Annotated in this window: 105 protein-coding genes and 2 pseudogenes (2 of these 107 only partly in view); 47 read left to right on the top strand and 60 right to left on the bottom strand. The window is 60.0% G+C overall.

What is annotated here, in order from left to right; translation table 11 throughout:
- Nucleotides 1-595 carry the final stretch of a mechanosensitive ion channel family protein gene (locus RGR602_RS14000; protein WP_052451646.1) on the top strand. 752 nt of this gene lie to the left of the window's left edge, so the window shows 595 of its 1347 coding nt (coding positions 753-1347); its start codon lies off the left edge, out of view; the stop codon is at nt 593-595.
- A gap of 46 nt (nt 596-641) precedes the next feature.
- Complete coding sequence (locus RGR602_RS14005) at nt 642-1148, top strand: hypothetical protein (RefSeq protein WP_039845612.1); 507 nt, start codon at nt 642-644, stop codon at nt 1146-1148.
- A gap of 29 nt (nt 1149-1177) precedes the next feature.
- Here RGR602_RS14005 and arsK read toward each other — a convergent pair whose 3' ends face one another.
- The 6 genes from arsK to RGR602_RS14035 are packed head-to-tail and all read right to left on the bottom strand — an operon-like array spanning nt 1178 to nt 5098.
- Entirely contained in the window at nt 1178-2404 is a 1227-nt protein-coding gene (arsK, locus tag RGR602_RS14010) for an arsenite efflux MFS transporter ArsK (RefSeq protein ID WP_052451561.1), read from the bottom strand.
- Nucleotides 2401-3126 carry an arsenical resistance protein ArsH gene (gene arsH, locus RGR602_RS14015; RefSeq protein WP_039845613.1) on the bottom strand — a complete coding sequence of 242 codons (726 nt, stop codon included), beginning with the start codon at nt 3124-3126 and terminating at the stop codon, nt 2401-2403. Before arsH ends, arsK begins: the two co-directional genes overlap by 4 nt.
- Nucleotides 3101-3523 carry an arsenate reductase (glutaredoxin) gene (gene arsC, locus RGR602_RS14020; RefSeq protein ID WP_039845614.1) on the bottom strand — a complete coding sequence of 141 codons (423 nt, stop codon included), beginning with the start codon at nt 3521-3523 and terminating at the stop codon, nt 3101-3103. The genes arsH and arsC overlap by 26 nt, the downstream gene beginning before the upstream one ends.
- A complete protein-coding gene (locus RGR602_RS14025) occupies nt 3520-4212 on the bottom strand; it encodes an aquaporin (protein WP_039845615.1) in 693 nt (230 codons plus the stop codon). The genes arsC and RGR602_RS14025 overlap by 4 nt, the downstream gene beginning before the upstream one ends.
- 2 nt (nt 4213-4214) lie before the next feature.
- Complete coding sequence (locus tag RGR602_RS14030; RefSeq protein WP_039845616.1) at nt 4215-4745, bottom strand: arsenate reductase ArsC; 531 nt, start codon at nt 4743-4745, stop codon at nt 4215-4217.
- Nucleotides 4742-5098: an ArsR/SmtB family transcription factor gene (locus RGR602_RS14035; RefSeq protein WP_039845617.1), complete on the bottom strand. Its 357-nt coding sequence runs from the start codon at nt 5096-5098 to the stop codon at nt 4742-4744. Before RGR602_RS14035 ends, RGR602_RS14030 begins: the two co-directional genes overlap by 4 nt.
- A 42-nt stretch (nt 5099-5140) precedes the next feature.
- Between RGR602_RS14035 and RGR602_RS14040 the strand changes: the two genes are divergently transcribed.
- Together RGR602_RS14040 and RGR602_RS14045 are read left to right on the top strand one after the other, a co-directional pair.
- Nucleotides 5141-5665, top strand: a complete 525-nt coding sequence (locus RGR602_RS14040) for a DUF6428 family protein (RefSeq protein WP_039846877.1) — start codon at nt 5141-5143, stop codon at nt 5663-5665.
- 590 nt (nt 5666-6255) lie between these two features.
- Complete coding sequence (locus RGR602_RS14045; protein WP_039846878.1) at nt 6256-7668, top strand: efflux transporter outer membrane subunit; 1413 nt, start codon at nt 6256-6258, stop codon at nt 7666-7668.
- Nucleotides 7669-8353: 685 nt separating this feature from the next.
- On the opposite strand, the gene RGR602_RS14050 is transcribed toward RGR602_RS14045, so the two are convergent.
- The 4 genes from RGR602_RS14050 to RGR602_RS14065 all read right to left on the bottom strand — a co-directional run bounded on the left by RGR602_RS14050 (nt 8354) and on the right by RGR602_RS14065 (nt 13147).
- The gene (locus RGR602_RS14050) at nt 8354-9121 is read right to left on the bottom strand and encodes a LuxR C-terminal-related transcriptional regulator (RefSeq protein WP_039845618.1); all 768 of its coding nucleotides are present in this window, start codon (nt 9119-9121) and stop codon (nt 8354-8356) included.
- 382 nt (nt 9122-9503) lie between these two features.
- Nucleotides 9504-10211 carry a Crp/Fnr family transcriptional regulator gene (locus RGR602_RS14055; protein ID WP_082046547.1) on the bottom strand — a complete coding sequence of 236 codons (708 nt, stop codon included), beginning with the start codon at nt 10209-10211 and terminating at the stop codon, nt 9504-9506.
- A gap of 237 nt (nt 10212-10448) precedes the next feature.
- The gene (locus RGR602_RS14060) at nt 10449-11717 is read right to left on the bottom strand and encodes a polysaccharide pyruvyl transferase family protein (protein ID WP_039845619.1); all 1269 of its coding nucleotides are present in this window, start codon (nt 11715-11717) and stop codon (nt 10449-10451) included.
- Nucleotides 11714-13147 (bottom strand): hypothetical protein, encoded by a 1434-nt coding sequence (locus tag RGR602_RS14065; protein ID WP_039845620.1) that lies wholly within the window; start codon nt 13145-13147, stop codon nt 11714-11716. Before RGR602_RS14065 ends, RGR602_RS14060 begins: the two co-directional genes overlap by 4 nt.
- A 143-nt stretch (nt 13148-13290) precedes the next feature.
- Between RGR602_RS14065 and RGR602_RS14070 the strand changes: the two genes are divergently transcribed.
- From RGR602_RS14070 to RGR602_RS14085, 4 genes are all read left to right on the top strand, one after another.
- Nucleotides 13291-14148: a glycoside hydrolase family 16 protein gene (locus RGR602_RS14070; RefSeq protein WP_082046548.1), complete on the top strand. Its 858-nt coding sequence runs from the start codon at nt 13291-13293 to the stop codon at nt 14146-14148.
- Between the two features lie 266 nt (nt 14149-14414).
- Nucleotides 14415-16334 (top strand): non-ribosomal peptide synthetase, encoded by a 1920-nt coding sequence (locus RGR602_RS14075; RefSeq protein WP_052451649.1) that lies wholly within the window; start codon nt 14415-14417, stop codon nt 16332-16334.
- A complete protein-coding gene (locus RGR602_RS14080; protein ID WP_052451562.1) occupies nt 16331-23932 on the top strand; it encodes a hybrid non-ribosomal peptide synthetase/type I polyketide synthase in 7602 nt (2533 codons plus the stop codon). The genes RGR602_RS14075 and RGR602_RS14080 overlap by 4 nt, the downstream gene beginning before the upstream one ends.
- A 43-nt stretch (nt 23933-23975) precedes the next feature.
- On the top strand, nt 23976-25577 hold the full coding sequence (locus RGR602_RS14085; protein ID WP_039845621.1) for a glucosamine inositolphosphorylceramide transferase family protein: 1602 nt from the start codon (nt 23976-23978) through the stop codon (nt 25575-25577).
- On the opposite strand, the gene RGR602_RS14090 is transcribed toward RGR602_RS14085, so the two are convergent.
- Entirely contained in the window at nt 25501-26343 is an 843-nt protein-coding gene (locus RGR602_RS14090) for a 4'-phosphopantetheinyl transferase family protein (RefSeq protein WP_052451563.1), read from the bottom strand. The genes RGR602_RS14085 and RGR602_RS14090 overlap by 77 nt on opposite strands.
- Nucleotides 26344-26534: 191 nt before the next feature.
- Here RGR602_RS14090 and RGR602_RS14095 point away from each other — a divergent pair, with 191 nt between their 5' ends.
- On the top strand, nt 26535-28025 hold the full coding sequence (locus RGR602_RS14095; RefSeq protein WP_052451564.1) for an oligosaccharide flippase family protein: 1491 nt from the start codon (nt 26535-26537) through the stop codon (nt 28023-28025).
- A gap of 443 nt (nt 28026-28468) precedes the next feature.
- Here RGR602_RS14095 and RGR602_RS14100 read toward each other — a convergent pair whose 3' ends face one another.
- The 4 genes from RGR602_RS14100 to RGR602_RS14120 form a co-directional block, all read right to left on the bottom strand.
- On the bottom strand, nt 28469-29152 hold the full coding sequence (locus tag RGR602_RS14100; protein WP_039845622.1) for a sugar transferase: 684 nt from the start codon (nt 29150-29152) through the stop codon (nt 28469-28471).
- 210 nt (nt 29153-29362) lie between these two features.
- On the bottom strand, nt 29363-30664 hold the full coding sequence (locus tag RGR602_RS14105) for a glycosyltransferase family 4 protein (protein ID WP_063855991.1): 1302 nt from the start codon (nt 30662-30664) through the stop codon (nt 29363-29365).
- Nucleotides 30665-30668: 4 nt separating this feature from the next.
- Complete coding sequence (locus RGR602_RS35640; RefSeq protein ID WP_203226165.1) at nt 30669-33929, bottom strand: nucleotide-binding protein; 3261 nt, start codon at nt 33927-33929, stop codon at nt 30669-30671.
- A gap of 32 nt (nt 33930-33961) precedes the next feature.
- The gene (locus RGR602_RS14120) at nt 33962-35302 is read right to left on the bottom strand and encodes a polysaccharide biosynthesis/export family protein (protein WP_052451565.1); all 1341 of its coding nucleotides are present in this window, start codon (nt 35300-35302) and stop codon (nt 33962-33964) included.
- 302 nt (nt 35303-35604) lie between these two features.
- Here RGR602_RS14120 and RGR602_RS14125 point away from each other — a divergent pair, with 302 nt between their 5' ends.
- Nucleotides 35605-36795, top strand: coding sequence for a glycosyltransferase (locus tag RGR602_RS14125; RefSeq protein WP_082046605.1), 1191 nt, complete (start codon nt 35605-35607; stop codon nt 36793-36795).
- Nucleotides 36796-36850: 55 nt separating this feature from the next.
- Here RGR602_RS14125 and RGR602_RS14130 read toward each other — a convergent pair whose 3' ends face one another.
- The 3 genes from RGR602_RS14130 to RGR602_RS14140 all read right to left on the bottom strand — a co-directional run bounded on the left by RGR602_RS14130 (nt 36851) and on the right by RGR602_RS14140 (nt 39007).
- Nucleotides 36851-37894: a Gfo/Idh/MocA family protein gene (locus RGR602_RS14130; RefSeq protein ID WP_039845623.1), complete on the bottom strand. Its 1044-nt coding sequence runs from the start codon at nt 37892-37894 to the stop codon at nt 36851-36853.
- Between the two features lie 186 nt (nt 37895-38080).
- On the bottom strand, nt 38081-38422 hold the full coding sequence (locus RGR602_RS14135) for an SMR family transporter (protein WP_039845624.1): 342 nt from the start codon (nt 38420-38422) through the stop codon (nt 38081-38083).
- Between the two features lie 21 nt (nt 38423-38443).
- Nucleotides 38444-39007 carry a TetR/AcrR family transcriptional regulator gene (locus RGR602_RS14140; protein WP_039845625.1) on the bottom strand — a complete coding sequence of 188 codons (564 nt, stop codon included), beginning with the start codon at nt 39005-39007 and terminating at the stop codon, nt 38444-38446.
- Nucleotides 39008-39163: 156 nt separating this feature from the next.
- On the opposite strand from RGR602_RS14140, the gene RGR602_RS14145 reads away from it, so the two are divergent.
- Together RGR602_RS14145 and RGR602_RS14150 are read left to right on the top strand one after the other, a co-directional pair.
- Nucleotides 39164-39565: a group II truncated hemoglobin gene (locus tag RGR602_RS14145; RefSeq protein ID WP_039845626.1), complete on the top strand. Its 402-nt coding sequence runs from the start codon at nt 39164-39166 to the stop codon at nt 39563-39565.
- A pseudogene (locus RGR602_RS14150) lies at nt 39562-39932 on the top strand (DUF423 domain-containing protein). The gene RGR602_RS14145 and the pseudogene RGR602_RS14150 overlap by 4 nt, the downstream one beginning before the upstream one ends.
- 2 nt (nt 39933-39934) lie before the next feature.
- On the opposite strand, the gene RGR602_RS14155 reads toward RGR602_RS14150, so the two are convergent.
- The 6 genes from RGR602_RS14155 to RGR602_RS14180 form a co-directional block, all read right to left on the bottom strand.
- Nucleotides 39935-40300 carry a bleomycin resistance protein gene (locus tag RGR602_RS14155; protein ID WP_039845627.1) on the bottom strand — a complete coding sequence of 122 codons (366 nt, stop codon included), beginning with the start codon at nt 40298-40300 and terminating at the stop codon, nt 39935-39937.
- Nucleotides 40297-40611: an antibiotic biosynthesis monooxygenase family protein gene (locus RGR602_RS14160; RefSeq protein ID WP_039845628.1), complete on the bottom strand. Its 315-nt coding sequence runs from the start codon at nt 40609-40611 to the stop codon at nt 40297-40299. Before RGR602_RS14160 ends, RGR602_RS14155 begins: the two co-directional genes overlap by 4 nt.
- A gap of 10 nt (nt 40612-40621) precedes the next feature.
- Nucleotides 40622-40888: a hypothetical protein gene (locus RGR602_RS14165; RefSeq protein WP_039845629.1), complete on the bottom strand. Its 267-nt coding sequence runs from the start codon at nt 40886-40888 to the stop codon at nt 40622-40624.
- A complete protein-coding gene (locus RGR602_RS14170; protein ID WP_039845630.1) occupies nt 40885-41298 on the bottom strand; it encodes a DUF2325 domain-containing protein in 414 nt (137 codons plus the stop codon). Before RGR602_RS14170 ends, RGR602_RS14165 begins: the two co-directional genes overlap by 4 nt.
- Nucleotides 41299-41406: 108 nt before the next feature.
- The gene (locus RGR602_RS14175; RefSeq protein ID WP_039845631.1) at nt 41407-42684 is read right to left on the bottom strand and encodes an energy transducer TonB family protein; all 1278 of its coding nucleotides are present in this window, start codon (nt 42682-42684) and stop codon (nt 41407-41409) included.
- Nucleotides 42685-42746: 62 nt separating this feature from the next.
- Nucleotides 42747-43190 (bottom strand): hypothetical protein, encoded by a 444-nt coding sequence (locus RGR602_RS14180; RefSeq protein ID WP_039845632.1) that lies wholly within the window; start codon nt 43188-43190, stop codon nt 42747-42749.
- Between the two features lie 144 nt (nt 43191-43334).
- Between RGR602_RS14180 and hemP the strand changes: the two genes are divergently transcribed.
- The 7 genes from hemP (at nt 43335) to RGR602_RS14215 (ending at nt 48344) form a co-directional block, all read left to right on the top strand.
- Nucleotides 43335-43514, top strand: a complete 180-nt coding sequence (hemP, locus tag RGR602_RS14185; protein ID WP_039845633.1) for a hemin uptake protein HemP — start codon at nt 43335-43337, stop codon at nt 43512-43514.
- Between the two features lie 9 nt (nt 43515-43523).
- Entirely contained in the window at nt 43524-44576 is a 1053-nt protein-coding gene (locus RGR602_RS14190) for a hemin-degrading factor (RefSeq protein WP_039845634.1), read from the top strand.
- Nucleotides 44577-44588: 12 nt separating this feature from the next.
- Nucleotides 44589-45515 carry a heme/hemin ABC transporter substrate-binding protein gene (locus RGR602_RS14195; protein WP_039845635.1) on the top strand — a complete coding sequence of 309 codons (927 nt, stop codon included), beginning with the start codon at nt 44589-44591 and terminating at the stop codon, nt 45513-45515.
- Between the two features lies 1 nt (nt 45516).
- Nucleotides 45517-46632: a FecCD family ABC transporter permease gene (locus RGR602_RS14200; protein WP_039845636.1), complete on the top strand. Its 1116-nt coding sequence runs from the start codon at nt 45517-45519 to the stop codon at nt 46630-46632.
- Nucleotides 46633-46644: 12 nt separating this feature from the next.
- The gene (locus RGR602_RS14205) at nt 46645-47439 is read left to right on the top strand and encodes a heme ABC transporter ATP-binding protein (protein ID WP_039845637.1); all 795 of its coding nucleotides are present in this window, start codon (nt 46645-46647) and stop codon (nt 47437-47439) included.
- Nucleotides 47440-47585: 146 nt separating this feature from the next.
- Nucleotides 47586-47933, top strand: coding sequence for a DUF883 family protein (locus tag RGR602_RS14210; RefSeq protein WP_039845638.1), 348 nt, complete (start codon nt 47586-47588; stop codon nt 47931-47933).
- 9 nt (nt 47934-47942) lie between these two features.
- Nucleotides 47943-48344 carry a hypothetical protein gene (locus RGR602_RS14215; protein WP_039845639.1) on the top strand — a complete coding sequence of 134 codons (402 nt, stop codon included), beginning with the start codon at nt 47943-47945 and terminating at the stop codon, nt 48342-48344.
- Between the two features lie 21 nt (nt 48345-48365).
- Here the strand turns inward: RGR602_RS14215 and RGR602_RS14220 are convergent, their stop codons facing one another.
- The 3 genes from RGR602_RS14220 to RGR602_RS14230 form a co-directional block, all read right to left on the bottom strand.
- A complete protein-coding gene (locus RGR602_RS14220; RefSeq protein WP_039845640.1) occupies nt 48366-48878 on the bottom strand; it encodes a cupin domain-containing protein in 513 nt (170 codons plus the stop codon).
- Nucleotides 48879-49093: 215 nt separating this feature from the next.
- Nucleotides 49094-49648, bottom strand: a complete 555-nt coding sequence (locus tag RGR602_RS14225) for an RNA polymerase sigma factor (RefSeq protein ID WP_022717008.1) — start codon at nt 49646-49648, stop codon at nt 49094-49096.
- A gap of 10 nt (nt 49649-49658) precedes the next feature.
- A complete protein-coding gene (locus RGR602_RS14230; RefSeq protein ID WP_039845641.1) occupies nt 49659-49865 on the bottom strand; it encodes a NepR family anti-sigma factor in 207 nt (68 codons plus the stop codon).
- A gap of 270 nt (nt 49866-50135) precedes the next feature.
- Here RGR602_RS14230 and RGR602_RS14235 point away from each other — a divergent pair, with 270 nt between their 5' ends.
- The 4 genes from RGR602_RS14235 to preA all read left to right on the top strand — a co-directional run bounded on the left by RGR602_RS14235 (nt 50136) and on the right by preA (nt 55207).
- On the top strand, nt 50136-50930 hold the full coding sequence (locus RGR602_RS14235; RefSeq protein WP_039845642.1) for a response regulator: 795 nt from the start codon (nt 50136-50138) through the stop codon (nt 50928-50930).
- Between the two features lie 238 nt (nt 50931-51168).
- Nucleotides 51169-52122: a sensor histidine kinase gene (locus tag RGR602_RS14240; RefSeq protein ID WP_052451650.1), complete on the top strand. Its 954-nt coding sequence runs from the start codon at nt 51169-51171 to the stop codon at nt 52120-52122.
- A gap of 397 nt (nt 52123-52519) precedes the next feature.
- Nucleotides 52520-53881 (top strand): NAD(P)-dependent oxidoreductase, encoded by a 1362-nt coding sequence (locus RGR602_RS14245; RefSeq protein ID WP_039845643.1) that lies wholly within the window; start codon nt 52520-52522, stop codon nt 53879-53881.
- 12 nt (nt 53882-53893) lie between these two features.
- Nucleotides 53894-55207: an NAD-dependent dihydropyrimidine dehydrogenase subunit PreA gene (preA, locus tag RGR602_RS14250; protein ID WP_039845644.1), complete on the top strand. Its 1314-nt coding sequence runs from the start codon at nt 53894-53896 to the stop codon at nt 55205-55207.
- Between the two features lie 171 nt (nt 55208-55378).
- On the opposite strand, the gene ftrA is transcribed toward preA, so the two are convergent.
- Nucleotides 55379-56368, bottom strand: a complete 990-nt coding sequence (ftrA, locus tag RGR602_RS14255) for a transcriptional regulator FtrA (RefSeq protein WP_039845645.1) — start codon at nt 56366-56368, stop codon at nt 55379-55381.
- A gap of 69 nt (nt 56369-56437) precedes the next feature.
- On the opposite strand from ftrA, the gene RGR602_RS14260 reads away from it, so the two are divergent.
- On the top strand, nt 56438-56854 hold the full coding sequence (locus RGR602_RS14260; protein ID WP_039845646.1) for a rhodanese-like domain-containing protein: 417 nt from the start codon (nt 56438-56440) through the stop codon (nt 56852-56854).
- Nucleotides 56855-56946: 92 nt separating this feature from the next.
- The gene (locus tag RGR602_RS14265) at nt 56947-57999 is read left to right on the top strand and encodes a magnesium and cobalt transport protein CorA (RefSeq protein WP_039845647.1); all 1053 of its coding nucleotides are present in this window, start codon (nt 56947-56949) and stop codon (nt 57997-57999) included.
- Nucleotides 58000-58044: 45 nt separating this feature from the next.
- Here RGR602_RS14265 and RGR602_RS14270 read toward each other — a convergent pair whose 3' ends face one another.
- Complete coding sequence (locus tag RGR602_RS14270) at nt 58045-59055, bottom strand: zinc-dependent alcohol dehydrogenase family protein (RefSeq protein WP_039845648.1); 1011 nt, start codon at nt 59053-59055, stop codon at nt 58045-58047.
- A gap of 101 nt (nt 59056-59156) precedes the next feature.
- On the opposite strand from RGR602_RS14270, the gene RGR602_RS14275 reads away from it, so the two are divergent.
- The gene (locus tag RGR602_RS14275; RefSeq protein WP_039845649.1) at nt 59157-60056 is read left to right on the top strand and encodes a LysR family transcriptional regulator; all 900 of its coding nucleotides are present in this window, start codon (nt 59157-59159) and stop codon (nt 60054-60056) included.
- Between the two features lie 128 nt (nt 60057-60184).
- Complete coding sequence (locus RGR602_RS14280; RefSeq protein ID WP_052451566.1) at nt 60185-61693, top strand: GAF domain-containing protein; 1509 nt, start codon at nt 60185-60187, stop codon at nt 61691-61693.
- Between the two features lie 23 nt (nt 61694-61716).
- On the opposite strand, the gene RGR602_RS14285 is transcribed toward RGR602_RS14280, so the two are convergent.
- Complete coding sequence (locus RGR602_RS14285) at nt 61717-62361, bottom strand: TetR family transcriptional regulator C-terminal domain-containing protein (RefSeq protein WP_039845650.1); 645 nt, start codon at nt 62359-62361, stop codon at nt 61717-61719.
- A gap of 292 nt (nt 62362-62653) precedes the next feature.
- Here RGR602_RS14285 and RGR602_RS14290 point away from each other — a divergent pair, with 292 nt between their 5' ends.
- From RGR602_RS14290 to hydA, 3 genes are read left to right on the top strand one after another with little or no spacing between them, the layout of a single operon-like run.
- A complete protein-coding gene (locus RGR602_RS14290; RefSeq protein WP_039845651.1) occupies nt 62654-63907 on the top strand; it encodes a Zn-dependent hydrolase in 1254 nt (417 codons plus the stop codon).
- On the top strand, nt 63904-64185 hold the full coding sequence (locus tag RGR602_RS14295; RefSeq protein ID WP_039845652.1) for a hypothetical protein: 282 nt from the start codon (nt 63904-63906) through the stop codon (nt 64183-64185). Before RGR602_RS14290 ends, RGR602_RS14295 begins: the two co-directional genes overlap by 4 nt.
- Complete coding sequence (gene hydA / locus RGR602_RS14300; RefSeq protein ID WP_039845653.1) at nt 64182-65636, top strand: dihydropyrimidinase; 1455 nt, start codon at nt 64182-64184, stop codon at nt 65634-65636. Before RGR602_RS14295 ends, hydA begins: the two co-directional genes overlap by 4 nt.
- A 210-nt stretch (nt 65637-65846) precedes the next feature.
- Here the strand turns inward: hydA and RGR602_RS14305 are convergent, their stop codons facing one another.
- Complete coding sequence (locus RGR602_RS14305; protein WP_039845654.1) at nt 65847-66260, bottom strand: cupin domain-containing protein; 414 nt, start codon at nt 66258-66260, stop codon at nt 65847-65849.
- Nucleotides 66261-66359: 99 nt separating this feature from the next.
- On the opposite strand from RGR602_RS14305, the gene RGR602_RS14310 reads away from it, so the two are divergent.
- The 7 genes from RGR602_RS14310 to RGR602_RS39710 all read left to right on the top strand — a co-directional run bounded on the left by RGR602_RS14310 (nt 66360) and on the right by RGR602_RS39710 (nt 75883).
- A complete protein-coding gene (locus tag RGR602_RS14310) occupies nt 66360-67142 on the top strand; it encodes an ABC transporter ATP-binding protein (protein ID WP_039845655.1) in 783 nt (260 codons plus the stop codon).
- 12 nt (nt 67143-67154) lie between these two features.
- Nucleotides 67155-68039 carry an ABC transporter permease gene (locus tag RGR602_RS14315; protein ID WP_039845656.1) on the top strand — a complete coding sequence of 295 codons (885 nt, stop codon included), beginning with the start codon at nt 67155-67157 and terminating at the stop codon, nt 68037-68039.
- Nucleotides 68036-69163: an ABC transporter permease gene (locus RGR602_RS14320; protein WP_039845657.1), complete on the top strand. Its 1128-nt coding sequence runs from the start codon at nt 68036-68038 to the stop codon at nt 69161-69163. The genes RGR602_RS14315 and RGR602_RS14320 overlap by 4 nt, the downstream gene beginning before the upstream one ends.
- 54 nt (nt 69164-69217) lie before the next feature.
- The gene (locus RGR602_RS14325; RefSeq protein ID WP_039845658.1) at nt 69218-70189 is read left to right on the top strand and encodes an ABC transporter substrate-binding protein; all 972 of its coding nucleotides are present in this window, start codon (nt 69218-69220) and stop codon (nt 70187-70189) included.
- Nucleotides 70190-70605: 416 nt separating this feature from the next.
- Nucleotides 70606-71793, top strand: a complete 1188-nt coding sequence (locus RGR602_RS14330) for an efflux RND transporter periplasmic adaptor subunit (RefSeq protein ID WP_039845659.1) — start codon at nt 70606-70608, stop codon at nt 71791-71793.
- An 11-nt stretch (nt 71794-71804) separates the two neighbouring features.
- Entirely contained in the window at nt 71805-75110 is a 3306-nt protein-coding gene (locus tag RGR602_RS14335; RefSeq protein WP_039845660.1) for an efflux RND transporter permease subunit, read from the top strand.
- A 563-nt stretch (nt 75111-75673) separates the two neighbouring features.
- Nucleotides 75674-75883 (top strand): DUF930 domain-containing protein, encoded by a 210-nt coding sequence (locus RGR602_RS39710; protein ID WP_082046550.1) that lies wholly within the window; start codon nt 75674-75676, stop codon nt 75881-75883.
- A gap of 95 nt (nt 75884-75978) precedes the next feature.
- Here RGR602_RS39710 and ureG read toward each other — a convergent pair whose 3' ends face one another.
- The 16 genes from ureG to urtA all read right to left on the bottom strand — a co-directional run bounded on the left by ureG (nt 75979) and on the right by urtA (nt 89662).
- Nucleotides 75979-76590 (bottom strand): urease accessory protein UreG, encoded by a 612-nt coding sequence (gene ureG, locus RGR602_RS14345; RefSeq protein WP_039845662.1) that lies wholly within the window; start codon nt 76588-76590, stop codon nt 75979-75981.
- Between the two features lie 76 nt (nt 76591-76666).
- A complete protein-coding gene (locus tag RGR602_RS14350; protein WP_039845663.1) occupies nt 76667-77338 on the bottom strand; it encodes an urease accessory protein UreF in 672 nt (223 codons plus the stop codon).
- A 6-nt stretch (nt 77339-77344) separates the two neighbouring features.
- Nucleotides 77345-77824, bottom strand: coding sequence for an urease accessory protein UreE (ureE, locus tag RGR602_RS14355; RefSeq protein ID WP_039845664.1), 480 nt, complete (start codon nt 77822-77824; stop codon nt 77345-77347).
- A gap of 78 nt (nt 77825-77902) precedes the next feature.
- Entirely contained in the window at nt 77903-78769 is an 867-nt protein-coding gene (locus RGR602_RS14360) for a GGDEF domain-containing protein (protein WP_039845665.1), read from the bottom strand.
- Between the two features lie 343 nt (nt 78770-79112).
- The gene (gene ureC / locus RGR602_RS14365) at nt 79113-80825 is read right to left on the bottom strand and encodes an urease subunit alpha (RefSeq protein WP_039845666.1); all 1713 of its coding nucleotides are present in this window, start codon (nt 80823-80825) and stop codon (nt 79113-79115) included.
- A 3-nt stretch (nt 80826-80828) separates the two neighbouring features.
- Complete coding sequence (locus RGR602_RS14370) at nt 80829-81452, bottom strand: hypothetical protein (protein WP_039846892.1); 624 nt, start codon at nt 81450-81452, stop codon at nt 80829-80831.
- Between the two features lie 11 nt (nt 81453-81463).
- On the bottom strand, nt 81464-81877 hold the full coding sequence (locus RGR602_RS14375; protein ID WP_039845667.1) for a lysozyme inhibitor LprI family protein: 414 nt from the start codon (nt 81875-81877) through the stop codon (nt 81464-81466).
- 23 nt (nt 81878-81900) lie between these two features.
- A complete protein-coding gene (locus RGR602_RS14380; RefSeq protein ID WP_039845668.1) occupies nt 81901-82206 on the bottom strand; it encodes an urease subunit beta in 306 nt (101 codons plus the stop codon).
- A gap of 11 nt (nt 82207-82217) precedes the next feature.
- Nucleotides 82218-82472: a DUF1272 domain-containing protein gene (locus RGR602_RS14385; RefSeq protein WP_039845669.1), complete on the bottom strand. Its 255-nt coding sequence runs from the start codon at nt 82470-82472 to the stop codon at nt 82218-82220.
- Between the two features lie 10 nt (nt 82473-82482).
- Nucleotides 82483-82785: an urease subunit gamma gene (locus tag RGR602_RS14390; protein ID WP_022716975.1), complete on the bottom strand. Its 303-nt coding sequence runs from the start codon at nt 82783-82785 to the stop codon at nt 82483-82485.
- Nucleotides 82786-82807: 22 nt separating this feature from the next.
- Entirely contained in the window at nt 82808-83629 is an 822-nt protein-coding gene (locus RGR602_RS14395; RefSeq protein WP_039845670.1) for an urease accessory protein UreD, read from the bottom strand.
- A 161-nt stretch (nt 83630-83790) separates the two neighbouring features.
- The gene (gene urtE / locus RGR602_RS14400) at nt 83791-84486 is read right to left on the bottom strand and encodes an urea ABC transporter ATP-binding subunit UrtE (protein ID WP_039845671.1); all 696 of its coding nucleotides are present in this window, start codon (nt 84484-84486) and stop codon (nt 83791-83793) included.
- A 221-nt stretch (nt 84487-84707) separates the two neighbouring features.
- Nucleotides 84708-85463: an urea ABC transporter ATP-binding protein UrtD gene (gene urtD, locus RGR602_RS14405; protein ID WP_039845672.1), complete on the bottom strand. Its 756-nt coding sequence runs from the start codon at nt 85461-85463 to the stop codon at nt 84708-84710.
- A gap of 6 nt (nt 85464-85469) precedes the next feature.
- Entirely contained in the window at nt 85470-86633 is a 1164-nt protein-coding gene (gene urtC / locus RGR602_RS14410; RefSeq protein WP_039845673.1) for an urea ABC transporter permease subunit UrtC, read from the bottom strand.
- Entirely contained in the window at nt 86630-88249 is a 1620-nt protein-coding gene (urtB, locus tag RGR602_RS14415; RefSeq protein WP_039845674.1) for an urea ABC transporter permease subunit UrtB, read from the bottom strand. Before urtB ends, urtC begins: the two co-directional genes overlap by 4 nt.
- A 120-nt stretch (nt 88250-88369) precedes the next feature.
- Nucleotides 88370-89662 (bottom strand): urea ABC transporter substrate-binding protein, encoded by a 1293-nt coding sequence (gene urtA / locus RGR602_RS14420; RefSeq protein ID WP_039845675.1) that lies wholly within the window; start codon nt 89660-89662, stop codon nt 88370-88372.
- Nucleotides 89663-90077: 415 nt separating this feature from the next.
- Between urtA and RGR602_RS14425 the strand changes: the two genes are divergently transcribed.
- From RGR602_RS14425 to RGR602_RS14440, 4 genes are all read left to right on the top strand, one after another.
- The gene (locus tag RGR602_RS14425; RefSeq protein ID WP_039845676.1) at nt 90078-93464 is read left to right on the top strand and encodes a hybrid sensor histidine kinase/response regulator; all 3387 of its coding nucleotides are present in this window, start codon (nt 90078-90080) and stop codon (nt 93462-93464) included.
- A complete protein-coding gene (locus tag RGR602_RS14430; protein WP_039845677.1) occupies nt 93457-94374 on the top strand; it encodes a response regulator transcription factor in 918 nt (305 codons plus the stop codon). Before RGR602_RS14425 ends, RGR602_RS14430 begins: the two co-directional genes overlap by 8 nt.
- A gap of 1 nt (nt 94375) precedes the next feature.
- Nucleotides 94376-94849 carry a GNAT family N-acetyltransferase gene (locus RGR602_RS14435; RefSeq protein WP_223843942.1) on the top strand — a complete coding sequence of 158 codons (474 nt, stop codon included), beginning with the start codon at nt 94376-94378 and terminating at the stop codon, nt 94847-94849.
- A 137-nt stretch (nt 94850-94986) separates the two neighbouring features.
- Nucleotides 94987-96171 (top strand): acyltransferase family protein, encoded by a 1185-nt coding sequence (locus RGR602_RS14440; RefSeq protein WP_052451567.1) that lies wholly within the window; start codon nt 94987-94989, stop codon nt 96169-96171.
- Between the two features lie 26 nt (nt 96172-96197).
- Here the strand turns inward: RGR602_RS14440 and RGR602_RS14445 are convergent, their stop codons facing one another.
- The 8 genes from RGR602_RS14445 to RGR602_RS14480 all read right to left on the bottom strand — a co-directional run bounded on the left by RGR602_RS14445 (nt 96198) and on the right by RGR602_RS14480 (nt 103617).
- Entirely contained in the window at nt 96198-97166 is a 969-nt protein-coding gene (locus tag RGR602_RS14445; RefSeq protein ID WP_039845678.1) for a 2-hydroxyacid dehydrogenase, read from the bottom strand.
- 135 nt (nt 97167-97301) lie between these two features.
- Complete coding sequence (locus RGR602_RS14450) at nt 97302-98423, bottom strand: branched-chain amino acid ABC transporter substrate-binding protein (protein WP_039845679.1); 1122 nt, start codon at nt 98421-98423, stop codon at nt 97302-97304.
- Nucleotides 98424-98543: 120 nt separating this feature from the next.
- Nucleotides 98544-98897 (bottom strand): DUF6867 family protein, encoded by a 354-nt coding sequence (locus tag RGR602_RS14455; RefSeq protein ID WP_039845680.1) that lies wholly within the window; start codon nt 98895-98897, stop codon nt 98544-98546.
- A gap of 24 nt (nt 98898-98921) precedes the next feature.
- Nucleotides 98922-99650: an ABC transporter ATP-binding protein gene (locus tag RGR602_RS14460; protein ID WP_022716961.1), complete on the bottom strand. Its 729-nt coding sequence runs from the start codon at nt 99648-99650 to the stop codon at nt 98922-98924.
- A complete protein-coding gene (locus RGR602_RS14465) occupies nt 99650-100528 on the bottom strand; it encodes an ABC transporter ATP-binding protein (RefSeq protein ID WP_039845681.1) in 879 nt (292 codons plus the stop codon). The genes RGR602_RS14460 and RGR602_RS14465 overlap by 1 nt, the downstream gene beginning before the upstream one ends.
- The gene (gene livM, locus RGR602_RS14470) at nt 100528-101919 is read right to left on the bottom strand and encodes a high-affinity branched-chain amino acid ABC transporter permease LivM (protein ID WP_039845682.1); all 1392 of its coding nucleotides are present in this window, start codon (nt 101917-101919) and stop codon (nt 100528-100530) included. The genes RGR602_RS14465 and livM overlap by 1 nt, the downstream gene beginning before the upstream one ends.
- A 4-nt stretch (nt 101920-101923) precedes the next feature.
- A complete protein-coding gene (locus RGR602_RS14475) occupies nt 101924-102826 on the bottom strand; it encodes a branched-chain amino acid ABC transporter permease (protein ID WP_039845683.1) in 903 nt (300 codons plus the stop codon).
- A 398-nt stretch (nt 102827-103224) separates the two neighbouring features.
- Entirely contained in the window at nt 103225-103617 is a 393-nt protein-coding gene (locus tag RGR602_RS14480; RefSeq protein WP_039845684.1) for a VOC family protein, read from the bottom strand.
- Between the two features lie 323 nt (nt 103618-103940).
- On the opposite strand from RGR602_RS14480, the gene RGR602_RS14485 reads away from it, so the two are divergent.
- Nucleotides 103941-104423, top strand: coding sequence for a methyltransferase family protein (locus tag RGR602_RS14485; protein ID WP_039845685.1), 483 nt, complete (start codon nt 103941-103943; stop codon nt 104421-104423).
- A 141-nt stretch (nt 104424-104564) separates the two neighbouring features.
- Here RGR602_RS14485 and RGR602_RS14490 read toward each other — a convergent pair whose 3' ends face one another.
- A complete protein-coding gene (locus tag RGR602_RS14490) occupies nt 104565-105254 on the bottom strand; it encodes a VOC family protein (protein ID WP_039845686.1) in 690 nt (229 codons plus the stop codon).
- A 286-nt stretch (nt 105255-105540) separates the two neighbouring features.
- On the opposite strand from RGR602_RS14490, the gene cysQ reads away from it, so the two are divergent.
- On the top strand, nt 105541-106359 hold the full coding sequence (cysQ, locus tag RGR602_RS14495; protein WP_039845687.1) for a 3'(2'),5'-bisphosphate nucleotidase CysQ: 819 nt from the start codon (nt 105541-105543) through the stop codon (nt 106357-106359).
- 179 nt (nt 106360-106538) lie between these two features.
- Here cysQ and RGR602_RS35650 read toward each other — a convergent pair.
- Both RGR602_RS35650 and RGR602_RS14505 read right to left on the bottom strand, forming a co-directional pair.
- A pseudogene (locus RGR602_RS35650) lies at nt 106539-106937 on the bottom strand (IS5 family transposase); the annotation flags it as partial.
- A gap of 345 nt (nt 106938-107282) precedes the next feature.
- A complete protein-coding gene (locus tag RGR602_RS14505; protein WP_039845689.1) occupies nt 107283-107591 on the bottom strand; it encodes a hypothetical protein in 309 nt (102 codons plus the stop codon).
- A 143-nt stretch (nt 107592-107734) separates the two neighbouring features.
- Between RGR602_RS14505 and RGR602_RS14510 the strand changes: the two genes are divergently transcribed.
- From RGR602_RS14510 to RGR602_RS14525, 4 genes are read left to right on the top strand one after another with little or no spacing between them, the layout of a single operon-like run.
- The gene (locus RGR602_RS14510) at nt 107735-108385 is read left to right on the top strand and encodes a DUF3450 domain-containing protein (RefSeq protein WP_223843943.1); all 651 of its coding nucleotides are present in this window, start codon (nt 107735-107737) and stop codon (nt 108383-108385) included.
- A gap of 23 nt (nt 108386-108408) precedes the next feature.
- Nucleotides 108409-111474 (top strand): OmpA family protein, encoded by a 3066-nt coding sequence (locus tag RGR602_RS14515; protein WP_039845690.1) that lies wholly within the window; start codon nt 108409-108411, stop codon nt 111472-111474.
- 15 nt (nt 111475-111489) lie between these two features.
- Nucleotides 111490-111981, top strand: coding sequence for a Rab family GTPase (locus RGR602_RS14520; RefSeq protein WP_223843944.1), 492 nt, complete (start codon nt 111490-111492; stop codon nt 111979-111981).
- A gap of 3 nt (nt 111982-111984) precedes the next feature.
- On the top strand, nt 111985-113055 hold the full coding sequence (locus RGR602_RS14525; RefSeq protein WP_039845692.1) for an adenylate/guanylate cyclase domain-containing protein: 1071 nt from the start codon (nt 111985-111987) through the stop codon (nt 113053-113055).
- A gap of 554 nt (nt 113056-113609) precedes the next feature.
- Here the strand turns inward: RGR602_RS14525 and RGR602_RS14530 are convergent.
- Both RGR602_RS14530 and RGR602_RS14535 read right to left on the bottom strand, forming a co-directional pair.
- Nucleotides 113610-114194, bottom strand: a complete 585-nt coding sequence (locus RGR602_RS14530; RefSeq protein WP_170250752.1) for a GNAT family N-acetyltransferase — start codon at nt 114192-114194, stop codon at nt 113610-113612.
- A gap of 386 nt (nt 114195-114580) precedes the next feature.
- Nucleotides 114581-114856, bottom strand: partial view of a sulfite oxidase gene (locus RGR602_RS14535; RefSeq protein WP_039845694.1) — the 3' portion only. Its footprint extends 834 nt past the window's final position; the window shows 276 of its 1110 coding nt (coding positions 835-1110); the start codon falls outside the window, past its right edge; the stop codon is at nt 114581-114583.

A 114856-nucleotide genomic window follows, 5' to 3' on the forward strand; every position in this document is an offset into this window, starting at 1 on the left:
GAAGGTCGTCTCCAATTTCATATCCGGAATCATCATCCTGCTCGATAAATCCATCAAACCGGGCGACACGATTACGCTGGGAGAGACCTTCGGCTCCATCCGCGACCTGCGCTCCCGCTTCGTCTCCGTCATAACCAGAGATGGAAAGGAGTACCTCATTCCAAACGAAGACTTCATTTCCCAGCAAGTCGTCAACTGGTCGTTCTCCAGCGATTATGTCCGCATCGAGGTGGATTTCGGAACCTCGTATGACAGCGATCCGCACGAGGTTGCCCGCATCGCGATCGAAGCGGCCAAGACCATTCCGCGGGTTGCGGGCACCTACGCCCAGCCGGTCTGCTGGATGACGGCCTTCGGGGCTTCATCGGTCGATTTCAAGCTGAGATTCTGGATCTCCGACCCGAGCAACGGCCTTACCAACGTGCGCGGTGAAGTACTCATGGCATTATGGGATGCATTCAAGGCAGCCGGCATTTCGATCCCGTTCCCGCATCGCGAAATCATCATGAAGACACCTGTCGAGCTTGCCCGCGCATCTTTTCGGCAACGGCCAGGCGATGAACGCGCTTCCGGCAGCCCCAAATCCGGGAACTGAATTGCCTCAAAGACGTTCGGCAGTATCCGTTCACGAGGTCACCGCCATGCGCCGCGCCGTTTATTTGCTCTCCCTCGCACTCGCCGGCTCCCAGCCGCTTGCGGCAGCCGCTCAGGAAGCCAATTTCCTCCAGTCGCTTGCTGGAAACTGGCAAGGCGCAGGCCAGGTGCTGATGCGGATCGGCAGCGATCCGGTCAACGTGCGGTGCAGCTTCGCAACGACGGCGGGCCGAGCCAACTTCTCCATGAACGGCAGCTGCCGGGGCTTTGTCGTCGTGCGCCGGGCCGTTTCGGCAAATCTGAGGGTCAGCGGCGGGCGCTATACCGGAACCTATGTCGGACCGATGGGCCTGCCGTCTGCGCTTTCTGGAAGCCGCCGCGGAAATGCCATCAATCTTTCCGTACGCTGGGCCCGCCCCGTGAACGGAGACCGGAACGCCACCATGACCATCGAGAAGGTCGGGGCGGATGGCTTGCGCCTGCGCACGGTCGATCGCGACCATGCGACCGGAGGGTCGGTCGTTACCAGTAACATCGATCTTATGCGTCAGTGAATTTGCGCAGGTCTGTCCAACCGGTTTCGTCAGTTGCTCGTCTGCGTCGCGGCCGCTTCCGAGGCCGATCCGTTCCTGGCGAGTTGCCCGATGACCACCAGAACCAGCACGGCAAGCACGCCTGCCGCCAATGTCAACGCCAGCGACCAGACGACGCCGATGCTCCCGATCAGGTAGGCCAGCGCAAAGGGTGCGACCGCCGACACGATCAGCCGCGCCGCCATCACCCGGCCCTGCATCTTTCCATAGCCGTCGCTTCCGAAGAGCAACAGCGGAAGCGTTCCCGTGACGATGCTGAAGAGACCGTTTCCCAGGCCGAAGACAACTGCGAATGCGATGGCGCCGGCAACGGAAGGCGCGGTCGGGATGAGCAGGAATACCGCTGCCGACATAAGCGTGGCCGCGATGATGGCAAGCTTAAGCGGCGGCAGGTTCACGCCGAAGAGCATGTTCGTCAACCTGCTGAGCACCTGCGAGGGACCGAAGAACGTCCCGACCAGCGCCGCTGTCGCGCCGAGCCCGAGGCCGGAAAGCAGCGGCACCATATGGACGAGGATGGCCGAGCTCACCAGCGACTGCAGGGAGAAGGAAAACGCCATCAGAACGAAACCCATCCTGCGCGCCGATGCGGCAAGCGTTCCTTCCACGCGTCTCGCCGGCGAGGCCTTGCCGCTTCGCACCCGGTTTCGGCGCATCTGGCGCGAGAGCACGGCATGGATAGGCAGGCAGATGACGAAGTTTAGGCCCGCGAATACCAGATAGACCTGCTGCCACGATATTTCAGCGTGCAGCATTGTCGTGATCGGCCAGAAGATTGTCGAGGCAAAGCCGCCGATGAGCGTCAGGTAGGTGATGCTCCGTTGTGCCGCCTGCGGCCGGATCTGCACGAGCAGCGCGAAGGCCGCGCCATATTGAACGAGGTTCGACGCCGCCTCGATGCCGATCAGCGCCGCTACGAAGGAAATCCTGCCGGGCGCCAGCGCGCAGGCGACAAGTGCCGCCGCCGCGATCGCCGATCCCGCCGTCATGATCCGTCCGGCGCCGAAGCGGTCGATCCATTTGCCGAGCGCAGGTGCCATAAGACCGCCGATCAGGAGAGCCGCGGACAAAGCGCCGAAGATAGCCTCGGACGGCCATCCGAGATCCCGCGACATATCGGGGGCGAGGATGCTGAAGCTGTAATAGAGCGTGCCGTAGCCGATGATCTGCGTGATGCCAAGGGCGATAATGGCAGCAATCGGCGGAGATTCGGTCATATGGATTTCAGGCTCACGCGCTGTTCGAGCTTATCGGCCTCTTCCTTGCGCTCGCTGTAGCGATCGGTGAGATAGGCGGAGGCGTCGCGGGTAAGCCACGTGAATTTCACCAATTCCTCGCAGACGTCAACCACCCGGTCGTAATAAGACGAGGATCTCATGCGGCCATCCGCGTCGAACTCCTGAAAAGCCTTGGCGACTGACGACTGGTTCGGAATAGTGATCATGCGCATCCAGCGGCCGAGCATGCGCATCTGCCCAACGGCGTTGAAAGACTGCGAGCCGCCCGACACCTGCATGACGGCGAGCGTCTTGCCCTGCGTTGGCCGCACCGAGCCAACCGAAAGCGGAATCCAGTCGATCTGCGCCTTCATGATGCCGGTCATGGCGCCATGGCGTTCCGGCGAAACCCATACCTGCCCTTCCGACCACTGCGAAAGATCGCGCAGTTCCTGGACCTTCGGATGGCTTGCCGGCTCCGCATCAGGAAGCGGCAATCCCTCCGGATTGAATATCCGCACCTCGCAGCCGAAGTGCTCGAGCAGGCGCGTCGCCTCATGGGCGAGCAGCCTACTATAGGAGACCGTGCGCAGCGAACCGTAGAGGATCAGGATACGGGGCTTATGCTTCGAGAATGGCGGCCGCAGCGCCGCCAGATCGAGCAGCCGCAGATGTTCGCGTGAGGCTGCCGCCAGATCAGACAATGCGCCTACCCTTCGCATCGAGAACCTGTTCGCCGTCTTCCTTGGCGAAGGCGCCCTTATGGGTGTCCGGCAGGATATCGAGAACCGCCTCGGATGGCCGCGCGAGCCGCGTGCCGAGCGGCGTCACGACGAAGGGCCGGTTGATGAGGATCGGATCTTTCAGCATCGCGTCGAGAAGCTGATCGTCGGTCAGGGCCGCGTGATCGAGCCCAAACTCCGCATAGGGCGTACCCTTCTCGCGGATGGCCTGGCGCACCGTAAGGCCGGCGTCGGCGATCATCTTGACTAGCTCCGCGCGCGACGGCGGAGTTTGCAGATACTCGATGATCGTCGGCTCGATCCCGGCATTTCGGATCATCGCCAGCGTATTGCGCGACGTGCCGCAATTTGGATTGTGATAGATGGTGGCTTTCATAGCTTTGCCTCAGGTGAAAGGGTTGACGATGCTCCCGGATGCAGCAACCAGGTGAACAGAAAGAGCGCCGCGACCGCACCGGCGATTTCGGCAACCCAGAAGCCCGGAAGATCGACCGGACGGATGCCGGAAAAGGTGTCGGTCAGCGAGCGGGCGAAGGCAACGGCCGGATTGGCGAAGGAAGTCGAAGCGGTGAACCAGTAGGCGGCCGTGATATAAAGCCCCACCAACCATGGCACCGCCTTCTGCTCGAAGCGGATCCCGGCGAGGATCACCGCAATGAGGCCGAAGGTCGCGACACCTTCGGAAAACCATTGCGCCCCGCCGGTGCGGACCTTTGTCGACAGCTGGACGAGCGGAAGATCGAACATGAGATGGGCTGCAATCGTCCCGATGGCGCCGCCAGCAACCTGCGCCAAGACGTAAAAGAGGAAATCGCGCTTCGGCAGCGACCGCGATATCGCGAAGACCAGCGAGACCGCCGGATTGAAATGAGCTCCGGAAACCGGCGCCAGGATAGTGATCAACACCACAAGAATCGCGCCGGTCGCCAGCGTGTTGCCGAGCAGGGCCAGTCCTACATCCTGCGTCAGCGATGTCGCCATGATGCCCGACCCGACCACGGTCGCGACGAGAAGTGCTGTGCCGAGGCCCTCGGACACCAGGCGGCGCGGCAGATCGAACGTCATCGTTATCCTGCCTTCACCGGATTGCTCGCCGAACCTTCCATGGCGCCGATCTGGCGCAGGTGCTGCTCCAGAGCGAGCTTGTCGATCGACGACAAAGGCAGGCTCAGGAAAGCCATGATCCGGTTATTCAGGAACCGTGCGGCCTGCGCGAAAGCCCGGTCCTTCTCGACTTCGCTGCCCTCGACAGCGGCCGGATCCTCGACGCCCCAGTGGGCAGTCATCGGATGGCCGATCCAGACCGGGCAGGCTTCGCCCGCGGTGCTGTCGCAGACCGTGAAGATGAAATCCATTTCCGGCGCGTCCGCCTCGGCAAACACGTCCCAGCTCTTCGAGCTGAAGCCGGTCGAAGGATAGCCAAGGGCCTGCAGCTCCTTCAGCGCATAGGGATTGACCCTACCCTTGGGTTGGCTCCCTGCCGAAAACGCCCGGAAGCGGCCCTTGCCGTCGGCGTTGAGAATGGACTCCGCCAGGATAGAGCGGGCGGAATTGCCGGTGCACAGGAACAGCACGTGGTAGACACGCTCGGCAGTCATTGAAGTTTCTCCTCCACCTTAGGCCCGCAGCATGCGGCGACCGCCGCCACAGGTGCGCAGATTTCAGGGTTCCCGGCGCAGCAGTCTTCCATCAGGAAGCGGATCAGACCGCCCAGCGCATTATAGTTCGCCGTGTAGATGATCGAGCGGGATTCACGCTTCTGGCTGATGAGGCCGGATCGTTCGAGCTCCTTGAGGTGGAAGGAGACATTCGACGGCGAGACGGCCGTCTTCTCCGCAACCATGCCGGCGGCCATGCCGTCTGGACCCGCGACCACCAGCACGCGGACGATATGCAGGCGGGTTTCCTGGGAGAGCGCGGCGAAGGCGCTCAGGGCTTGACGTTGATCCATATTTCAATAATCCTTGAATTGTTGAAATTAGGATTAATGCATATGAACGCGATCGACAACAGCAAAATGCAGGACCGCGACATCAGCCTCGGCCTGCTTCTCGACTTTCTGGCAGGCGCCAAGGATTTGCCCTTGGTTTTCCATTACGACGGCCGGCCGGTGAAACCGGGCTACCACGTCACCGAAGTCAAGGCCGGAGAGTTCGCAGCGCTCGACTGCGGCGCCAACCCGGAAGCATGGCGAGAGATTTTCATCCAGCTATGGGACATTGACGAGGACGACCGCACGCATATGCCGGCTGGAAAATTCCATGCAATCATTTGCAAGGTGACCGAGCATGTGAAGCTCGACGGTTCTGCGAGGCTGACATTCGAAGTCAGCGACGGCGTGCGACCAATGCAGCTTTATTGCGCGGCCATGCCGGCCCTTGTGGGTGGCATGGTGCACGTCGAGCTTGCGCCTCGCCCGGCAAGCTGCAAGCCGCGCGAACGCTGGCTCAAAGAGGAAGCACGAAAGACTGAAGCCTGCTGCAGGCCCACGCATGGCAAAGATGTCTGCTGCGCCTAGAACGCATTGAAAAGCCAACGGCCCACATCGGCGACGTTATCTCCGCCCTTCCTAATCATATTGGGCAGGTTGATATGTCGCCGGGACACTGACGTTATACGTGCCATGAGGTTTGTGCTGTTTTACATTGTAACGTGCGTTTCCGTCAGCCTTGCTGTGGGCGTCGCCATATATCCGATCTTTGAACCGCCACCTGGGCCGACGCAGGGTTCTTCGCTGCAAAGCTTCCGTCCTCAAGCAGCCAGGAAGGCGGGCAAGACCTCTCGCCTGATGCCTTGCACCAATGCCTCGTCCTGCCTCCAGGCGCCAACGAGCGCTGATCCGAACGACGCTTTTCGTTTCCGTCCACCGGTTTTTGTGCCGGCCTCTCCCCGCACCCCGTCGCCGGGTGTGCCCGCGAGACGTGAGCTTTAGATGGTTGCCCCGGCCCCAGACCAATCCTTCCGCATCGTCGCATTCCGACAGCCGGTCGACCCAATGCGCGAATGCAACGCTTCATTAACCACGTCCAGCGTACTTTTGGCAAAACCAAGGAGGTCGGCAGGTTGAGGGGGCGAACAGCACTAGCTCGTAGCGCAGCGTATTTCGTAATCGCGTCTTTGCTGGCGGGCTGCGTAAGCGGACCGGACCACACGCCTCCGGAGATGCCGCTGCCGGCGAAATTCGGTGAGGGCAGCACCAAGAATATCGGTGATGTTGCGACGGTGGCCTGGTGGTCGGCCTTTCGCGACAGGCAGCTCGACAGCCTGGTGGCGCGCGGTATCGATCAGAACCTCGACGTGCTGCAGGCGATGGAGCGCATCAATTCGGCGTCCTCGAATGTGACGGTCGCCGGGGCCGGCTCGCTGCCGAGCCTGGTGGTCGGCGCCTCGCACACGGTGTCGGGCCAGATGGGCTCGGAGCGCACCCGGATAGGTGCTACCAACACCACTGGCGGCGAGGCCAATGTCTCCTGGCTGCTCGATCTCTTCGGCCAGTACCGCCGCTCCAAGGAAAGCGCGCTTGCCTCGCTCGATTCGGCCTATGCCAGCGCCGACGTGGCCCGGCTTGCCTTCCTGCAGGATCTCGTCTCGACCTATATCGACGCCCGCTTCTACCAGGAGCGCATTGCGCTGTCGAAGGCCAACCTGCAATCGCGCCGGGAGACCTTCGACCTCACCAAGTTCCAGCTGGAAGCCGGTGCCGCCTCCAGGCTCGACGTCGTCCAGGCCGAGGGCCTGGTGCAGTCGACGCAGGCCGAAATCCCCGGTCTGGAAACCAACTTCCGCGTCTCGGCGCATCACATCGCCACGCTGCTCGGCCTGCCGGCCTCCTCGCTGATGGCCGAACTGCAGAAAGGGGCCGCCCAGCCGGTCTACCGTGCCGGCATCATCTCCGGCGTCCCGGCCGACCTGATCCGCAACCGTCCCGACATCCGCGTGGCCGAGCGCAATCTGGCAGCGGCGACCGCCAATATCGGCGTCGCCCAATCGCAGCTTTATCCGTCGATCGCGCTGTCCGGCTCGATCTCGCCGACCTGGGTCAACCCGGCCGGTGGCAGCGGCGGCGGCCTGACCACATGGTCCTTCGGCCCGACGCTCAACCTGCCGATCTTCGACGGCGGCCGCCTGCGCGCCAATGTCGACATTGCCAAGTCGGACGCCAAGACCGCCTATCTCGCCTGGAAGGCCGCGGTGCTCAACGCCGTCGAGGAGGTGGAGAACGCGCTGTCGGCGGTGCGCCGCGACGCCCAGACGGTGGAAGCGCTGCGCGCCCAGGTCAAGACGACGCAGGAATCGCTTGAACTGTCGACGGCAAGCTACAAGGACGGCGCCTCCTCGCTGCTCGACGTGCTCGACGCCCAGCGCCAGGTGTCGCTGGCCCAGGCGAGCCTGGCAGCCGCCGTGCAGCAGATGGCCAGGGACTACGTCTCCCTCAACGTCGCCATCGGCGGCGGCTATGCCCCGGGCGGCAAGGTCAACTCTGTCTCCGCAACAGTGGCAAAAGGCCCCACAAAGAGCTGATAAAGCCGAAGCACGATGAAAAGAAATGTGGCGCGACCGTGCGCGGCCAAGGAAAAAGGACCCGTCCTGCCTATTGACGAGTCCTTCTCCTTCATCGGAGGAGTAGCGAGACGGTCTCGCAAGGATGATACCGCTCTTAAGCATCAGACCACGAATTCCCGGTGTTGAACATTTCTACAAAAGGATGAGCCGGCCCTACGCCCGATACGCTCTATGACGATCGCGCAAACGCGCTTCCTGTACCGTAAGAAGACAGAAGCCGGCCCGCCCGGCTATCACCCAAAGGGATTAGTTGATTTCGCGCTGTAGTATGGCATCCTTGCGTCGGGATCGGGGGCAGTACCGAGTAGAACCAATTCCAAATGCGGCAGCTAATACTCGCGGGCTAATGACCGCGAAAAGCTCCTTGCGGAAGGGCTCGCTTCATTGCTGAAGCGAGCCCGGCTTTCTCGGCCCCAAGAATATCGAGCAGTCTTCAGTCTTATACAGAATAACAGCGTCCCCGCTTGTAGGGGCGCCGCCCAGATCCTCTTCCTTCTCAGCCATCAAGCATCAAAACTCGGCGCCTTCGGGGCGAACCGCGCATTCCACCCCTTACCTACGTGGCACTCGAGACGGCCTTGCCCGCGAAAGCATGCGAAGCCTTCACAGCAAATTCGGGGAGTTCAGCAGCAACCACACATGATCAATGCATGAAATCCCTGATCTTGTAGGCGACCTCCGTGCGGTTGGTGGCATTCAGCTTTTTCATGATGTTGCGGATGTGAACCTTTACCGTACTTTCGCAAAGCTTCATTTCATACGCGATGATCTTGTTGGCCTTGCCGCGCAGCAAGGCTTCTGCCACGACCGCTTCACGCGGCGTGAAGAGTTCATCGGTGCAGTTCATGCCGTTGCTGACAGCACTGATTACGTGCCTCGCAGCAAGAATGCTGCTTGCGGGAATGAAAATTCCCCCGGCCTGGGCCAGGCCGATCGCTTCTGCAGCAACGCCAATACTGACAGTGGTGGGTATGTAGCCTCGGGCGCCGTATTCCAGCGCTTTGAGGATTTGCGAAAGTTCGTCGCTTTCCGCCCCAACGACGACAGGGCTGGATTTGAACTTCTCGGTCAATTTCGCGATTGCTTGGCCCACATCGGCATCCGTGATCTTCTTTGCGCCGATCATCAAAAGGATGACGGCCGGATCGTGCTGGATATGCTGGTTCTGCCAGTCCTCCAGCGAATTGGCGGAAATGATGTTCAAGGCCGGTTGATACTCGCGAAGGCTGCGTGACAGGCACTCCCGGTCAAGCGCCCGCGAATCGATCAGCAGCAGATACTCCGCATGCTCTTCCGTCGCGACGAAATTCGCCGACGACAGACCCCGTACCGGATCCCTCGCCTTCAAGGAAATGAGGCGGGTTGTCCTTGCGATACCAGTATTTTCGTTGGTTATTTGTTGCCCGTTCATAGCCGACTCCTACTCTCAACAAAATTGGCAGCCAAAACTAGAGACCAATTTGAAATACATACGCTTTACTTGCAAATCATACGATTAGATCAAACTTTGGGGCTCGATCTAAAGTACTTTTACAGTCGTATGAAATCCAAACGCCCAACATTAAACTTGCATTAATTATAAATGTCGGCATTAACATATGTTAACCACTACTCATAAAAGATCACATCTAAAACTTATTTCTTACGGCACAGTAACATTGCCACTAATCACTTTAGCCACAAAGAGCTACGAATATGTGAATAATCCTCATATTTTATAGAATTATCCACAGAGAGGCCTGCCGGCTCTTCTTTCGAATAGCCCCCAAAACACCTCGAAGTATTTCAGGAATTTAAAGCCGGCGCTCCGCCGGGGGCGCCAGGTAGCTGGGGTCGAAATCGACCAGTTCCTCGAGTTTCTTCCTGTCGAGGAATTCGACGACGCCACTTTTGAATACAAGCAGGCCGCTGAGCCGCATATCTTTCAGGACGCGATTGATATGGACGGTCGAAAGACCGACGGCATCACCGATTTCGGCCTGTGTCAGCGGACATTCAAAACCATCCGCCGACTCGTGCTGGAAGACACCCAGCCGAACGGCCAGCTCCAGAAGAAGATGCGCGGTCCGGGCAAGAGCATCGCGGCGCCCGATATTCGCCATCCTTTCGGTCAGCCGGGCTTGACGGCGCACCATCTCCAGGAGCAGCGCGCGGTGCAGGTCGTTCGAAGCGTTCTCGGGCTTTCGATCGCCGAGCGCCGGCAGTTCGTAAATGCGGATGTTGGAAAGCGCCTGCATCGTCTCGCGCGACAATTCCGCCGAAGCAGTCCAGACGATATCGCCGGGAAGCGAAAAATCGGACACCATGCGTGTGCCGTTTGGAAGCAGCTTCCAGGATATTATCCAGCCGCTGACCAGATAGAAGATGCGGGCCCGCCGATTTCCGACCTCGAAGATCGTTTCGCCAGCTTGGTAACCGCGGTACGCTCCCCCCGCAAATTCGCGACGCTTGAGATGACGACTTGCCGAAAGCTCATATTCCGCGGTGGTCAGTGTTACCATTCCCCAAACCCCGTAAGCGAACATCCGCTTTGATTGAACAAAAGTATAATCTTAAGGTTGGAAAATACACAATATCATGCGTCTTTTGCCGTGTCGCTTACTCCATATTGCTTAAGTTGCTTGGGAGTGCGGTGTTGCAGCCTGCCGCAGGACTTTACGCGCATACATTGAATCTTTTGCAGGCGACGGGAAACAACGCTGCGCGGCGATTGGCAAGCCTGGGGAACATCTGGTATTTCAATATGGGATTGAACAAGGGGCAGCCGCAATGCCTCGCACGTCTTCCGACATCGGATATTCGCTGATAAGGCCTGGCCGCAGCGCAAATCGCAAGCGCCGCATTCCCGTTTCCGCACAGTCCATCGTCAGCTTATATCTTTCCTGATCAATACCTTGGGCGAGCGCGGCTTTTACAAGGGCGGGAATTTCGCTCACCAGCACATGCTCTTCGTCCACAAAATAGGCTTCGCGCCCGACGGAGCGGAAGAAGCCCTCGACCTTTTTATCCCACCCAAGTCCGACATGCGCAATACGCAGGGAATAGGCGGCAATGCAGGCGTGGAGGCGATGGGAAACGATGGCATCCGCGGCATTCAGCAGCCGCAGCAACTCCGCAACATCCGCAGGCCGATCGGCAAGATGGAGTACGCCCGAGGTAAGATGACGGACCATCGAGCCGTCGTTCACGATCGTCCTCGCGAAAATGTGATCTTCCGTGGCGCCGTTGCAAAACAGCATGACGCTGAATCCGTCCTCGATCAACGCGTTTACGAGCTTGCGGTACCCAGCCGCATCCCCAAGCGGTATCGGGCCTGTCTGGCTGGCATGGCGCGTAAGTACGACCGGTTCCGTGATGCAGATGGCGACCGTCTTTCCCGCGCTCGGTCCGCGCGTCGTATCGGCTATCTGGGCGATCAGGAGCCCGGGATCAGGGATGATGTCCGGAACTGGACCGGCCGGAAAATGACGGCGCCAGCTCTCGTAAGCAAACCTGTCGCGCACTGAGACGTGCAGCAGCCGCACGCCGCCGATGCGGGCGAACAGTCGCCTGGCTGGCTCCGACCAATCGGAGCTTACGCCGACGGCATAAATCGCAAGCGGGCGGTCGAAGCGCCGAACGCAATCCAGAACTGCTCCGATCTTTAACGGGAAATTCAGGTCGTCGTCCTGGAAAAGATTGCCGCCCCCGATGACGACTGCATCCGCCGCGGCAATCTTGCGTTCCCATTCCCCACGCTGCCTGCGGAGCGCTCGCCGGACGACGAACCCGACAGCCAGCCGCCGCGCAGGCTTTGGCAACCTTTGAAGCAGCTTGAGCAGATGCCGGCGCCGGCTGCTGCTTGCACCGCCGAACCCGCGACGGCCGGCAAGATCGACAGTCTCCACCTCGATACCGCCGCCCGTTTGCGAAAGGCCGTGCTCGATGCAAAAAGCCAATATGCCGTCGCCAAGGTTCTCGCTGTATTTGACGTTGAAGACGACGATCTTGAAGGGCATCCTGCTCATGTCCGCCTCTCGTGTAAGCTCATGGTATTGGAGGCAGAGGCCCTCGCGCGGCGCGGATCAGGCGCAGTCAGGGCGGTCGTGGCGCCGGCGAGAATGTAGATCATCAACCCGAGATCGTAGACGGTTCCGGATGTGGAAGCCGTGACCAGAACCGCCAGAATACCCATTTTCGCGGCGCGTATTGCCGCACCGCATTCATTCGGCTGCGACGATCCAACAGCCGGCTTCAACGACAGTACGGACCATATGAACAGCGCGAACAATAACGCGCCGAGCACTCCGATATTGGACAGCAGCACCAGCACGAAGCTGGAGGCCCGTGCACTGCCCAGTCCTGCACCGAAACCGAACGTGTCGAGGAACGTCTTGTAGGCAACGGCGTTCCATTCCGCACGCTCTTGTCCCGACTGGCTGTCGACTTTGGAAAACAGCATCTCGTCGAAAAAGCCGGCAACGCCTGCCGAAAACCCCGGCAGCGTCGCCAGGACAAGAAACACGATGAGCGGGGCCGCCGCGACCGAGCCGGCAATAAAGAGCGCCGGCTGGCGAGATCGGTCGGCGGGCGACCAAAAAAGGGACCGCAAGAAAAGAATCGGAACAATAATCGCAAGACCGATAAGCCCCGTAGCCGATGTCGAAAAGAGCAATGCGATGAACAAAAGCCACGTCAAAGGGCCGATTGCCCGGCCACGGACGCCTTCGAGCCAGAGGCTGGCGATGATGGCAAACAGCACCAGCGTATAGCCAGCAAATGCCGATGCTTCCGGAAAAGTCCCTGAAATCCTCTTCAGCCCGCCTTTTTCGGCGGCGGTCAGCAGCGCGTAGTTTGCCGTCCTGACGAAGCCGAGCAGATATTCGGTTCGCGTGAAATAGGTTACGATATCGGCCAGTGCGAAGCTCAATGTCACCGTCGCGGTGACCAACACGGCCTTGATGAGATCCTCATGCGCGCCTGCGCGCCTGAAGAACGCAAAGGTACTGGCGAACGCCACCAGGCCGCCCACGGCATAGACCGTCTGCGTTATATTGCTCGACGAGGCACGCAGCGGCACGAGCGAGATTATGTTTCGCAGGCCGACCGAGCGTTCGACGATCATGGTTTCCGTCATTCCCTGAAACAACCGCGGAAAGAACAATGCTGTAATCAGTCCGAAGACCGTCAACACCAACAGGATGAATCCAGCGCGCGAGGGAGAGACTGCAGCGAAGATCTGTCCCTCGCCGAATGCCATAAAGACGCGTAGAACGAAAAACAGCAGAAAGAGGTTTGGCACCAGGATTGACGCTCCGCCCATTCCGGGCAGCGCAATGGCAGCCGCCGCGCCGAATGCAGTCGACAGCATCATCCATGTGAAAGAATGCCTGACCGGGGCGAACACCAGAATTGCCCCCAGCAGAATGGTCATCAGTCCAATGAATTCGACCCGCATCCACCGCACCCAGTTTTCCTCAACAGGAAAGCTATCATGCGCCGAAGCGGCTTGTATTTACGTCCGCCTTAAGTCCTTTGCGGTAGTCCTTCGGTCGAATTGGGCCCTTTTCCGCCAAAGTGCGCGTCGGTACGGTCCGCGAGATGAGAACGTTTACGCCCAAAACCTGTCTTCGTCGTACAGGCTGGCCGCGATCGTCTGGCCGCCGGCTGGGCATCGTGATCGCTGCCGCGCTTCTGTGCGCCGGCCTGGCACATGCCGAAGACTGCGTGCCCGGTGACACCGGCGATCAAATCGATACCGAGGAGATGAAGGTCACTTTCGAAGACAACTTCGACGATCTCAGCGTGTCGGCCTGGGGGCCTGGAACCCGCTGGATCGCTCATACGCCGTGGTCCGGCGATTTCGGCGGCGCCCGTTTTGCCAATCCCGAACTCGGTTTTCCGTTTGTCGTCACCGACGGCGTTCTGCGCATCGAGGCGGCCCGCAACGCCCAGGGCGATTGGCGTTCCGGGCTGCTTGCCTCCGTTGACCCCAAGGGAAATGGGTTTTCACAGTGCTACGGATATTTCGAGACGCGCGCCCAGCTGCCCTTAGGGCCTGGCGTGTGGCCGGCTTTCTGGCTGATTGGCAAGGACAGGTCGAAATCGACCGCCGAGATCGATGTTCTTGAATTCTACGGAGACAAACCGGAAGGATATTCTTCGACCGTCCATGTCTGGCACCGCGGTGGGGGGCATTATTCGGATTTCTCGCGCATCGAGGTGTTCCGCGACGCAAGGCCCACCGACTTTCATACGTATGGCGTGAAAATAGATTCCGAATTCATCCGGATGTATTTCGACGAGAAGCTGGTCTGGAAAACCAAAACCCAGCCGGAGCACCGCCAGCCGATGTATATCCTTGTCAATCTGGGACTGGCGAAGGACGCTGGCGAAATGGACGTTCCCGATCCGTCGCATATGTTCGTGGATTACGTCCGGGCTTACAGTGTCAGGTGACGCTCCGCATTGACCGCAGGCTCACCCCCCGCATCGACCAATTCTCCGTTCGCACTCTTAAAAAACGCATGTTTCACAAGGCGTTATCGGAGGTACGCTGACGCCTGCCACATGGAACAGGGTATGGGAAAACCGGCCCTCTAAGACTTTCGTGCACTTGCAGTCATCCCAATGATCAACTGGCGATTTTCCTCGATCATGAAATCCTGTCTCCTCATTCTTTCGATTGGATGATCTCCTGCAGGGCAATGATTGGGGGCAAATCAGTGACTGATCCGGCGTTTCTTGAAACGAACGAAGCCGATGTTGTTGTGTCTTATGACCGGGACCGCTCTCTCCAGGACATCGTACGTCAGCAGGCTCGCATCGCTCCGCAGGCGACGGCGATTGTCTTCGGCGACGAGCGTCTCACCTACGATGAGCTCGACAGATTGTCCGACGCCCTGGCGGGACACCTCGCGGAGCTTGGAATCCGGAAGGGCGATGTCGTGGGCATGCTGCTTCCGCGCGCGCTCAATACCGTCATTTGCATGCTTTCGATCCTGAAGGCCGGCGGCGTCTATGTACCGCTCGATCCGGCCTATCCCGAAGAGCATCTCGCCTATGTCGCCGCCGAGTGCGCCCCCAAGGTTGTCTTCGTCGATGCGGCATCCGCTGGAAGGGCTAGCTCCGTCCCCGACCTGCGCGGCACAATCATCGATGCAGAAGTTGTGATTGGAAGGCTCGCCCACAGCGCCGTCGCCAAACGGCCGGCCGTCGAGGTCACTGGCAGTGACCCGGCTTACATCATGTACACGTCCGGTTCCACGGGCCGGCCGAAGGGCGTTACGATTGCCCACCGAAGCATCGCGCGGGTCGTCCTCGATCAGAACTATATCGATTTCAGACGTGACGACGTCATCCTTCACGCCGCTACAATCGCCTTTGACGCGACGACCTTCGAAATCTGGGGGGCGCTGCTGAACGGATGCACGGTCGCCGTCATGCCCGATGCCGATTTCTCCCTGGCGCGCCTTACAGGCGTCATGCGTGACACCGGTGTCAGCATGACCTTTCTCACCACGGGGCTGTTCAATCTCTTCGCGGACTATGCAGGGGGCGATCTGCCGAGGCTGCGCCATGTGCTTTTCGGCGGCGACGTGGGCTCTCCAGTGCATGCCCGGCGATTCATCCAGCGCTATCCCGGCTGCCGGCTGAGCAACGCCTACGGCCCGACCGAAACTACGGTGTTTGCAGCGGTCTTCACCGTACCGCCAGGCTTTGCGGAGGCCGATCTGCCGATTGGAAAGGCGATCGCCCATACCGGGATCTGCATTTTGGACGAGGAATTGCGGGAACTTCCGCCCGGCCGCGAGGGGCAGCTTGCGATATCGGGCGACGGCTTGGCGATCGACTATTTCCGTTGTCCGGAGCGCACCGCGGAGAAATTCGTCTTTGTCGCCACGCAGGCCGGCCCGAAACGCTGCTATCTGACCGGCGATATCGCCCTTCTCCAGCCCGACGGCACGGTGAGCTTCAAGGGACGCCGCGACCGGCAGGTCAAGATCAACGGCAAGCGCATCGAGCTTGACGAGATCGAGACCGCACTGAGGAACGACCCGGCACTCTCCGACGCCATCGTTCTCTGCCACCTCCAGGGTCCCGCCCTGAAACGTATCGTCGCCTATCTGCGCCCGCGCGCGGAAACTGCGCTTGGCGATCCGGCTTTCGCACAAGAGGTCATGTCGAGGCTGCGCGCCACACTTCCGGTCTACATGATTCCGAGTGCGACCGTCATGGTCGAGGCATTCCCGCTCACCCCGGCCGGCAAGGTCGACCGCGCGAGCCTCCTCCCGCCGCCGGTCGAGGCCGCCCGGCCCGATGCGGAAGCCGTGGCAAGCACGCAAGCGGAAACGCTACTGACGCAGCTCTGGAGCGAGGCGCTGGGTGCCGAAAGGATCGATCTCGACAGGAACTTCTTCGATCTCGGCGGCACCTCTCTCCAGCTTCTGCAGGTGCATGCGGGACTGGAAACAAGGCTCGGGCGCTCCGTGGATGTCGTCGCACTGTTCAAGCATTCGACCATCCGCGAGCTTGCCCGCCATATCGAGGGCAAATCCCAGAACACCGCGCGATCCATCGCCGCTGCCCAGCGGGCGGCACTTCAGAGGAAAACCATGTCCCAGTTCCGAAGGAGCGCTTCATGACGGCAACTCACGAAACCGCCCACGCCGATCTCGATCGAATTGATATCGAGGACGATCAGGGTCCGGGCGGCATCGCGATCATCGGCATGTCCGGGCGCTTCCCGGGCGCACCCTCCGTAGAAGCGCTTTGGGAGCTCGTCCGTGACGGCCGGAATGCCTTTTCGATATTCGCGCCGGACGAAATCGAAGATTGCTTCACCGACGAAGAACGCGCCGCCGCAAATTATGTCGCTGCCCGCCCGCATCTTCCGGACGTGGACATGTTCGACGCCGAATTCTTCGGCATGTTCGCACGCGAGGCAGCACTCACCGATCCGCAGCATCGCGTCTTCCTGGAAATCTGCTGGGAAGCGCTCGAAAACGGCGGCTACGATCCGCATCGCTTTGCGGGCATGATCGGCGTATTTGCCGGCTCGTCCATGCCGACCTATCTGATCAACAACGTCCTTGGCGATCGTGCCAAGGCGGAGGAATTCGCCTCCAATTATCAGATCGGCTGTTTTCAGCAGCTCGTAGGAGCGCTCAACGACGCGCTCGCGACTCGTATTGCCTACAAGTTCGATCTGCGCGGCCCCGCCTTCACGCTGCAATCGGCCTGTTCGACCTCGCTACTTGCCGTGTCGCAGGCTTGCCAGAACCTACAGACCTATGCTTGCGACATGGCGCTTGCTGGCGGCGTGTCCATCACGCTGCCGCAAAAACGGGGATATCTCTACCAGGAAGGCGGCATGGCTTCGGCTGACGGCACCTGCCGGCCGTTCGATGCGAACGCGGATGGAACTGTCTTTGCAAGCGGCGCAGGCGTCGTACTCCTGAAGAGGCTGGAAGACGCGCGAAGGGACCGCGATCGCATCTTCGCAGTCATCCGCGGCTACGGCATCAACAATGATGGCTCCGACAAAGTCGGTTTCACCGCACCGAGCGTCCGGGGACAGGCCGAGGCGATCTCCGCCGCACTGGCAAATGCAGGAGTGCCAGCCGCATCGATCGGATACGTCGAATGCCACGGGACCGCGACGCCCCTGGGCGATCCCATCGAGTTCGGCGGCCTGAAGGAGGCCTATCTCGACATTGCGGACGCGCGGGAGAGCTGTGCGCTCGGTTCAGTGAAGGGCAATGTCGGGCATATGGATTGTGCTGCGGGCGTATCCGGTCTCATCAAGACAGCGCTGATGCTTCATCGCGGCAAGATTCCGCCGATGCCCAACTACAGCCGCCCCAATCCTCGGCTCAATATCGAGGAGAGCCCCTTTTATATTCCCACCGAAATGACGGACTGGCCGGCACAGGGACATCCGCGCCGCGCAGGCGTCAGCGCCTTCGGCGTCGGCGGCACGAATGTCCACGTCATTCTCGAAGAAGCGATTGGCGAAGAGCGCGAGGCATGCTCGGACGTCATCAAGCCGTACATCCTGCCGCTGTCGGCACGCAATCAGGCAGCCTTGTCGGCTATGCGCGCCAATCTCAGCGCTCACCTGACCGAGCACCCGGAGATTTCGCTCGCAGACGTCGCCGCAACGCTGCAGAACGGCAGATGCGAGTTCAGCCATCGCTTTGCGATATCGGCCCGGACCGTCGAAGAGGCGCGGGAAAAGCTCGGCGCAGAACGAACTGCGGATTCCGTCGCATCGGACGCCCCTCCGGTTGCGTTCATGTTTCCGGGACAAGGCGCGCAATATGTCGGCATGGGTGCTGGACTCTATGACAGCGAACCGGAATTCGCACGCTGGATCGACAGGGGCGCCGAACTGCTGAAGCCTATGCTCGGCCTTGATCTTCGGATTTTCATCTGCCATTGCGGACCGGTGCCGGAGTCAATGGCTGACGAACAGCGCAACACGCGCATCGCTCAACCCTGCCTCTATCTCGTCGAATATGCGCTGGCACGGCTGTGGATGAGCCGAGGCCTCAGGCCCTACGCGATGATCGGCCATAGCGTCGGCGAATTCGTAGCAGCAACGCTTGCCAACGCAATTTCTTTCGAAGATGGACTCCGGCTTGTCGCAAGCCGCGGGCGTCTCATGCAAAGCCAGCCGCAAGGCGCGATGGTTTCGGTTCGGGCCGACGCGCAAACCGTCTCCGCTTACCTGAAAGGCGATGTCGAGATCGCCGCCGTCAATGCTCCGAAGCTGTCGGTTATCTCCGGCCCGTTCGCGGAGATCGACGAGGTTTGTTCAGCATTCGAAGTTGGCGGCATTGCCTTCAGCCGCCTGCACACGTCGCATGCCTTCCATTCGCCGATGATGGACGAGGCGGCAGCCGCGCTTTACGAGGAGACAGCCAAGGTAACCTACGGAACCGCAACGGTTCCCTATATCTCTTGCGTGACCGGAGACTGGCAGACGGCGCAACAGGGCACTTCGCCGCATTACTGGGCAAGGCACTGCCGCGACGCCGTTCATTTCGCCGATGGCCTTGCAAAGCTTTGCGACGGGAGGAAACCAATACTCCTGGAGGTTGGTCCAGGGCGGACGCTCTCCGTATTTGCTTCGCAGACCGTTGCACGGGACAATCTGAATACCGTGATCCAGTCTCTGCCCGAACATGATCGCGCGCCGGAAGCTGCCGATGTCTTCGCCGGCGCCCAAGGCAGATTGTGGATGGCTGGCTGCGTGCTCGAATGGCCGGAACTGCCCAACGGCGCAACGGCACACCTTGATCTGCCGGTCTACCCGTTCCAGCGCCAGCGTCACTGGATCGATGCGCCTCCATCGGTGCGCCGCAATGCAGGCTCTTACGCGCTGTCCCGCTCCGAGCTGCAAATCGTGGCCGAACCTTCGGCTGCGATCCAAATGCCGGCAACTGTCAGCGTCGCTCCAGCGATCGCCTCCTCTTCCGCCGACCGTATCCCTGCGCTTGAGTGCGAATTGCTGGCCACTCTCGCCGAGATGTCGGGCAATGCATTGAGGCCGGCCGACGTCGCCGCGACATTTATCGAGCTGGGCTTCGATTCCCTCTTCATCGGGCAATTCGCGCAGAGGATCGAGAAGGACTACCGGGTCAAGATTTCGTTCCGCGATCTTCTGAGCACCATTCCGTCGATCGCCAACCTGGCGAAACATCTCGATGAGAAAATGCCGGAGAAGGCGCCGGCAGCATCTCCGCCGCCTGCGGCGCATCTTCTTGCACCAGCGGCGGTTTCTGCCGCTCCGGAGATGCCTCTTGCGCCTACCCCTTCGCCGTCTGCATCGATGGGCGAAGTGCAGGCCCTCATTCAATCGCAGATTCAACTGCTCCAATCACTCTTCGCCCAGCAGCTCCAGTTGCTGCAATCCTCGGCAACCTCTCCACCGGCGGCGGTGGCAGAAGGCGCTGCAGCCGTAAGCCTGGCGCAGGCGGTACTGGCAATTGCTCCGGCTCCAGCTGCTGCTGTCCCGCCCGGAACGGCAGGTGCGCCAGTTACGCTCGCACAAAGGCTGGGTTCCGTCCCGCTCACGGAAGCTCAGACGGAGATCTGGCTGGCAGCCCAGACCGGCGATGAAGCGTCCTGCTCCTTTAACCTGTCCATTTCGCTGACGCTGGACGGCGAGTTCGACGAAGCTGCCTTTTCAAAGGCACTGAGCCTTGTGACGGATCGCCATGATGCGCTTCGAATCCGCTTCAGTCGCGCTGGCGATTCCTTCCGCTTCGCCGACGATTTCGCGCTGAAGGCGCCGCTGGTGGATCTCGCCGGCCAGCCCGACGGCGAAGCGCAGCTTCGGGAAATGCTCGACGAGGATGCAAGGACGCCTTTCGACCTCGTCGACGGCCCGCTTGTCCGCGCCTTCATCGCGCGTCTGGCAGTCGACAAGCATGTCTTCGTCTTCAGCGGACACCACATCATCTGCGACGGCTGGTCGATCAGCGTGCTTCTCGACGAGCTAGCGATGGCCTATGCGGCTTTCCGCAACGGCGAGACACCGCAATTCGAGCCGGCGCTCTCCTTTGCCACGTATGCGACGGAGCTTGCGCCCACACCCGAAAAATCCGAGAAGGACGAGCAGTTCTGGCTCGACCAGTTCAAGGAGATTCCGGAACTGCCGGAACTGCCGCTGGACCGGACGCGGCCCGAACATCGCAACTTCGCCAGTGGTACCTGCACGGGCTACATCGAGGGCGATGTCTACAAGGCGCTGAAAAAAGCTGGAGCGCACTCTGGCGCAACCCTGTTTTCAACCTTGCTGGCAATGCTGCAGGTCGTCGTCTCCCGGCTTTCCGGGCAGGAGGACATCGTGATTGCGGTTCCTGCAGCCGGTCAGAACCTGATCGGAGAAGCGATCCTTTTCGGCCATTGCGTCAATCTCCTGCCAATCCGCCAGACCGTCACATCCCAGACGTGCTTCGGCGAGCATCTGAGAGCAACGCAGCGGCTTGTTCTGCAGGCGGTGGAGCATCAGTCCTGCACCTATGGCACGCTCGTGCGCAAACTCGGCGTAAAGCGGGATTCGCGCCGCCTGCCATTGACAGAAATCCAGTTCAATCTGGACCACACCGCGGCAGATCAGCCCTTCGGGAACCTGACGGCAAACATGGCCAACAACGTGAAGGGCTTTTCGAATTTCGACATGTTCTTCTGCGCGTTCGAAGAAGAAAACGGCGTCCGCATCGATGTCGAATACAATGCGGAGGTCTTCGACCGATCGACAATCGAGCGCTGGATCCAGCATTTCGCAACGCTCGCCGAAGCCCTGTCCAGGAACATCGACGTCGAGATCTCAAGGCTGCCGTTATTGAGCGACGACGAACGCGGCTGGCTGATCGACGGATTGAACGACACGGCGGCAAACTATCCGCGCGATGAGCACGTGGCCTCCCTCTTCGCCCGCAAGGCGTCGAAGCAGCCCGATGCGGTTGCAGCCGAACATGGCGGCCGCTCCATCACTTACGGCAGGCTGGAAGCCCGCTCCAATCAGTTTGCCCGATATATTCAAGAGGCGATACCCGAGCCCGGCCAGCGCATCGCACTGCTCGTCGACCGGTCGCTAGACATGGTCGTGGCGCTGCTGGCGATCATGAAGGCCGGACACACCTACGTGCCCATGGATCTTTCCCATCCTGAAGAGCGCCTTTGCCAGACCCTCGACGTCGCGCGCGTCGGCGGCCTGATATGCGACAGCGATGCCATGGCGTCGCTAGCCCCCGCAGACATTCCCGTTATTCGCATCGACGAGGAAGCAAAGGCGATAGGCCGAATGACCAGCACTGCGCTTGACGCTCTGCCGCCTAATTCCGCTGCCCCTGCATATGTCATCTTTACCTCCGGCTCGACCGGGGCACCCAAGGGCGTCGAAGTGTCCCATCAGGCATTGACGAACTTCCTCCTCTCCATGGCGAAGGAGCCCGGCTTCACCGATCGGGATACGATCCTTGCGGTGACGACGATCTCGTTCGACATCGCGGGGCTCGAGCTCTACCTGCCGCTCGTTACCGGTGGGAAGATGGTGATTGCCGACCGGCAGCAGGTGCAGGATGGCTTCGCCATTGTCGATCTCGTGGAAAAGAGCGGTGCGACCGTGCTTCAGGCAACCCCAACGCTCTGGCAGATGCTTGTCGAGGCCGGCCTGGAGGACAAACCGCACCTCAAGATGCTGTGCGGCGGAGAGCCTATGCCGAAAGAACTCGCCAAATCCCTGCTGAAAATCGGCGGCGAGCTCTGGAACATGTATGGCCCGACGGAGACAACGGTCTGGTCGTCCGTCGCGCGCATTACCGACGCGGAGGCACCGATCACCATCGGCCATCCGATTGCCAATACCCAGCTTCACATCGTCGGCGGCAACAACGACATCGCGCCGATCGGCGTCACCGGCGAGCTGTGCATAGGCGGTGACGGCCTGGCGAACGGCTACTTCGACCGGCTGGATCTGACCGAGAAGGCCTTCGTTCCGATCTCCTTCGGCTCGAACCGGTCAACGCGGCTCTATCGGACCGGCGATGTCGGACGCCGCCTTGCGAACGGTTCGCTGCAACTGCTCGGACGCCGAGACCAGCAGATCAAGCTCCGCGGCTTCCGCATCGAACTCGGCGATATCGAAGCCGTCGTTTCGAAGGCTCCCGGCGTGCGCCATTGCGCGGTCGTCGCTGCGGAGAAAAAGAGTGACGGCAAATTGCTCGTTGGATACATCGTACCGGAAGCAGGCGCCGAGCCGAGCGCAGCCGAGCTCTCGGACTTCGTCACGGCGAAGCTGCCCCGCTACATGGTGCCGACCTACTGGGTGACCGTCAGCGAATTGCCGCAGACAGGCAACGGCAAGCTTGATCGCAAGACGTTGCAGCAGCGAGGAATTCCTGCCCACAGCACCGAGGCTAAAAAGACCAAACCGCGCACTCCAATGGAAGTGCAACTTGCGGCTATTTGGCAGGACATACTCGGCAGCCAGGATATCGGCGTGGACGACAATCTCTATGCGCTTGGAGCCGACTCCCTCACGATTTTCCGCATGGCAGCGCGCATGCTGGACGCCAATCTCCCGCTGGAAGCCAAGCACCTCTTGCGCTACCCGTCCATCGCGCAATTGGCCAGGTTTGCCGAACAGCAGATCCGGCGGCGAGAGAAGCTGTCCAAAGGCCTGTCCTCAATGTGGTGCAGCGTCTTGAACGTTGACCAATTGCAGCCTGATGACGATTTCTTTGCCCTCGGCGGCAACTCCGTTCTCGCAGCCAAACTCCTGCAAGACGTAGAGGCGACCTACAAGATCGTTCCAAATCCGGAAATGATTTCCAAATTTCGGACATTCCAGGAATTCACGGCAAAAATCGCCAAGACACTGGAAGGCGTTGAAACGGATTCGTCTCTTTGGGAATTGGTGACATGCAAGACAGGCAGCAGCGATGCTGTTGTCTATACGTTCAATCATCCTTTCCTGTACTACGCGCTCGCTACCGAGATCGACGACAGCATTTCGGTTCACAACCTGAACATGTTCAGCGCTGATTTGACGAGCGCACCGGCGGATATGTCGGTGGAAGATATAGCCAGACAAGCGATCGAAGCGATGAAAATACCGGCGGGAACCCGTCGTTTGGCCCTTGTCGGTCTGTGTGTGAACGGCATTTTGGTCATGGAGATCAGCCGGCAGTTGCGCGAAATCGGCATAGACGTACGCTGTACCGCTGCCATCGATAGCTGGTGCCCCACGTACGTATCATCGCTGCCCAAGAGCCGCCTAATGTGGTGGCAGACCGAAAGGCGCGCGAAGCGGGTCTTGCACTTCACCAGCAAGCTGGTGAAGGGGGACATTACCGCCCAGGATTACTTCAGGCACTTCAACATCTCATGGAAGCTGATGCAGCTTCTTCACGTGAAAAGTGCCGAACCTTTGGAGTCAGATCGTGCCAATGCGATGGTCACTGCGTTCATGAATTCCGCAGCCGCGCATCACAATGACCCGGCAATCAGAGATTCATCAATTGTCCTGGTGCGCAGTCAGGCGCACAATAGCCGGGCACGAAAGTTGAGGTTCGGCTGGAGGAACGCCGTCGCCGAGGACACGCCGGTGCTCGACCTGGAAGGATGGCATGAGGACTCGCTGATAGATTCCGGCAAGGCCCTGGCAAATCTCATATCCGCGCGCCTTGGAGCCTCCTCGGACGTGTCATCAGGCGGAATAGCTCACTGAGCGCAATTCGTCAGACGTTCGTCAATTTCGGGAGCACGCGCGGATGGGAATGGCAGCACACAGACCTTTGAAAGTTGCGGTCCTGGCAAAGTCGAGGGATCGGCTCGAAGCATGGCAATTGATGGTGCTTGACCGGCTTGCTTCCGAGCCTCTTTTTGATCTTGCAAGCATCATCGTGCATCAGGCGGCACCTAAGGTTCGGGTGCCGAAGCTCTTCGCACTCGAGGCCCGTCTGGAACGCAGGCTCCTTACCCATGAGACCCCCTATCTGCCGAAATCCTTTTCGTCCGAATCCCAACGGTTCGACGACATGGGATCGCGCGATTTAGAAACGGCGGAGAGCCAGGACATCCTTCGACGCCTCATGCAGGACCTGGAAGTGGACATCGTCGTTCGTATGACGCCGTCGGGCCTGCCATCAGGCGTGAGTGACGCCTTGCCGTTCGGAGAATGGGCGTTGAGTTGCAGCGATCAGGTCTCGGACAATGTCGACTGGTTTGCCTATCGTGGTACTATTTCGAAGGCGGCATCGGTCGAGCTCTTGCTTTATAAGTCCGCAGGACCAGGCGGAAGCGTTGACGTCATTGCGTCGTCCTTCTTCAATACCAAGACAAGTGCTGCGCGCGTTGCCGCCTCCATAAAGGAGCGTGGCGTGACCTTGCTTATGCGCGAATTGAGACGCCTTGCCGAGACACGGCAACTGCATGTGATCGCCCGCCGGCCCATTCCGGCAATCCCCCCGCCCTCCACTTCAGACCTTGGCCGCTACGTTGCTACGCTTGCTGGCGACCTCGCCGCCCGTTGCATCAAAATGCTGAGAAAGAAGCTTCATTCCGGTTCGTCCGTTTGGGCCCTCTATACCGGCGGGGGTCACATCGAGGATTTCGACCCACAGCAATCCGTTGAAATTCCGCCAACGATGAACGAGATCAAGGCGGATCCCTTCCTTTTCGAACACGGGAACGAATGTTACCTCTTCTGCGAAGCCTACGCGGATGGCCAGAAGAATGCCCACATTGCCGTCGGGCGCTTCCGCGGAGACAAGCTTGAACACCTCGGGATAGCCTTGCGTTGCGAGCACCACCTTTCCTATCCTTTTGTTTTCAGGGATGGTGAGGATATTTTCATGATGCCCGAGCGGCACCAATCGCGCCAGATCCAGATCTGGCGCTGCGTCGAATTTCCGCTGAAGTGGGAATTGTACTCGACGGCGCTCGAAGGCCGGTCGGCCGCCGACAGCGTGCTGATGCGTCATGGCGGAAAATGGTGGCTTTTCACCAATCTGTCGGATTTCCACGACTATGAAGATCACTGCTGCGAACTCTATGTTTTCGAGGTCGACGGTCCAAAGCTCGAGCGCGTGACGCCGCACCGGCACAATCCGGTCGTCATAGACAGCACGCTCGCGCGAAATGCCGGACGCATGTTCGAACGCGGCGGCCGCCTCTATAGGCCGTCGCAGCGCAATGCCTATGGCATCTACGGATATGGACTGAACATCATGGAAATCGACGAGCTGAGCCTCGAAAGCTACAGCGAGCGGTGCATACGAACGATTACGCCGGACTTCAAGAAAGGCCTGCTTGGCTGCCATCATTTTGATGAGGCGGCCAATCGTTACGTTCTGGATGCCCGTTTGACATGAAGAGCAGGGCGTTTTCATCTCGATAGTTCAAGGTGACATGCTTTCCGGCGGTCAGCGCCGCAAGCGTCCCGACAAATGGATGTGGCATTTCGAGGTCGAACAGACTCCAATCCGCCGGCGTGTTTCCGTCTGCATCCAGGCGCTCAAGGCGCGGCGGAAGACCATCGCCAACGGTGACGTCGAATGCATCCAGGGGAAACGAAAGACCAACGCCGATCGCCTTGACGAAGGCTTCTTTGCGTGTCCAGACGGAATAAAACGCCCGACGATACTGTGCGGCCGGAAGTGCAGCGAGGGCCGTTTCCTCCTTCGGCGACAGGAAGCGGCTGACATTGTCTTCCTTCAGAGGCCGAACCTCTTCTATGTCTATCCCGACCTGGTAGCAGCTTGACACCGCAAGGGCCGCCATCCCGCCGCAATGGCTGAGGTTGAAATGCAACATCCTGCCGTTCGACGCTGCGATGCGCGGCTTGCCATAGGCATTGTAGCTCAGGCTGAGGCGATTGGGCTCAATCCCGAGGTAGCTGCCGACAATTCGGCGCAGCCCCGACCGGCCTGCAATGTACCTGCGGCGATCACGCTCGTGAACAAAGCGCGCTGCCGCATCGAGCTCGCGGGCCGTCAATGGCGTTGCGAGATATGGTGCCTGCGAAGTGCTCGCCTCCTCCAGGTTCCATATCCAGATATCGATGATATCAGCGCTCAAGCCGTCACGCATTACCCCACCCCCTGCCGACAGTTCATAGAGAGCGATCAGGACCGCCATTTGTCTGCCAGCCAAGCTCAGAATGGCAGCTAGCGTCACCTGCACGGAGCACCAGTTTGTCTGGTCTGCGGCCCGACAGGCAAGCTATCCAAAGTCGGTAGAGAGTTACGCTTATAGGCACCTTGGCCATGCTCCGGCCTTCGCCGTATTTTGGTAATCTTCAAAGCGCCGGCACCGATGGAGCAGTATTAATGAGTTTGCGTGAGCCATCGTCGCTATCCAGCCAGACGGCAAAAGCCGGAACCTGGACGGTCGGCAGCAAGTTGGCTTCGAAGGCACTGGATTTCGTAACGCTCCTTTGTCTCGCCCGGCTGCTCGGCCCATCGGATTTTGGACTGGTGGCTATGGCGATGTCTTCGGTTCTCATAGCCGAGGCGATTTTCGAGATGCCGGTTGCTGCCGCGCTCATCAGAGAGCCGTCACCAACCAAGGATATGTTCGACACGGCTCTGACGATCGGCCTGACAAGAGGTCTGATCGTTGGCATGCTGCTCTGTGCGCTCGCCTATCCGCTCGCATTGTTCTATGACGAGCCGCGGCTGACCACCCTGATCTGCGTACTTTCGCTGGCGCCTGTCATGCGCGGACTTAAGAGTCCGAAGCTGATACTTTTTACACAGCGCTTCGATTTTCGCCCGGACTTCATCCTGGAGGCTGCGGGCAAGATAGCCTCCTTGTGTGCTGCCGTAGCCATGGCCTTGTATACCGGAAGCTATTGGGCGATCGCGGTTGGCACGGTTGTCGGCCCGATGCTGATGATAATCGTCTCCTATATCTACGCGCCACAGCGGCCAGTTCTGTCACTCAAGGACTGGTCGATGTTTGCGCCCATTGTCGGATGGTACATGCTGTCGCAAATTCTCCAATCGGTGAACTGGCAGCTCGAAAAGCTCCTCCTGCCGCGCTTTATGGACCTGGTTTCCTTCGGCCGCTATTCCGTTGCAAGCGACATTACCGCCGTTCCCTATCAGTCGGTGGTCCAACCGCTCTTCAGGCCGTTTCTCGTCGCGTTCTCGCAGATTCCGTCGCATGAGAAGCTTGGTGAAGCCTATCTGCGCGCCACAAGCACGATCGTCTTCCTGGTCGCGCCGGCGCTCGTGCTTCTGTCGATCCTCGCGGATGTGGTCGTCACGATATTGCTTGGACCTTCCTGGCATGGCGCCGCCTTCATCCTCACATGCCTGCCGCTGATCGCCATCATCAGCCTTCCCACGGCACTCGTGAATTCCATTTGCTTCCTGGCCGACAAGATGCATCTGATCGTCGTCAAGAACGTCATCGAGCTTTGCTCCAAATTGATGCTGATCTGCTCGCTCGGATATGCTTACGGGCTGTATGGCATCCTGGCCGGACAGGCGATCGCCGCCGCGATCAGCCTCACCACTTCGCTTGCCATCGTTCGTGCATCAATCGGCCTGAGCCTTGCCCGGCAAGCCAAGGAAGGGGTCAAATATTTCGCTCCGATCTTGCTGATGGCGCTCTGCCTGGTGCCGGGAATCTATCTCGGCGACGTTGACCATCCTCTGCAGCAGTTGTGGCTATCGATTGCAACGGCCGCCGCTGCAGCACTTGTCTACCTTGGCAGCATGTTTTTCATGGCCCGCATGTCTTCGTCCGAAGGGCTGCATGAATACGACTTCGTCATGCAATATCTGAGAAAGAGGTTCAGGCCGGCCATTTAATGGATGCAGCTCGGCCTAATCTATTGATTTGCCCGCTCGAAAGGCGCAAGCCGCTGTCAAATAGAGCCTCTGCTGCCCGTATGTTTCAGGCTGTAAAACCGATGGGAAAGCCAAGTAGACTTGCGAGATACGGGAGAATCGCCATAAAAAGAGCACAACCGGACGCATAACTGGCATGTCGATTGACATTCATGCTTGCTGTTGTCTTCGTCGAAGCGAAGAACGTTTTGCGGGCAGTTCAGTTCGAAGTTGCGCGAAGCAAGGCGTCTAAGCCCAACCAGTTTCGGAGCCAAGGGTCTTGGCGTTGAAACGTCGGCAGGAGGCCGGACGGATGCATTCAAAAGTCCTTTTCGAACGCAGGCGTTCTCCCACCGCGAAATTCGTTCTGCGGTGGGCGGCCATTCTCTTTTGCCTGGTGATATGGGGCGCCGCGATGGCCTTTTTCATCTGGTAGATTCGTTGCGCGCGAAAAGAACGATGCCGATCGTCTTCCAGATAATCTTCAAGTCGGCCGATATCGAGCAGCTGTGATAATAGTCCACGTCGAACTGCACCCGTTCATCATAGGTCGTGTCCTTGTTCCGGTGCACCTGCCATAGACCGGTAAGGCCCGGCGTCATGGCGAGATAGTAATGAATCCGACGGCCGTAACGCTCCATTTCATCGGCCACGATCGGCCGCGGGCCGACAAGGCTCATATCACCGCAAAAGACGTTCCAGAGCTGCGGCAGCTCGTCGAGGCTCGTCATCCGGAGATATTTTCCAAGCCAATGGACGCGTGGGTCGTTGACCAGCTTCTGGGTTTCATTCCATTCAGCGCGCCGCACGGGATCGTTGGCAAGAATGCTGGCCAGCCGCGCATTGGCGTCCTTCCGCATCGAGCGGAATTTCAGGCATGGGAATGAACGGCCGTAGCGGCCGACACGCTCGTGTCGGAATATGAGCGGCCGCCCATCAACCAGCAGCAGGGCCACCGCGATAAGCGCGAAAAACGGCAGAAAGAAAACCAGCGCCGATCCGGAAATCAGGATGTCCCCGGCACGCTTCAGGCGATAATCTCTCGACGTCGGCCGTCGTAGCCGAGCCGATTGCCCGTCCTGAGCAACGCCATCAAAGAACGATAGCATTTTTTGAAACCCCGTTTGTATCTCAACCCACAGTTAAGGTTGGCAGTGTCGGCCAGAATAGACAATTGACCAGAACGGCTAAGCCTTAGTCAGATAGAAGTAGGCCCGAATACCGATGGCGGGACCATTGATTTACTCACCTCTTAAAACTGTCGATACACGAGAGGGCACAACCGCTTTCAATAAGGGTATCTGCTTGATGCCGTTCAATTAAATGAACCGATGGCGATAGGCGGCGGGTCGAATGCCGGTTCCTTCAGGTAGCCGGCCGGCAACACCAGCCAAGCTCGTTCGCGCCAAGATCCGGCTGTAGAGAGCGATCAGCGCTTCGCCCCAGGTTTCCGGCGAATGAGCAAGCCCGGGGGCCTTGCTGAGGCCGTTCAAGCTCATGGAGCGTACCAGAGCATCATCGGCTGCGAGCCGTCGCATCGCCGTCGCCAGCGATCCGATGTTCCCCGTCCTGAAGGTCAGCGCGCACCCGAATTCCTCAAGCTCGTTTCCCAACAAGGCGGCGTCCGGCACAATGACGGGAATTCCGCTTCCGATCGCTTCGACGGCTGCAAGCGCGAAAGGTTCCGGCACGCGCGACGACACGACGATGGTGCGCGCATTGCGCAGGAGTTCGTGCATCTCCCCTTTCGCTTTCCAGCCGTGGATGACGACTTCGGGATAGTCGCGTTCCAATATCGACCGCCCTGCGCCATCGCCAATGATCTGGAGCCGCACATTGGCAAGGCGCGCCGCCCGCGCGGCATCCTCGAACCCTTTTTCCGGCTCGAGCCTTCCCACGAAGAAGAAATCCCGCATCGTCCAGGGTTCAGCCCCTCTGGGCAGAAACGGCTCCACCGGATTGCGAATGGTCTCGATATGATCGGTACAGATTCCGGCGCGCTCGAAATATTCCCGCATCCGCTGATGCACGATGACGATATTGGCCGGGAGCTCGTCCGTCGGATAGAGCCGCTCACGCAGCAAGTGGCGTGCAGAACGCCAGATCTTCTCGTGATAGCCGCGTTTGTCGCATTGCGTCATCATGCACGGCACCGACATCGGCGTGAGCGTACAGACGGTGTCTTTCCGGTAGTTCGCAAAGCCGCCGTTTGGGCAGCACAGGAAATAATCGTGTGCATGCAGAACCACGCGCTGGCGCACGGGCCACAGGGCCTGGAAGATGGAAGGCGAAAGGATCTTCGACCAGCCATGAACGTGATAGATGGTCGAGGCCGTGTCGGCACTATCGATGACCTCTCGCACGGCATCGAGCGCCTGCCTGTTGTAAAGCCCGTTGATCGAGGCTGCGATCCGCCCCTGGACGGTCAGCGGTGCGCCGCCGAGATTGATGGTGTCGTCCGCCGGCAGCTCGCTTCCGGCCGCGTCGCCCGCCAGGTAGGTTACGGGAATACCGGCGCGTTTGAGCAAATGCGCCGACAAAATGGCAAGGTTGGAGGCTCCCCCGACCTTTGTCGAACGGTCATTGATGATGACAACGCGATCGGGATAGCGCTGAATCACGATCCTACCCCATCGTCCTGATATTCTGCGGGGCAAGCCTGCCCATCAGAAGATCGAAAATTGCGATCGCATTGCCCTTCAGACGCCCTTTCCGGTCGACCCAGGGTTCGGGGCGCCAGGCTTTGACAAGATTGGCGGCCAGGTTCCGGCCCATTTGCGCAGCTGCCCGTCCCGAACTCAGGGTGTTCTTGCGCACGAGATAGATGGGATTGGCGATCTGCGAATATCCGAACTTGATGCCGGTTGTGCGACCGGCCTTCGTGCCGAGATGCACGCCCTGCAGATGGTCGGCGCAAATGACTTCGCCATATCGCGCCATCATGCGGCTGAAGTCGACATCTTCAAGCCAGCCATAAAACGGCAGATTCTCGTCAAACCGGACGCCTGAAGCCACGATCGCCGAAACACGGACAGCCATGTTGCAGCCGTAGGCGTTATAGATCGGCTTGAAGGATTTCTCCCGTTTCTGCGGGCGGCGAACCTTCTGCACGAGTTTCAAGCCGTCGCAGACCGAGATACCCGCCCCGGTAATCCCGTCGGCGATGACCGTGCCCGTCGACATGACGATATCGCGTCGGCTGCGAAACAGCAGCTCAGTGTCCTCGATATAAGTGGGCGTCATCAGGAAATCGTCGTCGAGGAAGAGCACCACATCCGCATCGACGATGCTGTCAAGAATTGTATTGCGCTGAAGGCAAAGTCCACGCTCTGAAACCAATACCCTGACCGGGCATGCGAGCGAGGAAAGGCTCGTTCGCTCGACATCTTCAAGCGAGGGCACGCAGATGACGACCTCCTCGGGCTGACGCGTCTGGTGCGATATATGGGGAAGCACGGCAGAAAGGATTTCGCGCCTGCCCGAACTCGCGATGCCGACGGCAACCTTGAGCGGGCGCCCGCGCGGCTTGTCATTGAAGGCCAGATGGGGAGCGGTCGGCTTTACGGCAGGTTCGCTCGGCCGCGACGAAGCAGGCTTTCCTGGTGAACGCTTCGTGCCGCCGCTGCGATTGGCGATGATCCCGAGCAGGTTCACCCGCGACGTGCCGAAGCTCGCAAGCGCAGCCGACAGCCGCTCGATGGTCATTTTCTTCGGCTTGCCGACGACAATGGCGACGCCATCCAGATAGTTGACGATATGCCGGGTATCCGCCGAGTCCTCGAATGCCGCAAGATCGACGATGACCACGCCGTAGTTCTGGCGGAGCAGCTCAATTTCCGTCTTGAGTGCGGCTAGATGACCGAATATCTGGTGGCACGCGGCAGACCGCCTTGTCCCCTCGACGGTCAGCACGGGAACCAGCGCGCAGGCTTCAGCATGCTCGTCGTCCCTGTTTCTCCTGCTCCTGCGGCCGTGCTCATCGTGACCCGCCACGACATGTTCGGCCGCTTGCGGCTCATGCGTGCCAACATGATCCATCCGCAGCAAGCCGAGCCCGAAGTCCTCTCCGGCGGCACCCACCACTTTGCTCAGGAAGCCTTTTTGGAAATCGGCATCGACGAGGACGACCGGCGTGCCTTCGTTCTGGTAGAGCTGCGCGAGGTTCGCCGCAACCGTCGTCTTTCCCTCGCCGCTGCCGACCGACGTGATGCCGATGACCATTGGCGAATTGGGGCGGAATGCCGAACCGATAGAGTTCTTCACGCCTCGCAAGGCTTCGGTGAAATCGGAATAGGGCGCATCGAGCACACCTCGCAGCGGCATCGCGGCCTGCAGGTTTGCCGCCTTCGCCCCGGCGGGCAAAACTGCCGTTGCGCCCTGCAGAGGCAGGCTTCCGAGCGACGCTATACCGAGTTCCTGCCGCAGTCTGGAGTTCAGGTGAATCCCCTTGCCCCTTCCATCAAAAAGCAGCGCGAGCAGGAGACCACCAGCCAGGCCCATCAGTGTGGTGAAGGGCAGGATGATGGAGGGTTTCGGCGAGCTCTTCGTCAGTGGCGCGGACGCGGCCGTCACGATACGGGCATCGCCGAGCGGGAAAGACTGCTTCTGCAACGTGCCCGTCAGTTGTTGGAGAATTCCTTCATAGATACGGCGATAGGTCGTCGCACGGCTTTCCATTTCGGTGAGTTTCACACGCGCCAGGTTTTTGTCCGTGCCGGTCGCAGTCAGCGCCGCCATCTGGTCATTGAGGAGGCGTTCGCGAGTTTGCGCGACCTGCAGGTTCGTTTTGTATACTTCCTGGATGCGAACGAGTTCGTTCCTGATATCGCCGGTTAGCCGTGCAACTTCCTCTTTGGCGGCCGCGATCGCGGGATTGCCGGGATCGTAGCGGCTTATCAGATTGTTCAGCCTCGACGTAGCAAGGCTGACGTCCTCCTGGAGTTTCTGTATGCGGGGGTTGTCGATCGTCTCCTGAACGCTGCCGCCAACCGCTTCCCCCGCCATCAGCCGATTGAGGGTATCGAGCTTGGCGGACGCGGCAGCGGTGTCGGCGCTGGCGGAAATGGCTTGGCTGCTGATTTCGGACAATTGCTGCTGGTCCAGGGACGATGTGGTGCCGAGTTCCATGATGCCGTTCATGGCCCGGAATTCTTCTGCATCCAACGCCGCCTGCCGGGCTTGCTTCTCCACGTCGATCAACCGGGTTTCCAGCCAGTTCGCCCCGCTTTGCGCTGCTGTGGCGCGCGCGGAGACGGCCGAATCCATATATGCTTGCGCAAGGGCGTTCGCGACGCGAGCCGCCTTTTGCGGGTCGGTAGATTTGTAGCCGATTTCGAGGATATAGGATTGCCCTACCCGGACGACGGAGACCCGCGACAGGAACGACGCCATCGTCCTGCGCATGCGAATCTCCTCGTCCGACGCCTCCTGGCCGGGTGCGGCGGGTGCAGCCGCTTCCCCGATCATCGACTGCAGCCAGTCCTTGACGATCGACCGCCACGACGCATTGTCCTGGATTTCCGGATCCTCGGCGAGATTAAGTTTGTTGATGACCGCTTTCGCGATCGGCTCCGACTGGATGATCTCCACCTGACTGGCGATTTCAGCCGCCTCGATGATGATCGTTCCAGTGAAAGCATCCTGGGATGCGATCCGGCCCTGCTCGGGATCCATGACGAGGCGGGCAGCCGCGAAGAAGAGCGGCGGCTGGGTGGCGACATAAGCACCGCCTGCGGCAGCGCCTATCGCCGTGAAGACGGCAAGTATCAAAGTGTGGCGCCGCAGAAAGCGCCATATGTCGCCGAATGATATATTTTCCGTGTCAGCTGATTGTTTCTTGCCGAACTGATCGCCGGGGACAAGCTTGCCGATGTCGTGAACAACCATATTGTTTTGCCCGATCCTCGAATTCATGTGATTTACTGCACCTGCGGAGGAGGATTGGCGGACGAAAGCATCGAGCCGTCCAGGTTTTTGGAGACATTGTAGCGAACGTCCAGCACATCCCCCGGCTCAAGCTCGGCACTATCCGGAACCGGAGCAGCAGCGCCCGAGTCACCGCCGCGGGTCAGCCAATATTCAAGCGGTTGCACGTCGACGGCCTGGAGGCTTTCGTAGCGTGCGACGGATGCGCCTGCGGCCTGCAGCAGCTGAACCGTCGTTGTGCGCTTCAACCGCACGTCTTCCAACTCCGCTTCTGTTACCTGCAGTTCCTGGCCCACCTCTGTCTTGCGCTGACCCTTCAGGTTCAGTGCTTCGCGTTCGGTCTCGTTCAGCTTCTGCTTGGCCTGCATGGACGCGACGACCAGATCGAGCTTGTCGCTCTGCATATCGGCGACGATGCGTTCGAGGGATGTCTTGCGGGAGGTGGTCAGGATCTTGGTGTCTACGAGTTTTGCGATGTCGACAAGCTCATCCTGGGCGATCTGCACTTGCCTTTCCTGCGCCACCATCTTCTCGTCAAGCACAGTGATCTCGCTTCGCAAGAGCTTCATGAGATCTGCTGCGGATTCCAGCTGGTGCCGCAAGGCGTCGGCTCTTGCCGTGAAGAGAGCGCTTTCGCTCTTCAGTATCTGGCCCACGACTGAACCTTCGGGGGCCCCGGTCAGTTCCGGAGGAAAATCCACGGAAGGCTTGTCGTTCAGCTCGGCAATCAGCCTGGCGCGGCGGGCCATGAGCTGTTTTGCCTGAAGCTCGAGGCGGCTGAACTCCCCGGCGTAACGAATCTGCTCGGCGTCGGCATATTCGCCGGAGCGGTCGGCGCGGCGTTCCCGTCCGCCAGCCATGGCAAGCGCTTGTTTGACGGTCAGTCCTGGCCGGAATTCGAACTCGTTCGGCCGCTCGACCGCACCGGTGACATAGACCATCGGATATTTGGCGATCTCAACCGAGGCGATGGGAGCGGTCGCAAGCCCCGTCAGTTTCTTGATCCTCTCACCGATCAGGAGTGCCGTTTCTTCCGTCGTCTTGCCGAGAACGGCAATCTCGCCGACCATCGGCATCGAGATATCGCCGCGCTGAGACACGGCAAATTCGCCGTTGAGAGCGGTCCATTCCTTGTACTCGCCCGTTGAAGACACCCATTCCACGACCGAGACCTTCATCCTCGTCTGCGATCTGATGCGGTAGCTGTCGTCTGCTGCATTGACGGCTTGTCCGGTGAAAGCGGTGCCAATGAGCCCTGCCGCCATGATGAAGCGGAGGACACGACGGGCGCCGGGCAATGCGGTTCTTGAATTGCGTACGGCAGCAATGGGCATGGCGCGACTTGTTCTCCTCGTGATTCTCCAGCGGGCAAACCGCCGAATTCCGATGATGCGCCTAATGCAATTCGAGTAAATCCACCGCGACGCAGCCTGCTTTAGTCCAATCTGAGGAAGACGGAGTAGAAAACCACCGGCCGCTTCCTCCAGTTGCGGTATCTCCGGCCAAGTGTCCGCTCCACATAGGTCTTTCGGCCGTGGCTCTACACCGTTTTAGGGCCGTTGCAGGCCAATCTAGGCTCTGTGGAATGTCCCCCGCTTCAACGATGATGGTCCGACTGGTTGGCGAAGGAGACATCATGCGTGTCGCGATTGTTCATTACTGGCTGGTTTCGATGCGCGGCGGCGAGAAGGTCGTCGAGGCCCTCTGCGACATGTTCCCAGACGCCGACATCTTCACCCTCGTTTACGATGAAAGCCGTGTCTCGGAGAAAATAAGGGGGCATGTCGTCAAGACGTCGTTTCTGCAGCGCCTGCCGGGTGCCGTCAGGCATTATCAGTCGCTGCTTCCACTGATGCCCTTCGCGCTCGAAAGCCTCGATCTCAGCGGATACGACCTGATCATCTCAAGCGAATCCGGCCCCGCCAAAGGCATTATTGCTCCGCCGCATTCGACACATGTCTGCTACTGCCATTCGCCGATGCGCTATATCTGGGACCACTATCACGTCTATCGTTCGCATGCCGGCCTCGCTTCCAGAATGATGCTTCCGGTGATCGCCCCGCTTTTGCGGTCCTGGGATGTCAGCACCAGCATGCGCGTCGACCGTTTCGTCGCGAATTCGCACCATGTGAAAGCGCGCATCGGCAAGTATTACGGACGCTCCGCCACGGTCGTCTATCCGCCGGTAGCAGTCGAGGACTACGCGCCGTCGGATACCATCGAGGACTTTTATCTTTGCGCCGGGCAGCTCGTCTCCTACAAAAGGGTCGATCTCGCCGTGAGGGCCTTTTCCAAGATGGGACGCAACCTCGTCGTCATCGGCGAAGGCAAAGAGCTTGCCATGCTGAAGTCGATCGCGGGGCCGACCGTGAAATTCCTGGGGCGGGTGCCCTTTCCGGTTCTGAAGGAAAAATTGGCCCGATGCCGAGCCTTGATCTTCCCCGGAGAGGAGGATTTCGGCCTTGTCCCGGTGGAAGCCATGGCGAGCGGCCGGCCGGTCATCGCTTTCGGCAGTGGCGGAGCACTTGAAACGGTCGTGCCGGGAGAAACCGGCCTTCTCTTTTATGAGCAGAACGTTGAAGCCATCGTCGACGCAGTGCGGTCGTTCGAAGAACACGCCGAGGATTTCGATCCAGAAACCATTCGCACGCACGCAGCGCGGTTCAGCACCAGGAATTTCAGGTTCGGCATGGACTCGATCATCCAGGAGGAACTTCGGGCGAGAAAAACGAGCGCGCTTGCTGCGACCTCCCATGCGGAGACCCGCCGGTTTCCTCTGGACAGCGTTTTCCCCGTCCCCCCGCCTGGAACGGATATCGTCCACTGACGGAGCGTCCGCGCTGGCAGGGCGCGCAGCGCTTTTTTCGTGCTTCACGCCGAAATCACACCTTCAGTTCGCGCCGTTCGCGCTCGGTGATCATGGCAAGATCGATCACCTTCTGCAGGTTGGCGGCGTGGCGGAAGTTGGGGTCTGGCTGCAGGCCGCTCATCACCGCATCGGCAAAGCGTTGGTAGTTAGTCGAAACTGGAGCGGCCTCGATCTCCCTCCAGGTCGCACTCTCGACATTCTCGCCGAGGCAGCCGCGCAAATCCGAGCCTGAAGGGCGATGGCTGACCTCAAGACTTCCCCTCTCGCCGTAGATGCGAAGCTTCAGCTCGTTCAAGTGGCCCGTGGCCCAGCGGCTGGCATGCACCACGCCGAGCGCGCCGTTGGCGAAATCGAGCGACATCGTGAAGCTGTCGTTCGCATCCAGAAGATATTCGCCGATCTGGCCGCCCGGTACCTTATTGAAGGTCTTCAGCCGGGCAAAGACGTGATCGATATCGGTCGCTGCACCATAAGCGGCAAAATCGAGGATGTGGATGCCGACGTCGCCGAGCACACCGGTCGACCCGTGGCCGGTCGAAAGACGCCAGAGCCAAGTCGATTCCGTGCGCCAGTCGCCCCAGGCGCGCGACACGAGCCAGCTCTGCAAATAGGATGCTTCCACATGCTTGATGGTGCCGAGCTCGCCGGCGAGCACCATCTCGCGGGCGCGCTGCAGCGGCGCGACGTTGCGGTAGGTGAGGTTCACCATGTTGACGACGCCTGCCGTTTCAGCTGCTTCCGTCATCTCCAGAGCCTTCGGATAGTTTTCCGCCAGCGGCTTCTCGCAGAGCACATGCTTGCCGGCAGCAATCAGCGCCATGGTCGTCGGGTGATGGATGCGGTCCGGCGTGACGTTTGTCGCGGCGTCGAAATCACCCCAGGCTATGGCATCGTCCAACGTCAGGAAACGTTTTTCGATGCCGAATTCATCGGCGAAGAGCTTCAGGCGATCGCGATCGGTATCGACCGCGCCGACGACCTCGACACCATCCATATGCGCGAAATGGCGCAACTGGTTCTTCGCCATCACGCCCGTACCAAGAACGAGTAGTCGCATGGATACTCCTCAGCAGTGAGCGGCTGGCCGTCCGGTATAGTTTCGTGCCGCGCTCTTCAATCGGCTCCAGTGCCTTCCTACCGGCTCATTTGGGGCATCCGCGATGCTCGTCAACGCAGGCGGCACGCAAACCGCTTGGCGCTGCACTTGCAAAGCGCGGCAACTAACGGAGAAAACCGAGAAAAATCAATGAGAAATGGATTTCGAAAAGAGGTTGACGACCAGAACGCCGGTAATGATCAACCCGAGCCCGATCACCGCGGGAAGATCGAGGCGCTGCTTAAAATAGACAAACCCCACGACCGAAATCAGCACTATTCCCAAAGCGCTCCAGATCGCATAGGCAATGCCGACCGGGATCACCTTCAAAGTGAGCGACAGGACGTAGAAGGCAGCCGTGTAACAGACGACGAGAAGTACGCTCGGCCAGAAACGCGTGAGCTGCTGCGAGAGCTGCAGGGCGGTCGTGCCGATCACTTCCAGGATGATTGCGGCAAAAAGCAGCGCGTAGACGGCAGCCGGGCTCATGGTTCTGTCCTTCGAAAATAATTAGCGCGCTGTGAGTTCGGTAAGTCGGGCAACCAGCGCGCTGCGTTCGGCAGGACTGATCAGGTTGCTTTCCGTCGCGTCGGCAAGCCAGAGACCGTCCGCAGCAAAGCGCACGATCTGAGCGTCGATCGACGAATCGGTGCCGACGTATTCATCCGCCCGCTCCCGCACCCATTCCCGCCAACGCTGGCGCAGTCGCGGCTCAGCCAGCATTGCAATCGTCACCTGCGTCCAGTGACGGGAGTCATCCGTCCTTTTGCTGATGTCGGCGCAAACGAAAAGATAGGCGCGCGTGAAGCGCCCTTGCGGTACCGGATCGGCGCGCATCAGTTCATCGAGTTCCTGATCGAAGCGCTCGAGCAGACTGTCGAACAACGCATCCAGCAGCGCGTTCTTGGTCGGGAAATGGTGCAGCAAACCGCCCTTGCTGATGCCGGATGCGCCGGAGACGGCATCAAGCGTCACCGACGCCATGCCCTGCTCCGTCGCAAGGCGTGCGGCGACATCCAGCAATTGCCGGCGCACGAGAACAGGCTGTTTCTTGCGATGATGAGCGGTTGACATGTTCCATAAAAATACCGTCTGGACGGTTTTGTCAATCAGAATCTGCAGCCACGCTCTGCCTCAGGCATCCCTGGGCGAAATGCCGCGGCGCCTCGCAACCGGTTGCGAATAGCGCAGCAGCAGTGCATTAAGAGTGCATTTCAGGGGGATTGGATTTTGACGGAAGAGGTTATCACGCTTTATCGGGCGATCGGCGGCGACCTCACGGTGCGGGCGCTGACGCAGCGTTTCTACGAACTAATGGACACGCTGCCGGAGGCACGGCGTGTCCGCGCGGTCCATCCGCCGAGTCTTAAAGGTAGCGAGGAGAAATTCTACGAATATCTGACCGGCTACCTCGGCGGCCCGCCGCTCTATACTGACAAACGCGGCCATCCACGGCTTCGCAGCCGCCATTTCGTCGCCGCGATCGGCCCGGTCGAGCGTGACGAATGGCTGTTCTGCTTCCGGCGCGCAATGGACGAGACGATCGCCAACGAGAAGCTGCGTGAGATCATCTGGCCGCCGATCGAACGGCTGGCGTTTCATATGCAGAACAGGGAGCAAGATCAGCCATGATCTCGAACACGCGTGCCGCACCGCTTTTCTTCGTCTTTGCCGGTCTCTTCGGCACGGCAGGCGTGGCACTTGCCGCCCTCGCGGCCCACGGTGGTGGTGAAGCCGCGCTCGCTGCCTCCGCCTCTGCGATGTGCCTGGCACATGCCCCTGCCCTATTAGGTCTTGCAGTTGGCATTAAGGAGATTCAAACCGCCCGGCTGGCCGGTTTTCTGATCATTGTTGGCACACTGCTCTTTGCGGCGATCTCGTGATGCTGCGCCTTGCGGGGATCGGGCTCTTTCCCTTTGCCGCACCGACTGGCGGCTGGGCGATGATGCTCGGCTGGCTGGCGATCGCAGCCGGCGGCTTGATGCACACCAAGCGATAAGCTTAGCGCTGCGGCACCCGGCCGAAGCGCAGCAGGTTGCCGTGCGGATCATGGATGTAGAATTCCTCCATGTTCCAGGGCCGCACTTGCATATCCGTCAGACGCCTGACGCCCTTCGCGCGATATTCCGCATGGAGCGCCCCAATGCCCCCGCCACGCAGGTAGATCGACGTCTTCTCCGGCAGGCTGGCATCGTCGGTGCGCCAGAAATGCAGCTCCATCTCATCGCGCCTGACGATCAGATAGTCAGGCGTTTGGTGCACGATCTGCGCAAAGCCGAGTTCGTCGCGATAAAAGGCAAGCGTCGCGGCGATATCGAGCGACGGCAGGACCGGCAGAACTTCGGTACGGTCCGGATCGCCGCTCATATGCCTTCCACGACGTTGAAACCTTCGAATACCGGCGGCCCCTTGTACATGATCTTATGGTCACCCGCATTGCGGTGCGCCGCGCGGAAGTTCTCGGATTTCGTCCAGTTCTGGAAATCCTCTTCGCTCTGCCAGACCGTGTGCGACGAGAACAGTGTATAGCCCTCCTCCGCATCCGTCTTGCCGCGCAGCAGACGGAACTCGACGAAGCCGGGCACCTGCGCCAGACTGGAGTCGCGGTTGCGCCAGACATTTTCGAAATCTGCCTCGGCGCCGGTTGCGACCTTGAAGCGGTTCATCGCAATATACATCGGGAGCTCCTCACACCTTCGTGCCGTCCACGCGGGCCTGCGGGAAGAAAACGACATTATTGCCGTTTGCCGCCTCGCGGCCAAGAGCTGCATCGGTCTTTTCTCCCGGCATGCGCGCTTCCCAGACGGGAAACTCCGTCACGTTCGCATAAAGCTGCTGGCGCTCGGCATGTTTCACCAAGAGATCGTAGAGCTCGGGCACGAGGCCGTCGCCATTTTGCGCGGCGAGCTTATGCAGGCCGATCATCATGAACCCGTCAGGGCGCTGGTCTTTCATCGGGAATTGTCTCGTTCGTTCATGGTCTGCAGCGCACGCTCGAGGCTCGATTTGCTGCCATTGCGCAGCGGAATGAACGCCTTGCCGAACTTCTTGCAGCCCGTCTTCACCCGCAGGCAGGCATCGTGGCTGATACAGTCGATCGGGCAGAACACGCAGTCGACGGAGGGAAGAACCGTATCGATCCGCGAGACCGCCTCGCGCAGCCCGCCGTCATGATGGATCAGTTCGGCACCGAAGCTGCTCGCGATCTGGCGAAGATGCGCCACCTGGCAATCGCGGCCGCCGACATAGAGGAAACTGCGGCCATCCAGTTTCGATCCGCCGGAAGATTGCTGCGCCGTCTGCGCTGCCACATCCGCGCTGACGCGGATTTCCCGGTTAGATCCCTTCTTCGCCTTCCGAGCCATTTATCACCCGTTCGCTCGTTGATCGTCACACGATTCTAACATGTGCGAACGGACCTTATTAAACTTGATTTTTAGAGTAAAGTATAAAGTTGACTTTTCTTGTCATATTTAGCGCCGGCCCGAGATCTGCACGTCCTGCGTGAAGGTCCAGCTCGGCTTTCCCCACTCTGAAGGCAGCGGCGGGAAAGGCGAGGCACGGCGCACGCCGGCCACAACCGCCTGATCCAGCTCGGGAATTCCGGAGCTGCGCGCGACGGAAAGAGCTGCCAGCGAACCGTCGCCGCCGATCGTTAGGCGCACGCGGACACTCATCGAAGCGCTCATTCGTTTATATTCTGCAGGCACCTTGACTGCGCGGCGAATGCGCGACTGCACCTTGCCGGGATAGTTGGCAACGGCTGCGCTTCCGGCTCCGCCGGCGCTCCCGGCGCTGCGCGAGTTCTGGTCGGAATTTGCCGTCTCGTATCCATCGCTGGCCCCTCGCCTGGAATCCTGCTTGTTCTCGCCTTGGGAGCCAGCAAGCTTTTTTTCCATCTTCTTCGGCGGCCGGTTCTTTTCCACCGGCTTCGGTCTTTCAGCCCTCGGCTTGGTTGTCGGCGTTGGTGCCTCTTGCGGCCGCACCGGCTCCGGCAGCGCTTCGGCGGTCTCGACCGGCTCGACAGGCTTCAGTTCCTCCGGTGCCGCCGTGGCCACAGGCTGCACGACCGAGGTCTCGGCAGGAACATTCGACGTCAGCACCTCAGGCTCTGCCGCCGTCACCGTCTCGGGAGAGACGCGCGTGACCTCCTGCGTTGGCGGCACGGCCTCCGCCTGGGTCGGCTGCACCGTTTCCGGTGGAACCTCCGTCGGCTGGTCCGTGGGCTGAACAGGTTCCGGGGGCACCGTTTCGGCAACCACTTGGTCCGGCTGGGGCTCGACCTCAAGATCCGGATCGCCCGCAGAGGCCTGGTCGGCTTCTGAATCGCCAAGGATGACGACGCTCACAGCCTCGCCTGCTTCCTCCTCCGGGTCGTGCGGCGTCACGACGAAGCCGATTGCCAGGGCCGTGAAGACAATGGCGTGAAAGGCGAAGGACGTCAGGCAGGCAGCGGCGACGCTTCGCTTGCTCGGCTTCGCCTCGCTTGCCTGCTTTTCAAGGGCACCATGGTCCATCGGCGGCGCGTCTGCCGCGGGTGTCTTTTGGGCCTGCGGATGTTCCGGAAAAGATTCGATCAGCGAGAGGCGCGCATAGTGGATCACGGCTTCTGCGGCGGGCTGGCGCTGCGCATTGCGCAGCTCGGGCATTTCATGACCGGGATGGATGCCCGGAATATTGTCGTTCAAACCGTCAGCATCCTGCTCCACGATGAAATCGCGTCGCGACCTGGATTTTGCTGAAAGTGCCATATGCCCTGCCCCGGTCGGTTTGAAACTGAAGCCCGCCGGAGATCATCTCCGGCGCGAATTGCTCACCCCTCGAAGGGAACGGAAATCTGCGAACGGGTAATGAGACCTTTCATGCATTCGCCCGCTGCCGGGCCGTCGCAGACCGGCGTATCGTTGATGAGAATGCGGGTCACGGCCTCGCACTTGACATTCGGCATGTCGAACTGCCGCACCCGCTTCTTGCCCTGCGGCAGATCGCGGAAGTCGAGCACGGTGATCTTGTCGACGGCGTTTTTGTCGTTGAAGAAGGCAAGCTCGAAAGAGATCTTGTTGACGGGTGCGGCAAGCTTGTTGAGGGCCACGAAGGTCATCATGCAGCCCTTTTGCGAGGGCGCCAGGGCATTCAACTCGACTTCGAGGGCATTGACGGGGGCGGCCGCGGGGGCATCCTGCGCATAAGTGGGGCAAAGACTTCCGGCCGCCATCAATCCGCCTGCCACAAGTGCCGCAAATCTGCCCGCCACCATACCTCTTCTCCATGTAATTTCTAAAACTTGAGTCTATAAGTCTTCTATTGCGTCTTTAAAAAATGATGACTATGAAAGTCAAGATAATTGTATCAAGGCCGGAGGAAAACAAGCCCCCGGCTCCAGCGGAAATTGCCAACCGAAATGATGGTTGAGAAGCCAGACACCTTTAAGCATGCACCTCTCCCGCGGGAGGCAGCCGAAATTCGCACCATCGAAAGCGCGGACATTTTCCGCGGCGCGAACGAGATCATGATCCGGCATGACGGCGTGGTCTACCGCATGAAAATTACCCGGCAGGGCAAACTCATTCTCAATAAGTAAGGGTAGCAGATGACTGATGAGAGCAGACCGGCACCGGCCGAGATTCGCGCGTTCCGGGCCGAAAATCCGCAGATGCGCGAGCGCGATATCGCAGCGCGGCTGAACATTTCCGAAGCAGCCCTCGTCGCCGCCGAAGTCGGCATTTCCGCGACCCGCATCGATGCCAGCGCGCTGAAGCTTCTGGAGCGCGTGGCCGAACTCGGCGAAGTCATGGCGCTGTCGCGCAATGAAAGTGCCGTCCACGAAAAGATCGGCGCCTTCGAAAACATCAAAATGGGCATGCAGAGCGCAATCGTGCTCGGCGAAAACATCGACCTTCGCATCTTCCCGAGCCGCTGGGCCCATGGCTTTGCCGTCACGAAGAAGAATGGCGACGAGGAACGCCTCAGCCTGCAGTATTTCGACAAGACGGGCAACGCGGTCCACAAGGTGCATCTGCGTCCAAATTCGAACGTCGAGGCCTACCGCTCGATCGTCGCTGATCTGAAGCTCGACGACCAGTCGCAGGAATTCGTCGAAGCCGAAATCTCCGCTTCAGAGGATGAGAGCGGCGACGTCGGCCGCGACGAGCTGCGCGACAACTGGAGCAAGCTCACGGACACACATGAATTCTTCAGCATGCTGAAGCGCCTGAAAATCGGCCGCCAGGCCGCGCTGCGCACGGTCGGCGACGATTACGCCTGGAAGCTCGAAGACACGGCGACGGCCGAAATGATGCACGCCTCCGTCAAAGCCGGTCTGCCGATCATGTGCTTTGTCGCGAACAACGGCATCGTGCAGATCCATTCCGGCCCGATCTTCAACGTTCAGGCGATGGGACCCTGGATCAACATCATGGATCCGACCTTCCACCTGCATCTCCGCCAGGACCACATCGCCGAGACCTGGGCCGTGCGCAAGCCCACAAAGGACGGCGATGTCACTTCGCTGGAAGCCTATGACGCCAAGGGCGAAATGATCATCCAGTTCTTCGGCAAGCGGAAGGAAGGGTTCGACGAGCGTACCGATTGGCGCGAGATCATCGAAAGCCTGCCGAAGGCGGGAACGAGCATCGCAGCATAAAGGAGCGGAACGATGAAAATACCTTCGAACTTGCGCCGCCTCCGGCTTTGCGGACTGGCGCTGACGGCGGCCGTCACGGCGCTGCCTTTGCTGCCCGCTGCAACGGCAAAGAATAGCTTCATCCGGGCGGCGCAGGCCGAGGAACCGAAAAAGATCGACACCTCGCGCCTCGTCGCCGTCGGCGGCGACGTGACGGAAATCGTCTATGCGCTCGGCGAAGAAAGCCGCCTCATCGCCCGTGATTCCACCAGCACCTATCCCGAAGCGGCCATGAAGCTCCCGGATGTAGGCTATATGCGGGCGCTCTCGCCGGAAGGCATCCTTGCCGTCAACCCGACCGCGATCATCGCTGTCGAAGGATCGGGTCCGCCCGAAGCGCTGACCGTCCTCAAGAACGCCAGCGTGCCGTTCGAGACGGTCCCGAATACCTACGATCGCGCAGGGATCCTGACAAAGATCGATAAGATCGGCACACTGCTTGCCGTACCCGACAAGGCCAGGGCGCTGGAAACCAAGGTCGGCGCCGATCTGGATGCCGCGATCGCCGATGCCGGCAAGCGGTCCGAAGCGGGGCGCAAGCGCGTGCTTTTCATCCTCAGCACGCAGGGCGGCAAGATCATGGCCTCTGGCACGGGCACGGCGGCTGATGGCATCATCAAGCTCGCAGGCGCCATCAATGCCGTCGGCAGCTTCTCAGGCTACAAGCCGGTGACCGATGAGGCGATCGTCGAGGCAAAGCCCGATGTGATCCTGATGATGAACCGTCAGGGCAGTCACGCGGCCGCCAACGACGACCTCTTCAGGCAGCCGGCGCTCGCACTGACCCCCGCGGCCCAGAAGAAGGCGGTCATCCGCATGGATGGCCTGCACCTGCTCGGCTTCGGCCCGCGCACCGCAGGCGCCGTCCGCGAATTGAACGCGGCCATCTACGGGGGCTAAGATGGCTCTGCTGGACGCCATGACGGGACAGAAACGATCACTTTTTTCGATGGCCGCGCTTCGTGAGCACCGCGAGGCAGGCGATCGGGGGCGGCTGGCGCTCCTCGTGATCGGCCTGCTCGTGGTGGGTTCCGTCTTCTCGCTGCTATTTTCGGTGACGACCGGCGCCTCGGATGCCTCGATTGTCGACGTGATTGCAAACGTGGCGGGTTCGGAGGCGGCGCTCAACATGCGCGACCGGATCATCATCTTCGACATCCGGATGCCGCGCGCCATCCTCGGCTTTCTCGTCGGCGGCTCGCTCGCCGTCTCCGGCGCTGTGATGCAGGGACTGTTCCGCAATCCGCTCGCCGATCCCGGCCTCGTCGGCGTGTCGTCCGGAGCAAGCTTCGGCGCCGTCGTGATGATCGTGCTCGGCGGAACGATCGCCATGCCGTTCCTTGCGCTGCTCGGCATCTATGCCCTGCCGGTTGCAGCTTTCGGCGGTGGCCTTGTTACGACGGTGCTGCTTTATCGGATCGCAACGACCAATGGCCAGACCTCGGTCGCCACGATGCTGCTGGCAGGGATCGCGCTCGGAGCTCTGACGGGCGCGATGACAGGTCTGCTGACCTATATCGCCAACGACCAGCAGCTTCGCGATCTCACTTTCTGGTCCATGGGCTCTCTCGCAGGCGCAACCTGGATGAAGATCGCCGCCGCCGCGCCGATCATTCTGGCATCCTTCGCAGTCCTGCCCTTCATGGCGCGCGGACTGAATGCCATAACACTTGGTGAAGCGGCGGCGTTTCATATGGGCGTCCCGGTTCAGCGGCTGAAGAATACCGCAATCGTAGCCGTTGCCGCCGCAACCGGCGCATCGGTTGCCGTCAGCGGTGGTATCGGTTTTGTCGGCATTGTCGTGCCACATCTGCTGCGTATGATCATCGGCCCCGACCATCGCTATTTGCTGCCAGCCTCCGCTCTCCTCGGTGGCTCGCTCTTGATCTTCGCCGACGTTCTGGCGCGCACCATCGTCGCGCCCGCCGAATTGCCGATCGGCATCATCACGGCTGCAGTCGGCGGACCCTTCTTCCTCTGGATATTGTTGCGGCAGCGCTCGCGGCTTGCGCTCTAAAAGTGAATTTCGATGATCGAACTTTCCGGAATCTCGGTCCGCCTGTCGGGCAAGACAATCGTGCATGACGTCAGCCTTACGGCGAAGGCGGGCCAATTGACGGCGATTGCCGGGCCGAACGGCTCCGGCAAGACGACCACAATGAAGGCGATCTCCGGCGAGCTTTCCTGCGACGGCTCCGTGCGCATCAACGGCGAAGAGGTCAAGACGATGCAACCCTGGCAGCTGGCTGCCCTTCGCGGTGTGCTGCCGCAGGCAAGCGCCATCTCCTTTCCCTTCACAGTGCGCGAGGTCGTGCGCATGGGACTGACGACAGGGCTGAACCTGCACCCCGAGCAGGCAGAGCAGATCGCGGCACGGGCGCTCGCCGCCGTCGACCTCGGGGGCTTCGAAGGGCGTTTCTACCAGGAGCTTTCGGGCGGCGAGCAGCAGCGCGTCCAGCTCGCGCGCGTGCTGTGCCAGATCTGCGAGCCGGTCGTGGATGGAAAACCCTGCTGGCTGTTACTCGATGAGCCGGTTTCCAGCCTCGACATAAGCCATCAGCTGACGATCATGAGCCTTGCGCGGAAGTTCTGCGACGCAGGCGGCGGCGTGATCGCAGTCATGCACGATCTCAACTTGACCGCTCTTTTCGCGGACCAGATCGTCCTCATGAAAGCCGGGGGACTAGCCGCTGCCGGCAGCGTCAGCGACGTGCTCACCGACGAGCGCATGCAATCTGTATTCGGATGCCCGCTGCGCATCAGTCAGGTTCCGATGGACGGAACACCCTTTGTCCTGGCTCACAGCGCGCTTGCGGGCCGCTAAACCGCCGGAACTTTTGATTGGCCAGCGCGTTGTCGTGTCGATGATTTGGATCAATGCCGGGCGATACGACTTATTGCAACGATCGGTGCTGACCTCGTTTAAAACCGGCCCGCGACTTTGCGCGCGCCCATTCCAAGGAGAGCATCATGGCTTCCATCCTCCCGTCCATTCGCGGCCGGCGCCATGGCAACGGTACGCTTCACGACATCGAATCCACGATCGAGGACCAGATCGAAAGCCTGCGCGACGATATTGCGTCCCTGACGAAGTTGGTTGCGAAGAATTCGCGACGGCGCGGCGAAAAGCTCCGCTATCAGGCGGCTGCTGGCTATGACGAACTCCTTGGCCGCAGCGAAGACCTCCTCCACGATCTGCAGGAGGGCTATCTGCGCGGCGCAAATGAAGTTCGCCATACGGTACGCAGGCATCCGATCGCAACGATCGGTGCGGCGGCCGCCTTCGGCCTCGTGCTCGCGCTCCTCGCACGCCGTTAAGGAGGATCGATGCTCTTTCCGATCCTCAGCCTTTTGTTAGGAAACAGTTTTCACAGGACCGTTGCGCGAACCAAGCGCAACGGTATTTTCATCGCGCTCGCCGCAATCTTCCTTCTGAGTGCCTATGCGCTTGCGGTGACAGCCGGGACAATCTGGCTCGCGGGCGTCTACGGCGCAGTCGGTGCTGCCCTCTTTCTTGCGGCATGCGCGCTGCTGATCGGAATCGCCGTGCTGATCGTCATGAAGGTCATGAATGCACAGGAAGCGCGTCGTGCACAGGAGCGCCGCCTGGCGATCGAGTCACTGGCAGCCGCCGGCATCGGCCTTGTCCGTTCACAGCCGCTTTTGACGGCCGGCGTGCTTGCCGCGCTCGTTGCAACAAACTTGATGGGCTCCAAACACCGCGACTAGGGATCCTGACCTCTAGCCAGTTTAGCTCGTACATTTGCGAATGCGGTCCGGAAGTCCATCATGGGGGCCAAGTGGCCGCTTCGGCCAATCGTCCCACCAATCGTCAATGAGCGTCTTCCTTTCCGGGTTGAGAGGATAGTGAATACGGTTCTCCGGCTTGTGTCTCTCTCCGACCACGAGCAGCCGGACCTCCTCCTCAGTGTTATTGATGAAACTATGGGCTATGCCGGTGCCAGCCGGGAACCCCACGCCGTCGCCGGGTGCGAGCCGATGCAGATGGCCATCGATCCACACGTCGGGAGATCCTTCGATAACGAAGACGAATTCCTCCTCCGCGCTTTCGGCATGTGGAAGCGATGTGCGCCGGCCGGCCGGCAACCGCTCATGATGAATGCCGAGTTTCGAAAGGCTGAACGCCCGGCCAAAAGGCGCGCCAATGCTCATGCGTTCATCGCGTCCTGAATAATGCGGCTCATCGGGTCGCTCGATATTGCGCCAGTGGGTGATAAATGTTGGACGTTCGTTGCTGTTCATCAGTCGATCCTCGTGTAGCCCATGCCCGCAAGCCACGCTCAAATCCGCAACGAGCACCGGTCATGAGCTAGCGACCGCACCTCAATCGTCAAGCATTCCGCGCAGCGGCGACCGGCATGTTTGCTGCCGAGTTTTCAGGGCTAGTCTTCATCTCTTGCACAACAAAAAGCCGGCGCCTGAGGCAACCGGCTTTTTCCTCCGATTCAACGCGTGGATCAGAAGGCGAAAGCCTTCGACGTCAGCGGCGCGGACGTCGAATCCGGGCCGAAATCCGCTTCGCCGGAGATCTGCAGCAGTTCCTGGAGCCGCTGGCGGGCACGATTGACTCGGCTCTTGATGGTGCCGACGGCGCATCCGCAGATCTCCGCGGCTTCTTCGTAGGAGAAGCCTGATGCGCCGACGAGAATGATCGCCTCGCGCTGATCCGGCGGCAGTTGGTCAAGTGCCTTTTTGAAATCCTGCAGGTCGAGAGCGCCGTATTGCGCCGGATGCATCGCCATGGATTCGGTGAAAAGGCCGTCGCTGTCCTGGATCTCGCGGCCGCTCTTACGCATCTGGCTATAGAGTTCGTTGCGCAGGATTGTGAAAAGCCAGGCCTTCATGTTGGTGCCCATCTCGAAGTGATCCTGCTTTGCCCAGGCCTTCATGATGGTGTCCTGCACCAAGTCGTCGGCGCGATCGTGCCGGCCGATCAGCGAAATCGCGAATGCACGCAGACTCGGCAACGCCGCCAGCAGTTCGCGTTTGAAGCTTGGTTTAGCCTTATCCATCAGCGCGCCCTTACTCGGCCAGTTTGGCCGAAGCCATCATCTCAGCCTGGTCCAGCTTTTCGAGCAGATCGAGAAAACGATCGGGGATCGCCTCGTCCTGTGCGGCTGCATAAAGGGACCGCAGTTTGACGCCGATCTGGTTGTTTGGATCGAGGATATCGCTTGCGCGCATTTCCAGCCGCCGCTGATTCTTTTCTTCGTTCTGCTGCTTTTTCATAAACTCGTCGCTTCTCGCCGTTGTCTTTGTCTGAATGGACGATACGTTTGCGCTGCGGCTTGATATGCCAACAGCACCCTCCGCCGCTCGAGGTGGATGGTGCTCAGATACTTGCCGTTTATCGAGGCTCAAAATCGCGGTACGCCCTTCATTCGTCGCCACCATAATGCAAGGCTGTGAAAAAAGTTCCCGCATATACTGGAACTTTTTTAATAGCGCGACGTTTCCACTACATTAGAGCCAGTTATGGCCTACGGACGGGAGTTTTTAATGACACTTTCTACTCGAATTGCGCCGCATCTTCCTTATTTGCGTCGCTATTCCCGCGCGCTTACAGGCACCCAGACTTCGGGTGATGCTTACGTTGCCGCAGTTTTGGAAGCGATCATCGCCGACATATCCATTTTCCCGGATACCGAGAACGACCGCGTCGCACTCTACAAACTGTTCACGAAACTGTTTGGTTCCACTGCCATCCAGATTCCCGAACCGGCGTCGCCCTACGCCTGGGAGCAGCGTGCGACCGTAAACCTCGGCAAGGTCTCGCCGCTTGCCCGCCAGGCCTTCATCCTCGCGTCGGTCGAGAATTTCCGCGTCGGCGAAATCGCCGACATCCTCGAGAGCGACGACCAGGAAGTGATGAGCCTGCTCGACAAGGCCTCGCAGGAGATCTCGCGCCAGGTGGCAACCGATATCATGATCATCGAAGACGAACCGCTGATCGCAATGGATATCGAGCAGATGGTCGAAAGCCTGGGCCACAAGGTGACCGGAATCGCCCGGACGCATTCCGAGGCCGTGGCTCTTTACAACAAGACCAAGCCGAAGATGGTCCTTGCGGATATTCAGCTTGCCGACGGCAGTTCCGGCATCGACGCCGTGAACGACATCCTGAAGACATCGAGCGTGCCGGTGATTTTCATCACCGCTTTTCCAGAGCGCCTTTTGACAGGTGAGCGGCCGGAACCGACGTTCCTGGTCACCAAGCCCTTCAATCCAGACATGGTCAAGGCTTTGATCAGCCAGGCGCTATTCTTCAATGAATCCACCAAGGTTGCGGCATGAAGCTGAACCGTCAAAGCGACGGAACAAAGCCAATAGCGAGGCGTTCCCAGCTAGCTGGGCCGCTCCGGCAACAGCTTTAACGGTTTCTCCAACGCTTGGTCATAATATGACCAGCGGGGTTCCTGAAATGGCAACCTCTTTCCAGCTGCGCAATAAGGATAGAAGGAAAGGCGGCCTGGTGAATACGACAGAACCATTAACCGGCAAGCCTTTCGCGCTGGAGGGCAAGTCCGCGATGATGGAGCGGGCGCTAAGCAGCGCCGGAATTTCGATTCTCTTCCAGGATTCCACGCTGACACTTTCCTACGCCGAAAATCTTCCCCGCCATTTCGCCGAACTGTTTTTCGCCGGCGGCAGCGACAGCGACCTCTTCGGCCAGGCACACGGCGATTATCTGAGGACACTCAAGTTCAAGGTGCTCGAAACCGGGACGGCGACGAATGCCGAGATCGATATGGACGTCGATGGCGAGGTTCGGACCTACGAACTCAAAGTGCAGCGCATCAATAACGAGGGCTCGCTCGGCATTCTTTCTGTGATCTCCGAGGTCACCGAGCTGCGACACCGTGAAAAAGTGCTGAAATCGCTGCTGCGCGAACTGTCGCACCGCTCGAAGAACCTGCTCGCGATCATTCAGGGCATCGCGACGCAAACGGCCCGCAATACGCTGTCGCTCGACAGCTTCCTTGCAAAGTTCCGCGGTCGTCTTCAATCGCTTTCCAACTCGCAGGATCTGATTACCGATTCCAGCTGGCGCGGCGCCTATCTCTTCGACCTTGCGGAAAAGCAGTTCGCACCCTATTGGCCGGAAACGGCAGGCTCCATGCCTATCTTCGGCATCAATGCGCATCTGACACCTAATGCCGCCGTACATCTCGGATTGGCGCTTCATGAGCTCATCGTCAATTCGGCATCCTATGGCGCAATTGCAGGGGGCGCGCCTTCGATCACCCTGAACTGTAAGGAAGCGAAGCACAACGGCAGGAAGGCGATCGAGATCGCGTGGGTGGAAATCCTGCCGAACCGGACGGAGATTCACGAGTTCAGTGAAAACAGCTTCGGCAAGACCGTGCTGGAACGCGTCGTTCCCTCATCCATGAGCGGCAAGGCGGAGCTCCGGCTCGTTCCTGGCCGCATCGAATATTACCTGCAGATTCCCGAGACTGAATTCGAAATCCTCAAGCGCCCCTGAATTTCGCAGTGCCGGCTCACAGCAAAAAACAGCCAGTGCGAGGGCGGCGCACTGGCTGTTTTCACTCATCGGGAGGGGACCGTGAGTAATCCGGATGATGGGTTGGGGGCGCGCATGTTGGGTCGATGCGATCATCATCCGGATGCCGCAATAACGACCGCGTTGGCCTTTGGTTCCGTCGGATCCGAAAAAAATTGAATTTTTATGAATCTTTTTTGCAAGGTGGCGAATCCCTGCGTTCGTCGATGATGGGCATACGCCCTCCACGCTGCGACCTAAAATAACAAAAACAGACACTTATGCGAATATCGGTTTCAAAATTTTACCGTTTGATAAATTTTTTATCCTGAGTTACGCTTTCCCTCACTAGCCGTTTACCAATAATGAGGGAACTTCAATGGAACGACTGGAAACTGGGATTCATTCCGGCCGACTTTCGACCGCCGAGTATGAAACTAATTTTTCCGATCTGCATCCGCGCCTTGACAAGCATGAGGCGCTGGTGGCCGCCGACCGCTGCTATTTCTGCTATGACGCGCCGTGCATGACGGCCTGTCCCACCTCCATCGACATCCCGCTCTTCATCCGTCAGATCGCAACCGGCAACCCGATCGGTTCGGCCAAGACGATCTTCGACCAGAACATCCTGGGCGGCATGTGCGCCCGCGTCTGTCCCACCGAAGAGCTCTGCGAACAGGCCTGCGTGCGCAATATCGCAGAGGAGAAGCCCGTGGAGATCGGCCGCCTTCAGCGTTACGCGACTGATACGGCCATTCATGCAGGCAGGCAGTTTTATGAACGAGCCGCCTCGACCGTTAAGAAGATCGCCGTTGTCGGCGCCGGCCCGGCCGGCCTTGCCGCCGCTCACCGTCTTGCGGTGAAAGGCCATGACGTCGCCATCTACGACAGCAAGTCGAAATCCGGCGGCCTGAATGAATATGGCATCGCCACTTATAAAGCCGTCGACGACTTTGCCCAGAAAGAAGTGGATTACGTGCTTTCGATCGGCGGCATCGAAGTCCGCCACGACCAGCAGCTTGGCCGTGATTTCTCGCTTGCCGATCTGCAGTCTCAGTACGACGCCGTCTTCCTCGGAATCGGCCTTGCCGGTGTCAATGCGTTGCGCGTCGATGGCGAGAACCTGCCGGGTGTCGATGACGCGGTCGATTTCATCGCCGATCTGCGTCAAGCCACGAACAAGGCGGACGTTGCCGTCGGCCGCCGCGTCGTCGTTCTCGGCGGCGGCATGACCGCCATCGATGCGGCCGTTCAGGCCAAACTGCTTGGCGCCGAAGAAGTGACGATTTGCTACCGCCGCGGCAAGGAGCACATGAACGCCTCGGAGTTCGAGCAGGACCTCGCGACGTCCAAGGGCGTCATCATCCGCCACTGGCTGGCGCCGAAGTCCATCCTGTCGCAGGACGGCAAGGTCGCCGCGATCGAGGTGGAATATACCAAGCTCGCCGACGGCCGTCTCGTCACGACCGGCGAAACCGGCGTCATCGCCACCGATCAGATTTTCAAGGCGATCGGCCAGACTTTTGAAGCATCCGGTCTCGGTTCGCTGCGCATGGAATCCGGTCGGATCGCCATCGACGGCGAAGGCCGCACCTCGCTCGACGGCGTCTGGGCGGGCGGCGACTGCGTCTTCGGCGGCGATGACCTAACCGTATCTGCCGTCGCGCAAGGCCGCGATGCTGCCGAATCCATCAACCGTACGCTTGCTGCCGGTGCGCAGCCAGCCGTCGCCGTCGCTTGAGGAGAATGAACAATGGCTGATCTCCGCAACAATTTCGTCGGCATCAAGTCGCCCAACCCGTTCTGGCTCGCCTCCGCGCCACCGACCGACAAGGCCTATAACGTCGAGCGCGCCTTCAAAGCGGGCTGGGGCGGCGTCGTCTGGAAGACGCTCGGCGAGGAAGGCCCGCCCGTCGTCAACGTCAACGGCCCGCGCTACGGCGCGATCTGGGGCGCCGACCGCCGCCTCCTGGGTCTCAACAATATTGAGCTCATCACCGACCGCGACCTTTACACCAACCTGCGCGAAATGAAGCAGGTGAAGATGAACTGGCCGGACCGCGCCCTGATCGCCTCGATCATGGTTCCCTGCGAGGAAGATGCCTGGAAGGCGATCCTGCCGCTCGTGGAGGAAACCGGCGCCGACGGCATCGAACTCAATTTCGGCTGTCCTCACGGAATGTCCGAGCGCGGCATGGGCTCCGCGGTCGGGCAGGTGCCGGAATATATCGAGATGGTCGTGCGCTGGTGCAAGCAGTACACGCGCATGCCGGTCATCACCAAGCTGACGCCGAACATCACCGACATCCGCAAGCCGGCACGCGCTGCCAAGGCCGGCGGTACGGACGCCGTCTCGCTGATCAATACGATCAACTCGATCACCGCAGTCAATCTCGACACGTTTTCGCCTGAACCGTCGATCGATGGCCGCGGCAGCCATGGCGGTTATTGCGGCCCGGCGGTGAAGCCGATTGCGCTCAACATGGTGGCTGAGATCGCCCGCGATCCGGAAACCTTGGGCCTGCCGATCTCCGGTATCGGCGGCGTGACCACCTGGCGCGATGCGGCCGAGTTCCTGGCGCTCGGCGCCGGCAACGTGCAGGTCTGCACCGCCGCCATGACCTATGGCTTCAAGATCGTGCAGGAGATGATCACCGGGCTCTCCGACTGGATGGACGCCAAGGGCCACAGGTCGCTCGACGATATCACCGGCCGCGCCGTTCCGAACGTCTCCGACTGGCAGTATCTGAACCTCAACTATGTCGCCAAGGCGAAGATCGACCAAGACGCCTGCATCAAATGCGGCCGCTGTCACATCGCCTGCGAGGACACCTCGCATCAGGCGATCACGCAGTTCGTCAACGGCGTGCGCCATTTCGAGGTGATGGAAGACGAATGCGTCGGCTGCAACCTTTGCGTCAACGTCTGCCCGGTCGAAAACTGCATCACCCTGGAAGCCCTGCCCGCCGGCGCGCTTGACAAGCGCACGGGCCGTCCCGTCGACCCGAACTACGCCAACTGGACGACCCACCCGAACAATCCGATGGCAAGACAGGCGGCAGAGTAAAAGACGGTCGCGACCTCGCAAGACTGCGGCGATGCCCTCATCCGGCTGCCGCCACCTTCTCCCCGCAGGCGGGGAGAAAAAGCATGCCGCACCGTTTGGGCATTCTCGACCTTGAGCATGGTACCTACCCTCTCCGCGCATGTAAGGGTGAGGGCAACATGGCGCCCGCAACTAAACCGCGAACGACTTCCTGTAGGCACTCGGGCTTGTCCCGAGCCGCTTGCGGAAATGATGCCGCATCGTCGCCAGTGTGCCGAAGCCGCTGGCGGCGGCGATGTCGTCAAGCGATGCGGCGAGTTCTCTTTCCAGGAGATTGCGGGCGTGGCGAAGCCGCTCTTTGAGCAGCCATTCGCCCACACTGAGGCCCGTGGACTTTTCGAAGCGGCGCTGAAAGGTGCGCAGGCTCATGCCCGCCCTTTGCGCCAGCAGGCTGATCGACTGCTCCTCGTCGAGCCGCTCTCGCATCCATTGGAGCAGCGGCCCTAGCCGCATTCCCTCCCGCTCTTCGAGCACGGGCGCGCTGATGAATTGCGCCTGCCCGCCTTCGCGATGCGGCGGAAGCACCAGACGGCGCGCCACACTGTTTGCGGCTTCTGCGCCAAAATCACCGCGCACGACGTGCAGGCAGAGATCAATACCGGCCGCACTGCCCGCGGCAGTCAGGATACTGCCCTCGTCCATGTAGAGAACGCTCGCATCGAAGGCGATCTGCGGATAGCGCGCTGCAAGCGACGCGACATAGCGCCAATGCGTCGTCGCACGCCGGCCGCTCAAAAGACCGGATGCGGCAAGCACGGCAACGCCGGAGCAGAGCGACATAATACGGGCATCGCGCTCATGAGCCTGACGCAGCGCATCGATCAACGGCTCCGGCACCGGCGCATCGATCGACCGCCAGCCCGGCACGACGATGAGATCGGCTTCGGCCAGAACCTCCAGGCCGCGATCGACCGAAACGCTCAATCCGCCCGCAGCACGGAGCGGCCCCGGTTCGACGCCGCAGACCGAATAATGATACCAGCCCTCGCCCATTTCAGGACGCGGAAGACCGAAGACTTCGTAGGCAATACCGAATTCGAAAGTGCATAGCCCGTCATAGGCAAGCACGACGACATGCGGACGTCTGAGCGAATTTGGCATGATCTTTACGCTAACCGTCATTAAAGCCAATTTCGCCATGCCATAACATCGGCGATGGTTGGCGGCAACTCGAACCGTGAAAGGAAAACCATGCCGAGCCCCGTCAGCGAAACACCCGCCGCCTCCCCCGAGGAAACCGCCGCCTACTACGCCCGCAAGCTCGCTTTCGAAACGGACTGCTGGGACGTCCAGGCTTCCATTTCCTCGGGCAAGGCCGACTTCGTCCTTATCGACGTTCGATCCCCGGCACTCTTTTCCCGCTCGCATGTGCCGGGCGCGATCAACCTGCCGCATGGCAAGATGACCGCCCACCGTATGTCGGAGTGGCCGGCCGATACGCTCTTCGTCGTCTATTGCGCCGGGCCCCATTGCAACGGCACCGACAAGGCGGCGCTGCGCCTGGCGCGGCTCGGCCTCTCCGCCAAGGTCATGATCGGCGGCATGACCGGCTGGGCTGACGAGGGCTTCGCCTTTACGAACGGTGAAGCCCCAATGGCCGCGCAGTGACGGACCTCCATTAACGCTATTGCGGATGCGTTTTTCGCAAAATGAAGCTATGGTTCGTTGCGTTTGGGCCGCAGTGGGAGGAATAGACGGTTTTGGAACGAACCAAAGATCTGAACAGCACCTCCTCGCGCGCAGAAACCGGCGCGGTTGCGCCCGCATCGTCGCCCTCTGCCCGTCCGGGGGTCGTGGCAGCTGCCGTTTACCAGCAAGGACAGCGCATCCGCGATATCCGGATAGAAGAGGCCGGCGAATGGCGAACGCACGAGAATGCAGTCGTCTGGATCGGCTTGCACGAGCCGGACGAGATGCTGCTGCACCAGGTACAGGCCGAATTCAATCTCCATCCACTGGCGATCGAGGATGCTGCCCAGCCGCATCAGCGCCCGAAGCTGGAGATTTATGGCGACGCCATGTTCATCGTTGCCCGTACCGCCCACATGAAGGACGGCGAAATCGTCTTTGGCGAAACCCATCTTTTCGTCGGTCGAGGCTATGTCGTTTCCGTGCGCCATGGCGCATCGTCCTCTTACCTGGCGGTGCGGCAGCGGTGCGAGGCGACGCCGGCCGCGCTCGCCCATGGGGAGAACTACATCCTCTATTCCATCCTCGATTTCATCGTCGACAACTACATGCCGGTGATCGAAGTGGTGCAGGAGGAAGTCGAGACGCTCGAAGATCTGATGCTGCGCGAACAGCTTACAAAGGTTGATATCGAGCGCCTCTACATGCTGCGGCGCAAGCTGCTGCGGCTGCGCAATGCCGTCGTGCCGCTTGTGGACGTCTGTCGCCGCTATGAGCATATCGACCTTCCGGGTATGGACTCGACGCTTCAATCGCTGTTTCGCGACGTCACAGACCATGTGCGCCGCGTCCAGGAGGATATCGACGCGCTGCGTGAAGTCCTCGCCTTCGCCTTCGAAGCCAGCGTGATGATCGGCCAGACCGAACAGACAGCGATTGCCCGCAAGCTCGCCGCCTGGGCAGCCATCCTTGCTGTTCCGACAGCGATCGCTGGTATCTACGGGATGAATTTCAACGATATGCCGGAACTGAAATTCCAGTACGGCTATTTCGTGGTGTTGGGCGTGATCGCAACCTTGTGCGTAACGCTCTTCGCCTTGTTCCGCCGGGCGAAGTGGCTGTAGCCGGGGCTCCCGCCAGAATGCTCTGACGGGAGTGGCCAACCCGGCTCAAAACTCGATGACGATCTTTCCGAAGGGGCCGCGATTAAGGTGCTCAAGCGCCTTTGGCAGTTCGTCGAAGCTGAAGCGCTTGTCGACCACCGGCTTCAGGCCGGTGCGGTCGACGGCGCGGACCAGGTCCTCCAGCGCCCGGCGGTGTCCCACGCTGAGGCCCTGTACCGTCGGCGACTTCAATAGAAGCGATTGCACCGGCGCGGACAGATCGAAGCCATCCATGACACCGATCACCGAAATCCGGCCGTTGACCGCCACAGCCTTTAGTGACTCGCCGAAATTGACGCCGGCTGCGATTTCGAAGATATGGTCGGCGCCGTAATCCTCCGTCAGTTCGAGGACGCGTTCGGCCCAATTCTCCCTGCCGATCCCATGATCGGCGCCGAGAGCGCGGGCGCGCTCGAGCTTCTCGGCATTTGCCGAGGTGATGATGACCTCGGCACCATGCATCTTGGCAAGTTGAAGACCGAAGAGCGCCACCCCTCCGGTTCCCTGAATGACCACCTTGTCGCCCGCCTTCAGCCTGCCGAGTTCGATGAGCGCGAACCACGCCGTCAGACCTGCGCACGGTAGCGTGCTCGCTTCACCGGCATCGAGCGTCTTGGGCGCGTGAACGAACCAGTCCTCGCAAAAGGTCACATACTCGGAAAGCACACCCGGATAATATCCGCCGAGCGTCTTGTAGGGCGGGTGGCGGGCATCGCCGAGGCCTGGCCCGTTGATGCGCCCGGGAAGAAAGGTCGTGATGACGCGGTCGCCCGGCTTGAAGCGCGTGACGCCGGGGCCGACAGCTTCGACCACGCCGGCAAGGTCCGATGCCGGAACGAACGGAAACTGCAGCGGCAGACCCATGCCGGTCTCCAGCACCAGCTTGTCGCGATAGTTCAGCGATACGGCCTCGGCACGGACCAGCACCTCGTTGCCGGTCGCCTCTTCGACCGCCGCCTCACGCACCATCAGATTCATCGGTCCGATATTGTCGATCGACCATTGCTTTGCCAACATTCTTCTCACTCCATTCGGTTGACGGAGCCGAAGCATATCGTTGAAATTTGATCGACAGTTGCGTTATTAATTCCACAAAATGTTTCCCTGAAGGATACAATATGGAACAGCTCAAAGGCATATCGGTGTTTGTCGAGGTCGCGGAAGCAGGCGGCTTTTCCGCAGCCGCCGAGCGCCTTCATTTGACGCGCTCAGCCGTCGGAAAGACGATTGCACGGCTGGAACAGAGGCTGGGTGTGCGCCTGTTTCACCGCACGACCAGAGCGCAGAGCCTGACGGAGGAAGGCCAGTTCTTTTACGAGCACTGCCTGCGCGCCGTCGAGGAGATCACGCGTGGCGAAGCGCTTCTCGAAAGCGGCAAGCGGGAGGTGCGCGGGCGTCTGCGGGTCACAATGCCGGTTCTTTTCGGCCGTCAGTGTGTGGCGCCGATACTCATCAAGCTTCTTGACGAACATCCGCATCTCGAACTTGATCTTTCCTTCAACGACCGGATCGTAGATCTGGTCGACGACGGCTTCGATATTGCGGTGCGCAACGGCCCTCTCGGGGACTATCCCGGCCTGATGGTGCGCGTCATCGCCCAGCAGCGCATGACGGTTTGCGCCTCTCCGGGCTATCTCGAACGCCGCGGCATTCCAGCCAAGCTCGAAGATCTCGAAACCCATGACGGCATCGTCTATGGGAGGCAGGATCGAAACCGCACCTGGATATTCCCGACAAACGCCGAACCCTTCCGGCAGGTATTGCCGCGATCGCGGCTGCGGCTCGACGATCTTGCCACCATCGCCGATGCTGCGGCACAAGGCGTCGGCCTTGCCTGGCTACCGTGCTGGCTCGTGCGGGACCGCGTTGCATCCGGCGAGCTTCGCCGGGTCTTGACCGATATTGCAGCTGTTGCCTTTGACGCCAATGTCGTCTGGGTAAAGTCGCCTGCAATGCAGCCGAAGGTTCGGCTCGTGATCGACACCTTGGCCGCAAAGCTCCCGGCTCTCATGAGTTAGCTAAGAAAGTCTCGGAACCCACTGAATTTTTTGGTGTATTCACTGGAAATAGTGCATTTCCGCCGTATATCCCTTTCCTTGTTACGCCGAAATGGGGTAACTGAAACGGAACCGGAGTCTCCTGTCTCGTGAGCAAAGCCTGCAACGGTGCGGACCTGACGAATTGCGACCGGGGAGCTCACCTTCAGCGCGCCGCCATCCAGCCCTTCGGTTTCCTGCTTACGGTTTCCGCCGACTGGAGAATCGTTCGCGCGTCGGCCAATCTCGAACAGTTTCTGGGCGTAGGTTGCGAACAGGTGCTTCGGCAGCCCCTTTCCGGCATCATCATGTCCAGGACGCTGCACTCGATCCGCAACCGGCTGACCGTCATCCGAGGTCCGGTCATGATCGAGCGGCTATCCGGCATCGCCTTTGCGGAGGGCGGCCCCATTTTCGACGTGGCTCTGCACTGCATCGAGGGTGGGATCGTCATCGAGGCCGAACCGTCTCAGCGCGAGGGCCAAGGCGGCTCGACGCTGTCGATGGCCGCCATGATGGCGCGCATCGATCAAGCGCAGACCCTGGAAGCCTTTTTCCGCGAGAGCGCCCGGCAAGCGCGCGGCATTACCGGCTTCGACCGCGTGATGGTCTACCGCTTCGATGACGAAGGGTCCGGCGAAATCGTGGCGGAAGCCGCAAGATCCGGCATAGGATCCTTGCTTGGCCTTCACTTTCCGGCCACCGACATTGCGGCCGAGGAGCGCGCCTTCTATGCCCGCAATCTCTTCCGCATCACCGCCGATGTCGATGCAGCGCCGGTTCCCGTCGTCCCGGAACTCGACGCGCACGGCCGGGCAATCGATCTCTCGCTGTCGCTCCTGCGTGTGGCGCCGTCGGCCCATATCGACCATCTGAAGGACTTGGGCGTCGGCGCCTCGTTTTCGGTTCCGATTGTCGTGGACGGCAGGCTCTGGGGCCTGTTTGCCTGCCATCATTATGCTGCCCGCCTGCTCCCCGTCGAACGGCGCTTGACGGCGGAACTCTTCGCCCAGATGTTCGCCTCGCGGCTCCAAACCCGGGAGTGCCGGCTAGCGCTGGAATTCGAAACCGGGGCGCGAAAGGTCGTGGAGCGGCTGTTGGCCGCGGTTGCGGACAATATCGGCCTGCCCGATGATCCGGCCTTGTTGGCCGAAGTGCTTGCGGGCGCTGTTCCAGCAGACGGCATCGGCGTCTGGATCGATGGCCGCACGGCGCTTTCAGGGCTCGCTCCCTCTCAGCAGCAATTCTCTGCGCTCATTGATACGCTGAACCGCAAGGTATCCGGCCATGTGTTCGCGACCGATCGTGTTGCCGAACTCTGGCCCGAGGCGGAATTGAATGGCGACGTCGCCGGACTGATGGGCATTTCCACCTCGCAGCCACCGCGCGATTATATCGTATTCTTCCGCCAGGAAATGCTGCGAACGGTGCATTGGGCTGGCGGTTCGCCAGGGCCAGCAGAACACGACGCCGACAGCCACGCCCTCACCTTCCACAAGAGCTTCCAGGCCTGGTCCGACCTGATGCGCGGACGATCGCTGCCGTTTTCCGCGGCCCAACGCCATGTCGCGGAGACGATCGGCGTGGCGCTTCAAGCCATTTCCCGCCTGACCGGGTGAGGCAACACCACTGAAGAGGGCGGTCAGGTCGGGCGAACCATCAGCCCGCCGATGAAGAGCTGCTCGAGGAAGCGCGCCGCATCCTCGAAGCGCCCTGCCCCGGCATGCTCCTGTCCGAGCACGGCGCGCACCTGGACGTCGAAGTCGGCATAATGCTGCGTTGTCGACCAGATCGAAAAGATCAGATGGTAGGGATCGCATTTGGCGATCTTGCCGGCCTTCGCCCAGGCGCGGATGACCTCGGCCTTCTCATCGACGAGTTGCTTCAGCGGGCCCTTCAGCTCGTCTTCGATATGCGGCGCGCCCTGCAGCACCTCGTTTGCAAACAGCCGGCTTTCGCGAGGAAAGTCGCGCGCCAATTCCAGTTTGCGGCGAATATAGCTGCGGATTTCGGTCTCCGGATTGCCCTCGGCATTGAAGGCGCGAAGCGGCTCAAGCCAAGTATAGAGCACACGGTCGATCAGCGCCCGGTGCATCGCCTCCTTGGTACGGAAGTAATAGAGCAGGTTCGGCTTCGACATGCCGGCCACCTCTGCGATCTGGTCGATCGTCGAGCCGCGAAAACCCCTGGCGGAAAACACATCGAGCGCAGCTTCCAGAATCTGCTCTTCCTTCTCCTCCTGGATCCGCGTGCGCCGCTGTGTCTTCGCTGCTCTCGGAATTGCCATCTGGCTCTCGTTTCCCCTTGAAATTCAATTGCTTCAGTCGAACGGTTCCTTCTGCCGTCCTTTTGAGCAACTCCCTGCAATTTTGTCTGAATTTTTCCTGATTTTCGTCTTGAGCCCGGCGCGGGAAGCTGTAATGTTTACCAATCGGTCAAATTATCTGTCAGATGCAAAACAAAGGCAACTGGCGATTTTCCGGCGTAACAAAACAAACAAGCGCGCCGGTAATTGACGATGGGAACAGACGGCGCATGTTCTTTGCATGACCGTGAAAAAACAGGTGAGGATTTCAGACATGGTGGCAGCACCAGGCGAGAATATGCGCGTCAACGGAGACCGTCTCTGGGACAGTCTCATGGACATGGCAAAGATCGGCCCCGGGATTGCCGGCGGCAATAATCGCCAGACACTGACGGACTCCGATGCCGAAGGCCGCAGCCTCTTTCGCACATGGTGCGAAGCCGCGGGCCTGACCGTCGGCGTCGACAAGATGGGCACGATGTTTGCAACCCGTCCTGGCACCGATCCGGATGCGCTCCCTGTTTATGTCGGCTCGCATCTCGACACCCAGCCAACCGGCGGCAAATATGATGGCGTGCTCGGCGTGCTTGGTGCGCTCGAAGTCGTCCGTACGATGAACGACCTCGGCATCAGGACGAAGCACCCGATCGTCGTCACCAACTGGACCAATGAGGAAGGCGCCCGTTTCGCCCCGGCCATGCTCGCCTCCGGCGTTTTCGCCGGCGTTCACACGCTGGACTATGCCTATGGCCGCAAGGATTCCGAGGGCAAGACGTTCGGCGACGAGCTGAAGCGCATTGGCTGGCTCGGCGACGAAGAAGTCGGCGCCCGCAAGATGCACGCCTATTTCGAATATCACATCGAGCAGGGTCCGATCCTCGAAGCTGAGGAGAAGCAGATCGGCGTCGTCACCCACTGTCAGGGCCTCTGGTGGCTCGAATTCACGCTGACCGGCAGGGAAGCCCATACGGGCTCGACGCCGATGAACATGCGCGTCAATGCCGGGCTTGCGATGGCGCGCATCTTCGAGATGGTCCAAGGGGTCGCCATGAGCGAGCAGCCGGGCGCCGTCGGCGGCGTCGGCCAGGTGCTCTTCTCCCCGAACTCCCGCAACGTGCTGCCCGGCAAGGTGATCTTTACCGTCGACATCCGCTCGCCTGACAAGGAAAAACTCGACCGCATGCGCGCCAGGATCGAGGCCGAAGCGCCGAAGATCGCCGATTCACTGGGCGTCGGCTGTTCGATCGAGGCGATCGGCCATTTCGAACCGGTGACCTTCGATCAAAAGCTCGTCACTGCCGTGCGCGGCGCCGCCGAAAGGCTCGGCTACAGCCACATGAACCTCATCTCCGGCGCCGGCCACGACGCCTGCTGGGCTGCCAAGGTGGCGCCGACGACGATGATCATGTGCCCCTGCGTCGGCGGCTTGTCGCACAACGAGGCGGAGGAGATTTCCAAGGAATGGGCGACCGCCGGTGCGGACGTGCTGTTTCATGCCGTTGCCGAGACGGCGGAGATCGTCAGATGACGGCCGATGCGGATGCCGATCTGAATACCATGACGCATGCGGAATTGCTTTCGGCAGCCCGCGCCATGCGCCATGCGATCCGCACCCACCGGGATACGTCCATGCACGAGCTCTGTTGGCATCACCCCGACATGTGGGCGCTTCTGCCGGATCCACCCACCGGCGGCCAGATCGTGCCGGATTGGCCCCAATTCATGCGCGGCTGCATCCGCTACCGCCAGTCATTGGATAAACAGCTTGCGCAGGCACCGCGCAGCGCCAGGGAGTTCGGAGAATGAGCACAGTCATCAAGGGCGGAACCATCGTCACGGCCGACCTCACCTACACGGCCGATTTGAAGATCGAAGACGGCAGGATTGTCGAGATCGGGCCGAACCTTTCCGGCAATGACACGCTGGATGCGTCTGGTTGCTACGTGATGCCGGGCGGCATCGACCCGCATACGCATCTCGAAATGCCGTTCATGGGCACCTACTCCTCCGACGATTTCGAGAGCGGCACGCGCGCGGCCCTTTCCGGCGGCACGACGATGGTGGTCGATTTCGCCCTGCCCTCGCCCGGCCAGTCGCTACTTGAAGCGCTGACGATGTGGGATAACAAATCGACCCGCGCCAACTGCGACTATTCCTTCCACATGGCGATCACCTGGTGGAGTGAGCAGGTCTTCAATGAGATGCAGGCCGTCGTCCAGGATAAGGGCATCAACACCTTCAAGCATTTCATGGCCTACAAGGGTGCGCTGATGGTGGACGACGACGAGATGTATTCCTCCTTCCGGCGCTGCGCCGAACTCGGCGCGCTGCCGCTGGTCCACGCCGAAAACGGCGACGTCGTCGCGCAATTGCAGGCAAAGCTCATGGCCGAAGGCAACAACGGCCCCGAAGCGCACGCCTATTCCCGGCCGCCTGAAGTGGAAGGCGAGGCGACCAACCGCGCCATCATGATTGCCGACATGGCCGGCTGCCCCGTCTATATCGTCCACACTTCCTGCGAACAGGCGCACGAAGCGATTCGCCGCGCCCGCCAGAAAGGCATGCGCGTGTATGGGGAGCCGCTCATCCAGCACCTGACGCTCGACGAGACGGAGTATTTCAACAAGGACTGGGATCACGCCGCCCGCCGCGTCATGTCACCCCCCTTCCGCAACAAGCAGCATCAAGATAGCCTCTGGGCCGGCCTTGCCTCCGGCTCGCTGCAGGTCGTCGCGACCGACCACTGCGCTTTCACGACCGACCAGAAGCGTTTCGGCCTCGGCGACTTCACCAAGATCCCGAACGGCACCGGCGGCCTTGAAGACCGCATGCCGATGCTCTGGACCTATGGCATCAATACCGGCCGGCTGACGATGAACGAATTCGTCGCCGTGACCTCGACGAACATCGCGAAGATCCTCAACATCTATCCGAAGAAGGGCGCGATCCTCGTTGGTGCCGACGCGGATCTCGTCGTCTGGGACCCGAAGCGCGCAAAGACCATCACCTCGAAAAACCAGCAGTCGGCCATCGACTACAACGTCTTCGAAGACAAGCAGGTTACCGGCCTGCCGCGCTACACGCTGACGCGCGGCGTCGTCGCCATTGAAGAAAACACGATCAAGACCCGCGAGGGCCATGGCGAATTCGTCAAGCGCGAACCGGTCACCGCCGTCAGCAAGGCGCTGTCGACCTGGAAGGAAGTCACCGCGCCGCGCAAGGTCGAGCGCACCGGCATTCCGGCAAGTGGCGTGTGACCGGAAGGGATGTCGAGCGTGCGGGATACCCCCTTTTCCCCCTTCGTGACATCTCCCCCGCAAAAAGGGAGAGCGAAAACATGCGGCTACCGCATCACCGGAGTTGAACGACACATTGCACCCGGCGCTTCCATGGGGATCGACGAGCGTCCTCAATCCGATCTCCCCCCTGGTGGAGGAGATGCCCGGAAGGATCGAGGGAGGTATTTTTCACCCCTCCACCAATCTATCCAGTTCCGGCAGCAGCACGACACTTTCCTGCTCGTTGGGATCTGTCCGCGCGATGATCGCGGTGCACGGCGTGCTGCTGAGGTTCGCCGGCAGGTGCGGGACGCCCGGCGGAATATAAAACAGCTCGCCGGCATGGACGACGACATGATGCTCCAGCTCGTCGCCGTACCAGGTGTGCGCTTCGCCGGACAGCATGTAAATCGCCGTTTCATGCGCCTCGTGCAGATGCGCCTTGGCGCGTACGCCCGGTGGGATCGTCAGAAGATGCATGCAGATGCCCTTCGCGCCGACCGTTTCCGCAGCGATGCCCTCGAAATAGCTCAGCCCCTGCTTGCCGCTATAAGCGTGGCTGGGGCGAATGATGTGGCAGGTGGGCTTTGATTTCGCATCCATCGTCATTCTCCATGAATTTTGCCGCGGCAAAGAAAACCGGCGATCATCATAGCACGCAAACCGCGGCGACGCGGGGAAAACAGGACTGGTAAAGCATCGATGCAAGCATCCGTCGTATCCGCAAAGGATCTCTGTCTCACCTACCAGACGAATGACGGGCCGGTGCATGCGCTGAGCGATGTCAATCTCGATGTCCGCAAGGGCGATTTCGTTTCCTTCATCGGTCCATCCGGCTGTGGCAAGACGACATTCCTGCGCGTCATCGCCGATCTGGAGAAAAAGACGTCAGGCGAGATCACCGTCAACGGCATGACGCCGGACGACGCCCGCAAGGCGCGCGCCTATGGCTACGTCTTCCAGGCGCCGGCGCTCTATCCTTGGCGGACGATCGAGAAGAACATCGCGCTCCCCCTGGAAATCATGAGTTATGCCGGCGCCGACCAGAAGAAGCGCATCGCCGAGGCACTGGATCTCGTCAATCTTTCCGGCTTCGAGAAGAAATTTCCGTGGCAGCTTTCCGGCGGCATGCAGCAGCGTGCCTCGATCGCCCGCGCACTGGCTTTCGACGCCGACCTGCTGTTGATGGATGAACCTTTCGGCGCACTCGACGAAATCGTCCGCGACCACCTGAATGAAGAGCTTCTGAAGCTTTGGGCGCGCACCAACAAGACGATTTGCTTCGTCACTCATTCGATCCCGGAAGCCGTCTACCTCTCCACGAAGATCGTCGTCATGTCCCCGCGCCCCGGTCGCGTCACCGACGTCATCGACTCCACGCTCCCGGCGCTGCGTCCCCTTGGCATCCGCGAAACCCCGGAATTCCTGGAAATCGCCCACCGCGTGCGTGAGGGGCTAAGGGCTGGGCATAGCTATGAGGAGTAGGAGGGCAGGCCTATGAAACCCGATACCCTCAAGGACAAATTCGTCCCCGTCGTGACGATCTTGCTGGCGCTCATCGTCGTCTGGTACGTCGCGGCGATTTTCATGAACGCGCCCTTCCAGCGGGACATGGATCAGCGCGGCAACGTCACCTCCACCACGATGGAATTCGTCGGAAAGACGCTCTCGCAGCCGAAGCCGATCCTGCCGGCGCCGCATCAGGTGGCAAGCAATGTCTTCGAGAACACCTTCCTCAGAAAACTCTCCAGCAATCGCAGCCTCGTCTACCACGCCGGCGTGACACTGTCCTCGACGGTTCTTGGCTTTGCGCTCGGAACCCTGCTCGGCATCGCGATCGCCGTCGGCATCGTCCATATCAAGACGCTCGATCGTAGCCTGATGCCGTGGATCATCGCATCGCAGACGGTGCCGATCCTGGCGATCGCGCCGATGGTCATCGTGGTGCTCGGCGCCATCAACATCACCGGCCTGATCCCGAAGGCGCTGATCTCGACCTATCTCTCCTTCTTTCCCGTCGCGGTCGGAATGGTGAAGGGCCTGCGCTCGCCGGAGATCATGCATCTCGACCTGATGCGCACCTATAATGCGACCGCTTTGCAAACCTTCTGGAAGCTGCGCGTGCCGGCCTCGATCCCTTTCCTGTTCACGTCGATGAAGGTGGCAATTGCCGCGAGCCTCGTCGGCGCAATCGTCGGCGAACTCCCGACAGGCGCGGTCGCCGGCATCGGTTCGAAGCTGTTGGCGGGTTCCTATTACAGCCAGACGATCGATATCTGGGCGGCACTCGTGGCAGGCTCCGTGCTGGCGGCCATGCTCGTTGCGATCGTCGGCCTCGTGGCGAAGATCGTCGACCGCGCAATGGGAGGCAGGCCGGCATGAAGAAGCTGAATATCTCCTGGCAGGCCTTCGTCGCTCTTTTTCTCTGCGCCGCGGCGCTGCTCTCGCTGCCGCTCCTTAGCGAAGCCGCCCCCCGCCCGTTCAGCGATGAAACGGTGACACTCGTCATCGTCATCGTCGCGGCATCCGCCCTCATTTCGGTAGCGCCTCTGCCGCGGCTCTATTCTGCGACCGTTCTTTTGATCGGCACTCATGTAGCCGCCTGGATGCTGCTTTCTGGCATTTCCGGCAATGAAGGCATGGCGACGAGGTCCTTTTTCTTGCTGATCGCCGCCTGCTGGCTGCTTGCCTGGCGCTGCGTCACCGTGCTTTGCGAGATCAAGCCTGCCTCGAATTTCGAAAGCTCGCTCCTGCGCCTGCTGATCCCTGCAATCTTCGGCGCCTGGATCCTGGTCGTTTGGGAAACGGCGACCCGTGGGGCGGGCATTCCCTTCGTGCTCCTACCGCCGCCAAGCGCTATTGGCGCACGTATCGCCGGGTCGCTGCAGATCCTCGGCGAAGACGTTAGGCAGACGATCTTCAAGGCCGTGTTGATCGGCTACGCCGTTGGCTGTGCCAGTGGCTTTATCGTCGCGATCCTGGCCGATCGCGTGGCGTTCCTGCGCCGCGGCCTGCTGCCGATCGGCAATATGGTCTCGGCGCTGCCGATCATCGGCGTTGCGCCGATCATGGTCATGTGGTTCGGCTTCGACTGGCCGTCGAAGGCCGCCGTCGTCATCATCATGACCTTCTTCCCGATGCTGGTGAACACCGTCGCGGGCCTGGCCGCGTCCGGCAGCATGGAGCGCGACTTGATGCGCACCTATGCCTCGAACTACTGGCAGACGCTGCTGAAGCTCCGGCTTCCGGCGGCCATGCCCTTCGTTTTCAATGCGCTGAAGATCAACTCGACGCTGGCGCTGATTGGTGCCATCGTTGCGGAATTCTTCGGAACACCGATCGTCGGAATGGGCTTCCGCATCTCCACCGAGATCGGGCGCATGAATGTCGACATGGTCTGGGCCGAAATCGCCGTTGCGGCGCTGGCAGGCTCGATTTTCTATGGAGCCGTCGCCCTCGCCGAAAGGGCGGTGACTTTCTGGCATCCGTCTATCCGTGGTGGCTAGACGTCGCTTTATTCTCGCAAATGGGATTGGGCATAACTTCAGAGGGAAAAGAAAATGAAAAAACTGATGGTTGCAATGATGGCAAGCGCAATGTCGCTCGCGGCTGCCCATGCAATGGCCGCCGACAAGGTGACGCTGCAGCTGAAATGGGTCACGCAGAGCCAGTTCGCCGGCTATTACGTCGCCAAGGAGAAAGGCTATTACGAGGAAGAAGGCCTCGACGTCGACATCAAGCCGGGCGGTCCGGACATCGCACCCGAACAGGTCATTGCCGGCGGCGGCGCCGATGTGATCGTCGACTGGATGGGTGGCGCGCTGGTTGCCCGCGAAAAGGGCGTGCCGCTCGTCAACATCGCCCAGCCCTTCCAGAAGTCGGGTATGGAGTTGATCTGCCGCAAGGACGGTCCGATCAAGTCCGAAGCCGACTTCAAGGGCCGCACCCTTGGCGTCTGGTTCTTCGGCAACGAATATCCGTTCTTCGCCTGGATGAACAAGCTCGGCCTCAAGACCGACGGCGGCGCGGATGGCGTGACCGTCCTGAAGCAGAGCTTCGACGTGCAGCCGCTCCTGCAGAAGCAGGCGGATTGCATCTCGGTCATGACCTACAATGAATACTGGCAGGCGATCGATGCGGGCTTCAAGCCGGAAGAGCTGATCGTCTTCAACTATACGGAAATGGGCAACGACCTTCTCGAAGACGGTCTCTACGCAATGGAAGACAAGCTCAAGGACCCGGCCTTCAAGGAAAAGATGGTCAAGTTCGTCAAGGCTTCGATGAAGGGCTGGAAATACTCGACCGAAAACCCGGATGAAGCAGCCGAGATCGTCGTCGATGCCGGCGGCCAGGACGAGAACCACCAGAAGCGCATGATGGGCGAAGTCGCCAAGCTGATCGGCGACGGCACCGGCAAGCTCGACCCGGCGCTCTACGATCGCACGGCCAAGGCTCTTCTCGACCAGAAGATCATCAACAAGGAGCCGGCCGGCGCCTGGACGCACGAGATCACGGACGCGGCTGCGAAGTAATTCCAGCCAATCCCAAAACGGAAACGCGCGGCGATACCCGCGCGTTTTCGGTTTTTTTAACGTCGCTTCAAAAAAGATCGGGGACGATGTCGCATCGGCAGGCTTTCGCACGTCATTAAGAATATACGGCTGCGATCAATCATCGGAATGACCACATAACCATCCGGTGATTGATCTGGACGTAAACGGCAATTAGTATGTTCGGATAGGGGAATTATTTTCTGCCGGCCTTGCGCATCGAGCAAATCGATACCAAGTACAAGCCGGATTTGCCGGAGGAGTGACTTCTCTGTAATAGAGACGGCAAATAATGCGGGAATGCCTCTGAGAACACAGAGACGAAATGGCCCTGTTCGCGAGCTGAGGGACAACGCGCGATTTTGGCTGATTATGTCATATAATTTGGATCACGACGCATGGCACGCACGCTGACTATACTACGCGCCTCCACCCTTTTGATCGCCGCGCTCGCGCTAACTCCCGCTTTCGCGCAGGAAACCGCAACCACGAAACCGCAGCAGAACCTGCCGGCGATCGTCGTGACCACCGCCAAAGTTCGCACGCTCGTCGACCGTGTCGTTGCGACCGGCACTGTGAAGCCGGTCGAGGAGGTCTATATCCAGCCGCAGGTCGAGGGCCTTTCGATCCGCGCGTTGAATGCCGATGTCGGCGACAAGGTTGCAGCAGACAGCACGCTTGCGACGCTGAACGACGACGCGCTGCTCTTGCAAAAGAGCCAGATGGTGGCAACCAAGGCGAAGGGCGAAGCAACGCTCGCGCAGTTGCGGGCACAACTGGTCGAAGCAGAGGCGAATGCCGAGCAGGCCCGCCAGCAGCAGGCCCGCGCGCAGGAAATGGGCAAGAAGGGCACGGTGTCCACTGCGACGGTGGAACAAGCAGATGCCGCTGCCGCTTCTGCCAATGCCCGTGTGAACTCCGCCGAGCAGGCGATCGAAGTTGCCCAGGCGGACCTCAAGGTCGTCGACAGCCAGATCGCCGACACGGATTTGAGGCTTGCCCGCACCGATGTAAGGACGCCAGTCGCAGGCACGGTTTCGGCAAAGAACGCCAAGGTTGGCGCGATCGCCCTGGGTTCGGGCGAACCACTCTTCACCATCATCCGTGACGACGATATCGAACTGGTCGCCGAAGTCGGCGAGAGCGATATCATCAAGATCGAGCCGGGCCAGAAGGCGACGATCTCGCTTGCCGGCAGCCGCGACAAGCTAACGGGTTCGGTGCGCCTCGTTTCGCCGACGGTCGACCCGACGACGCGCCTCGGCTTCGTTCACATCCTGATCGATGATGACAGCAAGGCGCGTTCGGGCATGTACGGCAGCGCCGAAATCATCATGAAGACGGCCGAGAACGTGGCTTTGCCGCTTTCGGCTGTCCTGACGAGCAGTGAAGGCTCGTCCGCCCGCAAGGTCGAAGACGGAGTTGTGAAATTCGCCGAAGTGGAAACCGGTATCCAGGACGGCGCCTATATTGAGATTGTGAAGGGCCTGAAGGACGGCGAGGAAGTCGTTGCCAAGGCCGGTGCTTATGTCCGCGACGGCGACCGCATTACGCCTGTTCGCGAACAGCCCGCTGCTTCCAACTGAGAGACGGCCCGATGAACTTTTCAGCCTGGTCCATCCGAAATCCCGTAGCGCCGCTGCTGCTTTTCGCGCTGTTGCTTTTTGTCGGCATTCAGTCCTTCAACAAGCTGCCGATCACGCGCTTCCCGAACATCGACGTGCCGCTCGTTTCGATTACCGTGACGCAGAGCGGCGCTTCGCCTGCCGAGCTCGAGATGCAGGTGACCAAGGAGATCGAAGACGCCGTCGCCTCCATCAACGGCATCGACGAAATCCAGTCCACGGTCACCGACGGTCAGTCGCAAACCAACGTGATGTTCCGCATGGAAGTGCCGACGGAGCAGGCGGTCCAGGACACCAAAGACGCGATCGACCGCATCCGCAGCGATCTTCCGGCCAATGTCGAGGAACCGATCGTCGCCAAGGTCGATGTCGAAGGCCAGGCGATCCAGACCTTTGCCGTCTCCTCGCCGGACATGACGCTCGAAGAACTCTCCTGGTTCGTCGACGATACGATCAAGCGCGCCCTCCAAGGTCAGGCCGGCATCGGCCGCGTGGACCGCTATGGCGGTGCCGAACGCGAGGTCCGCATCGAGCTCAACCCCGACAAGCTGAACGCCTACGGCATCACTGCCGCCAGCGTGAACAAGCAGCTGCACGGAACCAACGTCGACCTCGGCTCCGGACGCGGCCAGGTGGCCGGCAGCGAGCAGGCGATCCGCGTTCTCGGCGACGCCCGCAACGTGGCGGAACTCGCCAATACGACGATCGCCCTGCCGAACGGCCGTTTCGTCAAGCTCGACGAACTCGGCGCCATCAAAGACACCTATCAGGAACCGAAATCCTTCTCGCGTTTCGACGACACGCCCGTCGTTACCTTCGGCGTCTTCCGCTCCAAGGGCGCCAGCGAAGTCAGCGTGGCCGAAACGGTGGCGCAAAGCCTCGAAAAGGTGCGTGCGGAAAATCCAAATGTCGGCATCGAGCTGATCAACGACTCCGTCTACTTCACCTACGGCAACTATGAAGCCGCCCTCCACACCTTGATGGAGGGCTCGCTGCTGGCGGTCGTCGTCGTGTTCCTGTTCCTGCGGAACTGGCGCGCAACGCTGATTTCAGCGATCGCCCTCCCCCTGTCTGCGATCCCGACCTTCTGGATCATGGACCTGATGGGCTTCTCGCTGAACCTCGTCAGCTTCCTCGCGCTGACGCTCGCGACAGGTATCCTCGTCGACGATGCGATCGTGGAAATCGAAAACATCGCCCGGCACATCAAGATGGGCAAAACCCCCTATCGGGCGGCGATCGAAGCGGCGGACGAAATCGGTCTTGCCGTCATCGCCACGACGTTTACGATCATTGCCGTCTTCGTACCGGTCTCGTTCATGCCGGGCATTCCCGGCCAGTACTTCATCCAGTTCGGCCTGACGGTCGCCTTTTCGGTGTTCTTCTCGCTCGTCGTGGCGCGTCTCATCACTCCGATGATGGCCGCCTACCTGATGCGCGCGGAAGATGGCCAGGACGACCATCATGACAATGACGGCCTCTTCTTCCGCGGCTATACGCGTCTCGTGCGCGCCACGACCGCCCGCTGGTGGACGCGCTATGCGACGCTATTTGCGGCGATCGCCTTCCTGATCGGTTCGGTAGCACTGCTTGCCCAGGTTCCCGGCAGCTTCCTACCGCCGGAAGATGCGTCCCGCATCGTGCTTTCTGTCGAGCTGCCGCCGAACGCGACGCTCGAAGACACCGAACAGACGTCCAACGCGATCTACAACAAAGTCAAGGACATCAACGGCGTCGAAAGCGTCTTCGTTCTCGGCGGCGCATCCCCCAAGGGCGACCTTGAACTGCGCCGTGCAACGATCACGCTTTCGCTCTTCAAGCTGGACCACTCGCTGGTGAAGAGGGTTATCAACGATGTCTTTGGCTCCATCCCGGTCATCGGCCCGCATCTGCCGAAGGTCGAGGTCCATGGCCGCGAACGTCCACAATGGGATATCGAAAAAGAAGTCTTCGCCAGGGTGAAGGATATTCCCGACGTTCGAATCTTGAAGCTCAACGACCGCGGCGAGCGTGACCTGTCGTTCAACTTCCTCTCCAAGAACGAGAAGGACCTGAACGACGCCGTCGGCCTTCTGGAATCGAAGCTGCGTGCAGAACCGCTGCTGGCAAACGTCAGTGCCGAAGGCGCCCTGCCGCGTCCGGAACTGCAGGTTCGTCCGCGCAAGGACCAGGCGGCTCGCCTCGGTATCACGCCGGAGCAGATCTCCGATACGATTCGTGTCGCCACGATCGGCGACGTCGATGCGGCGCTTGCCAAGATCAACCTCGACGACCGCCAGATCCCGATCCGCGTTCAGACCGCAATCGATATGCGGCGCGATCTTGCGGCCATCCGTGCGCTGAAGATCCAGACGGCGAGCGGCGCGATCGTGCCGCTCTCGACCGTAGCTGACATCGACTATGCGGAAGGCGCAAGCTCGATCAAGCGCAACAACCGCAATCGCGTCGTCGCGATTGGTTCCGACCTGCCACAGGGCGTAGCTCTCGATACGGCATCGGCTCGCTTCCTGCAGATCGTCAAGGACACCCATATCCCCTCGACCGTGCAGCTTGTCGAAAGCGGCGACACGAAGGTCCAGAAGGAAATGCAGCAGAGCTTCGTCAACGCGATGCTGATGGGCCTGATGCTGGTTCTGGCCGTCCTGATCCTGCTGTTCAAGGATGTGATCCAGCCGTTCACCATCCTGTTCTCGCTGCCCCTGGCAATCGGCGGTGTGGCGGTTGCTCTGATCATCACCAACAATCCGCTCTCGATGCCCGTTCTGATCGGCAACCTCATGCTGATGGGCATCGTGACGAAGAACGCCATCCTGCTCGTCGACTTCGCAATCGAGATGCGCCGTCACGGCATGACACGCGTCGAAGCTATGGTGGAAGCCGGCCGCAAACGCGCCCAGCCGATCATCATGACCTCGATCGCCATGTCGGCCGGCATGCTGCCTTCGGCACTCGGCGTCGGCGAAGGCGGTTCGTTCCGTGCGCCGATGGCGATCGCCGTGATCGGCGGCATCATCGTCTCGACGGTGCTTTCACTCGTCGTCGTGCCGTCCTTCTTCCTGATCATGGACGACCTCTCGCTCCTGCTCGGGTGGCTCTTCGGCCGCCTTGTCGGCAAGAAGGATCAGGAGGAACTGGCGATGTCCCGAGAGGAACTGACGGGAGCTGTCGGCGCTCTCAGCGAACGGGTGGAGGCGATCGAGAACCCGGAACGCAAGCGCAAGAGCGCCAATGCCAACGACAAGAACGTGCTCCGCCTGCCGCCTTTCGCAGCGGAGTAAGCTTGCACTGAACAATGAAAGGCCGGGGCGAACCCGGCCTTATGTGGAATTGGAATCGCGAAAACTGTTTGCAGCGACCGTTATGAGCGCCTTTCCTATCAAAGGTATTTTTTTAACAGCGAATCTTTCAGATTTCGATTGTCTCACAGAACCTGGGGCCGTTTCGGCAGGATAACAGAACGGCCGCGGAGCATTGCGATTGCGCGCGCCGTCCATATCGCCGCCGTCATCGCCCTTGCATTTTTTCCGGCCGAACGCGGCAGCTTTCGCCGTTGGAAGAGAGCATTGCCGTCGAGCTTTTGACATCTCCACCGTTCGATGTGGAAGCGAAGCCGCCTGTTGCCGAAGCACGTAGCTCACCGCCCATTGCCTCTCAACCCGAGCCGCCCGCAAAGGAAGCAGCCCGGCGCCTAGGATACCACACCGGATTGAGGAACCACGCTTCGGCCAAAACAGCCCCTTCCCGCAGCGATCTTGGCCGACCCGCGAAGCAAACGGGCAAGCGAGGGCACGCGGCGGCTCGCAACCGGCGAACGCATTGTCAGCGCTGCAATGTCCAACCAATGGAACAGTCCATAGATGGAAGACCCAATTCACGCCGGATGTCCTGGTCGCTTATGCTACGGCGGATACCTTTCGGCCTGATCCTTCAAGCCGATGGCGGCGCGTTTCGAAGCAACCGCCATTGGTACAATATCGAATTCAAATGCGGCCGCGCCGGATATCGAGACGATCGTCGCATTCGAATTTTCAATTGGCGAAGAAATTCCTGAAAGCGAGTGGGAAACGCATTTCCTGCCCACGGACGACGAGGCTGACGAACGCTGTCGCCAATGTGGAGATACAGGAACCGGGGACGCGTCCGTTCTTAGAGCCCGCCCTGCTCCTTCAGGAAGCTTACGATGGGGCCGATGCCTTCGCCACGCTTCATGTCAGAGAAGACGAAAGGACGCGTCTCGCGCATGCGCGCCGCGTCGCGGTCCATGACGTCGAGATCGGCGCCGACATAGGGTGCGAGGTCCTTCTTGTTGATCACCAAAAGGTCCGACCTGGTGATGCCCGGCCCGCCCTTGCGGGGGATTTCCTCGCCCTGGCAGACGGAGATCACATAGATGGTGATATCGGCCAGATCGGGCGAAAATGTCGCTGCCAGATTGTCGCCGCCGGATTCGATGAAGACGACATCGAGGTCCGGAATGCGCTCATTCAGGCCAGCGATCGCCTGGAGATTGATCGTCGCATCTTCGCGGATTGCCGTATGCGGGCATCCACCGGTTTCCACGCCGACGATGCGGTCAGATGGCAGCGCCTGCATGCGCATCAGCGCTTCGGCGTCCTCGGTCGTATAGATGTCATTGGTGACGACGGCGATGGAATAGTCGTCACGCATCGCCTTGCAGAGCTTCTCCGTCAACGCCGTCTTTCCAGAGCCGACAGGCCCGCCGATGCCCACACGAAGAGGTCCGTTTCTTGATTTCATCTGTCACACTCCAATTCGACCGATGATAGCGTCCGGATAACGGCGCTGCCACCGGCAAATAGCGCAGATGCTCCGATCAGGAGCGGAAGAGCCTCGTTGTCTGCGTCTCGTGCCGCAGCGAGGCGATATCCGCCTGAACCGCCGCCGAACCCAGATCGTCAAGCGTCGAGCCGGACGCACGATGAGCCGTCGCGGCGATCGCCTCTTCCAGCCGCGCCAGGATAGCCACGCCGTCCTTCTGCCCGGCAACGCCGAGCCGGATGCCCGCCGAGACCGATTGCGAGACATAGGCATGCAGGAAGGCTGCAAGCGCATTTTGCAGTTCGATGCCATGCGCGCCGGCGACTGCGCCGACGGCAACGGGATAGGCAACAGCCCGCGGCAGGCGATCAACGACGGTATCGGGCCAGGCGCGCGCCGCCGCCAGAAAGGCATCGCCGAGCAGAGTGGTCTCCTGATGGCGCTCCCGCGAGCCGGCAAGGGCCTCCCCCAGCGCGGCAAGCTCCGCAAGCACTCCTGCATCCGATTGCCCACGCCAGCTCGCTGCAAAGAGCACGGCATCGTTCCAGATGCTCCCATGGGAAAGTAGCGTTTCGATCCATCCGTCCAGCGAGGCTGCATCCGTAACAAGCCTGTCGTGGACGGCGCGCTCGAGCCCGCCGGAATAGGCAAACGAGCCGACCGGAAAGGCCGGCGAGAGCCATGCCATGAGACGCAGCAAGGCCTGCAGGTCGCCGCTCTCACTCATTGCAGTTCAATCATGCGCGTGGTGGCCGTGGTCGTGCCCATGTGAGTGGCCGCCGTGTGAATGGTAGGCGCCGCGGGCGGGCTGGAAAGGCTCGGCGACCTCGCTAACCGTCGCTCCGAGCCCTTCGAGCATCGACCGGATCACGTGGTCGCGCAGAATCAGAATGCGCTCCTCTTCGATCTGCGCGCCGAGATGGCGGTTGCCGAGGTGCCAGGCAAGCTCGATGAGATGCAGCCGGTCCCGGCCCCTGATCTCGAAAAGCTTCTCGTCCGCAGCCTGGATTTCGATGAGTTCGCCGTCCTCCAGCACCAGCATGTCGCCGCTTGCAAACAGCACCGGCTCCTTCAGGTCGAGCATGACCATGTCGCCGTTATCGAGATGCAGGAGCTTACGACGCAAATGCCTCAGATCATGCGGCAGGACGACTTTGCCGATAGGATTGGAAGACGGGGTTCCGGCCGGAAGATAGGAGGTGACGCGCTGCATGACATGTCCGTTTCTGTGAGATCAAGACCATGCAAAATAGCGCCTGGCAGCGCAAGGCCCAATGCTTTCGCGCGGCCGTTATATGCCATAGGCGCGTTGCGTATCGTTAAAATCTGGCACTGCACCCTGGACGCCAAGGCCGCCCTCGACCAGATGGTGATGCCATGTGTGGTCGAGCGCGTTCCTTTCATGAACAACGCGGTTGCGGCCGAGCGCTTTTGCCAGATAAAGCGCCTTGTCGGCGGACGCATAAACGGCCTCCTTGCTGCGCCCAGGCAGAAGATCGGCAATACCGGCCGAAATAGTGATCGATATGTCGCAGCCGTCGGCAGCGATCGACCGTCGGGCAATCTGCGTCTTCACCGCTTCGATCTTCTGCAGCCGTTCCTCGACGTCACCGCCTGAAACGATAACGCCGAACTCTTCGCCTCCGAGACGGGCAACGACCGAAGAACCGTCGAATGCCGAGGCGAGAATTGCGGAAACGGCTATGATGACGGCATCGCCGCAGGCATGGCCGAAACGGTCGTTGATCGCCTTGAATCGATCGACATCGAAAATCACCAGCGAGGCGCCGTCATCGATGCCGTTGAGCGCTTCCGCAAACGCACGGCGGTTCAACAGGCCGGACAGCGTATCGATCCGGCTGAGCTTTTCGAACTCCGCGCGCGATACCGTCAGCTGGTGCATTGCATGGCCGACGATCAGCGAGAGAATTCCGCAGACAATGCCACTGAGAAGCCAGGACAGTGCAATGCTGTAGCTGATGGTAAGAGCGAGCGTGAAGGGCAGCACGCCGAAGAAGGCAAGCAACGGCATCACTGCGAGGATCAACAGGATCGACAGGATAACGGCGGCAAAACCCATCTTCAGCGCAAAGCTGAAAATCGTGCCGCGATGGTGAAAATTGCCAAGTTCAGCCTGGAGAAAAATCCAGCTCCTCATGAGAATCAACCTCCAGCTCGGCATCCCCGGAGATATCTGATTAGTGCTCAACTCCTGCCGGCTTCTTAAGCGATTCGTTAAAATTGGAACGAGTTTATACGATTTAATGTTGTATTCTTTTCTTGCTCCGAACGCACGCCGCAGCAAGCAAAACCGATAGCCTCCAATATAAATCCAAGCTATTGAAAATAAAAGACTATTATAAATCGACAGGATTTCGGCGTCGCAATCGGAAGTGATCGTTCTGGCGACAAATTTTCATCGCTTTATACAACCTTATGATGAGCAATTTTGATGCGGCGCTTTAAGAGCGCCAGCGGACGAAGCCGGCGCTCCTGGTTTGCTAAAAAAGGAAGTAGCGCTGCGCCATCGGCAGCACGGTTGCCGGTTCGCAGGTGAGCAGTTCGCCGTCGGCGCGCACCTCGTAGGTTTCGGGATCCACCTCGATATGCGGCGTCAGGCTGTTGTGTATCATCGATGCCTTGGAGATGCCGCCGCGGGTGTTCTTGACCGCAACGAGATCCTTGGCGACACCCAGCCTTCCCTTCAGCCCGGCATCGAGCGACGCCTGGGAAACGAAGGTGACGGAGGAATTGGTGAGGCTCTTGCCGTATGAGGCAAACATCGGCCGATAATGCACCGGCTGCGGCGTCGGGATGGAGGCGTTCGGATCGCCCATAGGTGCAGCGGCAATTGAGCCGCCGAGCAGCACCATGTCTGGCTTCACGCCGAAGAAGGCGGGGTTCCAGATGACGAGGTCGGCGCGCTTGCCGACTTCAATCGAGCCGATCTCATGGGAAAGGCCGTGAGCAATCGCCGGATTGATCGTGTATTTGGCGATGTAGCGCCGGACACGGAAATTGTCATTATCGCCCTTTTCTTCCTTCAGACGGCCTCGCTGGCGCTTCATCTTGTCGGCCGTCTGCCACGTGCGGATTGCCACCTCGCCAACACGGCCCATGGCCTGGCTGTCCGACGAGATGATCGAGAAGGCGCCGATATCGTGCAGGATGTCTTCTGCTGCGATCGTTTCCTTGCGGATGCGGCTTTCGGCAAAGGCGATGTCTTCCGGGATCGACGGCGAAAGGTGATGGCAGACCATCAGCATGTCGAGATGTTCGGCGATCGTATTGACCGTGTAGGGCCGCGTAGGATTGGTCGAAGATGGGATGACGTTCGATTGGCCGCAGATCTTGATGATGTCCGGCGCGTGGCCGCCGCCTGCCCCTTCCGTGTGAAAGGCATGGATCGTGCGGCCCTTGATGGCGCCGATCGTGTCTTCGACAAAGCCGCTTTCGTTTAGCGTGTCGGTATGGATCATCACCTGCACGTCATATTGGTCGGCAACCGTCAGGCAGCAGTCGATCGCGCCGGGCGTCGTGCCCCAGTCTTCGTGCAGCTTCAGCGAGGTGGCGCCAGCAAGCACCATTTCCTCTAGCGCGCCGGGCAGCGATGCATTGCCCTTGCCGGCGAAAGCGAGGTTCATCGGGAAGGCGTCGGCCGCCTCGATCATCCGGGCGAGGTGCCACGGGCCGGGCGTGCAGGTCGTCGCGAATGTACCATGCGCTGGGCCGGTGCCGCCGCCGAGCATGCAGGTAAGACCACTCATTAGCGCTTCTTCGATCTGCTGCGGGCAGATGAAGTGGATGTGGCTGTCCATCCCGCCGGCCGTCACGATCTTGCCTTCGCCTGCGATCGCCTCGGTGCCTGGTCCGACGATGATGTTGACGCCCGGCTGCGTGTCCGGGTTGCCGGCCTTGCCGATCGCGACGATCCGTCCGTCCTTGAGGCCGATATCGGCCTTCACGATGCCCGTATGATCGACGATCACCGCATTGGTGATGACGGTATCGACCGCACCGTTGGCGCGCGTCACCTGGCTCTGCCCCATGCCGTCGCGGATCACCTTGCCGCCACCGAACTTCACCTCCTCTCCATAGGTCGTGAAATCCTTTTCGACCTCGATGAAGAGCTCGGTATCGGCCAGGCGTACCTTGTCGCCAACGGTCGGGCCGAACATGCTGGCATAGGCGGCGCGGGAAATCTTGTGGGGCATATGTCAGGCTCCTTGGGAGGAAGAAAGAGACGTATCGGCAGGATGGCGCGTCAGCCGGCCATTGGCGATGTAGCTGTCGACAAGCTGCCTTTCGGCGGCGAAAGGATGCCACTCCCAGCCGGAATGACTGAAGCCGGCAAGGCCGATCTCGACCTTCGGAAACCTGCGGAAGGTCGCGGCAATCGCAATCATGCCGCTGCTCGGAACGACATAAGGCGCGGGATCAAAGGTAGCCAGGGCGTCGTCGACTGCTTCATGAATCACTTTCTTAACGACTATATGTTCCTTGCCAGCGTCCTCACAGAAGACGTTGAAGTGGATCGTATAATCGTCGCAGAAGTCGTCGAGCTCCGGATGCGAAACGGCGAGCGGCGCACGCAAGACGTTGAATTTTTCGGGGTCGCGGACGCTCCAGATTTCCGACGCCTCCATGACGGCCGGGTGCGTCCGCCACGTATCCGAACCCAACATCGCCTTGGCCGGGCGCCCGGTGTTGCAGACGGCGACGACGTCGGTGCGGCCGGGGCTTGCGGCATACGAGCGGCATTCGTTGAAACGGATCACGAAGTCCGCAGCCGCGATTGCCGCTGCTCCCGCCTCGCCGATTTCCCCATTGCCGACGATCATGATCTTGCGGCTCACCTCTGTCCCACCGCGTCGAAAAGCTCTTTGAGCTGCTTGGTGCGTTCATCGCTCAGGTTGGCAAGGCAACCTGCGACCAGCATAGGCTCCATCGTGCCGCCACGCGCCTGGAAGCCGTAAGCCTCGCACTGGGCGTCCCGGTAGGATATCCAGGCGCGCTGCGCGGTTAGCAGCGCTTTTTCGGCTCCGCGATCCTTCTCGTCCAGATCCTTGTCGGTCGCCGCGAGCGCTGCGCGCGTCTTCTTCCACTGCTCGTTGAGCGCCGTGTCGGCCGCCTCGTATCGAGACTGCTCGCAGAAAGTCATGTCGGCCTGCGTCTTCGGGTTCTTGCAATCCGGCTCCTGGGCCTGCGCGGCACCAGCCACGATCATTCCCGCCGCGGCACCGGTCAGGTACAAATTCAACCGCATCGACTTCCTCCCGGTTTTCCTTCTCAGAGCTTGCCCATCACGAGCTGGCGGAAGCCATAGACTTCACGCTTGCCGGAGAGCGGGATCAGCGTCACGGAACGCGTCTGACCCGGCTCGAAACGCACGGCCGTGCCCGCCGGGATGTCGAGGCGCATGCCCTGCACCTTGTCGCGATCGAAGGCGAGGCCGGCATTGGTTTCGGCAAAATGGTAGTGGCTGCCGACCTGCACCGGGCGATCGCCGGTGTTCGACACTTCAATGATGACGGTCGGTGCACCGGCGTTTAATTCGATGTCGCCGCTTGCGGCAATGATTTCGCCTGGGATCATCTTAATTTTCCTCACGCCGCCTTCACGGGCACGCAGCCCTCGGCCTTCAAGATACGTTTCGTCGATGCCGGATATTTGGCGAGCATGGCGGCCGGGCGCACCGGGCGGCAAGTGAACTCACCGCCGCAATTGGGGCATTCGCCCTGGAGCACATCGCTTGCACAGTCGGCGCAGAAAGTGCACTCGAAAGTGCAGATCATTGCCTCGCGGCTTTCCGGCGGCAGGTCCTTGTCGCAGCATTCGCAGTTCGGACGAAGTTCGAGCATTGCGACCTCCTCAGCGGATCGGTTCGTGGACGGTGACGAGCTTGGTGCCGTCCGGGAAGGTCGCTTCCACCTGCACATCATGGATCATCTCGGGCACGCCCTCCATCACCTGATGCCGGCCGATGACATGAGCGCCCGCTTCCATCAGTTCGGCGACCGGGCGGCCGTCACGGGCGCCTTCCACGACAAAGTCGGTGATCAGCGCGATCGCTTCGGGATGATTGAGTTTCACGCCGCGTTCGAGCCGGCGCCTCGCCACCATCGCCGCCATGGAGATCAGCAGCTTGTCTTTTTCTCTCGGAGTGAGGTTCATCGTCCATCCATCTGCTTTGAAACTAGAGATTCCAGACTTTCGGCACAGGCGCACCGTTGCGCAAGGCGGAAATAACCGGGATCAGGATTTTTCTGAGGGCAAAGCCGTCAGCGGCTGCAGCGCGAATGACGAGCTTGCCGTTCCAAGCGCTGGCGCCTGCCGCCTGTCCGCCGAGCAGCGGGCGCACGCTCGCGAGATAGGCTTCTGCAAGCGGCCCGGCATAGAGCAACGTTGCAAAGGCCACCTGTCCGCTGAGGACGGGCTGGCGAGCAGTCAGCGCGCCGATGGCGCCATCAAGCCGCAACTCCTCGGCATGGATCAGCCTACCAGCGCGGCGAATGCGCCAGCGATCACGGAAAAGGCCGGTCTCCATCTTCTCGCCCATCGCCTTGCGGCCGAGCAGGATCGCCTCGACGGCCAGGAACTCCGCCGTCTCGTCGAGATCGACGTCGAGGCGGCGGAACAGCGAGGCGCGATCGAACAGGATCGTCTCCTGCGGCAGCCAGTCGACCCGTGCATTCGCGCCGGCCTCGATCGTTGTCGTGACTTCGGCCGTTCCAGCGGATGCCTTGTAGATCTTCTCGCAGGCCTGTGTGGTCACATCGATACGCGTGGTTGGACCTGCAACGACGCTCCAGTTCATCTGGTCGCCTCCGGTCAACCCGCCCGCCGTATTGATGATGACCGCCTCCATGGAAGCATCGAAAGTCTCCGGGAGGCGTATTTTGGCGGCACCTTCCTGATAGAGTTCGCGGATGCGCGCCCGTCCGTCCAGCAGCTTCGCGGCCAGGTGCCCGCGCCCCTGTGCCCTTTGTGGCCCGGTGATTGCCGCCGCGATCGTCATTCCATCCCCTTGTGCCTTCGCCGTTTGCCCGGCCGTTCTCATTCAATGCCGCAAATAATTGAAAGCAAGCAATTTTTATGCCGCCTGCCGATCTTGAAGGAACGGCGGCAGACAGGGTTGCCCAGAACATGGAAGCTGCCTTGGAAAGCGGCACATGCCGCTCAGACGGTCAGGTGGCGCCTGGCCTCGGGCGTATCGAGCGTTTCGGCCAAACCCTCGTGGACGATCTCGCCGCGGTCCATGATGTAGACGTAGTCGGCAAGCTCGCGGCAGAAGTCGAGATACTGCTCTACGAGCAAGATCGCCATGCCCGTCGAGTCGCGCAGATAGCGGATTGCCCTGCCGATATCCTTGATGATCGACGGCTGGATGCCTTCCGTCGGCTCGTCCAGAACAAGGATCTTCGGCCGCGTCACCATGGCCCGACCGATCGCCAGTTGCTGCTGCTGTCCGCCGGAAAGGTCGCCGCCGCGACGGGACAACATCGACTTCAGCACCGGGAAGAGGCTGAAGATATCGTCGGGAATGTTGCGGTCGCGGCGGCCAAGCGGAGCAAAGCCGGTTTCGAGGTTTTCCTTGACGGTGAGCAGCGGGAAAATCTCGCGCCCTTGCGGCACATAGCCGATACCCTGCTTGGCGCGCGCATAAGGCGGCAGGCCGTTCAACGCCACGTCATTGAAGCTCACGGTTCCGGCCGACAGCAGATGCTGGCCGGTGACGGCGCGCAGAAGAGAACTCTTCCCCACGCCGTTCCGCCCCAGCACGCAAGTGATCTTACCCATCTCCGCCTTGATCGAGATCCCGCGCAACGCTTGTGCGGCGCCATAGTGCAGGTTTGCGTTTTCGACTGTCAGCATGAGGCCGCCTCCTGGCGCGTTGCGGGTTCAAGGGCCTCTCCCCAACCCCTTCCCACAAGGGGCAGTGGCTGACTGGAAGCGACCGTCTCGCTTTCCATCAACCCATGCAAAAGCGGGTAATCATGGCAATGAGGGAACGACCCGGTTAGACCCCTCTCCCTTGTGGGAAGGGGTTCGGGAAGGCTCAGCGCCCTGCCAACGACAAACAGATCAATCATCCCTCATCGCCCCAAATAATTTTCGATCACCTTCGCATCGGAACTCACGAAATCGATCGACCCTTCGGCAAGCACGCAGCCTTCCGCCAGGCAGGTCACCTTGACGCCGAGGTCGCGGATGAAGCCCATGTCATGCTCGACGACGACGACTGAACGAGTCTTGGCGATTTCCCGGAGCAGGATCGCCGTCTCCACGGTTTCGGCATCGGTCATACCGGCAACCGGCTCGTCGACCAGCAACAGCTTCGGCTCCTGTGCGAGCAGCATGCCAATCTCCAGCCATTGCTTCTGCCCGTGAGACAGACTGGCTGCCAGCTCGTCGCTACGATGCGTCAGCCGCACGGTCTTGAGGATTTCCTCGATGCGCGCCTTGTCGTCGGACGAGAGGCGATAAAAGAGCGTCGGAAAAACGCCGCGCTTGCGATTCAGCGCGAGTTCCAGATTGTCCCAGACCGTATGGCTTTCGAAGACGGTCGGCTTCTGGAATTTGCGGCCTATGCCGAGCTGGGCGATATCGGCTTCATCTTTCTTGGTGAGATCGATCTCGCCGTTGAAATAAACCTCGCCCTCGTCAGGCCGCGTCTTGCCGGTGATGATGTCCATCATCGTCGTCTTGCCGGCGCCGTTGGGGCCGATGATGGCGCGAAGCTCGCCGGGCTCGATGACGATCGAAAGCGAGTTCAGTGCCTTGAAGCCGTCGAAGGAAACCGAGACGTTGTTGAGGTAGAGCACGCTGTTGGGTTTGATATCCGGGATCATAGCCGCTCACTCCGCTGCCTGGATTTTTGCATCGACGCCTTCTTCCTGAAATGCAAGCGGCGCGGTTTCCGCCCTCGGCTTCTTCTTGCCAAGGTACGGGGCGATCGTGCCGACGATACCTTTTGGCAGGAACAGCGTGACGGCAACGAAGAGACCGCCGAGCGCAAAGAGCCAGAACTCAGGAAAAAGGCCCGTGAAGATGGTTTTGCCGCCATTGACCAGAATAGCCCCGATGATCGGACCAATCAGCGTCGAGCGGCCGCCGACGGCGGTCCAGATGACGACCTCGATGGAGTTTGCCGGTGCGAATTCTCCGGGATTGATGATGCCAACCTGCGGTACGTAAAGCGCACCTGCAATACCCGCCATCATCGCCGAGACGACAAAGGTGAAGAGCTTGAAGTGTTCGACGCGGTAGCCGAGGAAGCGCGTTCTGCTTTCCGCATCGCGCACACCGACCAGCACCTTGCCGAACTTCGAACGCACGATGGCCGAAGCAATCAGCAGCGACAGTGCCAGGAGGCTTGCGGTCGCGGCGAAGAGTGCTGCGCGCGTTGCGTCGGCCTGCACGTTGAAGCCGAGGATGTCCTTGAAGTCCGTCATGCCGTTATTGCCGCCGAAGCCCATGTCGTTGCGGAAGAAGGCAAGCAGCAGTGCATAGGTCATTGCCTGGGTGATGATCGAGAGATAGACGCCGTTGACCCTGCTACGGAAGGCGAACCAGCCGAAGACGAAGGCGAGCAGCCCAGGCACCAGCAACACCATCAGCGCTGCAAACCAGAACTGGTCGAAGCCGTACCAGAACCAGGGCAGTTCCTTCCAGTTCAGGAACACCATGAAGTCGGGCAGGATCGGGTCGCCATAGACGCCGCGCGACCCGATCTGGCGCATCAGATACATGCCCATCGCGTAACCGCCGAGCGCGAAGAAGGCGCCGTGACCGAGCGAAAGGATGCCGCAGAAGCCCCAGACGAGATCGAGGGCCAGGGCCAGCAGCGCATAGGTCAGATATTTGCCGAACAGCGCCATGATGTAGGTCGGGATATGCAACGGGTTCGCCGGACCTGTCATGAGGTTCAGAACCGGCACCAGCACGGCGACCATGAACAAGATGGCGATGGCAATGGAAATCTTGCGATCGAGAGACCGGAGAAGGAACGCCGTAATCATGCTTCCACCGCCCTTCCTTTGAGTGCGAAGAGCCCGCGCGGACGCTTCTGGATGAAGAGGATGATGAGGACGAGGACGAGGATCTTGCCGAGCACTGCGCCAGCGAAGGGCTCCAGGAACTTGTTGACGACGCCGAGCGACAACGCGCCCACCAGCGTGCCCCAAAGATTGCCGACGCCGCCGAAGACCACGACCATGAAGCTGTCGATGATGTAGCTCTGGCCAAGGTTCGGCGAGACGTTGTCGATCTGCGAAAGCGCCACACCCGCCATGCCCGCGATGCCGGAGCCGAGCGCGAAGGTGAAGGCATCGACCCAGCCGGTGCGGATACCCATGGACGACGCCATGCGGCGGTTCTGCGTGACCGCGCGCATTTGCAGGCCGAAGGCGGAGCGCTTCAGAAGCAGCAGTAAAGTCACGAAGACGATCATTGAAAAGACGATGATCCACATGCGGTTCCAGGTGATCGACAGCCCGCCGAGTTCGAAGGCGCCGGACATCCAGCTTGGATTGCGCACTTCGCGGTTGGTCGGGCCGAAGATGGTGCGAACCGCCTGCTGCAGGATGAGGGACACGCCCCATGTCGCCAGCAGCGTTTCGAGCGGGCGGCCGTAGAGATAGCGGATGACCATGCGCTCTATGACGAGGCCTACGAAGCCGGTGAATAGGAAGGCCGCCGGAATCGCAATCACCAGGGAATAGGTTGCAAGGTCGGGAAAGTTCGACGCGATATGTTCCTGCACGACGTAGGTCGTGTAAGCGCCGATCATCACCATTTCGCCATGCGCCATGTTGATGACGCCCATGACACCGAAGGTGATGGCAAGCCCGATTGCCGCGAGAAGCAGCACCGAGCCGAGCGACAGGCCGTACCAGACGTTCTGCACGATATCCCAGAGCGCCAGATTGCGCTTGATAGCGGCGATATTGGCCTCGATGCCGGCCTTCAGGTCGTCGGGTGCAGTCTCCATCGCGGTGGTCAGGATTGTGAGCGCATTGCGATCACCGCGCGCCGCGATTGTATCGATCGCCGCCTTCTTGTCTTCGGCGCTGACATCGCTCTTGAGCATCATGACGGCGCGGGCCGCTTCCATCGTGTTCTTGATTTCGGCATCCTTTTCATCGGCGAGCGCCGAGTTCAGAAGCTCGAGATTGGAAGGGTCGGAATCTTTCAGCAGCCCTTGAGCGGCGGAAAGCCGTGCTGAACGGTCCGGGCTCAGCAGCGTCAGCGTGCTCATGGCGCTGGCGATCACGCCGCGCAGGGAATTGTTTATCTTGACCTTGGACATGTAGTCCGGATCGATATCGGCGACAGCCTCGCCGGTGATCGGGTCGGAATAGGTCGGCTCGTGGTCGGAGCCACCCTGCAGGAGAACGGGGCCGCCTTCTTCGGAATTCACGTAAAGCTGGCCGTCACTCAGCTGCTGCAGGATCTGGCCGACATGCGGATCTCCTGAAGCCACAAGAGCCTTGATGGCAGCCTCGCGCTCCGGAAACCCGCCGGTGCCGAGTGCATCGACAAGGGCGTGGACATCGTCCTGCGCCTCGAGCGCCGTGGCGAACGTCGGCAAGGCAAGGCAGATCGTCAAAAGGAAAATCTTGATGGCGCGAAACATGGGGCTCTCTCGCCTGGCTTGTCGTTGGCCCTGTGGGCAGCAATCGGTCGGGACGGAGCTTCCGCCCGGACAAGGGATCCGGACGGAAGGCTTCAGGCAGTCAACGGATCGGGTTCGTACTCAGGAGCCCTTGCCGCCGCACTTGCCCGTTGCAACGTTGAAGTTGCCGCAGTTCATGGGCTTGCGCCAATCGGAGATCAGGTCCTTGGAGTCGGGCAGGAAGTCGGACCATTCGTCGCCGACGACGGCTGACGTTTCCTGGACGATTTCGAACTGTCCGTCAGCCTGGATTTCGCCGATCAGCACCGGCTTGGTGATGTGGTGGTTCGGCATGACGGTGGCATAGCCGCCGGAAAGGTTCGGAACCGTGGTGCCGATGATGCTGTCGAGAACCTTGTCGGTATCGGTCGTTCCGGCAGCCTGAACAGCCTTAACCCAGGCATTGAAGCCGATATAGGCGGCTTCCATCGGGTCGTTGGTCACGCGCTTGTCGTTCTTGGTGAAGGCGTGCCATTCCTTGATGAACTTCTTGTTGGCCGGGCTTTCGACCGACTCGAAGTAGTTCCAGGCTGCGAGGTGACCGACGAGCGGCTTGGTGTCGAGGCCGGCAAGCTCTTCTTCGCCGACCGAGAAGGCGATAACCGGGATATCGGTTGCCTTGATGCCCTGGTTGCCGAGTTCCTTGTAGAAGGGAACGTTGGCGTCGCCGTTGATGGTGGAGACGACGGCGGTCTTCTTGCCGGACGAGCCGAATTCCTTGATTTTGGAGACTTCCGTCTGCCAGTCGGAGAAGCCGAACGGCGTATAGTTGACGATGATGTCTTCCTTCGGAATGCCCTTGGATACCAGGTAGGCTTCCAGGATCTTGTTGGTGGTGCGCGGATAGACGTAGTCGGTGCCTTCAAGCACGAAGCGCTTTACGCCTTCCTTTTCCATCAGGTAGTCGACGGCCGGGATCGCCTGCTGGTTCGGAGCAGCGCCCGTGTAGAAGATATTGCGCGAAGACTCTTCGCCTTCATACTGAACCGGATAGAAGAGCAATGAGTTCAGCTCTTCGAAAACCGGCAGGACCGATTTGCGCGAAGACGAGGTCCAGCAACCGAAGACGGCGGCAACCTTGTCCTTTTCAATCAACTCGCGTGCCTTTTCGGCAAACAGCGGCCAATCGGAGGCTGGATCGACGACAACCGCTTCGAGCTTCTTGCCGAGAAGGCCGCCCTTCTTGTTCTGCTCATCAATGAGCATCAGCATGGCGTCTTTCAGCGTCGTTTCGGAGATAGCCATGGTACCGGAGAGCGAATGCAGAACGCCGACCTTAATCGTGTCGTCGGCAGCAGCGGCTCCGTGGAAGGCGGCTGACGCCGCCATGACGACGCCAAGCGCGGCGCCCGTTACATAGGACTTGAGATTCATCTGGTTGAACTCCCCTCTTCTTGTTCCGCAACAGGCCGGAAACGGAGATTAACTGTTGCTTAAAGAACTATCGGGGGCTGCAGCGCAAAACCGTATACGCAATATGACGTAGAGGTAGGGGCGAAATGGGAAGATCGGCGCGAGACGCGGCGGCGATTTGGACCTCACCGTAAGGGAAAGGTCTTGAGCGTCACCGCTGCCGTGCAGCCGTTGAGGCGATGGCGCAACACAGACATAGTGGATTTCCGAATTTTCGGGAAGGAATGCCGGAGCGGTAGGATTTGGCTGTGACAGACGCGTTTCAAAAATATAGCTGTTGTGTGAACTTGCTAGGCTGCAGCTCTTGCGTTTTCCGTCATTCCTGCCAAAGCTGCCTATTCAATGATCATTTTATCGAAAGCGCTAGAAAATAGGCATGGCAGCGCGCCAACGCATCATTCCGGTGAGACGCGAATATAATCGCTGGGTCGCGAACCAGACGCTGGAAGACTATGCGTTGCGCTTTACCGCCAAGAGCGCCCGGCAATTTTCCTCGCAGCGCATCTCGCAGACCGCAATCGGTGCGATTTCTTTTCTCGCGCTCGAAGCGATCGGCGGTGCGATCACGCTTTCCTATGGCACGACCAACGCCTTCTTCGCGATCGTCGTCGCCTCGATCGCCATGCTCGCGATCGGCCTACCGATCAGCCGCTATGCAATCAGGCACGGCGTTGACATCGATCTTCTGACGCGCGGCGCAAGCTTCGGCTATATCGGCTCGACGATCACCTCGCTGATCTATGCCAGCTTCACCTTCATGCTCTTTGCGATCGAAGCTTCGATCATGTCCGGCGCGCTGGAACTGACGCTCGGCATCCCGCTCTGGATCGGCTACATCGTCAGCGCCGTCATGGTGATCCCGCTGGTGACCTACGGTGTCAAGCTGATCAGCAGGTTCCAGCTCGTCACCCAGCCCTTCTGGATCGTGCTCAATATCCTTCCCTTCATCTTCATCGCGATCCTGGATTGGGAAAAATTCGATCTCTGGCGCGCCTTCGCCGGCATTCGTCACGCTTCGGGCCCGCCAGGTACAATCGCGGATTTCAATCTGATGGAGTTCGGCGCTGCTTCGGCCGTGATCCTTGCCCTCATGTCCCAGATCGGCGAACAGGCAGACTTTCTCCGCTTCCTGCCGCCGGACGGGCAGCGCAAATTGCGTCATCGGCTCGCCGTCTTTCTGGCCGGCCCCGGCTGGGTGATCATCGGCGCACCAAAGCTGCTTGCCGGCTCCTTTCTCGTCGTGCTGACGTTAAGTGCCGGCGTGGCCGTCGACCGCGCCGCCGATCCGGCGCAGATGTACCTGACCGCTTTCGGCTATATGATCCCTTGGCACAACGGGGCATTGCTGCTGATGGCGGCCTTCGTCGTCGTTTCCCAGTTGAAGATCAACGTGATGAACGCCTATGCCGGGTCGCTCGCATGGTCGAACTTTTTTTCGCGCCTGACCCACAGCCACCCCGGCCGCGTCATCTGGCTGATCTTCAACGTGGCGATCGCCCTGCTTCTCATGGAACTCGGCATCTACCGGCTGCTTGAGGAAACGCTCGGGATATTCTCGATCATCGCCATGGCCTGGCTCTGCACGATTTCGGCCGATCTCTTCATCAACAAGCCGCTCGGCCTTGCGCCGCCCGGCATCGAGTTCAAGCGCGCACATCTCTACGACATCAACCCGGTCGGCCTCGGCGCAATGGGTCTTTCGGCGACGATGGCGCTGATTGCGCATTTCGGCGCCTTCGGCGCAATCGCCGCTTCGCTTGCACCTTACATCACGCTAGTGATCGCGCTCACAGCCTCGCCGCTGATCGCCTGGGCGACGAAGGGCAAGTTCTATCTGGCGCGCAAACCGCGTCACAGCTGGAAGAACTTGCCGAACATCACCTGCTCCGTCTGCGAACATCCGTTCGAGCCGGAAGACATGGCCTGGTGCCCGGCCTATGCAGCGCCGATTTGCTCGCTCTGCTGCTCGCTCGACAGCCGCTGCCACGACATGTGCAAGCCGAAGGCGCGGTTCAACACGCAGGTTGGCACCGTCGCCAAGACCTTGCTGCCGGAAACGGTGATCGAGAAATTGTCGACCCGCCTCGGACGTTACGGCATCGCCGTGGTTCTGGCCCTGACAGCTGTCGGCGTAATCCTTGCGATGATTGCCCATCAGGTCGCCTCGGCCTCTCCCGAAACGGCGGAGGTCGTCAACGGCACGATCCTGATCGTCTTCTTCGTCTTCTCGGTGATCGCCGGCGTCGTCTGCTGGTTTTACGTGCTCGCGCATGACAGCCGCGTCGTCGCCGAAGAGGAATCTTCGCGTCAAAATACTCTGCTGCTGAGGGAAATCGCCGCGCACAAAAAGACCGACGCAGCGCTTCAGAATGCCAAGGAGGCGGCAGAAGCCGCGAACCGGGCGAAAAGCCGCTATGTCGTGGGCTTGAGCCATGAGTTGCGTACGCCGCTCAACGCCGTGCTCGGCTATGCCCAGATTCTGGAGCGCGACGAGACCATACCTGCACCGCGCCAGTCATCCATCAAGGTCATCCGCCGCAGCGCCGAGCATCTTTCCGGCCTGATCGACGGTTTGCTGGACATTTCCAAGATCGAGGCGGGCCGCCTGCAGGTCTATTCGAATGAGATCAACATCCACGATTTCCTCGACCAGATCGTCGACATGTTCCGCCCGCAGGCCCACGCAAAGGGTCTTGCTTTCAGGCATGACCGCTCTCAGTCCCTGCCGCAGTTCGTCCGCACCGACGAGAAACGCGTGCGTCAAATCCTCGTCAATCTGCTTTCGAACGCCATCAAGTTTACCGATGAGGGGAGCGTGACTTTCGATGTCAGCTATCGCAGCCAGGTTGCGACCTTCACCGTTTCCGACACCGGTCGCGGCATTGCCGAAAAGGACCTGAGCCGCATCTACGAACCTTTCCAGCGGGGTGAGGCCGACAGCATCCGCCCCATGCCGGGGCTTGGATTGGGCCTGACGATCACGCAACTCCTCACCAACACGCTCGGCGGTGAAATCGCCGTCGTCAGCGAGAAGGACAAGGGCTCGACCTTCCGCGTTCGCCTGATGCTATTTGCCGTGACGCGCGAAATGATCCCGCCGCCGCAGGAAAAGAAAATCGTCAGCTATGACGGCCCGCGTCGGACGATCGTCGTCGTCGACGACAACGAAGATCATCGCGAAATGATGCGAGAAATCCTGGTGCCGCTCGATTTCGTCATGCTGACGGCGGGCAACGGGCCCGATTGCCTCACTCTGATCGAAGGCATCCAGCCGGACCTCTTCCTCGTCGACATTTCGATGCCCGGCATGAACGGCTGGCAACTCGTATCGCGCCTGCGCGAAACCGGCCAGACCTCCCCGATCGTCATGCTCTCGGCCAATATCGGAGACGCGGCAGCTGCCGCCGACAGCGACGGCAGCCACAGCGATGCAATCGGCAAGCCGGTCGATATCAAGCAGCTTCGCGACAAGCTAGCGCTGCATCTTGGCCTGAAGTGGATCTATGCCGACGCCGCCCAGGCACCTATTCCCCTGGCTCAGCCGCCGATGAAAAGCCCAGGTAGCGCGCATATCGACGAATTGCTCCGCCTCGGCGAGATCGGCTATATCCGCGGCATCGAAGCCAAGCTTGCAGACCTTGCCAAGGTGGAGGCAAATCAGCCATTTACGGATGAACTCCGCACCTATGTCGCCGCCTTCGATCTCGCCGGCTTCATGACCTTCCTGCGCGGCTTCGACGAAAAGGTAGAAACCATTGGCTGAACCGGCCCTCCCCCGCGATATCGTTCTGCTGGTCGACGACTCCCCCGAGGCGCTTGGCTTCTTGACCGATGCGTTGGAGCAGTCCGGTTTTTCCGTGCTGATTGCAACCTCGGGCTCTGCAGCCTTGAATATCGTCGAGCGCATCACGCCGGATCTGATCCTGCTCGACGCGGTCATGCCTTCGATGGATGGCTTCGAGACCTGCCGCAAGCTGAAGGCCAATGCGGCCGTCAGCCAGGTGCCGGTGATCTTCATGACCGGCCTCACCGAAACCGAACACATCGTCCACGCGCTCGAATCCGGCGGGGTCGACTATCTGACCAAACCGATCAATATCGATGAGCTTCGCGCCCGCATTCGGGTGCATCTACGCAACGCGCGTTCGGCGCAAAGCGCCCGCGTTGCCCTGGACGCTGCTGGACGTCACCTGCTTGCCGTCAAAGGCGACGGTGCCGTTCACTGGTCGACGCCGCAGGCAACCCGCCTCGTCAATGCAGCGACGGGCAGTGACGACGGCATGGACATCGTCACCAATCATATTGCCGAGTGGATGAAAATGCGCGCTTCAGGCGGGCGCGATGCCGTCATCTCCATCGCAAGCGCGGGCCAGGCAACGCTTCAACTCGGTTTCCTCGGAACCATCGGACCCGACGAATATCTCTTCCGCCTGACCGCCGCCAATCAACGCAGCGACGACGCCGTGCTTCGCCAGCATTTCTCTCTGACCCAGCGCGAATCCGAGGTGCTGCTCTGGATCGCCAAGGGCAAGGCGAACCGCGATATCGGTGAAATTCTGGGACTGTCGGCACGCACGGTGAACAAGCACCTGGAGCAGATCTACGTGAAGCTTGGCGTCGAAAACCGCGCCTCGGCTGCGGTCAAGGCGGCGCATGTGCTGCATGAGATATGAGTTGTCTGGGCAGCTTATCGAGATCCCGACACGGCAAAGGCTGGAGATATTGATCCGGAAGGCGAAAGAACGCGATATCGTACGCATCGTGGAAATCCGAAACAGCGTTCGTGAAAACAGGCTATCCGATCCAGGCAAGATTACACTCGACGATCTGCGCTGGTTTATTGCAAACCCGGGAATATTCGTCTGGGAACAGGATGGCGAGGTCTTAGGTTTTTCCGCCGGGGACCCGCGCAACGGCAACATCTGGGCGCTGTTTGTCGATGATGCTTACGCAAAGCGCGGTATCGGAACGGCCCTTCTTGCCAGCGCCTGTTCGGTCTTGAAGAATGCAGGCCATGAGCGCATCTGGCTGACAACAGACCCGGGAACAAGAGCCGAGAAGCTCTATCGTCAAGCTGGCTGGGAACTGATTGGCGAGAAGGACAACGAACTGCTTTTCGAACTAAACCTGCCGACCGGCAGTGCCTGATTGGCACGCATTTCACAGTGGATAGGGATCCGCGCCTTCAGGTAGGAGAAATATTTTTACCAAGCTTAGGCAGCGATCCTTAAATCCTTTGCGCGTATGCAAAAGGCACCATAGGCGATTGAGCGGCGGACGGCGGCATGAAAAGCAGGCTTTACTATGTGGATCGGTTGAGGATCTTCGCCTTCGCCATTCTGCTCGTCTACCATTCGTCGGCGTCCTTCCTGCCCGACATCAACTGGCTGATCCACAGCGACAAGACAAGCGCCACGCTTTCTTTGGTCATGGACTTCCCGCGCGCTTGGCGGCTTGCGCTGTTGTTTTTCGTTTCGGGCATGGGAGCGGCCTTTACCTTCGGCTCGGCAGGCAGCCTGTCCTTCCTGCGCAAGCGCACGTTTCGTCTGCTAATACCCCTCCTCTTTGCCATGGCAGTGATCGTTGTGCCGCAGGTGTGGTACGAACGAATGTACGAGAATGGCTATCAGGGTTCACTTCTCGAATTCTGGACGACCCGCTACTTCACCGAAGGTCGCTACCCCAAGGGCAACTTCACGTGGGCGCATATGTGGTTCGTCGCCTATCTGCTGGTCATGTCGGTGATCTGCTATCCGATCTTCGGATACCTGGTACAGCCGGGAAACAAGATCGCAGCCTGGTTCGAACGCACTTCGAAAACCGGCTTCATCTACCTCTTTTTCCTGCTGCCGCTTGCACTCAACCTGGCGCTTTCGCCCTTCTTTCCGAAGCAAACGAATGCCCTCTACAATGACGGTGCGTGGTTTGCCGTTTGGGCAAGCTGGTTCGGACTGGGCTTCCTCATGGCCCGCCATCACAGTGCTCTAATCGAAACGATCATCGGCCGGCGATTCGTCAGTGCTGCGATCGCCCTGGTGACAAGCGGGCTGCTCTATCGCTACGCCTGGCTGGTGCCGGAGGACGAGGCGATCGGCAGCTACGCGCAAAATACGCCGCTATTCAAGGCAGGGATCTTCTTGCTGGCCTGGAGCATGATCCTGACCCTCGTTGGATTTGCGGCGCGTCACTTCAATCAGCCCAGCGAAAAGCTGTCTGGGCTGAACCGGCTGGTATTCCCGCTGTACATCGTGCATCAAACCGTAACGGTAGCCGCGCTGTACTATGTCCTGCCACTCGATATGCCGGTCGCCGTGAGCTATTCGATCGTCACGGCCGCCACCATCCTGCTTTCGGTGCTCTTCGCCGTTAGTGTCGACTTGGTGCCTGGCCCGGCACGTGTCCTGTTCGGCTTGAGCGATCATGGCAGGAAGATTGCAACAAGCGAGCCCGATCGGCAGCTCTCGCGATAGGTCATCCTGCGCCAAAGGGAACGAAATCAAACGACGCGATCGGGCGGCTCGCGCCCGTCGAAAAAGGCGGTGATGTTTTCCACCACCTTCATGCCCATTGCCGTTCGGGTCTCCTCCGTCGCGCTGCCTAGATGCGGCAGCAGGACGACATTCTCCATCGACTTCAGCTCTTCCGGCACCTGCGGCTCTGCTTCATAGACGTCGAGCCCCGCGCCGCGGATGCTGCCGCCCTGAAGGGCACTGATCAATGCCGCCTCGTCGACCACGTCGCCGCGCGCCGTATTGATCAGAAACGCGCCTTTCTTCATCGCCGCAAAGCGCGGTGCATTCATCAGATGCCGGTTCTGCGCACCGCCGGGGCAATGGAGCGAAACGAAATCGGAAGCGCCCAGCACCTCCTCCATCGTCGCCAGCTGGCGAGCCCCGTATCGCGCAGCCTCCGCGGCATCGATCGTCGAGCGATTGAAGAAGACGACGTCCATCCCGAAACCGAAATGGCAGCGCTGTGCAAAGGCCCTGCCGATGCGGCCGAATCCGATGATCCCGACCGTCTTGCCAGCCACCTTTGTGCCAATCATGTGCGTCGGGCACCAACCCTTCCACGCGCCGCTGCGAAGCTGGCGCTCGCCCTCCCCGCCCCGGCGGGCAACGGCGAGCAGGAGCAGCATGGCGATGTCCGCGGTGCAATCGGTGAGAACGCCGGGCGTATTGGTGACCAAGACGCCTTTCGCCTTGGCGGCGGCGATATCGATGTGATTGTAGCCGACGCCGAAATTGCCTAGAATTTTCGCGCGGGTATCACCTTCGAAAATGCTGGAAGGCAGCTTGTCGGAAACGGTGGGAAGGACCGCATCATAGGCTGCCATCGCCTGCCGCATTTGATCGAGACCAAGCGGAATATCCTCCTCGTTGAAGGTTACGTCGAAACGTTCGGCAAGGGCGGCTTCTGCCGCGGCGGGCCATTGGCGGGTGACGAGGATGCGCGGTGGGGACATTGGTGCTTCCGTCTCAAAATTCTACGCCTCAAAGAACTAGAGGATGACCGCAAGAATTGAAACGCCTGTCCAAAAAGAAAGAAGCCCGGTCGAGACCGGGCTTCCGTAAACGGTACTGGACCGTGCAAGCGAAGCTTACATACTCTGCGGGAAGTAGCTGTACTTGCCGTCCGGACCCTTCTTCCATTCGTACATGATGTAGCCCGGAATCTTCGGGTCACCCTTTTCGTCGAAGGAGATGTCGCCGAGAACGGTCGGGAACGGACCCTTTTCCTTCATCGCGGTTGCGACGGCTTCCGCATCGGTCGAACCGGCCGCCTTGGCAGCACCGGCGATCGCCTGCATGGCAGCGTAGGAGTAGAGAGTGTAAGCTTCCGGGTTGAAGCCGGCAGCCTTGAACTTCTCAACGAGTTCCTTGTTGGCCGGGTTGATCGTCGGATCCGGGCCGAAGGTGTTCAGCGTACCGGCAACTGCGTCGCCAGCGATGGAAGCAAGTTCGTTCGAGACGATACCGTCGCCCGAAACGAGCGTTGCCTTCAGGCCCTGGTCGGCAGCCTGACGGATGATGAGACCGGCTTCGGTGTGCAGACCACCCCAATAGATGATCGAGACGCCGGCTTCCTTCATCTTTGCGATGAGAGCGGAGAAGTCCTTGTCGCCGACATTGATGCCTTCATACATGGCTTCGGTAACGCCAGCAGCGTTCAGAGACTTCTTGGTCTCGTCGGCAAGACCCTGACCGTAAGGTGTCTTGTCGTGAACGACAGCGATCTTGGCGTCCTTGAAATGATCGGCAAGATATTTGCCGGCAATCGCGCCCTGCTGGTCGTCACGGCCGCAGGTACGGAATGTGTTCCACAGGCCGCGCTCGGTGAACACCGGGTTCGTTGCAGCCGGGGTGATTTCGAGGATGCCGTTTTCAGCATAGACTTCAGACGCCGGGATCGAGACGCCCGAGTTGAAGTGGCCGATCACGAACTTCACGCCGTCAGCGACGAACTTGTTGGCGACCGAGATGCCCTGCTTCGGGTCGGAGACATCGTCACCGAGTTCGAGCTTGATCTGCTCGCCGTTGATGCCGCCTGCGGCGTTGATATCAGCGGCTGCCTGCTCGGCACCCTTCTGAAGCTGAGCGCCGAACGCAGCGTTCGGGCCAGTCAAAGGACCGCCGACGCCAATGAGAATGTCGGCCCAGGCGTTGCCGCTGAAGGCGACCATCGCCGTCAGTGCCACTGCCGACAGAAGAGATTTCTTCATATTTTTACTCCCAATTTTTGGGCGGGTTCCGGTCCAAGGCCCGGCGCATTACCCACCATTGACTGCGCCAGGAAAGCTGTTCCACTCTGAAGGCAATTCATGCCTAGTTTCAACGGACTGTCAATGTTTGTCCTTCCACGAGAACGCGGAAGTTTTTTCGTACAGCCAGTAATAGTTGTTGACCATCTGATTGGTGCGGCGATAACGGAAACCCGCCGTCGAGAAGACGAGCAGCAGCACGAAATCGATGATGTAAAAGAAGGCGCTGAGCATCGGCCCGTTGAAGAGCGCATGATGCAGGAACTGCATCACCCAGGCGAGCAGGAAGGTGTAAACGACGACCAGCGGATAGTTGCTCCAGCTTTCAGCTGCAGCCCTGCCGGCGCGCCATGCCGTCCAGAACCCGATCAGCACGACCAGCCCGCGGATGACCATCCGCACGCCCGTATCCGGTTCGAAGAAAAGTCCCTGCATATCAAACTCTCCCTTCTGCCCGGCTCAATGTCTTCCGCCTTCGAGATAGGCGGCACGGACTTCCGGATTGGCGAGCAGTTCCTTGCCGGACCCGCTCATCGTTACCTTGCCGTTCACCATCACGTAAGCGCGGTGCGAGAGCTTCAGGGCAGCAAATGCATTCTGCTCGACGAGGAAAACGGTGAGGCCTTCCTGCTCGTTGAGCTTTTTGATCGCCTCGAAAATACCCTTGACGATCAGCGGCGCGAGACCGAGCGACGGCTCGTCGAGAAGCAGGAGCTTCGGGCGCGCCATCAGCGCACGGCCGATTGACAGCATCTGCTGCTCGCCGCCCGAAAGCGTGCCGCCGCGCTGCGCGTGGCGTTCCTTAAGGCGCGGGAACAGCGTGAAGATCTTCTCGACGTCCTCGTTGAAATGTTTGAGGTTGTCGAGGCCCGCACCCATCTGCAGGTTTTCCGTGACCGTCATCCGCGGGAAGATGCGGCGGCCTTCCGGCGACTGCGCAATGCGAAGCCGCGCGATGTCGTGCGTCGGCATGCGAGTGATGTCGCGCCCTTCGAAGATCACCGCGCCGGTGCGCGCCTGCGGGCTGCCGCAGATCGTCATCATCAGCGTCGACTTGCCAGCGCCGTTGGCGCCGATGAGGCTGACGATCTCACCCTTGTTGACGTCGACATCGATGCCCGCGAGCGCACGGATATTGCCGTAATAGGTTTCGACGCCCTGAACCTTGAGAAGCTGTTCGCCGGCCATCAGTTTGCGCCCCCTTCGAGGCTCTCGACAGTTGCGATGACCTCTTCCACTTCCTTGTCCTCGACACCGAGATAGGCCGCGATGACCCTCGGGTCGTTCTTCACATGATCCGGCGTGCCATCGGAAATCTTCTGCCCGTATTCCAGCACCACGACATGGTCGGAGATTTCCATGACCACCGACATATCGTGTTCGATGAGCAGGATCGACGTACCGGTATCGGCGCGAATTCCCTGCAGCAGTGCGTTGAGAGCCGCCGATTCACGTGGATTGAGGCCGGCGGCGGGCTCGTCCAGGCAGAGCAATTCCGGCTCGGTGCACATGGCGCGGGCGATTTCGAGACGCCGCTGCGCGCCATAGGGCAGATCGCCTGCAGGGTCGTCGGCGCGGCTGATCAGATCGGCCTTTTCCAGCCAGAAGCGTGCGAGCTCGATGGATGCTGCAGCCTCTTTCCTGTAAGGGCCGATGTTGAGAAGGCCGAGGATCGTATAGCCCGATGCCTTCATCAGCTTGTTGTGCTGGGCAACGAGCAGGTTCTCCAGAACGGTGAGGCCCGAGAACAGGCGGATGTTCTGGAAGGTACGAGCGACCCGGGCTTCCTTGGTGATGCGGAAATCCGGCAGGCGCTCGAGCAGGTACTGCTTACCGCTCTGCTGGTTCAGTGTGATCATTCCCATCGTCGGCTTGTAGAAGCCGGTGATGCAGTTGAAGACGGTGGTCTTGCCGGCACCGTTCGGGCCGATCAGCGCGGTAATATCACCGCGCTTGGCTTCGAAGGAGAGGTCGTTGATGGCCATGAGGCCACCGAACCTCATCGACAGATGCTCGACTTTGAGCAGGGTATCGCTGGACATTGTCGTCATTTCTACGGGGCTCATCAGCCGTGCCCCTCCTTGATAAAGCTTCCGGAAACTGCCCTGCGCTCCTTGAGGAAGGCAGTCGGTTCACGCGAGCCGACGAAGCCGCGCGGCTTGAACAGCATGACAACGACCATGGCGAGCCCGAAGAGAAGCATGCGGTAGAGTTCCGGCGTGAAATCCGGACCGAAGACGGCTTTCAGGAAGTCCATCTCGCGCAGCAATTCCGTCCCGCCGACCATGACGAGCGCAGCAATCGCAATACCGGTCAGCGAGCCCATGCCGCCGAGGACGACGATGGCCAGGATGACGGCCGATTCGAGGAAGACGAAGGATTCCGGAGAGACGAAGCCCTGGCGCACTGCAAAAAACGAGCCGGCAAAGCCGCCGAACATCGCACCCGTCGCAAAGGCTGTGAGCTTGGTCGTGACCGTATTGATGCCGAGGGAACGGCAGGCGATTTCGTCTTCGCGCAGCGCTTCCCAGGCGCGACCGATCGGCATGCGGCGAAGCCGGATCGTGACGTAGGCCGTCAGCATGCAAAGTCCCAGGATCAGATAGAAGAGGAAGATCTTGTAATAGGCCGACGACATTGGAAGGCCCATGAGCTTGGCAAAGCCGCCCGACGTCGCATCGAAGGGAATGCCGAACAGCGTCGCCTTCGGGATGCCGGAGATGCCGAAGGTACCCTTGGTCACAGCCGTCCAGTTGATGAGCACGAGACGGATGATTTCACCGAATGCGAGCGTCACGATGGCGAGATAGTCGCCGCGCAAACGCAGGACGGGGAAGCCGAGGATGACACCCCAAAGCGCCGCCAGGATGCCCGACATCGGCAGCAGAAGCCAGAAGGACAGGCCGAAATAGCTGGAGAGCAGCGCATAGGAATAGGCACCGACCGCGTAGAAGGCGACGTAACCGAGGTCGAGCAGACCGGCAAGGCCGACGACGATGTTAAGGCCCCATGCGAGCATCACATAGATGAGAATCTGGATGCCGAAGTTGTCGACCCATTTCAGCGAGCCCTGCGCGCCGAAGGCCGCGTAGATGGCCACCGGATAGAGCAGAAGTGCGACAAGCGCGATTTTCAGGAAATGCTGACGGAGAAAACCCTTCTCGGTCGAGATGTCGAGCTCGCCGTGCTTCGCCTTGGCAAGCTTGCGCTTGTCGATGTTCGGCTTGACGAAAACGACGATGACGAAGCGGCTGATCGCGGCGATCGCCACAAAGATCGCAAGCAGGCCCCACCGCTGAACGATGATGAGCTCGTTGTTGATGTTCTGGTCGGTCTTGAGGCCGACATAGAGAACGAACAGACCGAGAGAAAGGAGGGCCGCGAATAAAGCTTCCGTAAGGCCTTTCTGGACAAGCCCGGGTGCGAGCTTGCCAGCAGGATTTTCGATGTTTGCCATGATGTTATACCTTCTCGACTTCCGGCCGTCCGAGAATGCCGGTCGGCTTGAAGATCAGGACGAAAGCGAGGATCGCAAAAGTCGCGACATCCTTGTAGGCGATCGTGAAATAGGCGGACCAAAGCGATTCGATGAGGCCGATCATCAGTCCGCCGAGAACAGCCCCCGGCAAAGAGCCGATGCCGCCGAGAACGGCTGCGGTAAACGCCTTGACGCCCGGCGTGAAGCCGTCGTTGAACGAGGCGACGCCATAATACATCAGGTACATCGTGCCGGCGACTGCGGCGAGTGCCGCGCCCATGATGAAGGTGATGGAGATCGTCTGATCGACATTGACGCCGAGAAGAGCGGCCATTTTGCGGTCCTGCTCCGTCGCGCGCTGGGCGCGTCCGAGCGCCGTGCGATTGACGATGTACCAGAAGGCGGCCAGCAGCACCACGGTGATGACGATGATGATGATCTGCTTCAGCGAGATCGAAATACCGCCGATATTATAAACCGAACCGACGAGCGGCGGAATCGGCTTGTTGCGCGGACCCTGCGTCACCTGGATGAAGTTGGACAGGGTGATCGACATGCCGATCGCGGTGATCAGCGGCGCCAGGCGGAAGGAACCGCGCAGCGGCCGGTATGCAACACGCTCGATCGTCCAATTCCATAAACTCGTCATCAGCATCGCAACGATAAGCATCAGCAGCAGAAGAACTGCGACCGGAACGCCTGCAAAGATGGATGTGAGAACGAGAAAGACGATAAGAGCGGCAAAACCACCGAGCATGAAGATATCGCCATGGGCGAAATTGATCATGCCGATAATGCCATAAACCATCGTGTAGCCAATAGCGACAAGGCCATAGATGGATCCGAGCGTCAGCCCATTGAAGAGCTGCTGGACGAAATACTCCATATGTCATTTCCCCTGGATGCGAGCCAACATGACTGCATCTCTTTTTGGTCTGTAGTTCCCTTTTATCGGAACCTCATATGCGGCATCCATACCGTTTTCCGTGAAAATGTGAAGACAAAAAGGCTTTACTGGGTCAGATTCTTGGCGAAACGGACGTAAATGGCGCGTTTCCGCCCAAAATCCACACTAAAGAGGCATTCCCTGAGGAAATTTTAGCCAGAAACCGGCTGTGGATTAACCAAATCGCCTGCGAGGCGGGCAGCTTTAAGCATGGCACTTATTCCATAAAACCGGAACTTTTGGCAAATTCCTACGAAATTCAAAGGCCGGACGCGAAAAACGTTTCAAACGAACGGCCTGCCGGGCGTTGCAATTAGCAAATGCGCCAGTGCCAACTTTCACGGATTCCAGCCGCCGCTGCCATAAGGACGCGTGATGATTTCGAGCAGGTGACCGTTCGGATCTTCGAAATAGAGACCGCGTCCACCGTCGTGGTCATTGGTTTCGCTTGGCTTTCTCTGGCCGGGATCGGCCCAGTAGCGCAGGTTCCGCTCTCGAATTCGATTGAATATCGCGTTGAATTCAGCGTCGCCGACAAGGAAGGCGTAGTGTTGGCTTACGATCTCACCCTTCGTATCCATATAGTCGAGATTGGCATCGTTGTCGGTCGTGACCATGTGGAACGGCCCCCACCGCCGCGGCGGCGACAGGCCCAGCATATCGGCCAGGAAATCTGCCGAGGCCTTACTGTCTCGAGCCGACAGAATAGTATGATTGAAGTGGATGGCCATCTTGGTCTCACGAAAATGAGGCGGAGCTTCAATGCGGTGGGTTTCGCCGGTTAACACGCCCGCCCGCCTCTTTGTTCCGGGCAGTCACACCTTGAGCTGAGGGGGGCGAATGTTGCACGAGCACAAAAGTGGGCCGCTTCATCGGAAAACGTGCACCTTAAGTTAAAATCCGTCGCTTCTCGGGAGCTGCCATTTGCATAGCGAGAAGTCGAGCCGAATTCGATCCTTTCCCACGCCCTCTGACTTCAAATCTCTTTCGAAGCAACGTAAACTCCCATCGGTGGAAGGGCCTTGGCGGGCCCGGAGCAGATCGGGCGGGCGGCATGAACGAGGTGAGCGGGAATTGGCGCGACGGTTCAGGCGCGGCGGTGCGGCCGCCGATCGCCTGGGCGCTCGCTGTAGTTGCCGGGCTCGCGCTCGACTGGCTCTATCAGCTGCCGTTCATGCCGGCGGCCATGCCGGCCGGCGCTCTCGGCGGCATTGTGTTCCTCGCCGGACTGGCGCTGCTGATCTGGGCGGCGGGGACCTTCCGCCGTGCGGGGACGCAGATCCAGACCACCCAGCCAACGGCGACCATCGTCGACCAGGGACCCTACCGCTTCACGCGCAACCCGATCTATATCGGCATGTTCCTCGGCCTCATCGGCTTGGCCATCGCTCTCGACAGTCTGTGGCTCGTCGTCCTGCTGGTGCCGTTCTATCTCGTCATCCGCTACGGCGTGGTCGCCCGCGAGGAGGCCTATCTCGAGCGGAGGTTCGGGGACATCTATCTCGCCTACAAAGCCCGCGTCCGGCGGTGGCTGTAGCGGACGAAGACGGATCAACCTGCTGGAACCGCAGATCGGGTCGAGACGCGACATTCGCGGCATCATTGGCAAGGTCGGGCTCGGTGGCGCAGAACAGATATGCCTTTGCGGCGACCGTCGCGGCCGCCGTCGGCACCGCCCTTACGATGGCAGCTGATTGCCGGCCTGCTCGCTGACAATGTACTCGGCGTACCAGTCCGGCCAGCCCTCATCGTACTCGCCCGTCAGCTTCTCGTGCTCGCCATGCGCGGTAGCCGCACGCCGGAGGGCTGCCGCGAGCTCTGTCGACGAGGTGAATGTCGTGGCGTCGGCGTCCACGCGTCCGGGCAATCGGGCGGTAATCTCCTGGAGCAACCAGCCGTTGCCATCTGGATCGCTGAATGAGGCGAACGAGCGGTAGCTGCGGTGCTCGGGATCCGGACCAGGGATCCGGAGCTGCCCAAACAGGTAGGGTTCGTCGGTGCCAGCGTAGACGCCGCTAGCGTCGTGAAACACCTCGCTGACCTCGACCCCACGCCCAAGCAACTCGCGTCGGGCGGCAGTGATATCGGAGACGATCAGGTACAAGCCCCGCGCGGAGCCGGGTGCTGCTGCAGTGACGTTCTGGCCGAAGATAACCGAGCACCCGGAGCCAGGCGGCGTAAACTGGATTACCCGAAAGCCCTCATCGGCGGCGAAGTCGGCGTCGAGCCTCCAACCCAGATCGCTGTAAAAGCCCTTGGCGCGATCCACATCCGAAACAGGAATAACGACGATCTCCAGCTTCATGTCGATCGTCTGCGTTCTCGGGGTCTCGACAACCGTTTTGATGTGCTCCTGGCTGTTACTCATGTGGAGTTCCTTAAGGTTGGCAGCCTTCAGGGCGGCGGCACATGCCCAAGCGAGTGGATCACAGCGGAGGGGTGCAGTCGAATCAATTATGATGTGGTGCTAATGGACCTGCGCTAATCTTCGTTGTGGAGAATTCCGATTGTTTTGAGGACCCACTTGCCCGTCGTGTGGCCCGTTGCCATCGCGGTCGCCAGCAATCTACGGCTATGCCCCGCGTAAAAAGGTGGCTCGATCACCATATATGTCTTTATACTGCTTCCGGATGCTGACATCCGTTGAGGGGAATATGTTAGCGATATTCGAAAAGGCGGCGCTTGAGGCGGGTAGAACGATCATCGCGATCTTCGACGAAGGGTGCGCTGTCGCGACGAAAGCTGATTCAAGTCCCGTGACCCGCGCGGATGAAGAAGCGGAGCGGATCATCCTTGCCCATCTTGCACGCAGCTATCCAGATATTCCGGTGATTGCCGAAGAATCGGTGGCGGCCGGCCACGTGCCGGATATCGAGGGTAAGGCTTTCTTCCTTGTCGACCCACTCGACGGCACGCGCGAATTTGTCGACAGGCGGCGGGAATTCACGGTCAACATTGCCTATGTGGAGCATGGCGTGCCGCATGCGGGCATCGTATATGCACCGGCACTCGGTATTGCTTTTGCAGGCAAGGCAGGACACGCGGAAAAACTCCTCGTCGGCAGCGATTTTAAAGTGACTGAACGCATTGCAATCACGGTCCGCCCACCACCTGCCAAGCGCCTCGCTCTTGCCAGCCGCAGCCACAAAAATCCCGCGACCGACAGCTTTCTCATCGAGCAGGCGATCTCCGAATGCACCAATATCGGCTCTTCGCTGAAATTCTGCCTGCTTGCCGAGGGAAAGGCCGACGTCTATCCGCGCTTCGGCCGGACGATGGAATGGGACACGGCGGCGGGCGACGCGATCCTGCGCGCTGCGGGCGGCACGACCGTTACCATGGACGGATTACCGCTGACCTACGGCAAAACCGGCGACAAGGCGGATTTCGACTTCGCCAATCCCGACTTCATCTCCTGGGGTGGCAAGGAAATGGCTGTGCGGATGCAAATGGCCTCGGGCGAAACCCCTTAAAAATCAAAAAAAGAATGGCGTGCAGCTGACCGTGACGGCGAAGGCAGCCCTCCCGCCCGCAACCCCGTTGGATGGAGGGCTATCTAGCGGGCCGTAGACTCATAAGCGCGGAGCCAAAGCCGCATGGAGGCGAGCTGAACCATAGCGAGAAGTTGACGGCGAGCTGGTCGTATCGGGTGGCGACGCCGCGTGTCAACTACAACGTGTATCTTCGTCGTGAGCCCGCCGCGCGATCGACCGAGACAATGATCTGGGACCTTTTTTGCCGTCGCAGCCTGCTGGTGGGCGCCAACGGAAGTGCTGTCGATCATCTGGATCTCACAGTCTTGCGCAGCCGTGATACTCTCCATCACCCGGCCCCACATGCCTGCCTTGCGCCATCGCACGATGCGGTTGTAACAGGTGGTGCGCGGACCATAGCGCTCGGGCAGGTCGCGCCAAGGCGCACCAGATCGCAGCACCCAAAAGATGCCGTTCAGCACGCGTCGATCATCGACACGCGGAACACCTCATGGCTTGTTTGGTAGCAGCGGCTCGATCACGCGCCATTCAAAGCCTGTCAGGTCATATCGGCTCATGGTGAGCCCTGAATCAGAATCCGGCGCGATGTGAAAGCGGTCAGTCGGTAAACGGCCACAAAGCGGCCAATCATTCAGCGAAATCTAGAGTCGGCTTCGCGCCTGCATGGCGCCGTTGGACACAGACTTATTCGATCCCGTAAGCGGGCGTTCGGACATTGTAGCCGCACGAGTTGCGCCCGCACCTTTCGGCTCCGCCATGCTCGCCGACATGACTTTCGTCGCCTAGCCGCTGCCGGGCCAGTTCGGCGAGTTCAATCGCCTCGACTTCAAGGTAAGTATGGCCCAAATGGCAACGCAACAGCCCGTCTATCGACTTGGAATCCTGAGGCCGCTCCAGGGGCGCTACGACCCCTTCTTGACGTCTGGAAGGTTCGTCACGCCATCCGCGATTGCGCGCGCAAACGCCCGCAGTGTTGCCGTGTAATTGGTGAAGCGCTTCTTATCGAGCTTGATCGGATCGCCCTCCTTGAGCGCGATATTGCGCCCTGCCGCCGTCGTTACTCGGGTGATCGCCTTGCGGTTGAACACCTGGATGCCGTGAGCGCAGAGATTGCGGACCGTCACCGCTCGACGACCGCGCGCGCTTGCCGCCTTTGATCCCGACCAGTCGCGGCCGCCCGCTTTTAAGATGGCATCGCTCCAAACTTCCATTGCTACGTCAGTGACGTAGCGCTCGGCTGCGTCACGATTCGGTTTGAGTCAAGAAGATTCCGGCTTGTGGGCCGGCTATTTTGCTGACATTGTTAATGTTTGGGGTTGCACTGTGGCAGGTGTTCAAATGGAGGGGCATAAGGATGGCAAAGGAATCTTCGAGTACCGCTTCTTCTGCGAATAAGGCGGACGAAAATCTGATAGGTAATGCAGAGGGAAACGGGCTGAACTTCATGGCGGCCCAGGCCCGCGAGGGCGGGATCTCCGGTGACGCCGTAGGTGTCGACAAGATACGCGATCTGCTGTTCGGCAACCAGATGCAGGACTATGACCGCCGTTTTTCCAAGCTTGAAGACCGGTTCTTGCAGCGCTTCAAGGATGTCGAATCCGAGGCCAAGCGCAATCTTGAAACGTACGAGTCAAATGCAAAGAAGCAGGTCGAATCGCTCGCGGCGCAATTGCGGAGCGAAAAAGATGCACGAGCCGAGGCCGACAAGGAGATTGACCGGAATCTTCGCGAGCAAAATCAGGCACTTGAAAAGCAGGTGCGCGCGTTGTCGGATCAATTGAGCGAGCTTGAGCGCGACGTTGCGGACCGGATAAATCGAAGCGATCATTTGCTGCGTGAGGAAATCAAGCAAAAGAATGAAAGCATTCAGATGCTAATGGAGAAAATGTTTTCCGATCTCAGCAACGTCAAGACCGACAGAAATCTTTTGGCTGGCCTGTTTGTCGAGGTTGCAAAATGCATAAATCAGGATTCCGGCGGTAGCAAGAGCAAACTCGGAACGTAGCTGGAAAGTGAGTTGATCGGAACTTGACGTCGACCGTCGACCCAATCAGGCTTCCTCAAAGAGCCGCCTCGAACGATACCGAAATCGATCGCGCGGCTCTGGCTATTCTTTTGGTCGAAATTGCCCGGAACATTGATCCGGACCATCATGCGAGTTTCGACGGAATTCCAACCGCCGATCGTCGCATGGAAACGCTGCGCCAGTTGCTGGTCGGCCGCGAAATTTCGGAGCTTTCACGAGTTACCCATCTGCTGGGCGAACCGGAGCAGCTTGCGGAAGCAGTGGGCGGCATTCTTCCCAGTGCAGCCGCACGGGCGCCTCGTGCGCAGCTCGGCGAGGCCCTTGCGCCAGCCGTCGAGAGGGCTGTGCAACGGTCGATCCAGAAGAGCCCGGGCACGCTGACGGATATATTATACCCGGTGTTTCTGCCGGCAATTCGCAAGTCGATCGGGGAAAAGATCGACCAGACCTTTCAGTCGCTGAATGAAACTTTAAGACATATATTTACCTGGCATGGGCTCAAGTGGAGATTTGAATCTTGGAGAACTGGTGCCAGCTTCTCGGAAGTTGTTCTGAAGCATTCTCTTGTCTATCGTGTAGAACATGTCTTTCTCATTAACCGAAATTCCGGGCTTTTGATCGCGCATGTAACTGCCGATAATGCAACGAGCGAGGATCCTCAACTCATTTCTTCGATGCTCAGTGCAATTCAAGACTTTGTTAAAGACTCATTTAACGAGAAAGAACAGAGCGGCCTGGACACTATCCGCTTTGGGGAGCTTCGTCTCTGGTCAGAAGTTGGACCGTTTGCGACCTTGGTTGCGGTGATCCGGGGAAATCCGCCAGAGGAATTACATGAAATAGTTCGCGATGTGTTGCTTCGCATCCATGATGAATACTCACAGGCTTTAGAGCAGTTTGACGGCGACGGTTCTCAGTTAGCCGGCATAGAGACGCAGTTGCAGACCTGCGTTGAACTGAAGCAGGAGGACTCAAACCAGGGATTTCCGTGGCTGGTGGTGGCTGCAGTCCTGCTGGTTTTGATTCCGGCAGGCGGTTGGTTCTTTCTTTCCTGGCAATCCGGGCAGCGCTGGCAGGCCTATGTGTCGCGACTGGGGACCCAGCCGGGCATCATCGTTGCCGAACAAAAGGTGCGCGATGGCCAATTCTATATTACCGGCCTGAGAGACCCGCTTGGCGCCGACCCGCAGTCGCTGTTGTCTGGAACGCATGTCGATCCCGCCCGCGTTCATTCGCAATGGCAATTCTATCAGAGCCTTGAGCCGGAGTTCGTGTTGAAGCGGCTGACGGCGTCGCTGGCTCCGCCGGATACAGTACGACTTTCGATCGTCAAGGATCGCATCGTTGCCGAGGGTGAGGCTCCCGACACCTGGATAGATCGGGCGCGCGCAGCGGCCCGACAGCTTTCGGCAGGCGGACCGGAATTCGACATCTCCAAGGTTCGTGATGTGAGCCCCGAAGCACGCGCGGCGGAGCACTGGCAGTATTATGTGTCGCGACTTGAGGCCCAACCGGGCATCATCGTCGCCCAACAAACGGCCAGGGGCGGCCAATTCTACATTTCCGGCCTGAGAGACCCGCTTGGCGCCGACCCGCAGTCGCTGTTGTCTGGAACGCATGTCGATCCCGCCCGCGTTCATTCGCAATGGCAATTCTATCAGAGCCTTGAGCCGGAGTTCGTGTTGAAGCGGCTAACGGCGTCGCTGGCTCCGCCGGATACAGTACGACTTTCGATCGTCAAGGATCGCATCGTTGCCGAGGGTGAGGCTCCCGACACCTGGATAGATCGGGCGCGCGCAGCGGCCCGACAGCTTTCGGCAGGCGGACCGGAATTCGACATCTCCAAGGTTCGTGATGTGAGCCCCGAAGCACGCGCGGCGGAGCACTGGCAGTATTATGTGTCGCGACTTGAGGCCCAGCCGGGCATCATCGTTGCCGAACAAAAGGTGCGCGATGGCCAATTCTACATTTCCGGCCTGAGAGACCCGCTTGGCGCCGACCCGCAGTCGCTGTTGTCTGGAACGCATGTCGATCCCGCCCGCGTTCATTCGCAATGGCAATTCTATCAGAGCCTTGAGCCGGAGTTCGTGTTGAAGCGGCTGACGGCGTCGCTGGCTCCGCCGGATACAGTACGACTTTCGACCGTCAAGGATCGCATCGTTGCCGAGGGTGAGGCTCCCGACACCTGGATAGATCGGGCGCGCGCAGCGGCCCGACAGCTTTCGGCAGGCGGACCGGAATTCGACATCTCCAAGGTTCGTGATGTGAGCCCCGAAGCACGCGCGGCGGAGCACTGGCAGTATTATGTGTCGCGACTTGAGGCCCAGCCGGGCATCATCGTTGCCGAACAAAAGGTGCGCGATGGCCAATTCTACATTTCCGGCCTGAGAGACCCGCTTGGCGCCGACCCGCAGTCGCTGTTGTCTGGAACGCATGTCGATCCCGCCCGCGTTCATTCGCAATGGCAATTCTATCAGAGCCTTGAGCCGGAGTTCGTGTTGAAGCGGCTGACGGCGTCGCTGGCTCCGCCCAAATCTGTTCTGCTTTCGATCGTCCAGGGTCGCATTGTTGCCGAGGGTGAGGCCCCTGCCAACTGGATCAACCGGGCGCGGGCCGCCGCAGAACAACTTTCGGCGGACGGAGTGGTTCTGGATGTCTCGCAGCTGCGTGAGCTGAACCTTGCAGAATTTAATTATTTGAGAGAGGCCATCCAGGCGACCGATATTTTCTTCTATTCCGGCAAAGCTGTGCCGGGACCAGAGCAGATGCCGGTCATCGACAGGTTGGCGGATCAAATAAAGGAATTCGCCCAAAATGCCCGCAAGTCAGGCGTAACAGCGCGGTTCATGTTGACCGGCCATGCGGACGCCACGGGCCGTGAGACGCCCAACGTGTCGATCAGCGCCGCCCGCGCCGAGACAGTTCGTGCGCTTCTCAACAAGCGCGGCGTCGCTCCGGAACTGCTGCTGGTTCGGGGCGCTGGCACCTTTGAGCCGGTGGTGCCTGAAAACAGTCGAACTGGGAGCTCCACCAATCGCCGGGTTTCGATTACGGTAAACCTAGAGTAGTGCGGAGCCAGGATATTGCAAAAAAAGATCTGCATGTTGGGTGGGTTCGCTGTCGGAAAGACGAGTCTGGTCCGCAGGTTTGTGCAAAGCATCTTTTCAGATACCTACCTGACCACGGTGGGAGTGAAAATCGACAAGAAGACTGTCGCACTCCCGGACAAAACCGTGGATCTGATTTTGTGGGATTTGGCCGGCGAAGACGATATCGGCTCATTCCGCGTCAGCAATGTGCGGGGTGCGACCGGGCTCGTGCTTGTCGTCGATGGAACCCGCGCCGCTACTCTTGCCGTGGCGCTCACTCTGCGCGAGCGGGCCGAGGCCGAATTCGGCGCTATGCCGTTTGTATTGCTGTTCAACAAATCCGACCTGGCCGATCGGTGGGCAATATCGGATAGTGAGATTAACGAACTCAGGCAACTTGGATGGCAAATCTTTCTAACAAGTGCGCTTTCGGGTGAACATGTTGATGATGCGTTTCGTCAGCTTGCTTCGATGGTTACCAAATAGACCATGCATAGATTGCCAAGAGAAGTCGGAAGCTGGATTTACGATTTCTTCTACAATGAGCACTCTGTCGCATATCTGAAAATTGACGACCAGCTTTGCATAGCTGCGAAGGGCGGTAACGTTAAACATTACGGGCTCTCATCGCTTCGCATTGGCAAGCCTGTTGCCGATCAGCTTGAATTTATGGAAGGTTTGCTGCCTTGCCCGGAGCTTCCATATCATATGGCCATGGTCGAACTGCCCAGCGGGCGTGTCGCGGACCTTCATCTTTTTGCCGGCAATGCCTGCGTGTGGCTGCTCTTTCTTGACGCCACTGCCGAACGCGACAACAAGCAGCGGCTCCAACAGAAGGCTTATGAAATGACGCTCCTGCAAGAGAGGGAGCGTCAACTCAACGAGAAATTACAATCGATGAACGAGGCGTTGAGGAAGAGCCAGGAGGGATTGTCGCGTGAATACCAGCGCGCCGAATCCCTACTCCTCAACATTCTTCCGGCGTCGATCGCGGAGCGGTTAAAAGCGCACAAAAAAATTGCAGACAACCACACAGAGGTGAGTGTGCTTTTTGCCGACATCGTCGGTTTTACGGAAAGAACGCGTAGCGTCGGAGCCGTGACGACGCTCGCTATCTTAAATTACTTCTTCAAGGCGGCGGATCGGCTCTCGGAACGATACGGCTGCGAAAAGATCAAGACAATCGGCGATTGTGTGATGGTGGTCGCTGGCCTGCCCACCGCGCGATCCGATCATGCAGGAGCCCTCGCGCACTATGCACTTGAACTGCGGAAGGCGGTTAAGCGCGAACGCTTCGCAGGAGAACCGCTGAGACTCAGAATTGGAATTCACTCGGGACCAATCGTCGCTGGCGTCATAGGCAAAAGGCGGTTCGCTTATGACCTGTGGGGCGAGACCGTTAATCTCGCCTCGCGCATTCAAACGTCCGCGGAGCCCGATGAGATCCGTATTTCGGATGCAACTCGCCAACTGCTTGGACCAAAATTTGCTTGCGACCCACTCGAGGAAACGGAATTGCGTGGTACAGGTCGTGTGCGAATGTGGCGGCTCCTGGCTTGATTTGCCGCTTGGCAGTGCCGACCCTGGAACGCATTGCATCTCAAGCTAATCAAACATCATGGTTTCGAATGTCCGCAGAGGTGCGCGAAGCAGTCGACCACCGAGCGACCGCCAAAGGTCTGTCCCGGGTCAACTCAGGACATCGGATCCTGGAGATTTAAGTCCGCTATCGTTCTTCCCTGCGCCACAAGCGGACCTACTGCTCTCGGCCCAATCCCGGACAAAGGTAGCGCAATTGGGTATACCTCAATGCGCTCAGGCTCAGAACTCGAGCAAGCGGATAGCCCCATGGGCTGGGTCAGAAATACGCCGCAGCAACCGCAATGGTTGCGGTGGTCGCGAAAGCCTATTGTGGGACGGTGCAAAAATCAGGCGGCCGGAATCGACGCTAAGCGGGAGCTCGCTTGCTCCGGATCAATTCTCCGCCATGACCCGCAGCGGACTATGTCCGCGTGTCGCCAATGCCCGCTTTGCGCCTTCAAGCACGAACCCGTTTCGCGGCTGTGCCGCGCGCTCGGCGCCGCTACATCACAAACTATCTGATCGCACGAAGCTCAACGCGGCCGCCGCAGCATTGGGACGAGCGTCGGCGACGAACCGACCTGGATCGCGCCGAGCGGTTCGAAGCCATAGCGTCGGTAAAACGGAAGGTTGCGCGGGTTCGAGGATTCCAAATAGGCTGGCGCGTGATCGCGGTCGCACCGTGCGAGTGCGTACACCATCAAGGCGTCGCCGTGACCTTCGCCTTGATGCGCCGGGTCGACGCCGATCAGGGGCAGGTACCAATGTGGTTCGGTCGGGTGATATGCGGCCATCTCCTCGAATATGGCCGTGGTTTCGGGGGCAATAGAGCGCGCAACCGTGCTCTCGATCACCGCACCAAGCTCTTCCTCGTCGGAATGTACTCCGGGCGATAGCCACAGCGCCGTCCCAGCGTAGCCGTCGGTGCAAAAGGCGCTTCCGTTAGAGAATGCGCTGCTCCCGAAGGCCCGGATCATTCGCGGCATGGCCGCAAGGTACTGGTGTCCATGCGGCCAGGTCCATCGCGCCATCGGATCCGCTGCAAACGCCAGCACGACCGTTTCCACCGCCAGATCTTCCTCGGCCGCGGCCATAACTCTCGCTGTTGGTGATTTCACACTGCCCTCCTGACGTAGATGGTCCGACGAGGCGCCCGCGCCCGTTTTCAGCTACGCATCGTAACTCGGATGGCGTGGGAGCGATACCGGTTGCTGCTGGCTCAGCGGTTCCGGATTCGCTGGCCGTAGCCGACCAGTGATGTGTTTGATCTGCTTTCGGGAGCCGTGAGAAGTCATGCGAATGTCTGTTCAAGGTCGATACGGAACAACCGCTTCTCACAGATTTTTATCCCGCTTATCGGCGCAAATGGCTCCCGTTGAACGAATTCACCGAACCGCTATGCGCCATCGAGCCACCCGGCGCTGTTGCTGCAAAGCGCACATGACGCGGTGACAACGCGGGTCGCAGTTGCGCCAAAAGCCGCCATTCCGCCCCATGCGAGTGATTAGATCACGAATTCCTCCTCGTACGTCTGTGGCTCGGGAACGACCGTAACCTCCACCGGAACGATCCAATTGGCCGCGTAGCTCTCGCAGTCGGAACGCTGGAGGTCGGGCTGCACGCATCCCGCCCCATCGATCGCGCGACATCGCAGTATATATCGCCCCACTTCTTCAGGGGTCCACATGTACTCCCACAAGCGCCATGCAAAGGGACGTTCTGTTTCGAGGAGCCTTCCCTCGCGCCAGCCCCTGCCATCTCCGGTGCAGACCTGCACCTG

It is taken from the genome of Rhizobium gallicum bv. gallicum R602sp (assembly GCF_000816845.1).
In the GTDB taxonomy this organism is placed as follows: Bacteria; Pseudomonadota; Alphaproteobacteria; order Rhizobiales; family Rhizobiaceae; genus Rhizobium; species Rhizobium gallicum.

What these genes read in the sequence shown, in the direction of transcription:
- RGR602_RS14525 (WP_039845692.1), top strand. Translation starts at nt 111,985, where the DNA reads ATGCATAGATTGCCAAGAGAAGTCGGAAGCTGGATTTACGATTTCTTC.
- RGR602_RS14125 (WP_082046605.1), top strand. Translation starts at nt 35,605, where the DNA reads ATGCGTGTCGCGATTGTTCATTACTGGCTGGTTTCGATGCGCGGCGGC.
- RGR602_RS14130 (WP_039845623.1), bottom strand. Translation starts at nt 37,894, where the DNA reads ATGCGACTACTCGTTCTTGGTACGGGCGTGATGGCGAAGAACCAGTTG.
- RGR602_RS14465 (WP_039845681.1), bottom strand. Translation starts at nt 100,528, where the DNA reads ATGAGCCCCGTAGAAATGACGACAATGTCCAGCGATACCCTGCTCAAA.
- RGR602_RS14290 (WP_039845651.1), top strand. Translation starts at nt 62,654, where the DNA reads ATGGTGGCAGCACCAGGCGAGAATATGCGCGTCAACGGAGACCGTCTC.
- RGR602_RS14235 (WP_039845642.1), top strand. Translation starts at nt 50,136, where the DNA reads ATGACACTTTCTACTCGAATTGCGCCGCATCTTCCTTATTTGCGTCGC.
- RGR602_RS14190 (WP_039845634.1), top strand. Translation starts at nt 43,524, where the DNA reads ATGACTGATGAGAGCAGACCGGCACCGGCCGAGATTCGCGCGTTCCGG.
- RGR602_RS14230 (WP_039845641.1), bottom strand. Translation starts at nt 49,865, where the DNA reads ATGAAAAAGCAGCAGAACGAAGAAAAGAATCAGCGGCGGCTGGAAATG.
- RGR602_RS14485 (WP_039845685.1), top strand. Translation starts at nt 103,941, where the DNA reads ATGAACGAGGTGAGCGGGAATTGGCGCGACGGTTCAGGCGCGGCGGTG.
- RGR602_RS14170 (WP_039845630.1), bottom strand. Translation starts at nt 41,298, where the DNA reads ATGGCTCGGAAGGCGAAGAAGGGATCTAACCGGGAAATCCGCGTCAGC.
- RGR602_RS14320 (WP_039845657.1), top strand. Translation starts at nt 68,036, where the DNA reads ATGAAGAAGCTGAATATCTCCTGGCAGGCCTTCGTCGCTCTTTTTCTC.
- RGR602_RS14335 (WP_039845660.1), top strand. Translation starts at nt 71,805, where the DNA reads ATGAACTTTTCAGCCTGGTCCATCCGAAATCCCGTAGCGCCGCTGCTG.
- RGR602_RS14285 (WP_039845650.1), bottom strand. Translation starts at nt 62,361, where the DNA reads ATGGCAATTCCGAGAGCAGCGAAGACACAGCGGCGCACGCGGATCCAG.
- RGR602_RS14370 (WP_039846892.1), bottom strand. Translation starts at nt 81,452, where the DNA reads ATGATCGTCGGCAATGGGGAAATCGGCGAGGCGGGAGCAGCGGCAATC.
- RGR602_RS14510 (WP_223843943.1), top strand. Translation starts at nt 107,735, where the DNA reads ATGGCAAAGGAATCTTCGAGTACCGCTTCTTCTGCGAATAAGGCGGAC.
- arsH (WP_039845613.1), bottom strand. Translation starts at nt 3,126, where the DNA reads ATGCGAAGGGTAGGCGCATTGTCTGATCTGGCGGCAGCCTCACGCGAA.
- hemP (WP_039845633.1), top strand. Translation starts at nt 43,335, where the DNA reads ATGATGGTTGAGAAGCCAGACACCTTTAAGCATGCACCTCTCCCGCGG.
- RGR602_RS14215 (WP_039845639.1), top strand. Translation starts at nt 47,943, where the DNA reads ATGCTCTTTCCGATCCTCAGCCTTTTGTTAGGAAACAGTTTTCACAGG.
- cysQ (WP_039845687.1), top strand. Translation starts at nt 105,541, where the DNA reads ATGTTAGCGATATTCGAAAAGGCGGCGCTTGAGGCGGGTAGAACGATC.
- RGR602_RS14090 (WP_052451563.1), bottom strand. Translation starts at nt 26,343, where the DNA reads ATGGCGGTCCTGATCGCTCTCTATGAACTGTCGGCAGGGGGTGGGGTA.
- RGR602_RS14380 (WP_039845668.1), bottom strand. Translation starts at nt 82,206, where the DNA reads ATGATCCCAGGCGAAATCATTGCCGCAAGCGGCGACATCGAATTAAAC.
- RGR602_RS14120 (WP_052451565.1), bottom strand. Translation starts at nt 35,302, where the DNA reads ATGCCCATTGCTGCCGTACGCAATTCAAGAACCGCATTGCCCGGCGCC.
- RGR602_RS14390 (WP_022716975.1), bottom strand. Translation starts at nt 82,785, where the DNA reads ATGAACCTCACTCCGAGAGAAAAAGACAAGCTGCTGATCTCCATGGCG.
- RGR602_RS14195 (WP_039845635.1), top strand. Translation starts at nt 44,589, where the DNA reads ATGAAAATACCTTCGAACTTGCGCCGCCTCCGGCTTTGCGGACTGGCG.
- ureG (WP_039845662.1), bottom strand. Translation starts at nt 76,590, where the DNA reads ATGAAATCAAGAAACGGACCTCTTCGTGTGGGCATCGGCGGGCCTGTC.
- RGR602_RS14350 (WP_039845663.1), bottom strand. Translation starts at nt 77,338, where the DNA reads ATGAGTGAGAGCGGCGACCTGCAGGCCTTGCTGCGTCTCATGGCATGG.
- RGR602_RS14160 (WP_039845628.1), bottom strand. Translation starts at nt 40,611, where the DNA reads ATGTATATTGCGATGAACCGCTTCAAGGTCGCAACCGGCGCCGAGGCA.
- RGR602_RS14425 (WP_039845676.1), top strand. Translation starts at nt 90,078, where the DNA reads ATGGCAGCGCGCCAACGCATCATTCCGGTGAGACGCGAATATAATCGC.
- RGR602_RS14100 (WP_039845622.1), bottom strand. Translation starts at nt 29,152, where the DNA reads ATGCTATCGTTCTTTGATGGCGTTGCTCAGGACGGGCAATCGGCTCGG.
- RGR602_RS14210 (WP_039845638.1), top strand. Translation starts at nt 47,586, where the DNA reads ATGGCTTCCATCCTCCCGTCCATTCGCGGCCGGCGCCATGGCAACGGT.
- RGR602_RS14165 (WP_039845629.1), bottom strand. Translation starts at nt 40,888, where the DNA reads ATGAAAGACCAGCGCCCTGACGGGTTCATGATGATCGGCCTGCATAAG.
- RGR602_RS14325 (WP_039845658.1), top strand. Translation starts at nt 69,218, where the DNA reads ATGAAAAAACTGATGGTTGCAATGATGGCAAGCGCAATGTCGCTCGCG.
- RGR602_RS14070 (WP_082046548.1), top strand. Translation starts at nt 13,291, where the DNA reads ATGAGAACGTTTACGCCCAAAACCTGTCTTCGTCGTACAGGCTGGCCG.
- RGR602_RS14275 (WP_039845649.1), top strand. Translation starts at nt 59,157, where the DNA reads ATGGAACAGCTCAAAGGCATATCGGTGTTTGTCGAGGTCGCGGAAGCA.
- RGR602_RS14375 (WP_039845667.1), bottom strand. Translation starts at nt 81,877, where the DNA reads ATGCGGTTGAATTTGTACCTGACCGGTGCCGCGGCGGGAATGATCGTG.
- urtA (WP_039845675.1), bottom strand. Translation starts at nt 89,662, where the DNA reads ATGAATCTCAAGTCCTATGTAACGGGCGCCGCGCTTGGCGTCGTCATG.
- RGR602_RS14445 (WP_039845678.1), bottom strand. Translation starts at nt 97,166, where the DNA reads ATGTCCCCACCGCGCATCCTCGTCACCCGCCAATGGCCCGCCGCGGCA.
- RGR602_RS14205 (WP_039845637.1), top strand. Translation starts at nt 46,645, where the DNA reads ATGATCGAACTTTCCGGAATCTCGGTCCGCCTGTCGGGCAAGACAATC.
- RGR602_RS14040 (WP_039846877.1), top strand. Translation starts at nt 5,141, where the DNA reads ATGAACGCGATCGACAACAGCAAAATGCAGGACCGCGACATCAGCCTC.
- RGR602_RS14450 (WP_039845679.1), bottom strand. Translation starts at nt 98,423, where the DNA reads ATGAAGAAATCTCTTCTGTCGGCAGTGGCACTGACGGCGATGGTCGCC.
- RGR602_RS14260 (WP_039845646.1), top strand. Translation starts at nt 56,438, where the DNA reads ATGCCGAGCCCCGTCAGCGAAACACCCGCCGCCTCCCCCGAGGAAACC.
- RGR602_RS14240 (WP_052451650.1), top strand. Translation starts at nt 51,169, where the DNA reads ATGGAGCGGGCGCTAAGCAGCGCCGGAATTTCGATTCTCTTCCAGGAT.
- RGR602_RS14455 (WP_039845680.1), bottom strand. Translation starts at nt 98,897, where the DNA reads ATGCAGGGACTTTTCTTCGAACCGGATACGGGCGTGCGGATGGTCATC.
- RGR602_RS14175 (WP_039845631.1), bottom strand. Translation starts at nt 42,684, where the DNA reads ATGGCACTTTCAGCAAAATCCAGGTCGCGACGCGATTTCATCGTGGAG.
- RGR602_RS14245 (WP_039845643.1), top strand. Translation starts at nt 52,520, where the DNA reads ATGGAACGACTGGAAACTGGGATTCATTCCGGCCGACTTTCGACCGCC.
- urtC (WP_039845673.1), bottom strand. Translation starts at nt 86,633, where the DNA reads ATGATTACGGCGTTCCTTCTCCGGTCTCTCGATCGCAAGATTTCCATT.
- RGR602_RS14080 (WP_052451562.1), top strand. Translation starts at nt 16,331, where the DNA reads ATGACGGCAACTCACGAAACCGCCCACGCCGATCTCGATCGAATTGAT.
- RGR602_RS14315 (WP_039845656.1), top strand. Translation starts at nt 67,155, where the DNA reads ATGAAACCCGATACCCTCAAGGACAAATTCGTCCCCGTCGTGACGATC.
- RGR602_RS14360 (WP_039845665.1), bottom strand. Translation starts at nt 78,769, where the DNA reads ATGAGGAGCTGGATTTTTCTCCAGGCTGAACTTGGCAATTTTCACCAT.
- hydA (WP_039845653.1), top strand. Translation starts at nt 64,182, where the DNA reads ATGAGCACAGTCATCAAGGGCGGAACCATCGTCACGGCCGACCTCACC.
- RGR602_RS14140 (WP_039845625.1), bottom strand. Translation starts at nt 39,007, where the DNA reads ATGTCAACCGCTCATCATCGCAAGAAACAGCCTGTTCTCGTGCGCCGG.
- RGR602_RS14490 (WP_039845686.1), bottom strand. Translation starts at nt 105,254, where the DNA reads ATGAGTAACAGCCAGGAGCACATCAAAACGGTTGTCGAGACCCCGAGA.
- RGR602_RS14270 (WP_039845648.1), bottom strand. Translation starts at nt 59,055, where the DNA reads ATGTTGGCAAAGCAATGGTCGATCGACAATATCGGACCGATGAATCTG.
- RGR602_RS14440 (WP_052451567.1), top strand. Translation starts at nt 94,987, where the DNA reads ATGAAAAGCAGGCTTTACTATGTGGATCGGTTGAGGATCTTCGCCTTC.
- RGR602_RS14385 (WP_039845669.1), bottom strand. Translation starts at nt 82,472, where the DNA reads ATGCTCGAACTTCGTCCGAACTGCGAATGCTGCGACAAGGACCTGCCG.
- RGR602_RS14505 (WP_039845689.1), bottom strand. Translation starts at nt 107,591, where the DNA reads ATGGAAGTTTGGAGCGATGCCATCTTAAAAGCGGGCGGCCGCGACTGG.
- RGR602_RS14135 (WP_039845624.1), bottom strand. Translation starts at nt 38,422, where the DNA reads ATGAGCCCGGCTGCCGTCTACGCGCTGCTTTTTGCCGCAATCATCCTG.
- RGR602_RS14005 (WP_039845612.1), top strand. Translation starts at nt 642, where the DNA reads ATGCGCCGCGCCGTTTATTTGCTCTCCCTCGCACTCGCCGGCTCCCAG.
- RGR602_RS14065 (WP_039845620.1), bottom strand. Translation starts at nt 13,147, where the DNA reads ATGCGGGTCGAATTCATTGGACTGATGACCATTCTGCTGGGGGCAATT.
- RGR602_RS39710 (WP_082046550.1), top strand. Translation starts at nt 75,674, where the DNA reads ATGGAACAGTCCATAGATGGAAGACCCAATTCACGCCGGATGTCCTGG.
- preA (WP_039845644.1), top strand. Translation starts at nt 53,894, where the DNA reads ATGGCTGATCTCCGCAACAATTTCGTCGGCATCAAGTCGCCCAACCCG.
- RGR602_RS14085 (WP_039845621.1), top strand. Translation starts at nt 23,976, where the DNA reads ATGGGAATGGCAGCACACAGACCTTTGAAAGTTGCGGTCCTGGCAAAG.
- RGR602_RS14050 (WP_039845618.1), bottom strand. Translation starts at nt 9,121, where the DNA reads ATGAACGGGCAACAAATAACCAACGAAAATACTGGTATCGCAAGGACA.
- ureC (WP_039845666.1), bottom strand. Translation starts at nt 80,825, where the DNA reads ATGCCCCACAAGATTTCCCGCGCCGCCTATGCCAGCATGTTCGGCCCG.
- RGR602_RS14480 (WP_039845684.1), bottom strand. Translation starts at nt 103,617, where the DNA reads ATGGCCATCCACTTCAATCATACTATTCTGTCGGCTCGAGACAGTAAG.
- RGR602_RS35640 (WP_203226165.1), bottom strand. Translation starts at nt 33,929, where the DNA reads ATGGTTGTTCACGACATCGGCAAGCTTGTCCCCGGCGATCAGTTCGGC.
- ureE (WP_039845664.1), bottom strand. Translation starts at nt 77,824, where the DNA reads ATGCAGCGCGTCACCTCCTATCTTCCGGCCGGAACCCCGTCTTCCAAT.
- RGR602_RS14460 (WP_022716961.1), bottom strand. Translation starts at nt 99,650, where the DNA reads ATGGCCGGCGAACAGCTTCTCAAGGTTCAGGGCGTCGAAACCTATTAC.
- RGR602_RS14305 (WP_039845654.1), bottom strand. Translation starts at nt 66,260, where the DNA reads ATGGATGCGAAATCAAAGCCCACCTGCCACATCATTCGCCCCAGCCAC.
- RGR602_RS14025 (WP_039845615.1), bottom strand. Translation starts at nt 4,212, where the DNA reads ATGACGTTCGATCTGCCGCGCCGCCTGGTGTCCGAGGGCCTCGGCACA.
- RGR602_RS14180 (WP_039845632.1), bottom strand. Translation starts at nt 43,190, where the DNA reads ATGGTGGCGGGCAGATTTGCGGCACTTGTGGCAGGCGGATTGATGGCG.
- RGR602_RS14330 (WP_039845659.1), top strand. Translation starts at nt 70,606, where the DNA reads ATGGCACGCACGCTGACTATACTACGCGCCTCCACCCTTTTGATCGCC.
- RGR602_RS14035 (WP_039845617.1), bottom strand. Translation starts at nt 5,098, where the DNA reads ATGGATCAACGTCAAGCCCTGAGCGCCTTCGCCGCGCTCTCCCAGGAA.
- urtE (WP_039845671.1), bottom strand. Translation starts at nt 84,486, where the DNA reads ATGCTGACAGTCGAAAACGCAAACCTGCACTATGGCGCCGCACAAGCG.
- livM (WP_039845682.1), bottom strand. Translation starts at nt 101,919, where the DNA reads ATGGCAAACATCGAAAATCCTGCTGGCAAGCTCGCACCCGGGCTTGTC.
- RGR602_RS14095 (WP_052451564.1), top strand. Translation starts at nt 26,535, where the DNA reads ATGAGTTTGCGTGAGCCATCGTCGCTATCCAGCCAGACGGCAAAAGCC.
- RGR602_RS14395 (WP_039845670.1), bottom strand. Translation starts at nt 83,629, where the DNA reads ATGACGATCGCGGCGGCAATCACCGGGCCACAAAGGGCACAGGGGCGC.
- RGR602_RS14475 (WP_039845683.1), bottom strand. Translation starts at nt 102,826, where the DNA reads ATGGAGTATTTCGTCCAGCAGCTCTTCAATGGGCTGACGCTCGGATCC.
- RGR602_RS14225 (WP_022717008.1), bottom strand. Translation starts at nt 49,648, where the DNA reads ATGGATAAGGCTAAACCAAGCTTCAAACGCGAACTGCTGGCGGCGTTG.
- urtD (WP_039845672.1), bottom strand. Translation starts at nt 85,463, where the DNA reads ATGATCCCGGATATCAAACCCAACAGCGTGCTCTACCTCAACAACGTC.
- RGR602_RS14200 (WP_039845636.1), top strand. Translation starts at nt 45,517, where the DNA reads ATGGCTCTGCTGGACGCCATGACGGGACAGAAACGATCACTTTTTTCG.
- arsC (WP_039845614.1), bottom strand. Translation starts at nt 3,523, where the DNA reads ATGAAAGCCACCATCTATCACAATCCAAATTGCGGCACGTCGCGCAAT.
- RGR602_RS14055 (WP_082046547.1), bottom strand. Translation starts at nt 10,211, where the DNA reads ATGGTAACACTGACCACCGCGGAATATGAGCTTTCGGCAAGTCGTCAT.
- RGR602_RS14310 (WP_039845655.1), top strand. Translation starts at nt 66,360, where the DNA reads ATGCAAGCATCCGTCGTATCCGCAAAGGATCTCTGTCTCACCTACCAG.
- RGR602_RS14155 (WP_039845627.1), bottom strand. Translation starts at nt 40,300, where the DNA reads ATGAGCGGCGATCCGGACCGTACCGAAGTTCTGCCGGTCCTGCCGTCG.
- ftrA (WP_039845645.1), bottom strand. Translation starts at nt 56,368, where the DNA reads ATGACGGTTAGCGTAAAGATCATGCCAAATTCGCTCAGACGTCCGCAT.
- RGR602_RS14060 (WP_039845619.1), bottom strand. Translation starts at nt 11,717, where the DNA reads ATGAGCAGGATGCCCTTCAAGATCGTCGTCTTCAACGTCAAATACAGC.
- RGR602_RS14030 (WP_039845616.1), bottom strand. Translation starts at nt 4,745, where the DNA reads ATGACTGCCGAGCGTGTCTACCACGTGCTGTTCCTGTGCACCGGCAAT.
- urtB (WP_039845674.1), bottom strand. Translation starts at nt 88,249, where the DNA reads ATGTTTCGCGCCATCAAGATTTTCCTTTTGACGATCTGCCTTGCCTTG.
- RGR602_RS14220 (WP_039845640.1), bottom strand. Translation starts at nt 48,878, where the DNA reads ATGAACAGCAACGAACGTCCAACATTTATCACCCACTGGCGCAATATC.
- arsK (WP_052451561.1), bottom strand. Translation starts at nt 2,404, where the DNA reads ATGACCGAATCTCCGCCGATTGCTGCCATTATCGCCCTTGGCATCACG.
- RGR602_RS14295 (WP_039845652.1), top strand. Translation starts at nt 63,904, where the DNA reads ATGACGGCCGATGCGGATGCCGATCTGAATACCATGACGCATGCGGAA.